Here is a 115,343-nt window from a genome sequence, read left to right on the forward strand (position 1 = left end):
ATTGCCAGCCCTGATTTATGCCGCTTGCTCTCATGGATGCTGTCGAACGCCACCTCCAGCACCAGCGACTTTTCCACCTCTCGCACAGGGCCGAAGCGATTGACCGTGTTGGTGCGCACGAAGCGGTCCAGCCATTTCAGTTCCTCGTCGGTGAAGCCGCTATAGGCTTTGCCAACGGGGAGCAGTTCGCCATCCTCCGTCCAGCAGCCGAATGTGTAGTCCGAATAAAAGGATGAGCGTTTGCCGTGACCGCGCTGGGCGTACATCATCACGCAGTCGGCGGTCAGGGGATCGCGTTTCCATTTGTACCAGAGCGCTGCCTTGCGCCCGGCGACATAGGGGCTGTCGCGGCGTTTGAGCATGACGCCTTCGATCGCGGCGTCGCGGGCGCCTGCGCGGATTTCGGCGAGGCTTTCGAAGTCTGGGGCTTCGATGAGGGCAGAGATGTCGAAGCGGTTGGGGTTCAGGGTCGGGACCATGGCTTCGAGGCGAGGGCGGCGTTGGTCCCAGGGGAGGGCGCGCAGGTCTTCGTCGGCGTGGAGCAATATGTCGTAAAGGCGGACGAAGGCTGGATAGTCGCTCATCATCTTTGCGGTCACGGCTTTGCGGCCCAGACGCTGCTGGAGGGCATTGAAGCTGGCGGCTTCTCCTCCCTGAAACTCGCCTTTTACGAGCAGTTCGCCGTCGAGGACTGCGTGAGCGGAGAAGGCCTCCGCGATTTCCGGGAAGCTGCCGGTGATGTCGTCTCCGGCGCGGCTGTAGAGGCGGGTTTGCTCGCCCGTGCCCACGATCTGGATGCGGATGCCGTCCCATTTCCATTCGGCGGCATATTGGGCGAGATCTACGCTGTCGGCTTCCAGTGGGTGGGCGAGCATGAAGGGACGGAAGAAGGGGGTGCCTGCCGGATCGGGGCGGCTGGACCTGCCTTCCGCCCAATCGAACAGGGCGGTGTAGGGGGGAGAAAGGGCGTGCCAGCATTCCTCCACATCATCGACGTCTAGGTCGAAGGCCTGGGCGAAGCCGGTCTTGGCCAGGCGGGCGGAGATGCCGACGCGAAGGCCGCCGGTCGCAAGCTTGAGCAGGGCGAAGCGGCCGGAGGCGTCGAGATGGTCCATCATTTGCGCGAGGGTGTCGGGGGCGGCGGCGCGGCTGACGCTGTGCAGGCGGTCGATGATGGCGGAGAGGGTGAGCGAGCCGTCGTCTATCTCGGCGGGCTGGTCTTCGCGCTTGGGCCAGAGGAGGGCGACGGTTTCGGCGAGGTCGCCTACATAGTCGCGGCTCATTTCATAGAGGACCGGATCGGTGCGGGCGCGGATCATCTCGCCGATGGCGGAGGCCTTGACCGCCTTTATGTCGAGATTGCCGGTGAGGGCGGCGAGAGCCCAGCCACGGTCGGGATCGGGGGCTTCGCGCATGTAGCGGGCGATGAGGTTGAGCTTGCCGTTGCGGGAGCGGGTGTAGACAAGGCCGTCGAGGAGTTGGGAGAAGGCGCGCATCACCCCTCATCCTCATCTTCGCGGCCGACCAGTTCGAGGGCGCGCGCGCGCATCTGGTGGGTCATGCACCAGTGGAGCAGGGCTTCTTCGCGGCCGTGGGTGATCCAGGTTTCGGTGGGGGCGACTTCGCGGATGGTGCTGGTCAGTTCGTCCCAGTCGGCATGGTCGGAGATGACGAGCGGCAGTTCGACATTCTTCTGCCGGGCGCGCTGGCGGACGCGCATCCAGCCTGACGCCATGGCGGTGATGGGATCGGGCAGGCGGCGGCTCCATCGGTCGTTGAGGGCGGAGGGCGGCGAGACGATGATGTGGCCGCGCATCTCCTTTGCGGGGACGCCGGTTGCCGGGCGGAGTTCGCCAAGGTCGATGCCGAAGTCGCGGTAAAGGGCGCACATGCGTTCGAGCGCGCCGTGGATGTAGATGGGGTCATGATGCCCCCGCGCGCGGACTTCGCAGATGAGGCGCTGAGCCTTGCCGAGTGCATAGGCGCCGACGAGGACGCAGCGGTCCGGGTGGGCGTGGAGCGCGGCGAGCAGGCGGTCGACTTCGCTGCCGGTGTAAGGATGGCGGAAGACGGGAAGGCCGAAGGTCGCTTCGGTGACGAAGATGTCGCAGGGGACGGGTTCGAACGGCTTGCAGGTGGGGTCGGGGCGACGCTTGTAATCGCCGGTCACGATCACCCGTTCCCCTGCATGTTGGAGCAGAATTTGCGCGGAGCCAAGGACGTGGCCTGCGGGGATGTAGGAGATGTCCACCCCGCCCATGCGGATCTGCTCGCCATAGCTGACCGCCGTGCCGCTGGCCATGCCGTAACGCAGCGCCATGATGGCGAGGGTTTCCTCGGTCCCCCAGACATGACCGTGGCCGCCGCGCGCGTGGTCGGCATGACCATGAGTGACGAGCGCGCGTTCGGCTGGCTGTGATGGATCGATCCAGGCGTCGGCGGGGCGGACGTATATTCCGGTGGGCTGTGGTTCGATCCAATGGGGCATATCCATCCAAGAAGATGGGAAATGCCCCTATTGTTCCGCAAGAGGTCCGGTTAGGCGGCCTTCTTGAGTTCCAGCTCCAGCCGATCCCAGATTTCGACCAGCGCCTGAACCAGGTCCTGCATCATCTCCACCGTATGCGCGGGGCCGGGCGTGAAGCGCAGTCGCTCGGTGCCGCGCGGGACGGTGGGATAGTTGATGGGCTGCACATAGGCGCCATATTCGGCGAGCAGGATGTCGCTGATCCGCTTGGCCTTGACTGGATCGCCGACCATCAGCGGGACGATGTGGGTGACGGACGGCATGACCGGCAAGCCCGATTCCGCCATCAAACGCTTGAGCGTAGCAGCGGCGACCTGCTGGCCTTCGCGCTCTTCGTTCGATTGCTTGAGGTGGCGGACACTCGCGAGGACGCCCGCGACAAGGACGGGCGAGAGCGACGTCGTGAAGATGAAACCCGGTGCGTAGCTGCGGATCACATCGACGATCATTTGATCGGCCGTGATATAGCCGCCCATGACGCCGAAAGCCTTGCCCAGCGTACCTTCGATGATCGTCAGGCGATGCGCGACATCGTCACGTTCGGAAATGCCGCCGCCATGCGCGCCGTACATACCAACCGCATGGACTTCGTCCAGATAGGTGAGCGCGTTGAATTCATCGGCCAGGTCGCAGATCGCGGCGATGGGGGCGACGTCGCCGTCCATCGAATAGACGCTTTCAAAAGCGATCAGCTTGGGCGCGTCTGGATCTTCTGCGGCGAGCAACTCGCGCAGATGATCGACGTCATTGTGGCGGAATACGCGCTTTTCACAGCCGGAATTGCGGATGCCCGCGATCATCGACGCGTGGTTCAACTCGTCGGAAAACACGATGCAACCGGGCAGCAGCTTGGCGAGGGTGGAGAGCGCCGCCTCATTCGACACATAGCCGGACGTGAAGAGCAGGGCTGCTTCCTTGCCATGCAGATCGGCCAGTTCGGCTTCCAGATCGACATGATAATGGGTGTTGCCACCGATGTTGCGGGTGCCGCCGGAGCCTGCGCCGACATCGTGCAGCGCCTCTTCCATCGCGGCGACGACCTTGGGGTGTTGCCCCATCGCGAGATAGTCGTTGGAACACCAGACGGTGATCGGCTTCGGGCCATTATGGCCGTGGAAGCAGCGGGCGTTAGGGAAGGCACCCTTGTTCCGCAGAATATCGATGAACACGCGGTAGCGGCCTTCGCTGTGAAGCCGGTCGATCGCCTGCGCGAAGATATGCTTGTAGTTCACGTAACGCCCTAGTCCCTTAGTGGCCCGCATTCCCCTCTTGCGGGCGTTTACCTACTGCCGCGCTTCATTACCAGCGATAACCGTTCGCAGCGTTAGGGAGAAATACCTATCATGATGATAGAGGAAATTGGGAGTGGACCAAAGGTCTCACCCCTTAAAGCGCTTCCATCTGGGTAAGGCCGAAGTCGACGAGCGCGGGAGCGAGCGCCGCCACCCTATTGTCGAGGCGCGTGAACACGGCTTTTCCGGACGGGGGGGGGGCTGGCCAATCCTGTCCCTGTGTCAGGTAGGCGATGCGGCGCGCAATGCCCTCTCCGCCATGGACGAAGGTGAGGGACCTGGGTGCGGCGGCCGCGAGCTCTGCCTCCACCAGCGGGAAGTGCGTGCAGGCGAGGACGACCGTGTCCATAAGGTCGCCGCCGGGCTGATCGAGAAGGCCAGCAAGAGCGTCGCGGGCGATCGCGGGGTTCAAAGGCTCGCCGCGCAGCTTGGCTTCGGCCAGCTGGACAAGGGCGGCGGAACCGTGGCGCAGGACGGTGCAGTCTGCTCCGAACTCGGCGGTGAGGCGGTCTACATAGGGCTGGCGCACGGTGGCGTCGGTGCCTAGCACGCCGAATACGCGGCTTTTTGAAAGAAGCGCGGCGGGCTTGATCGCAGGGACGGTGCCGACGACAGGGATGTCGAGCGCGGCGCGGACAGCGGACAGCGCGATGGTCGAGGCGGTGTTGCAGGCGATTACGGCAAGGCGGGGGCGGAAGCGTTCGACCAAGCGACCGAGCAGTGCGGGCACGCGGGCGGCAATCTCCGCCTCGCTCTTCGTCCCATAGGGGAAGCCTGCGCTGTCGGCAGCGTAGACGATAGGGGCGTTGGGCAACGCTGCCCGTGCTGGCGCGAGGATGGAAAGCCCGCCGACGCCGGAATCGAAGAAGAGCAGGGGGGCTGATGGGGCGACCTTCATTATGGCGCACATGTCGCGGGTGAGGATGAGGCTGTCAATATTTCGGAGCAACCGTCGGCGTCAGAGAAAATGCAAAGCTTGCCCCCGGCAGCGGCAACGCTATGGTCGCGCCGCAATCATTTCGGCGAGATCATGAACCCTCCCTGGCTACTTCCCGCATTCGTCCTGCTGATATCCTATCTGCTGGGGTCCATACCCTTTGGTCTGCTATTGACGCGCATCACGGGTGCCGGGGATTTGCGGCAGATCGGGTCGGGAAATATCGGCGCGACCAATGTGCTGCGAACGGGGCGCAAGGGGCTTGCGGCGGCGACCTTGCTGCTTGACCTGCTGAAGGGGGCGGCGGCCGTACTGATCGGCGCGGCGTTGATCGACAATGGCGGGCCGATGGCGGGGGCGATGGCCTTTATCGGGCATTGCTATCCTGTGTGGCTGCGTTTTGCGGGCGGCAAGGGCGTGGCGACGATGATGGGCGTGGTGACCTCGCTGCACTGGCCCGCGGGAATAGTGTTTGCGCTTGTATGGCTGGGGGCGCTGTTCGGGACGAAAAGGTCTTCAGTCGGAGGCATGGCGGCGGGGATCAGCGCCCCGGTCGCGTTGTGGTTCATGGGGCGGTTTGATCTGGTTCCTGTAGCGTTGGCAATGACGCTGATCCTGTTGTGGCGGCACCGGGCCAATATCGCGCGGCTTGCGAAGGGGACCGAGCCCAAGATCGGGGCTGCCAAAGAGTGAGCGAGCAGGAGCGGTTCGATCGCCTCCGCCTGATCCGTTCGCCCCGCATCGGGCCGGTTACTTTCCGGCAGTTGATGGCGCGCTTCGGAAAGGCGGGAGATGCTTTGCGGGCGGTGCCGGAGCTTGCCGCGCGGGGCGGTGGGAAGGCGGCTGTGGCGGACGCAGGTGCCGTCGAGCAGGAGATAGCCCGCAGCCGGGCGCTCGGCGCGCGCTACCTGCTGATGGGGGATCAGGACTATCCCTTTCTGCTGGAGCAGATGGATGGTTCGCCGCCTGCGTTGATCGTGCGCGGCGATGTTGGCCTAACCGGGCGGCAGTGTGTGGCCATGGTAGGGGCTCGCAACGCTTCTGCCGCCGCTTGCCGCTTCGCGCGAACGCTGGCGCAGGAATTGGGGCAGCAGGGCGCGGTGGTGGTGTCGGGCCTTGCGAGGGGTATCGATACGGCCGCGCATCAAGGGTCGGTGGGAACCGGAACGATCGCGGTTATCGCCTGCGGCATCGATGTCGTGTTTCCGCCGGAAAATGGCGACTTGCAGGAGCAGGTGGCGAGTGAGGGTTTGCTGGTGACGGAGCATCCTCCCGGTACGCAGCCGCTCGCGCGTCACTTTCCGGCGCGGAATCGTATCATCGCTGGACTGGCCGCGGGGACGGTGGTCGTGGAAGCGGCGCCGAAGTCGGGCTCCCTCATCACCGCGCGTCTGGCTGTCGAGGCCGGACGAGAGGTCATGGCGGTGCCGGGATCGCCAGCCGATCCACGGGCGCAGGGTTGCAATCACCTGATCCGCGAAGGCGCGACGCTGGTGCAGAATGGCGCGGACGTGATCGAGGCAATTGGAGGCATCGACGCGCGCATGGTGCGGCAGGGGCTGCTCGACTTCAGTGGCGCGCCGATATCGTCGGATGTGGCGGCGCAGGAGCGGGAGGTCGTTCTGGGTCTGCTGGGTCATGCGCCGGTGCCTGTGGACGAGGTCATTCGTCTATCCAGCCTTTCCCCAGCCATCGTTCAGACCGTGCTGCTGGAGTTGGAACTGGCAGGACGGCTGGAACGTCGTGCGGGCGGCAAGGTAAGCCTGTCGTGATGCTCTTGACGCGGGGTGCCGCCGCCTTCCAGACTCGCGCGTGTACGTGAGAGAACTCAAAAACCGGGGCATTAATGCAGCTTGTCATCGTTGAATCGCCTGCCAAGGCGAAGACCATCGAGAAATATCTGGGCGGCGATTTCCACGTCCTCGCCAGCTATGGCCATATCCGCGACCTGCCGCCCAAGGACGGGTCAGTGGACCCGGACAATGGCTTTGCGATGTCGTGGGAAAATTATGGGGACAAGGGCAAGCAGCTGAAAGCCATTGCCGATGAGGCGAAGAAGGCGACGCGCTTGATCCTGGCGACTGACCCTGATCGCGAAGGTGAAGCGATCAGCTGGCATGTGCAGGAAGTGCTGCGCGCGAAGAAGGCGCTGCCCGCGACCGTGGACCGGGTGACCTTCAACGCGATCACCAAGGCCGCAGTGCTGGACGCGATGGCGAAGCCACGGGCGCTGGATGAGGATTTGATCGACGCCTATCGGGCGCGGCGGGCGCTCGACTATCTGGTGGGCTTTACGCTCTCGCCCGTGCTGTGGCGCAAGCTGCCCGGCGCCAAGTCGGCGGGGCGCGTGCAATCGGTCGCACTGCGGCTGGTGGTCGATCGCGAGCGTGAGATTGAGAGCTTCATCGCTCAGGAATATTGGTCCGTCGCGGCCGAGATGGAGCAGGGCGGTCAGGGCTTTACCGCTCGTCTGGTGCGTTGGAAGGGCGAGAAGATCGATCGCCTGACAATCGGCAAGGAAGGCGACGCCATGGCCGCGAAGGCGGACGTGGAGGCCGGGCGCTTCACCGTCGAGAAGGTCGAGACGAAACCCGTTTCGCGTAATCCTCCCGCGCCGTTCACGACATCGACATTGCAGCAGGAAGCCGCGCGCAAGCTTGGCTTCTCCGCCAGCCATACGATGCGGATCGCGCAGCAACTCTATGAGGACGGCGCGATTACTTACATGCGTACCGACGGTGTGCAGATGGATGGCAGCGCCATTTCCGCCGCGCGCAAGGCGATCGCAGAACGTTATGACGGCGGATATTTGCCGGAGAAGCCGCGCCAATATCAGACCAAGGCCAAAAATGCGCAGGAAGCGCACGAAGCCATTCGTCCGACCGAGTTCGGCCGCGACAAGGTGGGTTCGGGCGATCATGCGCGGCTCTACGACCTGATCTTCAAGCGTGCACTGGCGAGCCAGATGGCTTCGGCGCGGCTGGAGCGGACGGTGATCGATCTGGTCGATGGCACGGGGCAGCACGCGCTGCGCGCGACAGGTCAGGTGGTGATCTTTCCGGGCTTCCTCGCGCTCTACGAAGAAGGGCGCGATGATGCCGAGGATGACGACAGCAAGCTGCTGCCGCGTCTCGTGGCGGGCGACGCGCCTGCCAAGAAGAAGGTGACGGCCGAGCAACATTTCACCCAGCCGCCGCCGCGTTATTCGGAAGCGTCGCTGGTCAAGAAGCTGGAGGAACTGGGCATCGGGCGGCCTTCCACCTATGCCTCGACTCTGCAGGTGCTGAAGGACCGCGACTATGTGCGGGTCGAGAAGAACCGCTTCTTCGCCGAGGAAAGCGGACGGCTGGTGACGGCGTTCCTGGAGCGCTTCTTTGAGCGTTATGTCAGCTACGACTTCACGGCGGGCCTTGAAGACGAGCTGGACGAAATTTCTGGCGGCCGTGCACAGTGGCAGGCCGTTTTGGAGGCCTTCTGGCGCGACTTCAAGCCCAAGACCGCCGAGGTGATGGAGCAGAAGCCGTCGGACATAACGGCGGAACTGGACAAATTCCTGGAACCGATGCTGTTCCCGCCGAAGGCTGACGGCAGCAATCCGCGTGCCTGCCCGATGTGCGGCGACGGACAGCTGGCATTGCGCGGCGGCCGGTTCGGCGCGTTCATCGCCTGCTCCAACTATCCGGAGTGCAAATTTACGCGCAAGTTCGGGCAACCGGGCGGCAGTGATGGCGGTGATGACAAGGGGCCGGAGGTGCTGGGGCAGCATCCCGAAACCGGGCAGGACATCGTGCGCAAGTCCGGGCGCTTTGGTCCCTATATCGAAATGGGCGAGGGCAAGGAGGCCAAGCGCGGTTCGATTCCCAAGGACTTGCCGGATGGAGAAATGACGCTGGATTGGGCGGTGAAGCTATTGAGCCTGCCGCGTGAGGTCGGGCTGCATCCGGAAACGGGCAAGCCGATCGTTGCGAATATTGGACGCTTTGGGCCTTATCTGCTGCACGACGGCAAATATGGGCGACTGTCATCCACCGCCGAGATTTTCGAGGTGGGGATGAATAGCGCCGTCGCCAAGCTGGCCGATGCGGCGAACAAGGGCGGGCGCGGTGGCGCGTCGCGTGAGCCGCTTAAGGTGCTGGGCAAGCATCCGCGTACCGAGGCTGAGATCAAGCTGATGGCGGGGCGCTATGGGCCGTATGTCACTGATGGCACGACCAATGCGACCTTGCCCAAGACGATCGAGCAGGACGCATTGACGCTGGAGGAAGCGGCACAGTTGATCGATGCGCGGGCGGCTGCGGCGCCTGCGAAGAAGGGGAAAAAGAAGGCTCCGGCGAAAAAGGCTGCGGCGAAGAAGCCTGCTGCCAAGAAGGCGCCTGCGAAAAAGAAGGCGGCGGCGGAGTAGAGCTTTTGTGCTCCTGCGCAGGCAGGAGCCCAGTTCTGACGATTGGACGGGGCTCCTGCCTGCGCAGGAGCACATTGCATTATCCGGTTATTCCACCCAATCCAACCCGATGTCGCGGTAGATGAAGCGGTCGTCTTCCCAATCTTCCTTCACCTTGACGTGAAGGTAGAGGTGGACCTTGACGCCCATCAGCTGCGCCAGTTCGGCGCGAGCCTTTGAACCGATTTCCTTGAGGCGCTGACCGCCCTTGCCCAGCACGATGGCACGCTGGCTGGATCGTCCGACCAGAATCTGCTGGTGGATTTCGACCGAGCCATCCTCGCGTTCCTTATACTGTTCCGTATCGACCGCGGCCGCGTAAGGCAGTTCGGCGTGAAGCTGATGATAAAGCTGCTCGCGCGTGATTTCGGCGGCCAACATGCGGTCGGTTGCGTCGGAGACCTGATCTTCCGGAAAGTGCCAGGGGCCTTCGGGCATGGCATTGGCGAAAGCGGTCTTGAGCTCGGGCAGGCCGTCGCCGGTCGCGGCGCTGATGAAGAATGTCTCTTCGAAGCCAATTCGTTCGTAGAGCTTCTGGGTGTGGACCAGCAGCTTCTCCTTTATGGCGATATCGACCTTGTTGAGGATCAGCCATTTGCGTTCGGGCCGGTGTGTCAGCGCCTCGATGATCGGCTCCATCTTTGAGCCGAGGCCCGCTTTGCCATCGACAATCAATGCGATCAGGTCTGCGCCTTGCGCGCCGCCCCATGCGGCCTGAACCATCGCGCGGTCGAGGCGGCGCTTGGGCGCGAAGATGCCGGGGGTGTCGACCAGTACAATCTGCGTGTCGCCTTCGATAGCGACGCCCATGACGCGGGTGCGGGTCGTCTGCGCCTTGGGGCTGGTGATCGCGACCTTTTGGCCGACCAGGGCGTTGACGAGCGTGGATTTACCAGCGTTGGGGGCGCCGACTATGGCGATGACGCCGCAGCGTTGGGATTCAAGATCAATCGTCAAACAAAAACTCCGTTCGCCCTGAGCTTGTCGAAGGGCTCTACTTTAATTTTGGGCGCGCCAATGTGGAGACTAGTCTCCAATCTTCTCGGATCAGAGCGAGCTTTTTGGCTCTGCTCCAACCCTTGATTTGGCGTTCAGCTTCTAGCGCCTCCATACGTGTTCCGAACTCCTGCGACCAGACCAGTTTTACCGGGCGACGGTTTTGCGTGTGGCCAGGGATCGCGCCGACTTCATGCTGAGCGATCCGGGTTTGCAAATGATCCGTGTGGCCGGTGTAAAAGCTGCGATCGCTGCAATGGAGCATGTAGGTGTAGAAGGGCATGGTGGCTCGAAGAAGGGAAGTGAAGCCCTTCGACAAGCTCAGGGCGAGCGGGGATAAGTAGCACGTTGGAAGACGGGGTTCAGCCGTTTAGCTTATCCAACAATGCCTTCGCCGCAGCCGTCTCCGCCTCTTGCTTGCTTCCCCCCGTAGCGCTCGCTTCACCTGCGCCCTTGATGCTCACCGTCACCGTGAAGCGCAGCGCATGGTGTGGCCCGGATCGATCGGTCATCGCATATTCCGGGGGCTTGCGGCGGTTGGCGGCGGCCCATTCCTGAAGGGTGGACTTGGGATGCTTGGGCGCGCTTTCCTGCGTGTCGACCCGGTTGGCCCAAAGGCGGCGGACTAGCCCGCGGGCATCGTCAATGCCTGCTTCCAGATAAAGCGCGCCAATCAGTGCCTCCATGACGTCACCCAACACATTGTCGCTGTCGACCGCGCCGTCGTCGCGGGCTTGTTTGCCGAGGATGAGATGCGGGGGGACGCCAGCCGCGCGTGCTACTTCGGCGCAGGTTTCACCCGACACCAGCGCGTTGAAGCGGCGCGACAGCTTGCCTTCGGGTTCTCCGGCGAAACGCTCATAAACCCATTCGGACACGATCAGGCCAAGCACCCGATCACCGAGAAATTCCAGCCGCTCATAATTGACGGCATTGGCGCTGCCGTGGGTAAGCGCCTGACGGAAAGGCGCCTCGTCCTTCGGCGCTCGTCCGATCAGCCCGGCGAGCCAGCCAGACGTGTCGGCCTTGGTCAAAAGCCTTCCCCGATCCGGTTCCAGCGCGCTGCGGTAAACCATGTCCAGGGGAGGAGCCAATTGGCGCTGCCATCGGTGGAGAAGACGGAAATCATCGCCTTTCCAACCAGATTTTCCTCCGGCACCAGCCCGATGCCGCCGCCTTCGACCGCCGGGAAGCGGCTGTCCGCGCTGCGATCACGATTGTCGCCCATCATGAACAGATGGCCTTCAGGCACCAGCACCGTGTCGCGGTCATCGGCCGCGCCGTCGGGGACGAGGTCGAGGACGTTGTAGCTTTTGCCGCCCGGCAATGTTTCACGATATTGCGGATAACGGCACTGACGCCCGCCACCCGCTGCATCTTCCTCAAACTTCGGGCGGTAACAGGGGGACGGGCTGCCCTCCTTGGCTGCGGCATCGACCATGTTAGGTGAGACGGGGATGACGAGATCGGCGACCCTCTGTTTCCGAATGGCCTGGCCGTTGAGGTAAACCGTGCCCCCGCGTACCGAGATCATGTCGCCGGGCAGGCCGATCACCCGCTTGATATAATCAACCTTCTGGCTCGGCGGCGCCTTGAAAACCACCACATCGCCGCGCTTCGGCGTGGATGCGAGAATGCGGCCAGGGATCAACGGCAGGTTGAAGGGCAGCGAGTAGCGCGAATAGCCATAAGGCCATTTGGCGACGAGCAGATAGTCACCGATCAGCAGGCGGGGCTGCATCGATTCAGACGGTATATTGAACGGAGAGACGATAAAGCTGCGCAGGACAAAGACGAACACCGCCAGCTTAGCGAGAAACCAAAGGAAGTCCCGCGTTTCGGATTTTGCGCTCATGCTATATTGTCTAGTCCTTCGATCCGCCTTGAAAACAGGCCGTTGCGGCTTTTGCTGCGTTGTAAACCCGCCGTCAAGCATAGCGGGCGGTGCATTGGCCGTTACGCTTGGGTAAGAGACGGGAGAATCGACAGGAGCGGCGTCGTCGCTAACCACGGAAAAAGAGGATTTACCCTTCCATGTCCAGCCCTGCACTGGAGGCCATTGCGGCCATCCCGCAGCCCGAATTGAAGTCCATCTTCACGGCGGACCCGAACCGGCTGAGCAAGTTCACGCTGACCCAGGGGCCTATCCGTTTCGACTGGTCCAAGACCCATTTGACCAGCGATCTGCTGGATGGCTTTCTGAAGCTGGCCGAGGAGAAGGACTTCGCCAAATGGCGTGACGCCTTTTTCGCGGGCGAGCCAATCAATAATAGCGAAGGCCGCGCGGCCGAACATCCCGCGGAACGGGGCGAAGGCAATGCCGAAAGCGTGTCGCGCGCGAAGATGCTGCATGCCCGCATGCGCGCCCTGATCGACGCGATCGAGGGGGAGGCGCTAGGCCCGATCCGTCATATCCTGCACATCGGCATCGGCGGGTCGGCGCTGGGACCTGACCTCATCATCGACGCACTGGAGGGCGACGGCGCGCGCTATGATGTAGCGATCGTGTCCAATGTTGACGGGACCGCGCTGGAGCGGGCGATTTCGCGCTTTGATCCGGAAGCAACACTGATCGCCATTGCGTCCAAAACCTTCACCACCACCGAAACCATGCTGAACGCCGCGAGCGCGATCAACTGGCTTGTCGAGGCCGGGGTGGACGATCCTTATGGCAAGGTGATTGCGCTGACCGCCAATCCCGACAAAGCGATCGAATGGGGCGTGGATGAAACGCGTATTCTGCCTTTCTCAGAGACAGTAGGCGGTCGCTATTCACTCTGGTCGTCCATCGGCTTCCCGGCTGCGCTGGCGCTTGGCTGGGATGCGTTTGAAAGCCTGCTGGAGGGCGCGGCGGCCATGGATCGGCATTTCCGGCTGTCCGATCCTGCTCATAACGCTCCCCTGATCGCGGCTTTTGTGGACCAATATTATGCCCGCTTCATGGGGTGCCAGACGCGCGCGCTGTTCGCCTATGACGAGCGGCTGCGGCTGCTGCCATCCTATCTCCAGCAGTTGGAGATGGAGAGCAATGGCAAGAGCGTGACACGCGATGGTCAGCCGGTGGATGGGCCGACTGCGCCGATTACATGGGGCGGGGTCGGCACGGACGCGCAGCATGCCGTGTTCCAGCTGCTGCATCAGGGGACAATCGTGGCGCCGGTCGAGTTCGTTGCTTCGATAGAGCCGGGTCACGCGCTGGACCCGGCGCATCATCGTGCTTTGCTGGTCAATTGCTTTGCGCAGGGTGCGGCCCTGATGCGGGGCAAGGACAATCCCGGCGATCCGGCGCGCGCCTATCCGGGCAATCGGCCGTCCACCACTATCCTGCTGGAGGATGTGACGCCCGATGCCCTGGGCGCGCTGATCGCCTTTTATGAGCATCGGACCTTCGCCAATGCCGTGCTGATGGGGATCAATCCGTTCGATCAGTTCGGAGTCGAACTGGGCAAGGAGATCGCCAAGTCGATCGAAGCGGAAGGCGCAAAGGGCTTTGACCCTTCTACCATGGCGCTGATCGAGCTGGCGTTAGGCGGCGCGTAGCGTCCTAAGATGATTGTAACTCCGCTGGATAGCCGCCATATCCGGCAGCAATCCAGCGGAGACCAGCATGAGCGACTATGACTTCGACCTTTTCGTCATCGGCGCAGGTTCCGGCGGCGTCCGGGCATCGCGCGTGGCGGCGGCGCATGGAGCCAAGGTCGCGGTCGCCGAGGAATATCGGGTCGGCGGCACCTGCGTCATTCGCGGTTGCGTGCCCAAAAAGCTGCTCATCTATGGCGCGCATTTTGCCGAGGACTTGAAGGACGCGCGCCGCTTTGGCTGGCATGTCCCCGACTGCGATTTCGAATGGAAAGTCCTGCGCGACAATGTGCTGGCTGATGTCGATCGTCTGGAGGGGCTCTACAGGAACACGCTGGAGAGCCATAAGGTCGAGTTGATTTCCGAGCGCGCCACGATCACCGGGCCGCATTCGGTGAAGCTCTCAAGCGGCCGTGAAATCAGCGCCAGATATATCCTGATCGCGACCGGCGCGTGGCCCGCGATCCCCGAGATGGAGGGAGCGGAACATGGCATCACGTCCAACGAAGCCTTTCATCTGGAGGATGCGCCCAAGCGGATGGTGATCGTCGGCGGTGGCTATATCGCCAATGAATTTGCTGGCATCTTCCATCAGCTAGGCAGCCATGTGACCATCGTCAACCGGTCTTCGAAACTGCTACGCGGCTATGACGAGCAGATCCGCGATCGGCTGCTGCAGATATCCACGATGAAGGGCATCCAGTTCCGCTTCAATGCGGAGATGGAGCGGATCGAGAAGAATGACGATGGCACGCTTTGCATGCATTTCAGCAATGGCGACCCCATCGCCTGCGACACGGTGATGTTTGCGACGGGACGCCAGCCGCATGTCGAGGGGTTGGGCCTTGAAAATGCTGGCGTGGAACTGGACGACAAGGGTGCGATCAAGGTCGATGAATATAGCCGCACGAGTTGCGAGAGCATCTATGCGGTCGGCGACGTTACGAACCGTTTGCAATTGACGCCGGTGGCTATCCGGGAAGGTCATGCTTTCGCCGACACGGTGTTTGGCGACAATCCCAGGACGGTGGATTATGACTGCGTCCCGTCCGCCGTATTTAGTCATCCGCCCCTGGCTGGCGTAGGATTGACCGAAGCCCAGGCGAAGAACAAGTTGGGGACGGTGAAGGTCTATACGTCAGACTTCCGCCCCATGAAGAACGTTCTTGCCGGTCGGGACGAACGTGCGCTGTACAAAATGGTGGTGGATGCGACTACAAACCGCGTGGTCGGGTTGCATATGATCGGGCCGGATTCGCCCGAGATTTTGCAGGCTGCGGCGGTGGCGGTGAAAGCGGGACTGACCAAGCAGCAGTTTGACGATACCGTTGCGCTTCACCCCAGCATGGCCGAGGAACTGGTGCTGCTGAAATAGGTCAGCGGGCCGCCGCGAACGTCACGACCAGTGCATCGCGCCACGCGGCTTGCCGTGGATCGGTTGGACGGATTTCGGTGACGCCGTGCAGGATGCGGCGGTCGTCGATCAGCACCGTGTCCCCAGGCCGGGCGAGGGTGAACTCCCCCAGCGCCGTACCATCGGGCGCGCCGATGCGGGTCACGCCTTCGTCCACATTGCGCCGCTCGATCAGCATCACGAGGACCCAGTCCACTCCGTCGCGGTGGAGTCCCTCAGGCGTCGGGCGACCGATATGATCCTCGCGCGTTTCGATGCGGAACTGGTGCATTTCGACATGCCACTCCTGCGCGACACCGGTTCCAAAGTTCGCCGCGCAAAAAGGGAAGATTGCCTGCATGACCGGATTGTCGATCGTCTCCTGATGGACGGGCTCGAACCAGCGCTGCACGTCTCCGTTCAGCGGGTTATAGTCGCGGCTCTGGAAATGTGGCTGGTGGGGCTTGCGCGTAAAATGTCCCTGTTCACAGCGAAATGCGGCATGCCGCCGCCGACGATAACGTCCCCCGTCCGCCATATAGAAGTCCGGACCAAGGTCGTTCCAGCTATCGGCGAATTGCGCCCAGCATCCTTCATCGGCTTCCAGCATCGCCAGCATGTAAGGTCCCGCGATGCGGGCAAAGCCATCGCGCGTTAGGTCTGCCTGCAATTCGGCGCCGTGAAAAAGGCCGTGGTCCATAAATCCGATCTTAAGCAGCCGGAGAAGTCCGCAAAGGGCCAGTTTCGGCAAGCTGGGTGCTGGCGAGGTGGATCAGCCGATCCAATAGGGCACGATCTGGCGGTTGTCAGGATCGACCCGGATCGGCCGGTCGGCGGGCGGGAAGGCGCGCTGGTCGCAACTTTGGCGCGGGCAGAGGCGGCAGGTTATGCCGATGGGGGTGGCGGCCCCCTCCATCTCCAGCTGTAGCCCGTCAGCATAGACGAAATTCGCCGCATGGGCGACTTCGCATCCCAGGACGACGGCATAGCGGCGAGGGGTGCGCGAATAGCTGCCCGAAGGCTTTACCAAACCCTTGGCCATGGATACGTACCGCACGCTGTCCGGCGTTTCGCCGAGCTGAACATTGATGCGGTCTGGTATGGCGACGGCTTCATGCACGTTCCACAAAGGGCAGGCGCCACCGAAACGCGCGAATTGCAGGCGGGTGGCGCTGTGCCTTTTGGTGATATTGCCCGCCATATCGACGCGGCAGAAGAAGAAGGGGATGCCCCGCAGGCCGGGCCGCTGAAGGGTTGAGAGGCGATGGCAGGCCTGTTCGAAACTCACCCCGAAGCGACGGCTGAGGCGATCTATGTCATGGCGCACTTCCCGCGCGGCTTGCCGGAATTGGGCATAGGGCATCAGCAGCGCTCCTGCGGCATAGTTGCCCAAACCGATGGCGAGGAGGCGGTCGGCGCCTTCCACCGGCAAGGCGGCCCGGTTCACGACATCGGCAATCACGGCCTGTCCCTCCAGCATCATCAGCTGGTGAGATAGCATGAACTTGCGGCTTTCCGTGGGGAGAGCCGCGTTCACGAACAGGCGGCGATCGTTCGATGAATAGGCGCGCAGGGCAGAATCGGGCGTGTCCGCGATCAATGTTTCGATGCCGTGGCGGCGGGCGAGAGCCTCCACCAGCATGCCTTCGTCCAGAACTTGCCCGGCCGTGAAGCTGGAGGCCATGTCTTCCGCCAGGCAATCGAGCGCGTGGACATAATTGCCCGCCTCATGAAACCAGTCGCGCGCGGCTTCCCAAGGGAGGCGGGCCTGCACTTCATGATCGTTGGCGATCGCTTCCTCGATCATGTTGATGCGTTCATTGGCGCGCATATGGGCATTATACAGGTCGATGTAGCGCGCCGCGAATTCGGGAAATTGCAGGTGGAGCTTTTCCACCCGCTCAGGCTCCATCAAAGGGCCGGGAAGCTCTGGATGCGCCAGCGCGTAGGTGAACGCCCCCAGCAGCTGTTCCTCCTCCCGACTGTCGAAACTGGCCCAGTCGGTGGGAAAGGCGCTGGCCACAGCGGCCTTGACCTTGGCAGTCAAGGGGCGTTCGTCATTTTCCAGCTGGCTGAGATAAGACACCGAAATCCCCAACGCCTGCGCCATGGTGGCCTGGTCCATCCGGTGGTCCAACCTTAGCTGCCGCAGACGCGGTCCTGCGAAAATACGATTGCCTCTTGCCATCCTCCGCCCATAATTTGCGAAATCGTGATTTGCAAATTGGCAAATTTGCATTTGCGAAAATTGCGAAAGAAGGGAAAGGGGGCAGATGTAGCCGACCGTGTCGTCACCGGAGAGATATTCTATATGTCGAAGCTCGCCATTATCGAACAGCTGGAAGCCAAGCGCGAGGCCGCGCGCCTGGGCGGTGGCCAGCGCCGTATCGACGCGCAGCATGCCAAGGGCAAGCTGACCGCACGGGAGCGTCTGGAAGTCCTGCTGGACGAAGACAGCTTCGAAGAAGTCGACATGTATGTCGAGCATAATTGCGTCGACTTCGGCATGAACGAGCAGCATATTCCGGGCGACGGCGTCGTCGTCGGATCCGGGACGATCAACGGTCGACTCGTTTTCGTCTTCAGCCAGGACTTCACCGTCTATGGCGGCGCTGTGTCGGAACGGCACGCGATGAAGATCTGCAAGATCATGGACATGGCGCTGAAGGTTGGCGCGCCGGTGATCGGCCTCAATGATTCCGGTGGCGCACGCATTCAGGAAGGCGTGGCTTCGCTGGCGGGATATGCGGAGATTTTCCAGCGCAATGTGCTGGCATCGGGCGTGGTGCCGCAGATCAGCGTGATCATGGGGCCGTGCGCTGGCGGCGCCGTTTACTCGCCAGCAATGACCGACTTCATCTTCATGGTGAAAGATTCGAGCTTCATGTTCGTCACCGGCCCTGACGTCGTGAAGACCGTCACCAATGAGATCGTGACGCAGGAAGAACTGGGCGGCGCGGTGACGCACACCACCAAGTCGGGCGTGGCGGACGTGGCGTTCGAAAATGATATCGAGGCGCTGCTGGCGACCCGCGATTTCGTGGACTTCTTGCCTGCTTCCAACAGGGAACCGGTGCCCGATCGGCCGAGCGCTGATCCGTGGGACCGGATGGAAGAGAGCCTGGACACGCTGATCCCGGCCAATGCCAACCAGCCCTATGACATGCATGAGCTGATCCGCAAGGTTGTGGATGAGGGCGACTTTTTCGAGGTTCAGCCTGCCCATGCGGGCAACATCCTCTGCGGTTTCGGCCGGATCGAAGGCAAGACCGTGGGCATCATCGCAAACCAGCCGATGGTGCTTGCCGGGGTGCTCGACATTAATTCATCGAAGAAGGCGGGCCGCTTCGTCCGCTTCTGCGACGCTTTTGAAATTCCGATCGTCACCTTCGTCGATGTGCCGGGCTTCCTGCCGGGGACTGCGCAGGAACATTCGGGCATCATCAAGCATGGCGCCAAGCTGCTGTTCGCCTATGCCGAAGCAACCGTGCCCAAGATCACCGTCATCACGCGCAAGGCCTATGGCGGCGCCTATGACGTCATGTCCTCCAAGCATCTGCGCGGCGACTTGAATTATGCATGGCCGACCGCCGAAATCGCCGTGATGGGCGCGAAGGGGGCGGTCGAGATCATCTTCCGCGGCAAGACGCCCGAAGAGATCGCGGACAAGACCAAGGAATATGAAGATCGCTTCGCCAACCCATTCGTGGCGGCGAGCAAGGGCTTTATCGATGAGGTGATCCAGCCGCATTCGACCCGCAAGCGGATCGCTCTGGGCCTGCGCAAGCTGGCCAACAAGAGCCTGGAGAATCCGTGGAAGAAGCACGATAATATTCCGCTTTGAGATTCTGATGGCTCCTGAACTCACCTCTGCATTCATTGGCTTTTTGGGGGCGGTCCTTGGCGGGGGCATTCAGTCGCTAACGAGTTGGGTTCAAGATGGGCGCCGTTACACTCGAGAATCCCGGCAACGCGATTATGGTCTTTTTTTGGAGGGAGTAGCGGAAATGTCTCAAGCCTCCTTGGGATCACATGAGCGATTGGCAGCCACCAAAAAAACGATCGAAGCGAAGGCAAAGATATTACTTCACGGTTCGGATGCCGTGGTCCGTTCGTTAGAAACCTATTCCCGCCATGAGATGCTTTCGACAGAAGAATCTTACATGGACTTTTGCCAAATGATCAAAGCAATGCGGATAGACGTGGGAGGATTGGTGGCTTGGGATTTCGTGCAAGATGCCAGATCCATCATGTTTGGGAAATCGTCGGGAGCGCAGTGATATGAAACTGGGACGGTTGAACCATATCGGCGTAGCGACGCCTTCGTTGGAAGCGTCACTCGCCTATTATCGCGACGTCATGGGCGCGACACTGACGCATGAGCCGTTCGACCTGCCCGCGCAGGGGGTGAAGGTGTGCTTCGTCGATACGCCGGGTGAGAATGGGACCGAAGGCACGCAGATCGAACTGATCGAGCCTTTGGGTGAGAATAGTCCGATCCACGGCTTCATCGCCAAGAACCCGGCGGGTGGGCAGCATCATATGTGCTATGAAGTGCCCGATATTCACGAAGCCAAGGCCTGGTTTGAAGGTCTCGGCAAGAAGGTGCTGGGTGAACCACGCATCGGTGCGCATGGGACGCTGATCTTCTTCGTGCACCCCAAGGACATGAACGGGGTGCTGACCGAGATCATGGAGACGCCGAAAGAGGCGCATTGATACTACCCCTCCCGCAAGCGGGAGGGGCAGCGAGACTTGGGTCTGCGTAGCAGGCCCTAGTCGCAGCGGGGTGGGCCAGACAGCCCGCTCCAACTTCGGCTAGGCGGACAAGCCGCCAAGCCTGCGTATCCTCTCCCGCCCGCGGGAGAGGAATAAGGGTAGGGACAAATGACCGACAAGCCGACGCTGGATCAGTGGGCCACCGCCGCCGCCAAGGAAGTGAAGGGCAAGGATTTGAACTGGGAGACCCCGGAAGGGATCACCGTCAAGCCGCTCTATACTGCCGAGGACGTGACCGTCGATCCCGGTCTGCCCGGTTTCGCGCCCTTCACTCGTGGCGTGCGCGCATCCATGTATGCGGGCCGTCCCTGGACCGTCCGGCAATATGCGGGTTTCTCGACCGCCGAGGAATCCAACGCCTTCTACCGCCGTAACCTGGCTGCGGGGCAGAAGGGTCTTTCGGTCGCTTTCGACCTCGCCACTCATCGCGGCTATGACAGCGACCATCCGCGCGTGGTGGGTGACGTCGGCAAGGCGGGCGTGGCGATCGACAGTGTCGAGGATATGAAGATCCTTTTCGACGGCATTCCGCTCGACAAGATGTCGGTCAGCATGACCATGAACGGCGCGGTGATCCCGATCCTCGCCTTCTTCATCGTCGCGGGTGAGGAGCAGGGGGTCGAGCGCAAGCTGCTGGACGGAACCATTCAGAATGACATTCTGAAGGAGTTCATGGTCCGCAACACCTATATCTACCCGCCTGAACCCAGCATGCGGATCATCTCCGACATTTTCGGCTACACCTCGCGTGAGATGCCCAAGTTCAACAGCATCTCCATTTCCGGCTATCACATGCAGGAAGCCGGGGCGACGCAGGTGCAGGAACTGGCCTTCACCATCGCGGATGGCGCTGAATATGTGCGCTACGGCGTGGCGAGCGGCCTCGACATCGACAAATTTGCGGGGCGTTTGAGCTTCTTCTTCGCCATCGGCATGAATTTCTTCATGGAGATCGCCAAGCTGCGCGCCGCGCGCGTATTGTGGCACCGCGTCATGACCCAGCTCGGCGCGAAGGACGAGCGTAGCAAGATGCTGCGCACCCATTGCCAGACGTCGGGCGTTTCGCTGACCGAGCAGGACCCCTATAACAACGTCATGCGCACCACCATCGAAGCGATGGCGGCGATGCTGGGCGGCACGCAGTCGCTGCACACCAACGCGCTGGATGAGGCGATCGCGCTGCCGACCGACTTTTCGGCCCGCATCGCGCGCAACACGCAGATCGTCATCCAGGAAGAGACCGGCATGTGCAACGTCGTCGATCCGCTGGGTGGCTCCTATTATATCGAAGCGTTGACCCAGCAACTGGTCGATGCGGCGCAGGAAATCATCGACCGTGTGGAATCCGAAGGCGGCATGGCGAAGGCCGTCGCGGCAGGCTGGCCCAAGGCGATGATCGAAACCGCCGCCGCCGCCCGTCAGGCTCGCGTGGATCGGGGTGAGGACGTCATCGTCGGCGTCAACAAATATCGCCTCGCCAACGAAGACCTGCTGGAAACGCTGGAGGTCGATAACAGCAAGGTCCGCGAAGCACAGATCGCCCGCATCAACCGGGTCAAGGCCGAGCGTGACGAGGTCGCCTGTCAGGCCGCGCTCGAATCGCTGCGTCAGGCCGCTGCCGGGCCGCAGTCGATCGAGAACAACCTCCTCGCCCATGCGGTCGAAGCGGCGCGCGCCCGCGCCACGCTGGGCGAAATTTCCTCCGCGATGGAGGACAGCTTCGATCGCTACGGCACAGTGCCGACGCCGGTGAAGGGCGTCTATGGCAAGCCCTATGCGCAGGATAGCCGGTGGAAACAAGTTCTTGACGGCGTGCAGGCCGTCGAGCGGCGCCTCGGTCGCAAACCGAAACTTCTCATCGCCAAGATGGGACAGGACGGCCACGACCGGGGCGCCAATGTGATTGCTTCCGCTTTCGGGGACATGGGTTTTGACATCGTATCCGGCCCGCTGTTCCAGACGCCGGAGGAAACGGTCGTGCTGGCGCTGGATAGCGGCGTGGACGTGGTGGGTGCTTCGTCACTGGCTGCTGGGCACAAGACGTTGATCCCCGAACTCATCCGGCAGTTGCGCGAAAAGGGCCGCAACGACATCAAGGTGATCGCAGGCGGCGTCATCCCGCCGCAGGATTATGACTATCTCCGTGACGCGGGCGTGCAGGGCATTTATGGACCCGGTTCCAATGTCGTGGAATGCGCCGCTGACGTGCTGCGCCTCCTCGGCCACAACATGCCCCCGGCGGGGCTGGAGGAAGCCGCTTGACCACCGCTACACCCCGCACTGATTGGACCCGCGACGAGATTGCCGCGCTGTTCGACCTGCCCTTCAACGACCTGATGTTCGAAGCGCAATCGATCCATCGCGCGAACCATCCGCGCAATGAAGTGCAGCTGTCGACCCTGCTGTCGATCAAGACCGGTGGCTGCCCAGAAGATTGCGGCTATTGCAGCCAGTCGACCGAGGCGGACAGCGGCCTGAAGGCCACCAAGCTGATGGACGTGCAGGCCGTGCTTCAGTCGGCGGCACAGGCGAAGGACCATGGATCGGGCCGTTTCTGCATGGGGGCTGCATGGCGCAACCCCAAGGAACGGGACATGCCCAAGCTCATCGAAATGGTGAAGGGCGTGCGCCAGATGGGCATGGAAACCTGCATGACGCTGGGCATGCTGTCGTCCGATCAGGCGAAGCAGCTCGCAGATGCTGGGCTGGATTATTACAACCATAATATCGACACATCGCCGGAAAATTACGCGAACGTCATCACGACCCGGACTTTCGAGGATCGGATCGAGACGCTGGAAAATGTCCGCGATGCGGGCATCAACGTGTGCTGCGGCGGGATCGTCGGCATGGGGGAGACGCGCTCCGACCGCATCGGTTTCCTCCATGCGCTTGGCACCATGCCGCATCCTGAAAGCGTGCCGATCAACGCGTTGGTGCCGGTGGCCGGGACCGTGCTGGGCGACATGTTGAAGGACACGCCGCTCGCGAAGATCGATGAGGTGGAGTTCGTGCGTACCGTCGCCGTGGCACGGATCGTCATGCCGCAATCGATGGTGCGCCTCTCCGCTGGACGCGAGAGCATGAGCGAGGCGTGTCAGGCGCTTTGCTTCATGGCGGGCGCGAACAGCATCTTCACCGGCGACAAGTTGCTGACGGCGGCCAATGCCGGGGATGACAAGGATAGCGCGCTGCTCTCCAAGCTCGGGTTGACGCCAATGATGGCGCAGCCGCACGGGCATCTGGAAGCGGCTGAGTGAGACGAGAGCCGCTTAAGTATATTTTTTTAGCATTCCTGATGGCAGCAGGGATGTTCGAAGTTTTCCTACTATTCTCTGGCGACCGTGTCCTACTGGACGAAGAGTATTTCCCTGAGCACCCCGCTATTATCGGTTCCGCGATTCATGCTGATGAAGCAAAGTTTCTATGTACTTATTTTACGGGCAGGAAACGGGTGCATAAAGAACTGTCGGCGCAGCAATATGATGAATGCCCTTTTATTTGGAATGAAGGCTGAGCAATAATGGCAATCACCAAGATCCTGATCGCGAACCGTGGCGAAATCGCCTGCCGCGTCATCCGCACCGCGCGGAAGATGGGCATCAAGACCGTTGCGGTCTATTCCGATGCGGACTCCCGTGCGCCCCACGTGCTGATGGCCGATGAAGCCGTGCATATCGGCCCGTCGCCCGCCGCGCAGTCCTATTTGATCGCCGAAAAGATCATTCAGGCATGCAAGGATACCGGCGCGGATGCAGTGCATCCCGGCTATGGTTTCCTGTCGGAGCGTGAGAGCTTCCGCAAAGCGCTGGACGCAGAAGGCATCATCTTCGTAGGCCCGCCCGCCAATGCCATTGCCGCGATGGGCGACAAGATCGAATCCAAGAAGCTTGCCATGGAAGCGGGCGTCAATGTCGTCCCCGGCTATGTCGGCGTGATCGAGGATACGGAGCATGCCGTGCGCATCTCAAACGAGATCGGCTATCCGGTGATGATGAAGGCTTCGGCCGGCGGCGGCGGCAAGGGAATGCGCCTGGCCTACAGCGAGCAGGATGTCCGCGAAGGCTTTGAGGCGACCAAGCGCGAGGGGCTGAACAGCTTCGGCGATGACCGCGTGTTCATCGAGAAGTTCATCGAAAGCCCGCGCCATATCGAAATCCAGGTACTGGGCGACCAGCACGGCAACATCGTCTACCTTAACGAACGCGAATGCTCTATCCAGCGCCGCCACCAGAAGGTGGTCGAGGAAGCGCCTTCGCCGTTCGTGTCCCCGGAAATGCGCAAGAAAATGGGCGACCAGTGCGTCGCGCTGGCGCGCGCGGTCGGCTATTTCAGCGCGGGCACGGTCGAACTGATCGTGTCGGGTGAGGACAAGACCGGCGATGGCTTCTACTTCCTGGAGATGAACACCCGGCTACAGGTCGAGCATCCGGTGACCGAAGAGATCACCGGCGTCGATCTGGTCGAGCAGATGATCCGTGTCGCCAATGGCGAGGAACTGAGCTTCCGTCAGGAAGATGTGAAGATCAATGGCTGGTCGATCGAAAACCGCGTCTATGCCGAAGATCCTTATCGGGGCTTCCTGCCGTCCACCGGGCGACTGATCCGTTACAATCCACCTGAAACCGGCAATGGCGTCCGCGTGGACGACGGTGTGGTCGAAGGCGGCGAAGTGTCGATGTTCTATGACCCGATGATCGCCAAGCTGATCACTTGGGCGCCGACCCGCCTGGAAGCCATCGACAAGCAGATCACGGCGCTCGACCAGTTCGAAATTGAAGGTCCGGGCCACAATATCGATTTCGTGTCAGCGCTGATGCAGCATGAACGTTTCCGTTCGGGCAATATCACGACCGGCTTCATCGCGGAGGAATATCCAGAGGGTTTCACCGGCGCGCCCGCGTCCGAAACCTTGCTGAAGCGCTTGGCCGCGATTGGCGCTTTTGCAGCGATGGCGCAGGCCGATCGTGCCCGCCGCATCGACGGGCAGCTTGGGAAGAAGCTCCGTGCACCGACGGGCTGGCAGGTCAAGATCGGCGATGTCGTGCATGATGTCTCCATCGATGGTGATGATGTGACCGTCGATGGCGAAGCGATCGACATGGCGCTGGAATATACGCCCGGCGACCGATTGATCGATGCGGAGTTCGGCGAGGAAGATCTGGCGGTCAAGATCGCGCCGGTTCGCGCCGGATTCATACTGACGACGCATGGCGCCAGCCACAAGCTGCGCATCCTGCCTGCCCACGCTGCGCCACACGCCAAGCATATGATCGAAAAGATCCCGCCGGACCTGTCGCGCTTCCTGATCTGCCCGATGCCGGGCCTGCTGGTCGCGTTGAACGTGAACGAAGGCGACAAGGTCGAGGCCGGTCAGCCGCTTGCCGTGATCGAGGCGATGAAGATGGAAAATATCCTGCGCGCTGCCAAAGCGGGCGTGGTGAAGAGCGTGTCGGCCGCGCAAGGCGAAAGCCTGCCGGTGGACGCGATCATCCTGGAACTGGAATAGGAAATTGGAGTTGGGCGCGGTGGGAATTCCCGTCCGCGCCCCAATTTGATGGATACCGGAACCCCGTGCGCCGTTAGCCGATAGGCGCTGCGTCAGGTTCGGTCTTTCAGGGGCCGATAGGCTGACCGCGATTGCATTACGGGTCCAGCTTTCAAAGGCTGTCACGTCGGCAATCGCTGAGCCCGGAGCAAGAAGCCGCGCCCGGGAAACCCTCGACGCCTGTACTGGATGCCGCTATCGCAACGGCGATGACCGCATTTACCGCTCCGCTGCGCCTTCGCCTTGATGGCGGCGCACTTGTGAATAACTGGCGCTGGTTGCAACGGCATAGCGGCGGCGCTGCATGTGGCGCCGCTATCAAGGCGAATGGATACGGCACCGGCGCGGTCGAGGTGATGCGCCGCCTGCTCGCTGCGGGCTGCCGGGACTTTTTCGTATCGAACTGGGCTGAAGCGGCTTTGCTGGAGCCGATGTTGCAGGATGGGATCAACCTGTCCGTATTCCACGGCGTGCGCGGCGAGGATATGCAAAGGGCGATCGCGTCACGCGCGCGGCCCGTTCTCTGCACGGCGGATCAGATCGCGCGGTGGAAGGCGGCAGGTGGAGGCGCCTGCGACGTGATGGTTGATACGGGCATGAACCGGCTCGGATTGGATTGGCGGAGTGACGTCGCGGCCGCTTTGGACGGGTTGACGGTCGATACGCTGCTCAGTCACCTCGCATCGGCCGATGAGGATACCGGGCTAAGCAAACTGCAACTTGATCGCTTCGGCGCCCTAAGGGGTGACGCTACAGCCCGCCGTTACAGCCTGGCGAACAGCGCGGGCATTTGCCTGGGGCAAGCCTATGCATTTGACCTGACGCGGCCGGGGCTGGCGCTTTATGGCGGCATCCCCAGAACCGAAGCCGCCGGAAACATCGCGCAAGTCGTCTTTCCGCAAGCGCAGGTGCTGCAACGGCGCCATGTGCCCGCAGGCGATGGGATAGGCTATAACGCGTTTCATATCGCCGAGCGCGACATGGAAATAGCTGTGTTGAATATCGGCTATGCGGACGGCTATTTGCGCTGCTTTTCCGGTCGAGGGATGGTTAGCGCGGGCGACGTTCAACTGCCGGTCGTGGGACGGGTTTCGATGGACCTCGTCGCGGTGGATGTCTCTGCGATGCCGTCGGTGTTGGAAGGGGATTGGCTCGACATCGCATATGACTTGCCTGCGACCGCTATGCTATCCGGCCTATCGCAATATGAATTGCTGACCGGCCTCGGTCCCCGTTACGATCGGATCTGGAAATAAGGATGTGGGGTAGGCCGCCGAACTCGATCCGGCGGCCCCATTCACCAACTATCTTTCGATGCACATGGCGACGCCCATGCCACCACCGATGCATAGTGTGGCGAGGCCCTTCTTCGCATCGCGCTTCTGCATTTCGTAAAGCAGCGTGGTCAGCACGCGCGCGCCCGACGCTCCAATCGGATGGCCGATGGCGATCGCGCCGCCGTTCACATTGACCTTTTCCGGGTCCCATCCCAGTTCCTGACCTACCGCCAGCGCCTGGGCCGCGAAAGCCTCGTTCGCTTCGATCAGGTCAAGGTCAGCCAGGGACCAACCCGCCCTGGCAAGCGCGTTGCGCGAAGCGGGGGCGGGGCCGATGCCCATGATGGCAGGATCAACCCCACAGGTGGCAAAGCCGGCAATACGCCCAAGAACGGCAGCGCCCCGCTGGGCGGCATCGGCTGCGGTCATGAGGACCAGTGCAGCAGCGCCGTCATTAATGCCACTGGCATTGCCTGCGGTTACGCTGCCGTCCTTCTTGAACGCGGGGCGCAGGCCCTGCATCGCTGCCAGCGTAGCGCCAGCGCGAATATATTCGTCGGCATCAACGATGGTATCGCCCTTGCGACCCTTCACTGTCACCGGGACGATCTCGTCCCTGAACCGGCCCGAAGCCCGCGCGGCTTCCGCCTTGTTCTGGCTTGCCACGGCGAATTCATCCTGCGCTTCGCGGCTGATCTGATAGCGCTCCGCCAGATTTTCGGCGGTCACGCCCATGTGGTAGTTGTTGAACGCATCGGTCAGGCCATCATGCGTCATCGTGTCGATGAATGAGACCGGACCCATCTTCGCCCCGCCGCGCAGATATTGCGCATGGGGAGCGAGCGACATGCTTTCCTGACCGCCCGCGATCATGATGCGGGCATCACCCGCCTTGATCGCCTGCGCCGCGAGCGCGACCGCGCGAAGACCCGATCCGCACAGTTGGTTAATGCCGATGGCGGTGCGTTCCACCGGAATTCCAGCGTTGACGGCGGCCTGACGTGCGGGGTTTTGCCCCTGCGCCGCGCTCAGGACCTGGCCCAATATGACCTCATCGACTTCCTCAGCCGCAACCCCGGCCTGATCAAGCGCCGCGATGATGGCGGTGCGTCCCAATTCATGCGCAGGCGTGGACCCGAATGCGCCCATGAAACTACCGACGGCGGTACGCTTTGCAGCGGTTATGACGATGTCTGACAAAGTCCTGTCCTCGATGAATGGTTTCAGTTCGCGGTTGCAATATCATCAACCTCCATGGGTTGAAAGCCATAGGGACAGCGGGTCCCAGAGCAGCTGACGGGCGTTGCTTCCGACGATCATCCCGACATGGCCGAGTTGCAATGTAAAGCCGTCAGCCAGTTCCGGCGCCGCGCTGGCCGGGACGATCCGGTCGGTGGCGGATCGGACGGAGAATGTCGGGCAGCGAAGGCTTTCAGGATCGACCGTCTTGCCATCGACTCGCCATTGCCGTTGGCCAGTGACATTGCGTCCGTAGAAGTTCTCGAACAGCTCCTGGCCTGCCGCGAAGGTCAGGGGGGATCCTCCGTTCGCCCAATCCTCCACGGCCAGGAAAGCGCGCTCTGCTTCAGAGTCTGGCTCCATTCCGGCGAACGCCGCATATTTCCGGATGGTGCGGGCTGGGTCCATCGCCCAGAAGCCTGATTGCAGCACTTCCATTGGCACATAGCCGAGCTGCTCGCTGGTGGCCTTCGCGCCGCGCCAGAGTGACGCGATGAGGTTGCGGTCGGCATCGGGAAAGCCATCAAATTGCCACGGCGCCGCGATGGTGGCGACGGCCTTCACCCCAGCAACGGCCGCCGCGCCCAGCGCAAGGCTGCCCCCCAGGCAATAGCCCACGAGAATGGGCGGGTGGGGGAGGGCTTCCAGCAGAGCAAGAAGGCGCTTCGTCACATGATGCTCAAGGTCAAGGTGCGCGTCCTCGGCGCGGGGGCTGCCCCAATCGACGAGATAGGCGTCATGTCCTGCTGCGGCCATGTGGCGCAGCATGGATCGCCCTTCCGACAGGTCAAGAACCTGTGGCGGGTTGATAAGTGAAGGGATGAAGACGACGGGCGCACGGCCATTTTCCGTGCCGTATCGCAGCAATCTGGCGCTTCCGGCCGCAGCAAAGACGGCGGGCGCCGGTGGCGGAGACGGCCGGGTGGCGTCCTGATATTTACGCAGACCTTGGAAAGCTGCCCGTCGCAGATCAGGGTCATGCTCCGTTTCCCGCCATAAAATGTCGAGAAAGAGGGGCAATGGCCGAGGGCCATGTTGCGGTGCGGTAACGCCTTGTGCTAATGCGGAATGTACAGGTGTGGGAGAGGAATCCATGGCCAAAACCAAGACCGCCAATGAATCAGAGCCGGTCATCATCAAGAAATATGCGAACAGGCGTCTCTATAACACGGAAACGTCCAGTTACATCACTCTTGATCTGCTGTCGCAAATGACTCGTGAGGGGCGCGAGTTCGTGGTCGTGGATGCCAAGACCGGGGAGGACATTACGCATAATGTCCTCACGCAAATCATCATGGAGGAAGAGCAGCGGGGCAAGAACATGCTGCCCGTCAACTTCCTGCGCCAGCTGATCGCCATGTATGGCGATTCCATGCAGTCGATGGTGCCGCAATATCTGGAAGAGTCGATGAACGCGTTCCGCAAGAACCAGATGCAGTTTCAGGAAGCGATGAAGGGCGCCTTTGGCGGTGGCCCGCTGGCGGAGATCGCCAAGCGCAACATGCAGATGTTCGAAGCCGCGGCCAATGCCTTCGGCAACGTGCCCGGAATGCCCACGATGCCGGGGATGCCGGGCGCATCGGCGCCTGCGCAGCCTACCTCCGAAAGCAGCAAGGACGACGAGATCGCGAATTTGAAGGCGCAGCTTTCTGCCCTGAATGCGAAGATCGACAAGCTGGGCTGAGCCCGCGCGTTCGGGGTCGACGGGACGGCGCGCTTCGCCTATGGCGCGCCATCCTTTAAGTCGAAGAACAAGGCCGGACCCGTGAAGCACGCCCTTTCCGTTACCCGCGAACAGGATTTCGCCGCCTGGTATCAGGCCGTCGTTAGCGAAGCCGACATGGCCGAGGAAAGCGGCGTTCGCGGTTGCATGGTCATTCGGCCATGGGGCTACGGCATCTGGGAACGGATGCAGAAGTTGCTGGACGAGCGGATCAAGGCAACCGGCCACGAAAATTGCTACTTCCCGCTCTTCATCCCGCTTTCCTATTTCGAAAAGGAAGCGGAGCATGTGGACGGCTTTGCCAAGGAAATGGCGGTCGTCACGCATCACCGGTTGATCCAGAAAGACGGCAAGCTGGTGCCCGATCCCGAAGCGAAGCTGGAAGAACCGCTGGTGGTTCGTCCCACTTCGGAAACGGTGATAGGCGCGGCTTTTTCCCGCTGGGTGCAAAGCTGGCGCGACCTGCCGGTGCTGATCAACCAATGGGCCAATGTGGTCCGCTGGGAAATGCGCACGCGCATGTTCCTGCGCACTGCCGAGTTCCTCTGGCAGGAAGGGCATACGGCGCACGCCACCGTCGATGAGGCTATGGAAGAGACGATGAAGATGCTGGAAGTCTATCGCAGCTTCGCCGAAGAGTGCGTCGCGCTGCCGGTGGTCGCTGGCGAGAAGCCGGAGAATGAACGCTTCCCCGGTGCTGTCGCGACCTATTCGATCGAAGCGATGATGCAGGATGGCAAGGCGCTTCAGGCCGGCACGTCGCATTTCCTCGGCACGACTTTTTCGCGGGCGCAGAACATCAAGTTCCAGAATGCCGAAGGGCAACAGGAACTGGCGCAGACGACCAGTTGGGGCATGTCGACCCGCATGATCGGCGGCCTCATCATGGTGCATGGCGATGATGACGGTCTGCGCGTGCCGCCCCGCCTTGCGCCCTATCAGATCGTGGTAGTGCCGATGCTGCGCGACAATGACGAGGATGCCGCGATCCTGAATTATTGCGCCGATCTGGTCGCCGAGTTGAACAAGCAGGACGTATTCCGCGAGCCCGTCCGCGCGCTTCTGGACAAGCGGCCCGCAAAGGCTGCCAACAAGCGGTGGGGCTGGGTAAAGAAGGGTGCGCCGATCGTGATCGAGGTGGGTGGCCGCGACGTTGCGGGTGGGAACGTATCGGTTCTGCGCCGCGATCGCCTTTATCGTGATGATGGGAAGCTCGACAGCCAGATCGTCGCAAAGGGCAATTTCCTGACCGCTGCGACCGGCATGCTGGAGGAGATTCAGCAGGCTCTGTTCGCCGATGCGCAGGCCCGGCTGCATGGTAATATCGACAAGTCGATTATGTCGCTGGACGCGCTCAAAGCCTATTTTGCTGCGAGCAAGAAGCAGGGCTGGGCGCTGGTGCAATGGGCCAAGCCCACGGGTCCGGCGCTCGACAAGGTGATCGAGTGGCTGAAGGGTGAGAAGCTGACCCTGCGCAACGTGCCGCTGGATGCGGACGCTGCTGATGGTGAATGCATCTTCACCGGCGAGAAGGCGGTGGAGCGAGTCCTGGTTGGGCGCAGTTACTGAACCTAAAAACGCCCCTCCCTTCCAAGGGAGGGGATGGGGGTGGGTGCGCCGCGCTAGCGGCGCCCGCGCTCCGACGATAGGTAGACGGGCTCGCTTCGCTCGCGACCCACCCCAACCCCTCCCTTGAAAGGGAGGGGCTAGAGAGAACTACAGCACGTACTTGCTGAGGTCGGTGTTCCGCGCCACCTCACTAAGCTGCTTCTCGACATAAGCCGCATCGACCACCAGCGTTTCGCCCTGACGATCCTCGGCTTCGAAGCTCACATCCTCCAGCAGCTTTTCCATGACGGTCTGGAGGCGGCGGGCGCCGATATTCTCGATTTCGCCATTCACCTCGGCAGCGATCTTCGCGACCGCGCGAATGCCATCGGGCGTCAGGTCGATCGTGACGCCTTCGGTTGCCAACAGTGCGCGATACTGCGCAACAAGGCTCGCCTTGGTGTCGGACAGGATCGAGACAAAATCATCCTCCGTCAGCGCCTTCAACTCGACACGGATCGGCAGCCGCCCTTGAAGCTCCGGCAGCAGGTCGCTGGGCTTCGCGACGTGGAAAGCACCCGATGCAATGAACAGGATGTGATCCGTCTTTAGCGGGCCATATTTGGTCGATACCGTCGTTCCCTCGATCAGCGGCAACAGGTCGCGCTGCACGCCTTCGCGGCTGACGGAACCGCCGCGCACATCGCTGACGGCGATCTTGTCGATCTCATCGAGGAAGACGATGCCATTCTGCTCAGCGCTTGCGATTGCGACGCGGGCGACATCGTCCTGATCCAGCCGCTTGTCCTGCTCTTCTTCGACCAGCTTGTCCCAAGCCTCGGCTACGCGCAGCTTGCGGCGCTTCTTCTGGGTCTGGCCGAACGCCTTTGACATCATGTCGGACAGGTTGATCATGCCGACTTGACCGCCCATGCCGGGGATTTCCATCGGCATGGAGGGGCTATCGGCGACTTCCACCTCAACCTCGACATCGTTCATTTGGTCATTCTCGATCCGCTGGCGAAAGGAGAGGCGGGTCGCCTCGCTCGCTTCCTTGCCGGTGAGGGCGTCGAGCAGACGGTTCATCGCGGCCTCTGACGCAGCCTCCCGAACGGCTTCGCGGCGCCGATCCTTTTCCAGGCGCACCGCTTCCTCGACCAGATCGCGCACGATCTGTTCCACATCGCGGCCCACATAGCCGACCTCGGTGAACTTCGTCGCCTCAACCTTCACGAAGGGCGCGTCTGCGAGCTTGGCAAGGCGGCGGCTGATCTCCGTCTTGCCGCAGCCGGTGGGGCCGATCATCAGGATGTTCTTGGGCGTAACCTCATCGCGGAGATCGGGCGAGAGGCGCTGCCGACGCCAACGGTTGCGCAGCGCCACGGCAACGGCGCGCTTGGCGTCGGCCTGACCGATGATGTGCGCGTCGAGAGCAGAAACAATGGCCTTAGGTGTCAGATTGTCGTTCATCTTCTTCTCACTCCCCTCCCGCAAGCGGGAGGGGCCGGGGGGTGGGGGCGATTGCGAAAGCAATCGACTTCAACTTTTTAGGGACAGGGAAAAATGCCCACCCCAACCCCTCCCTTGGAAGGGAGGGGCTTTGATAGACTAGGTCACGCTCGCCAATTCTTCGATCACAAGCTGATCGTTGGTATAGACACAGATGTCCGCCGCCACGGCCATCGCCTTACGCGCAAGCGTCTCTGCATCTTCCTCATACTCAACAAGCGCGCGGGCTGCTGCGAGCGCGAAATTGCCGCCTGATCCAATAGCCGCCACGCCGCCGACCGGCTCCAGCACATCGCCATTGCCCGTCAGGATCAGCGTCACCTCCTTGTCGGCGACGATCATCATCGCTTCCAGATTGCGGAGATATTTGTCGGTGCGCCAGTCCTTGGCCAACTCCACGGCGGCGCGCATCAACTGCCCATTGTGCCGTTCCAGCTTCGCTTCAAGCCGCTCGAACAGGGTGAAAGCGTCAGCCGTCGCTCCAGCGAAACCGCCGATGACGGAGCCATCATGCAAGCGGCGAACCTTCCGGGCATTGGGCTTCATCACCGTCTGGCCCATGGAAACCTGGCCGTCACCGGCCACGATCACCTTCCCATTTTTTCGTACGGACATGATGGTGGTGCCGTGCCAGACGGGCATGGCGGAGGAGCGTTGGTCGTTCATGGCGCGGCATATGGGTGCGAATGGGCTACCGCGCAAGCATAGTAGCGGAGGGCGTTGGATCGTGTCATTTTCTGGACGGATTTATGACAATCCATTCAGGAACCGATCCCGGTCAATTGACTTTGTGCAGAGCAGCAAAGATCATGTGCGGACGGTGAATGGGAGGAAATTTCACATGTCTCTGAAAGCCAGAGCGCGAGAGAAGGTCGAGCGGGCAGGGATTTCCAACTATACCTTCGACCATGACGTCCTTGTGATGTGCGGTGTCCGCTACACCATCGCGGCATGCAACTGCGGCCAGCCGGATTGCGACGGCGTGAAGCTGGAAAGAAGCGTGGCCATGACTGACCGCGTCCTCCAATAATCAGTGTGAAGGTAGGGCTGACCTATCCTTACATCGCCCTCTCACCGGCCCGGCCGACCGATTCAATGTCCCGGCCAACGCCCTTGACCGTGTTGCAGGCCGCCAAGCTGGTGAGAAGAAGCCCAGTGATCATGAGGGCAATGGTCTGACGCATCGATAGTTACTCCCTTTTTCGTTCCTGCCACTAAACTTTCATGCCTAAAAGGCAATGTGCGCAATTTGCAACTCCCCGTCTAAGCCCGTCTTGACAGGAGCCGTAGCCGATGCCAATGGCCGCATCCTCCTTTCAGGGGGCGCGTAGCTCAGCGGTAGAGCACACCCTTCACACGGGTGGGGTCACAGGTTCAATCCCTGTCGCGCCCACCATGATCTTCAGATCATGGTGAGAAAGATTATGTCCCTGCATTGATCTTTTCGTCCGCTCCGCGTTAACTCGCGGCGATACATCCGGCTGTCTTGGCCGAGGCGAAAGGATAAGGATGTCATCACTGTTGAAGGGCAGCGCAGCCGCTCTTGCATTGCTCGCAAGTGCTGCCATCCCGGTTTCGGCACAGCAGACACTGACGCTGGAGCGCATCTTCGCCAATCCCGACCTGTCGGGGCCTCAGCTGCGAGCGCTGAAGCTCTCGCCAGATGGCAAGCTTGTCACGCTGCTCAAGCCCCGCGCGGACGAGAAGGAACGGCTGGACCTTTGGGCTATCGACAGCGCGACTGGGGCTGAGCGTATGCTGGTGGATTCAAGGAAGACCGGCAGCGGCGCCGAGCTTTCAGAAGCGGAAAAGATGCAGCGCGAACGGGACCGGTCGGTTGCAGGCAGCACCGGGATCGCCAGCTATGACTGGGCTCCCAATGGCAGGAGCATCCTCGTCCCGGTGGATGGCGATCTTTACCTTGCATCGCTTGATGGCCAGGTGTCGCGCTTGACCAACACTGCGAGCAGCGAACTGAATGGCGTGGTCAGTCCCAGGGGCGGCTTTGTCTCCTTCGTGCGCGACGGCAACCTCTTCGTGCAGCCGATCGGTGGGCGAGAGCGGCAGGTGACGCAGGGGGCGAGCGAGACGGTCAGCTGGGGCGTGGCCGAGTTCGTGGCGCAGGAGGAAATGGACCGACGCACCGGCTATTGGTGGTCGCCGGACGACCAGTTGATCGCGGTTGCTCGCGTGGATGAAGGACCGGTCGGTATCGTCACCCGCACGGCGATCGGCGGCGAAGGGACGAAGGTCTATCAGCAACGCTATCCCGCTGCGGGGACACCCAACGCGCTAGTCGACCTTTATGTCATGCGGCCGGATGGCAGTGGCCAAGTGAAGGTCGACCTTGGCGATGACGGCGACATCTATCTGGCTCGGGTCGATTGGTCCAAGGATGGCCGAACGCTCTATGTCCAGCGCCAGACCCGTGATCAGAAGCGGCTCGATCTGCTGGCGGTCGATCCTGTGACGGGTAAGTCCAGGATCGTGCTCACCGAAAGAGCGAGAAGCTGGATCAACCTCAGCAATAATTTCAAGCCGCTGAATGACGGCAGCTTCCTGTGGTGGTCGGAGAGGACGGGGCACGGCCATCTCTACGATGTTCGTGGCGGCAAGTGGGTCGCGCTGACCAGCGGCGCATGGGAAGTGCGGGACGTGGTGGCGGTCGATGAGCGTCAGGGCACCGTCTATTTTACCGGCAATCGCGAAACGCCTTTGGAGCAGCAGCTTTACGCAGGCTCCCTGTCGGGCAAGGGGCCGTTGCGGCAGTTGACCAGTAATGGCTGGTGGAACGATGCGGTGATGGACAGCGGCGCAACGCATCTGGTGATCTCTCGCAGCAATACGGACCAGCCCAGGCAAGTCTATCTGGCGGATGACAGCGGCAAGCGACTTCGGTGGCTGTCAGAAAATGCCATAACCGGGGATCACCCTTACGCCCCCTACCTCGCCAGCCACGCGAAAACCCGCTTCAGCACGATCAAGGCGGCGGATGGGTCAAAGCTCTATACGCGGATCATGACCCCGCCGCTGGAGCCGGGCAAGCAATACCCCGTCTTCATGTTGCATTATGGCGGGCCGGGCGCGGGAAGGGTCGTCACCAATCAATGGGGGTCGCCCGTTTATCAATATCTGGTGGATCGGGGCTGGATCGTCTTCGCAATCGATAACAGGGGCACGCCGGATCGCGGCAAGGCGTTCGAGGATCAATTATATCGTGCAATGGGCACGGTAGAAGTCGACGACCAGCTGAAGGGCGTCGAGTGGCTGAAAGCGCAGCCTTATGTCGATCCGCATCGGATCGCGACCTATGGTTGGTCCTATGGCGGCTATATGTCGGTCAAGCTGCTGGAAAAGGCGCCAGGCCTGTTCTCCGCCGCGATCGCGGGTGCTCCCGTAACTCGCTGGGAGCTTTATGACACGCATTATACCGAGCGCTATCTGGGCAAGCCGCAGGACCGGCCAAGCGCCTATCCGGCGTCCGGCGCCATCGACGATGCGGTAAAGATCAAGGACCCGATGCTGCTTATCCACGGGATGTCCGATGACAATGTCGTGTTCGACAACGCCACCGCCTTGATGGCCCGGATGCAGAGCGCCGCCGTACCGTTCGAGATGATGGTCTATCCTGGCCAGACACATCGGGTGGGCGGCCCCGGTGTCAGCATCCACCTGTGGCGCACGATCGAGGATTTCCTTCGCCGCAACGGAACCGCGCCCGAGGAGCCGCAGCCGGGTAAATAAGGGCTATCGGGCCGCAAAGCCGCTTCATGCTGGACAATTGCCGGGACAACGCTATGGCGCGCCCTTGCGCAATTTTGCATGGAGTGGAGTCTCTAGTCATGGGTTACAAGGTCGTCGTCGTTGGTGCCACGGGCAATGTGGGCCGCGAAATGCTGACCATTCTCGCCGAGCGCGAGTTCCCGATTGACGAGATCGCGGCGGTTGCTTCGCCCCGGTCGCAGGGCACCGAAATCGATTTTGGTGACACCGGCAAGACGCTCAAAGTCAAGAATATCGAGCATTTCGACTTCACGGGTTGGGACATCGCCCTGTTCGCCGCTGGCTCTGGCCCGACGGCTGAATATGCGCCCAAGGCTGCTGCGGCTGGCTGCGTGGTGATCGACAATTCGTCGCTCTACCGCATGGACCCGGATGTGCCGTTGATCGTCCCCGAAGTGAACCCGGACGCGATCGATGGCTACAAGAAGAAGAACATCATCGCGAACCCGAACTGCTCGACCGCGCAGATGGTCGTTGCGCTCAAGCCCCTCCATGACGCCGCGAAGATCAAGCGCGTCGTCGTGGCCACCTACCAGTCCGTTTCCGGTGCTGGCAAAGAGGGCATGGACGAACTGTTCGAACAGTCGCGCAACATCTTCGTGGGCGATCCGGCCGAGGCGAAGAAGTTCACCAAGCAGATCGCCTTCAACGTGATCCCGCATATCGACGTCTTCCTGGACGATGGTTCGACCAAGGAAGAATGGAAGATGGTCGCGGAAACGAAGAAGATTCTCGATCCCAAGGTGAAGGTGACCGCGACCTGCGTGCGCGTGCCCGTTTTCGTCGGTCACTCCGAAGCGCTGAACATCGAGTTCGAAAACGAGATTTCGGCCAAGGAAGCCCAGGACATCCTGCGTGAAGCGCCGGGCATCATGCTCGTCGACAAGCGCGAGGATGGCGGATACGTCACCCCCGTCGAGTGCGTGGGTGATTATGCCACCTTCATCAGCCGCGTCCGCGAGGATTCGACCATCGAAAATGGCCTGAACCTCTGGTGCGTCAGCGATAACCTCCGCAAGGGCGCGGCACTCAACGCCGTGCAGATCGCTGAACTGCTGGGCCGCCGCCACCTGAAGAAGGGCTGAGGCCCTCTATGATCTCCGGCGCTGCCGCTGTTTGGAAAAGCCTTCCGATAGCGCAGCGCCGGATGATCCTGCTGCTGATCGGCGCCATCGTCGCCGCCCAGATCAATCAGCCATTTCCCGAACTCGCGCCGTTACAGCATGGGCCGACGATCGCCCTCGCATTGGCTGCGCCGTGGCTCCTGCGCCGCTGGCCTCTGAGTAATGGCGCAGTGGGCTGCATCACCCTGTTCCTGCTCCTGCATACGTTGGGCGGACGCTACATCTATTCCTATGTGCCCTATGACGATTGGGCGCGCTCGATGACAGGCCATGATCTTTCGGGCACGTTTGGCTGGCAGCGCAATGGCTATGACCGGCTCGTCCATTTCGCTTTTGGTCTGCTTCTGACGCACCCGCTGGCGCAGATCGCGCGGCGGCGGGGCGGCGTGACATTGGGTTGGAGCCTGGCCTTCGGCTTCGTCACGATCGGCTTCATCAGCGCCCTTTATGAAAGTTTCGAATGGCTGCTGACGTTGATGGCGGAAGGAGAAACCGCTGACTGGTATAATGGCCAGCAAGGCGACGTCTGGGACCCGCAGAAGGACATGGCCGCCGCTCAGGTCGGTGCGCTAATCGCCCTGCTGATGCTTGGCCTACGCCGCCATCGACAAGGCGATGCCAAGGCCATATCGAGCAGCGTCGACACAGTGAGGGAGTGATCATGACCGGCCTTGAGCTAGAGAAAGTGGAAGTTGAGGGGCTGGGCGGTCTTCCCATTGCGGTGCATATCGCGGGGGAGGGACGCGACCTCGTCCTCATCCATGGCTATTTCTCCAACGCCTGGACCAATTGGATCCGTTACGGCCATGCCGAGCGGCTTGTGAAGGCTGGCTTCCGGTTGATCATGCCCGATCTGCGCGGACATGGCGAAAGCGGCAAACCGCATGATCCCGCCGCCTATCCGCCCGATGCCCTGACGGACGACAATCTGGCTGTCATCGACCAGTTGGACCTCACCGATTACGACCTGGGCGGCTATTCACTGGGCGCGCGGACGACGGTACGGATGCTGGCGCGCGGCGCAGCCCCGCGCCGGGTGATCCTCGCTGGCATGGGACTGCGCGGCCTCGTCAATACGCTCGACAAGGGCGGCTACTATCGCAACGTCCTCACCAACCTCGGCACGTTCGAGCGCGGTACGTCGGAATGGATGACGGAAGCCTTCCTGAAGACGACGAAGGGCGATCCGGTCGCGCTTCTGCATATCCTGAACACGTTCGTGGACACGTCGGCCGAAACGATCGCGACCTTCATGCAGCTGACCGAAGTCATCTGCGGCGTCGATGACCAGGACAACGGCGTGGCGCAGGAGCTTGTCGATACTCTGCCCAACGGCCGCTATGTTGAGATACCCGGCAATCACATGGCTGCGGTCACGAAGAAGGAATTGGGCGAGGCCATGGTGGAATTCCTGACCAGCTGACCCCGCTAATCCATCACCGAAATGGAGGCTCGTTGAACGCCCGCAGTTTCCGGCTGTGTAGCTTAGGGCCTTCCTGCCGCAGCAGTTCGCACGTCATCAGGCCGATCCGCAGATGCCCGGCAATGGCTTCCTCATAAAAGCGGTTCGCCTGCCCCGGCAGCTTCAGTTCGCCATGGATCGGCTTGTCCGACACGCAGAGCAATGTTCCGTACGGAACGCGGAAACGATAGCCCTGTGCCGCGATCGTAGCGGACTCCATGTCGATCCCGACCGCGCGCGACAGGCTGAAGCGCAACGCTGAACTGGAATAGCGCAGTTCCCAGTTTCGATCGTCGGTCGTCACCACGGTCCCGGTGCGCAGCCTGCGCTTGAAATCCTCCTCGCTGCTGCCGCCCAGAACTGCCTCGGCGGACTTGGCTAGGGCGACCTGAACTTCCGCAATAGCTGGCACCGGAATTTCCGGCGGCAGCATATCATCCAGCACCTTGTCATCGCGCAGATAGGCATGGGCGAGCACATAGTCGCCGATCCGCTGGCTGGGTCGCAGGCCGCCGCAATGACCGATCATCAACCAGGCTTCCGGCCGCAGCACCGCCAGATGATCGCAGATGGTCTTCGCATTGGCGGGGCCGACGCCGATATTGACCAGCGTGATACCACTGCGATTGGGCGCGATCAGATGATAGGCGGGCATCTGATGCTTGCGCCATGCACTGTCGGCGATCATGCGCGCTGGATCGGCCGTCTCCCGCGTCACATAGACGCCGCCTGCGCCGGACAAAGCCGTGTAGGGCGAGCCGTTTCTTTGCAGTTCCGCACAGGCCCAGGCTACGAACTCATCGACATAGCGATGATAGTTGGTGAAGAGGATGTATCGCTGAATATGCTCGGCTGGCGTGCCGGTATAATGTTTCAGTCGGGCAAGCGAGAAATCGGTGCGCAGCCCGTCGAACAGCGCCAGCGGCCTTTGCCCATCTGCATCCGGCATGAACAGGCCATCGGCGATCTCGTCCCCGATCTCTGCCAACTCGGTTGCGGGAAAATGGCGCGCCAGTTCGGTGGGAGGGGTGCCGTCAAGAGCGCTGATGTCCAGCCCATCCAGCACATAGGGAAAGGGGATCTGCTGATCGCTGACCGCCGTTTCGACCCCCACTCCATAATCCCGGACGAGCAAGTCGATCTGCTCGGCCAGATAATCGCCGAACATTTCCGGCCGGGTGACCGTGGTTGTATAAAGGCCGGGCTTGGACAGACGGGCGAAGGATCGCCCGGGTGGCGGGGCATCGGTTTCGGCATGATGGATGACGCGCAGTTCGGGATAACAGAAGCGGCGATCGGACTTTGCCTCTGGCGGCGGCACGCTGCCATCGCGGGCATAGGCCTGCATGGCCTCGCGCAGATTTCCGATAGAGGTCTGGTAAATCCTGTCCAGTTGCGCGACCGCCGCGCTGCCGATGCTTTTCGTCATCGAACATTGCTACCGCAGATATGTGACGGAAGGAAGGCGGGGTAGCCGCGCAACGGGGTTATCGTCGCACGGCAATCGCCTCAGAGCTGCCCCAGCAGATGATCAGCCGACGAAAACTTGAACTCGCCCGGTGCCTCGACATTCAGTTCGGTGACCACGCTATCTTTTACGATCATGGAAAAGCGCTGGCCACGCGTGCCCATGCCAAACTTGCTGCCGTCCATCGTCAGGCCCGCAGCCTTGACGAAGTCGCCATTGCCGTCCGCCAGCATGGTCACTTTATCGTCTGCTCCGGCTGATTTGCCCCAGGCGCCCATGACGAAAGGGTCATTGACCGCGGTGCAGGCAATCTCGTCCACGCCCTTTTCCTTCAGCGCGTCGGCCTTCTCCACAAAGCCGGGGAGGTGCTTGGCCGAGCAGGTCGGCGTAAAGGCGCCGGGCACGGAGAAGAGCGCCACCGTCCGCCCCCTGAAAAATTCGTCGGAGGAAATCTGTTCCGGCCCATTTTCCGTCATCTTGGCAAAGGTAGTGGCGGGGATGCGATCCCCTTTCGCGATGGTCATATTCTGTCTCCTGCCGTTGATGAGGCGGGAGGTCGGCGCTTGGCGGCCCTGTGTCAAGGCGGGCCATCGCCCCTGGTGAACGACAGCCCGCCATTGGCAAAGCCGCTGGGCAGCGTATATTCATCTTATGGATCAGCTTCGCTCCTATGCCGGTCAGTTCCTGCTCGCTTTGCCGGGCATGGAAGACATGCGCTTCGATCATTCCGTGATCGCCATTTGCGTCCATGATGAAAATGGCGCTCTCGGCATCGCGGTCAGCGATGAAATTGAGGGCGTCGGGCTGCATGAACTGCTCGAAAGCTTTGACATCAATCCCGCCAATGTCCCCGACATACCCGTGCTTCGCGGCGGTCCGGTCGAACCGCGCCGGGGCTTCGTGCTGCATTCCCTCGACTGGAAAGGGCATGACATGGTGGAGGTCGGGGAAGACTGGGGGCTTTCCGGCTCGCTGGAGATATTGAAGGCGATCGCGGAAGGCACTGGTCCCAGTCGCTATATCGTCGCGCTCGGCTATGCCGGTTGGGGCGCAGGACAACTCGATCAGGAGATGACCGGCGAAAGCTGGTTCCCGGCGGGATGCAGCGCGGATCTATTGTTCGACGTTCCGGCGGAAAAAAAGTGGGCGGCGGCCTATGCCGCTGCCGGAGTCGACGCGTCTCATCTGGTGAGCGGCGCTGGCTCCGCCTGATCACGTCGCATAATTTGCGAAATATTTTCCCGGTTCAGCTGCGCAACGATGGCGCGAAACAGAGTTTGTTTCCGCATCGTAACTGAACATTTCCGGGTAAATTCCCGCTAACTGCCTTCATTTACAACGCGGCAAGCGCGCGGGCGCACCTTCATCCTCGGGAATTGCTCGGGGGTTCAAATCATGAAGAAGTTTGTCGCGGCTATGATTGCCGCAGCGATGCCGCTCGCGCCTGCCAGCGCCGCGCCTTGCTGGAAGAAGGTTGCGGTAGAGGCGGCGCAAATTCGGGATTTTGAGATGATGCTCATGGTGTCCGCACTGCGTTGTCGGTCCACGGGCAGCAATTTCCTGGCCGACTATAATCGCTTTATCAGGGAAAAGCGTGACGCGCTGACGCAGGTCAATGACGAGCTTCGCGAACATTTCCGTTCGGTTGCCGGACCAATCGGCGCGCTGGGCGCTTACGACAATTATGTGACCAGCCTCGCCAATGTCTATGGCGCCGGGGCCGAAGGGCTCGCCTGCCGCGATCTTCAGTCGATCACGGATGCAGCCAACGCACTTCCCGCGACCCGGGCGGCGCTGCTTGAACTGTCGGACGCTGCCGGTACGACCCCGCATCTTTCGGGCGCCCGCTGCGACGTCGTTATGGCGATTGCGGGTCAGGAAGCGGAGCCATCTGCCGATCTGGGTGAAACGAGGGTCGCGGTCGCCTCCCGACCTGGTGAAGAGTGACATAAAGAAAACTTTATATTGAGTTGCCATCAACGGCGGCGATTGGTAAAGCGCAAGCCATCGCCGCCGTTTCGCCATGCGATCGGCTCCGGCACATTCTAAACCGATGGAGACACGCTCGTGGCCACAGCACCCGCCACCCAGGCGCAGGACTATGTGATCGCCGACATCAACCTTGCCGCGTTCGGCCGCAAGGAAATCGAGATCGCCGAAACCGAAATGCCCGGCCTGATGGCCCTGCGCGCCGAATTCGGCGCTGCAAAGCCGCTGAAGGGCGCGCGCATCACCGGATCGCTGCACATGACGATCCAGACCGCCGTGCTGATCGAGACACTGGCCGAGCTGGGCGCGGAAATCCGCTGGGCTTCCTGCAACATCTTCTCGACCCAGGACCACGCCGCTGCCGCAATCGCCGCGCGCGGCATCCCCGTCTTCGCCGTCAAGGGCGAAACGCTGGAGGAATATTGGGACTATGTCATCCGCATCTTCGATTGGGGTGACACACCCTGCAACATGATCCTGGATGACGGCGGCGACGCCACCATGTTCGCGCTGTGGGGCGCCCGCGTCGAAGCCGGAGAAGAGCTGTTCACGCCGGGCAATGAGGAAGAGGAAATCTTCGTCGCCACGCTGAAGCGCTTCCTGGCCGATCGTCCGGGCTACCTGACCAAGACCGTCGCCGCGATCAAGGGCGTGTCGGAAGAAACCACCACCGGCGTCCATCGCCTTTATGAGCTGGCGAAGAAGGGCAAGCTTCCTTTCCCGGCGATCAACGTCAACGACAGCGTCACCAAGTCGAAGTTCGACAATCTCTATGGCTGCAAGGAGTCGCTGGTCGATGCCATCCGTCGCGCCACCGACGTCATGCTGGCCGGCAAGGTCGCCTGCGTCGCGGGCTTCGGTGACGTTGGCAAGGGTTCGGCCGCTTCGCTCCGCAACGGTGGCGCTCGCGTTCTGGTGACCGAAGTCGATCCAATCTGCGCGCTTCAGGCCGCGATGGAAGGCTATGAAGTCGTGACGATGGAAGAAGCGGCGACCCGCGCCGACATCTTCGTCACCGCGACGGGCAACGAAGCCGTCATCACCGTCGATCACATGCGCGCGATGAAGAATATGGCGATCGTGTCCAACATCGGCCATTTCGACAGCGAGATCGAGATCGCTGGCCTCAGCAACATGAAGTGGACCGAGATCAAGCCGCAGGTCGATGAGGTCGAATTCCCCGACGGCAAGAAGATCATCGTCCTCGCCAAGGGCCGCCTCGTCAACCTGGGTTGCGCCACCGGCCACCCGAGCTTCGTGATGTCCTCCAGCTTCACCAACCAGGTGCTGGCGCAGATCGAACTGTGGACCAAGTCGGACGAATATAAGAACGATGTCTATGTCCTGCCCAAGCATCTGGACGAAAAGGTGGCCGCGCTTCACCTCGAGAAGCTGGGCGTGAAGCTGTCGAAGCTTACCCCCAAGCAGGCTGCCTACATCGGCGTGACGTCGGAAGGGCCGTTCAAGCCGGATCATTACCGCTACTAAAAAACCGGAAGGGGGGAGGCGAAAGTCTCCCCTTTTTTGGATATCGGTCCCTCGTCATCCTAGCGGAAGCTGGGTTCTATTGCCAACGGCGTCCGGCTGAGATGCCAGCGTTCGTTGGTATGAAGAAGATCGGGGCGTGTCCGTCTTGAAGGAGCCGCGCATTTCTTCAAACTCCCCGCTTCACGCTGCTCCCGACTTGGGTTAGTCCCCTGATAATCATGCAAAGGGGTGGCAGTCGCGATGAGGGGTGAACAGGCGCAATGACGTCATTGACCCCATTTGCCGCAGTCATGTTGGGGATCGTGCTGGCCGCGTGGCTGGCCGCCGCGGTGTGGGCGCTTTCGACCGGGCAGCGCATGCGGCGCGAAGGCACGCAGGTGCAGGGCAAATTCGATCGCCTGTCCAGCCTGCTCGCCTCGGCACCGGCCGCACCGATTATCATTCACGCCGATGGCCGGATCGAGGCGGCCGATCGGCTCGCCAAATGGCTTGGCAAGGACCGTGTACCCGCTTTCGTATCCGAACTTACCGCGCCCGACGGCGGTCTGGAACCGGAGGACGCAGCGGCCCTCGCGCAGGAAATAGCAGCGGCCCAGCGCGCCGGACGCAGCTTCGCCCTGCCTGTGCGAGGAGAGGGTTCGTCCCGGCTCCTGCTGGTGCGCGGCGCGCCTGCCGGGCCAGTACTCGCTGAAAGCGGCGGCGTGGTCCTGTGGATATTCGACGCGACCGACAGCCAGTCCGAAATCCAGGCGCTGAAGAGCAAGGTCGAGCAACTGCGCGAAGCCCTGGAAGCGCTCGCTGGCCTTGTGGAAGCCGCGCCGTTTCCGATGTGGCATCGCACCGCCGACATGCGCCTCAGCCTCGTCAACGCTGCCTATGTCAGCGCGGTGGACGGGGCTAATGCGGCAGATGTCATCGCGCATGGCACGGAACTGGTCGAGGCGGTGGGCGGCCTCGGCCCTCAGTCATCAGCAGAGCAGGCGCTCGCGGAGGATCGGGTGGTCGAGCGCATGGTGCCAGCGACAATCGATGGCGAACGCCGAACGATGCGGGTCGTCGATGTCCCCCTTGGCGAAGCTGGCGTCGCCGGTTTCGCGATGGACCAGAATGAGCTTGAACAGGCCCGCGTCGAGCATCGCCGCCTTGAAGCGGCTCAGCGCGACCTGCTCGACCGCCTCTCTGCTGGCGTGGCCCGCTTTGGCCCGGATCGCACCCTGCGTTTCTGGAACCAGCCCTTCATGAGCCTGTTCGGGCTTGATCAGGAACATCTGGCCGACCAGCCCGTGTTCGAACGCGTCCTCGACCGCATGCGCGAGGCCCGCCGCCTGCCCGAACATCGCGACTTTCCGGCCTGGCGCGCCGAACGTCGCGATTGGTTCCTCTCACCCGACCCGCGCGAGGAAAACTGGCTGCTCGCCGATGGCACTCATCTGCGCGTCTATGGTCAGCCATTGCCCGACGGCGGCCTGCTCCTGATCTTTGAAGATCGTACGGAGCAGGTCCAGCTTTCCAGCGCGCGCGACACACTGCTGCGAGTCCGCACGGCCACATTCGACAATCTGTTCGAGTCGATCGGCGTATTTTCGTCCGATGGCCGCCTGTCGCTGTGGAACAGCCGTTTCCGCTCGATCTGGGAAATCTCAGAAGATCTGCTGGCGCAGCACCCGCGCATCGACGAACTTCTGCGCGCCGTCCAATCCCGCCTCGCCAAGCCGCAGCAGGCCAATCTCGTCCGCGAACTGGTTCGCGCGGCGACAGTGGAACGCAAGCAGCGCGTCGGCCATGTCGGTTTCGCGGACGGCCGCATCTTCGAATTTGCCGCCATCCCTCTGCCCGATGGGAACGCACTTTTCACGATGCTGGACGTCACCGACAGCCGCCGTGTCGAACAAGTGCTGCGCGACCGCAACGAAGCGCTTGAGCAGGCCGATCGGGTCAAGACCGCCTTCGTCACCAATATGAGCTACGAATTGCGCACGCCGCTCACCACCATCGCGGGCTTCGCCGAGATGATGAGCGCGGGCTATGCCGGGGAATTGAGCGTTTCCGCCAAGGAATATGTCGATGGCATTCTCCAGAGTACCAGTCGCCTGTCGATGTTGATCGACAATGTGCTGGACCTGACACAGGGAGAAGCCGGGACGCTCCCGATCGACCGCGCCCCTGTCGACCTCGCCGCCCTGGCAAAGGAAAGCGTCGAACGGATCAAGGCCGAGGCGACGGCCAAGGGCATCGACCTTGCGATCTCCCTGCATGAAACATTGGGGAAGGTGGAAGGCGATAGCCGCCGGATCGGCCAGGCGCTCGATCATCTCCTGGAGAACGCCGTCTGCTACAGCGGACGCGGCGCGCGTGTATTGCTGCATGGCGACGGCAGCAGCGACTCCGCGCGGCTCGTCGTGTCCGACAACGGTCCAGGCATCAGCGCAAAGCGCCACGCCACGATCTTCGACGCAGCCGCTCGCGCGGAACAGGCACGAAGCGGCGAAAAGGCCGGGATCGGCCTGCCGCTCGCCAAGCAATTCGCCGAGGCGCATGGTGGCACCCTCCAACTCGTGTCAGAGCCGGGGCAGGGCACCATGGCCGTAATCGAGCTACCCCGTGGCTGAGCAGAGCCTGACCATGCCCGACGAAGCGGCGATGCTGGCCCTCGGCCACCGTTTGGCCGATGTGGCGCGCATCGGTGACGTCATTGCGCTGGAAGGCGGCCTTGGTGCGGGAAAGACAACGCTCGCGCGCGGCGTATTGGAGGGGCTTGGCCTTGCAGGCGAGGCGCCAAGCCCCAGCTTCGCGATCGTCCAGCCCTATGATGTGCCGGAGGTGAAGCTCCCCGTCGCCCATGTCGATCTCTATCGCCTTGATGATGTGGAAGAGGCGCGGGAACTGGCTCTGGACGAATATCTGATGGACAGCCTGCTGATCGTCGAATGGCCCGACCGCCTGGGTCCGGATGCATGGCCGCATGCGCTGCGGCTCCACATCGACATCGAACCCGACGGCGCTCGGCGCTTGACAGTGCGCGTGCCGGACGCTTGGACAGAGCGATGGTCGCAGATATGATCCCGCCCACTTCCGCTCCCGCTTTTCTCTCAGCTGCGGGGTGGGGGCATGCCGCTATCGTCCCGCTGGCCGGTGATGCGTCGTTCCGTCGCTACTTTCGCGTGGTCGATGGCGCGCGCCGTGCCGTGCTGATGGATGCGCCGCCGCCACATGAGGACCCGCGCCCCTTTATCGCCATTGCCGAACATCTGACGGGACAGGGTTTTGCTGCCCCGGCGATCCTTGCCCGCGACCTGGAACAAGGTCTGGTACTCATCGAGGATTTCGGCGACTTGCGAGTCAAGGAACATCTGGACGATGTCCCCGCCGACGAGGAAGGCGTTTATAGCCGCGCAGTCGAGCTGCTCGCTGATCTTCATCGCCAGCCTGCCGCCGACCTGCCGCCCTATGACCGCGCGGTCTATCAGCGCGAGGCAGGACTGCTCACCGAATGGTATTGCCCCGCGATCGGCCTCCCTGTCGATACAGATGCCTATACGCGGGCCTGGGATGCCGTGCTGCCGATCGTGGAGCAATCCGCCAGCCCCGTCGTCACAGTGCTGCGCGATTATCATGCCGAAAATATCATGCTGATCGATCGACCTGAAGTGCGGGGGCTTGGTCTTCTCGACTTTCAGGACGCTCTTGCCGGGCATCCCGCTTATGATCTCGCGTCGCTGCTTCAGGACGCTCGACGCGATGTGCCGCCGGAGGTGGAGGCCGCGATGATCAGCCACTACAAAGCCATCGCAAATCCACCAGCCGACTTCGATGCTGCCTATGCTGTGCTGGGCGCGCAGCGGAATGCGAAGATCATCGGCATCTTCACGCGCCTGTGGAAGCGGGACGGAAAGCCGCGCTACCTGACCTTCCTGCCGCGCATGTGGGACTTGCTGGAGCGCGACCTGGCGCATCCCGCGCTCGCGCCGGTAGCGGACTGGTTCGCCGCCAACATACCGGCAGAAAAGCGCCATCTCGCGCTTCGGGACAACGCCCCCGCATGATCGACACGGCAATGCTGATGGCGGCGGGCCTTGGGAAGCGGATGCGCCCGCTCACCGCCACGCGTCCAAAGCCACTGGTCAAGGTAGCTGGCAAGCCGCTGATGGACCATGCGCTGGACCGGCTTTCCGCTGGCGGCATCCGCAAGGTCGTGGTCAATGTTCATTACCTCGCCGACACGGTCGAGGCGCATCTCAACGCCCATTCCAACGGCATGCAGGTGCTGATCTCGGACGAGCGTCCCAAGCTGCTGGAAACGGGCGGGGGTTTGATCCATGCCCGTGCCCTGCTGGGCGACAATCCCTTCTTCTGCGCGAACAGCGACAATCTCTGGATCGACGGGCCGCAGGAAACGCTGGGCATGATGCAGCGCCTGTGGGACCCCGATCGCATGGACGCGCTTCTGTTGCTGGTGCCGCTCGCCCGCGCCCATTGCCACACGGGACCGGGCGACTTCCACATGGATGCATCTGGCCGCTTGAGCCGCCGCAAGACGAGCCATGTCGCGCCCTTCGTCTTTACGGGCGTGCAGATCCTTTCGCCCGGCCTGCTGGTCGATCCGCCATCCGACGTCTTTTCGACCAATATCTTCTGGAACCGCGCTATCGAAGCGGGGCGTCTCTACGGCGTTTCCCATCAGGGCCTTTGGTTCGACGTCGGCACGCCGCGCGCCATTCCCTTTGTGGAGTCGATGCTCGCTCATGGGTGATCACACCCGGCCCGCCTTGTTCAACATCCCAGCTCACCGCGCCTTTTCCGACGCCTTGGCAGCGGGCATACTTGCGCAGCATGGTGCTGACCCGATGGCACTGGCGCAGGGCATGATCCTGCTGCCCACCAACCGCGCGATCCGCGCTGTCAGCGATGCTTTTGTTCGCCGATCGGCTGGAGGCCTGCTTCTTCCCCGATTGGTCGCGATCGGCGATCCTGATCTTGGCGAACAGGCAGGCGGCGCGCTCGATCCTCTGGCGGAGGGGGAGGCCATTCCCCCGGCGATTGCGCCCATGCGCCGCCAGATGATCCTGGCCCGCATGGTTCAGCAGGCATCCGGCCAGCCAATGGACGCCGCGCAGGCGATCAAGCTCGGCCAAGCGCTTGGCACAGTGCTCGACCAGATGCAGGTGGAACGGGTGCCCATCACCGCGCTTTCCGAACTCACGCTGTCGGATGAACTGTCGGGCCATTGGCAAAGATCGCTCGATCTATTCTCCATCCTCATTCGCCGCTGGCCCGAGGAATTGGCACGGCTTGGCCTCATTGACTTGGCCGACCGACGCAATCGCCTGTTCGATCGCCTCGCCGCACGCTGGGCCGCAGAGCCACCATCCGGCTTCGTGATCGCCGCTGGCATAGCCACGACCGCTCCGGCGGTTGCGGGTCTGCTTCGAAGGATCTCCGTCCTGCCGCGCGGTAGCGTCGTTTTCGCTGGCCTCGACCATGAAATGGACGAAGCCGCATGGGACGCCATCGGTCCATTCGCGCCGGACCCCGTTACCGGCCGTGCGCCCCCTGCGCATGAAACCCATCCCCAATATGCCCTGAAGCGCTTGCTCAATGGAATGAGCGCCACGCGCGATGACGTAGCGCTGTGGCGCTGGGGCAGCGAGCATGATGCGCGCGCCGTCCGCAGCCGCAACATATCCAACGCGATGCTCCCTCCGCGCCTCACCAGCCGCTGGCGCGATCTGAAAACCGCGGACCGCTCACTCACAGGGGTGGAGGCTCTGGAAGTCGCCACGCCGGGCGAGGAAGCGCAGGCCATCGCCATCGCCCTGCGTGAGGCAGTGGAAACACAGGGCCGCACCGCCGCGCTGGTCACGCCTGACCGCCAGCTCGCTACCCGCGTGTCGGCGCATCTGGCGCGCTGGGGAGTATCAGCCGACGATTCCGCTGGTCTCCCGTTGTCCCGCCTGCCGCCGGGCACTCTGCTCATAGCGCTGGCCCAGGCGGTGGCCGAACGCTTCGCGCCCGTGGCGCTGCTCACTTTGCTCAAGCATCCGCTGGTCATGCGCGGCGAAGAACGCCTTCCGTGGCTGGAAGGCGTGCGGGGCCTCGACCTGCTGCTTCGCGGCCCGCGTCCTCCTGCTGGCCTTCAAGGGGTAGACCTGCTGCTCGCCGAACGGGAAGGAGAGGATCGCCAGCAAGCCTTGCGAGCCCAAACGCGGCAATGGTGGTCAAAGGCGCGCGCGTTGCTCGAACCGCTGGAGCAAGCCTGCTCCGCCGCCCCCACATTCGCCGCTCAACTGGCGGCGCTTCGCGAACAAGCCGGAGCGCTGACCGGCGATGCCATATGGGCCGGTGTCCAGGGCCACGCCGCCGCCGATCTGTTCGCCGAGATGGAACAGGCGGCCCCCGAAGGCCCTCAACAATCTGACATCCGCTCCCTCCCGACCCTGCTCGACAATATGTTGGGTGGCGTTTCGGTGCGCCCGGTTCAGGGCGGCCATCCGCGCATCTCGATATTGGGTCTGATCGAGGCCCAGCTGGTTCAAACTGATCTAATGATCCTCGGCGGCCTCAACGAGGGCACATGGCCCGGCCTGCCATCACCCGACCCCTGGCTTGCCCCCCGTATCCGGCGGGAACTTGGCCTGCCCGGCCTCGAAACCCGCATCGGCCGCGCCGCTCATGACTTTGCCAGCGCACTGGGCGCTCCCCACGTCCTCATCACCCGCTCCAGAAGGGGTTCGGGAGGCCCCGCCATAGCCTCCCGCTTCTGGCTGCGCCTCAAGGCCATGGCTGGTCCACAATGGAAGATCGCCGATCGTTACGCTGCGCTGGCACAGGCACTCGATCGCCCAGCGCGGCACCAGCCAAGCCGCCGTCCCGCGCCAGTGCCACCCGCCTCCGTCCGCCCGAAGCTGATTCCCGTCACCGATGTGGACCGGCTGAAGGCTGATCCGTTTGCCTTCTATGCCAAGCGGATATTGCGCCTCAATCGCCTCGACCCGGTCGATGCCGACGCGGGTCCCGCATGGCGCGGCACGGCGGTCCACGAAATCCTCCAGCGCTGGGCAGAGGCCGGGCAGCGCGATCCCGCCGATCTGGAAGCCCGCGCCCGCGCGATGTTCGACCGGCCCGATGTGCACCCGCTGCTGAAGGCGCTCTGGCAACCAAGGTTGATCGAGGCCATCCGCTGGATCGCTGCCGAAGTGACCGCCGATCAGGCAGCGGGCCGCTCCATCCTGGCGGTGGAGACGGACGGCCGGGCGGAGATCGCTGGCGTGACCCTCACCGGCAAGGCTGACCGGATAGATCGCATGCCCGACGGCTCGCTCGCCATAGTCGATTACAAGACCGGCAAACCGCCCAGCGCCAAGCAGGTCAGGGCTGGCTATTCCCTCCAATTGGGCTTGCTGGGCCTCATCGCCGAACAGGGTGGCTTCTCTGCCATCGACCGCGCCGGAACCGCAGGATGTTTCGAATATTGGTCGCTGGCCAAGAAGAATGACGCCTTCGGCTACCGTGAAAGCCCCGTCGATCCGATGGGGAAGCGGGACAAGATCGTGACGGCCTCCTTCACATCGCTCGTCCACGAATGGTTCGAGAAAATCGCGGGGGATTATCTAACGGGTAACGCCCCCTTCGACGCGCAAGTAAATCCCGAAGTCGCAAACTATGGCGATTATGACCAGCTGATGCGGCTGGAGGAATGGTATGGCCGCGACGATGGCTAGGAAGACCTCCGCCCTTCAACCGCTTGCCGGAGCACAGGCCCGTGCCGCTTCACCGGACGCGCATGTCTGGCTGTCGGCTTCGGCGGGCACAGGCAAGACGCATGTGCTGACCGCCCGCGTGTTCCGCCTGCTGCTGCAGGGTGTGCGGCCTGAAAACATCCTTTGCCTCACCTTCACCAAAGCGGGCGCGGCGGAAATGGCCGACCGCATCCATGACCGGCTGGCCGCCTGGGTCCAGATGGAGGAAGGGGAACTGTTCGAGGATCTGGAGGCACTGCACGAGGATAGCGGCCCGGAGGCTCGCGATCGCGCTCGCCGCCTCTTTGCAGAGGTGCTGGAATCGACCGGCGGCGGCCTTCGCATCCAGACCATCCACAGCTTTTGCCAGCAACTGCTGACCGCCTTTCCTCTGGAGGCAGACCTTCCGCCCGGCTTCCGCCCGCTTGACCAGCGCGAGCAGTCGGCGCTCGCCCGCCAGACGCTGGCTGATCTTGCCGTCACCGCTCAGGATCAGGGCGACGACAGGCTGATGGAAGCGCTACAGGCGATCAGCCTCCGTCTGGGCGAAGGCGGCGCTGAACAATTCCTGCTGCGCTGCGCTTCCCACCTTCCCGCACTGGAGCAATTGCCGGAGAACATCGCCGCTTGGCTCTATCGCGAGCTGGGCCTGCCAGAGGGCGACGTCCTCGCGCATCTCGCCAGCCAGTGCGAAGACGCGCAGTTCGACATGCGATCTCTCGCCTGGATCGCTCAGGCAAATGCCGATTGGGGCACCGGCCGCGCTCTGGAACGCTGTGATCGCATAGCCCGATGGCGCGCGCTGAGCCCGCTGGATCGGGCGGAAACCCTCGCAGACCTTCACGCCGCATGGGCAAAGGCGGACGGCGACCTGATCTCGGCCAAGGGCTGGGTTCCCCCCATCGATGGCTATGGCGAAGCGAGCGCGCGCCTCCATTCCCGTTGCGCCGAACTTTTGAGCCTCAAGGCGCTCGCCGTCTATACCGATCTGCTCGCCGAAGGACTGCATGCAGGCCGCGCCTATGCCCGCGCCTATCATGAGGCAAAGCAGCTTGCGGGCGCCGTGGATTTCAACGACCTGATCGCCCGCACTGCGGATCTCCTGTCCCAGCCCGGCATCGCCGACTGGATCCGCTACAAACTGGACCAGCGCATCGACCACATCATGGTCGATGAGGCGCAGGACACGAACGTCAGCCAGTGGCAGATCGTCGGCGCGCTCGCTTCGGAATTTTTCGCGGGGGAAGGGGCCAAGGGTGATCGCATCCGCACCATCTTCACCGTCGGTGACTTCAAGCAGGCGATCTTCGGCTTCCAGGGAACCAGTCCTCAGGCCTTCGCTGCCGCGCAGATACTGTTCCAGCGTCATGCGGAAGATGCCGAGCATATCTTCCACGACCTGTCGCTTGAACGCAGCTTCCGCTCCACGCCCGCCGTCCTCGACGTGGTCGATCACACGATCGCGACCTTAAGCGCCGAGCGGCTAGGCCTGCCTTCGGGCGCAGTCCAGCACATCAGCGCCAACCGCTTCCCCGGTGAGGTCCTGCTGTGGAAACCCACCATCGCAGGCTTGTCCGACGACGCAGAAGGCGAGGAAGACTGGGCCGCCGATCAGGAACGCCTCCTCGCCCAGAATATCGCGCGCCAGATCCGCCAATGGATCGACGACGGCATGATGCTCGAAAGCCGGGGTCGCCCGGTGACGGCAGGCGACATCATGATCCTCGTCCGCCGCCGCAGCGAACTCGCCCGGCTGATCGTCGCGCGTCTCTATGAGGAGGGGGTCGCCGTCGCGGGGATCGATCGCCTCCGCCTGAATGCGCCGCTTGCCGTGCGCGACCTGCTCGCCGCGCTTCGTTTCGCGGTGCAGCCTGAGGATGATCTCAACCTGGCCTCTTTGCTGGTATCGCCCCTGATCGGCTGGACGCAGGATGACCTCATGGCCCGCGCCATGAACCGCCGCGTTGGACTCTGGCAGCATCTCACCCGGACTCAGGATGAACAGCTGCTAGGCCCGCTTCGTACCCTTCTCAACCGGGCCGACCTCACCACGCCCTACCGCTATCTCGAATCGATCCTGTCCGGCCCGATGGAGGGACGCCGCCGCCTCATCGAACGCTTGGGAATTGAGGCCGCCGATCCGATCGAGGAACTGCTAAACGCTGCGCTTGCCTTCGAAACGGACGATCACCCGTCCTTGCAGCGCTTCGTGGACTGGTTCGACCGGGGCGAAGTCGAGATCGTCCGCGACGCCGCCGCGCAGGGAGATTCGCTCCGCCTTCTTACCGTGCACGGCGCGAAGGGATTGCAGGCGCCTGTCGTCATTCTGGCGGACGCATGCCTTGATCCCGATGCCGGAACACGCAGCGATTCCCTGGAATGGAACGGCTTGCCTATCCTGGCCCCGCGCAAAACCGAACGCCTTGGTCCTATCGGGGAAGTTCTGGAAGACGCGCGTGCTGCCGAACGGGAGGAGCATTGGCGGCTGCTCTACGTCGCTCTGACCCGCGCAGAGGAAAGGCTGGTCGTCACCGGCTCGCTCGGCCCCCGCGCGCGCGGCCTGCCGCAACCCGAAAGCTGGTTCACCGCCGTTGAAAACGCCCTGATCGCCCTTGGCGCGGAGTGGGAGGACGATCATCTGTGGGGCGCCCGGCGTCGCTGGCTCGGCGCGGAAACCTTGCCTCCACGCGCGCTTGAAAAGAGCGCCGCGATGGAAAGGGTGGCGCATCCCGAACCCGCTTGGCTCCGTCAGCCCGCACCAGAGGAAGCCCGTCCACCCCGGCCCCTCGCGCCCTCTGCTCCGGTAGAGGACGACGTGCCCTATCCGCCGCCGACGCCAGCCATGAAGGCGGCAAGCGAGCGGGGCCGCTGGCTGCATGCCTTGTTCGAGCGATTGCCCGATGTTCCGCCCGAACAGCGCCGCGAACGTGCAGGGCGCTGGCTCGAACAGCAGGGCGCGGCGGATGCATTGTTGCGCCATGACGTCATCTCGCAGGCTCTTCGCGTGATCGAGGACAGCGACTTCGCGCCGATCTTCGCACCCGGCGCTCTCGCTGAGGCTCCTGTCGCGGCAGTAGTGGGCGACATGGTGATCTCCGGCACTGTCGATCGTCTATGCATCGATCCCGATCGCGTGCAGGTCGTGGATTTCAAGACCGGCCGCGTAGCGCCACTTGGCGTGGATGAAGTTCCCGCCGCCCATGTCCGGCAGATGGCCGCCTATGCCGCCGCGCTTCAGGTGATCTTCCCGGATCGGAGAATTGAGGCCGCATTGCTCTACACCAGCGCCCCGCGCCTCATCACCCTTCCGGCTAATCTTCTGGCCGCGCACAAGCCGGGCTTTCCTCCCGCGCAGGAGAATTTGCCGCTTTCACCCGTTGAGACGGATGCGTCACCGTCCTAGATATCCGTCCAACTTAAGGAGAAATATAATATGGCTACCAAGGCAGTCACCGATACCAGCTTTCAGGCGGACGTGCTCGACGCAGACAAGCCCGTGCTTGTCGATTTCTGGGCGGAATGGTGCGGCCCCTGCAAGATGATCGGCCCGGCCTTGGAAGAAATCTCCGAGGAACTGGCTGACAAAGTCATCATCGCCAAGATCAACATCGACGAAAATCCCGACGCGCCCGGCAAATATGGCGTGCGCGGCATTCCGACGATGATCCTGTTCAAAAATGGCGAAGCTGCCGCCACGAAGGTCGGCGCGGCACCCAAGAGCGCGCTCAAGAGCTGGATTGAAAGCGTCCTCTAACGCGCACCTCTTTCCCTCTCCCCTTCAGGGGAGAGGGTGCCGAGCGTAGCGAAGGCGGGAGAGGGGGAAGGACGCGCGGCCCGAACTACGCGGCCGCCTTCAAGTCCGACATCACCGAAACAACGCCTCCACAGCTGCCTCCCACAACCGCGGCGACGAAGCCCCCAACAACCCCCGCCGCAAATCGCCCACCACATAAGGCGACCCATCCAACCGCTGACAACAGCCTCCAGCCTCGTTCAGGAAAAGCGTCCCAGCGGCATGGTCCCACGGCAATGTCCGCGCAAAGACCGAAACATCATTCTGCCCCAGCACCAGCCGGGGATATTGCTCCGCCGCACAGCGCGGAATGTCCACAAGCGAAAACACCCCTTCCGCCCGCCGTTGAATATCGGTTCGCTCGTCCGGTGTCATGAAATAGACCGCCAGCGCCGCTATCGGCAGCGGATCGCCGCTTTCCCGGGCCCGGACCTGCTCGCCATCGATATAACTGCCAGCGCCTAATGTAGCGTGACACAAACGGCCGGACAGCGGGTCCAATATCCATCCGGCCAATGTCGTCCCTGCATCCGCCAAAGCGATCATGATGCCAAAGGGCGGCCGCCCAGCCGCGAAATTGCCTGTCCCGTCGATCGGATCGATGATCCAGTTGAGCCCGTCACCCGCGCGCTCCAATATCGCCGGATCGGCCGCGTAGGCCTCTTCGCCGATAACTCCAGCTTCTGGCAGTATGCGGCTCAGCCCTTCGGCCAGCCTGATCTCGCTTTCCTTGTCGGCAATGGTGACGAGGTCGTCCGCAGCCTTCTCGCTGATTTCCTCGACCCGCAGATTCTGGTAGCGCGGCATCACGATGTCCCGCGCAACTTCACGCATCAACGTGACGACATCGTCATGCAGCTCAATCGGCATCAGCTACGGTAATCTGCGTTGATCGAGATATATCCATGCGTCAGATCGCAGGTCCACACCGTCGCGCGGCCCTCGCCAAGGCCGAGGTCCACACCGATCTGGATATCCTGTCCCTTAAGGTGCGCGGCAACCGGCGCTTCGTCATATCCCTCTACGGCAAGCCCACCCGAGGCCACCTGCGTCGCGCCGAAGCTAATCGACAGCTTGTCCCGATCCGCCGGCTCGCCCGCCTTGCCCACGGCCATGACGACGCGGCCCCAATTGGCGTCCTCGCCCGCGATCGCCGTCTTCACGAGTGGCGAATTGGCGATGGACAACGCAATCCGGTGTGCGCTCGCGTCGCTCTCCGCGCCTTCCACACCGATCTCGATGAACTTGGACGCGCCCTCGCCATCGCGCACCACCAGATGCGCCAGCTGCAGGCAAAGGTCGCTCAGCGCCGCTTGAAAGGCATCGGCCCCCGCGTCATCCATCGATGCCAACGGAGCGTTGCCCGCCTTGCCCGTGGCAAAAGCCAGCACCGTATCACTGGTCGATGTGTCACTATCCACAGTGATGCAGGAGAAAGTCCGCCGGTTCGCCGCCGACAGCATCTGCTGCAACAGCTTCGGCTCGACCGCCGCGTCGGTAAAGATATAGCCGAGCATCGTCGCCATATCCGGCGCGATCATGCCCGATCCCTTGATGATCCCCACCAATTCGACGCGCGTCCCGCCAATCATGGCGCTCGTGCGCGCGCCCTTGGCATAGGTGTCGGTCGTCCCGATCGTATTCGCAGCCTCTTCCCACTCGCAGGACACGGCGGAGAAAGCAGCCTCCAGCCCCGCCTCCGCCTTGTCCACGGGCAGCGGCACGCCGATCACCCCGGTAGAGGAGACGAACACATCCGAAGGCAGGCACCCAAGATGATTGGCGACCTTAGCCGCGATCGCTTCGACAGCCGCCCGCCCACGATGGCCGGTGAAGGCGTTGGCATTGCCCGCATTCACTACCAGAGCCCGCGCCGACCCGAGCGGAATGGCGTCACGGCACCATTCGACCTCGGGAGAAGGGCACTTGCTTTGCGTCGTGACGCCAGCAACCGCAGTACCCTCGGCCAGTTCCACATAGGTCAGATCGCACCGATCCCAATTCTTGTACCGCGCCCTGGCAACGCGCGCCGTGACGCCCGAAATGGCGGGAAGTTCGGGAAAGGCTGCAGGGGCGAGGGGAGAGCGCTGTGTCATGAGCGCGGATTAGCGCATATCATCCGTCCGTCAATCATTGCCTCGATCGAAGCGGTCAGGCCGCTCATCAATTGACTATCCCACAGGCAAACCCTAAATCGCCGCGCATATCCGTGTGCGTTGCCTTAAAAGGGTGCGCGCTCCCCTTTTGTCAGGAACTTGCATGTTCGGCGCACTCGCCAAGTCCATCTTCGGATCGTCCAACGAACGCTACGTAAAGTCGCTGGGCAAGATCGTCGAACGCATCGCATCTTTCGAACCCGCCATTTCGGCGATGAGCGATGAGGAACTGACGGCCCAGACCGCACGCTTCCGCGAACGCCTGGCGCAGGGCGAAACCCTCGATGATATGCTCCCCGAAGCCTTCGCCACCGTCCGCGAAGCGGCCAAGCGCACGCTTCACCAGCGCCATTATGATGTCCAGATGGTCGGCGGCATCGTCCTCCATCGCGGCGAGATCGCCGAAATGCGCACGGGTGAGGGCAAGACGCTGGTCGCGACGCTCGCCACCTATCTGAACGCGCTGGAAGGGAAGGGCGTCCACGTCGTCACCGTGAACGACTATCTCGCCAGCCGCGACTGCGAATGGATGGGCCAGGTCTATCGTTTCCTCGGCCTCACCACGGGCGTGATCGTCCCGAACCTTAGCGAAGATCAGCGTCGCGAAGCCTATAACGCCGACATCACCTACGCGACGAACAACGAACTCGGCTTCGACTATCTGCGCGACAATATGAAATATGACCGCGCATCGATGGTGCAGCGGCCATTCAACTTCGCCATCGTCGACGAGGTGGACTCGATCCTGATCGACGAAGCGCGCACCCCTCTGATTATCTCGGGTCCGACCGATGACAAGTCGGAACTCTATGTCGCCGTCGATGCTATCGTGAAGAAGCTGGACGAAGCCGATTATGAGAAGGACGAGAAGCAGCGCACCGTCACGCTGACGGAGGACGGCACGGAAAAGATCGAGCGTCTGCTGGAAGATGCTGGCCTGCTGGAGGGCGCCAACCTCTACGATTTCGAAAACACCGCCGTCGTTCACCACGTCAACCAGGCGCTGCGCGCGGTCGTGATGTTCCGCCGGGACATCGATTACATCGTGAAAGATGGCAAGGTCATCATCATCGATGAGTTCACCGGCCGTATGATGGATGGCCGTCGCTGGTCGGACGGCTTGCACCAGGCGGTGGAAGCCAAGGAAGGCGTTCAGATCGAGCCGGAAAACCAGACGCTCGCCTCCATCACTTTCCAGAATTTTTTCCGCATGTATCCCAAGCTCGGTGGCATGACCGGCACGGCCGCGACCGAAGCGACCGAATTCTACGAAATCTACAAGATGAACGTCGTCACCATCCCGACCAACCGGCCGGTGCAGCGTGTCGATGAAGAAGACAGCTTCTACAAGAATCTGGAAGACAAGTTCCGCGGTATCGCAAAGACCATCAAGGTCCATGCGGAGCAGGGCCAGCCCGTCCTCGTCGGCACGGTGTCGATCGAAAAGTCGGAAATGCTGTCCGAATTCCTCAATCAGGAAGGCGTCAAGCACGCCGTCCTCAACGCCCGCTTCCACGAAAGCGAAGCCCATATCGTCGCCCAGGCCGGCCGTAAGGGCGCCGTCACGATCGCGACCAACATGGCCGGGCGCGGCACCGACATCAAATTGGGCGGCAACCTGGAAATGCGCGTCGACGACGAATTGCGCGACATGCCGGAAGGCCCGGAACGCGAAGCCGCGATCGCTCGCATCGACGCCGAAATCGAGGCTGAAAAGGCCGAAGTGCTTGCGGCCGGTGGCCTCTTCGTCCTCGCGACGGAACGGCACGAAAGCCGCCGCATCGACAACCAGCTGCGCGGCCGTTCAGGGCGTCAGGGCGACCCCGGCCTCTCGCGCTTCTACCTCAGCCTCGACGATGACCTCATGCGCATCTTCGGCCCGGACACGATGTTCGCCAAGATGATCCGCTCGAACCTGGAAGATGGCGAGGCGCTGCCCCCGTCCAAGTGGCTCAGCAAGGCGATCGAGACCGCTCAGAGAAAGGTCGAGGCGCGCAACTACGACATCCGCAAGCAGGTCGTCGAATATGACGACGTCATGAACGACCAGCGCAAGGTCATTTATGAACAGCGCGCCGACATCATGGACGCTGATACCGTTGATGACGTCGTGACGGACATGCGGCACGAAACGGTCAACGACCTTGTCGGCGCATCCTGTCCTCCGGGCACTTATCCCGAACAGTGGGATATCGACCGGCTGAAGGCGCGCACCGCCGAAATCCTCGGGCTTGAGCCCGACTTCGACGCATGGCTGACGGAAGATGCCGTCGATCCGGAATTGATCGAGGAACGCCTCAAGGCTCTTGCCGATGAAGCGGTGGCCGAAAAGATTGGCGGGATCGATCCGGAAAACTGGCACATGATCGAAAAGTCGATCCTGCTCCAGAGCCTCGACCATCACTGGAAAGAGCATCTCTCGACACTGGACGCGCTACGCCAGGTCGTCCACCTGCGTGCCTATGCGCAAAAAACGCCGATCAACGAATATAAGCAGGAAGCCTTCGCCCTGTTCGAGCGCATGCTGAGCAACATCCGCGAGGATGTGACCGGCTCGATCGCGCGCGTGCAGTTCAGGATGGAAGAGCCGCTGCCCGAGTTCGACCTGCCCGTGCTTCCCGACTTCATCACCACGCATATCGACCCCTTCTCGGGCGAAGATAATAGCGGTGACATCGACGCGGGCCAGTTGAGCAGCATCACGACCACGCTCCCGCGTCCGCCGGTCGGCAACGCTCAGCCCGGTGAGTTCACCAATCTGGATATCAGCCGCAACGCGCCATGCCCGTGCGGCTCCGGTCAAAAATACAAGCACTGCCACGGCGCGCTCGCTTGAAGCAGTGATTTTCTAAGGCAGAAAGCCGGTTTTAATCCGCCGTCATGCCAGCGAAAGCTGGCATCTCAGGCGAACATGTCTCAAGTAAACCTGGATCAGTTGCCGGGCGGTGCCAAAGGGGCGCCCCAAAGGATGCTCCTCAAAATCGCCCGACTACTCAATCCCGCTTGTCCGACCCATCTCCGTGCAGCTTGGCCCATAAGTCCGCCGTCCCTGCCTCCTGCGCCTTCGTCACATATTGGGCGGCGACCAGCCAGCCCTTGATTGGGCGTAACGGCAGCACTGTGGTCAATATGAGCACCGGGATACCGACGGCGATGTGCACCCATAGAGGCGGCCGCGCCAATATCTCCAGCATCACGATAAAGATGACGCCGGGAACGCAAGCGAACAACTGCACGAACACCGCTGGGCCATCCGCCGGGTCCGCAAAGGAATAATCCAGTCCACAAACCTCACATCGATCGCGGACGGTAAGAAACCCCTTGAAAATATGCCCTTCGCCGCACCGGGGGCAACGGCCCAGAGCGCCCGTTTCGATCAGCGAACGCCGCGGCAACTTGTCCGACGGTTGAACCATGTCCTGCTTTCCCCTGTGCTGATTTCGGGCCTTTGTTGCCACAAGTCCATGTGATGATAGGGGAGCGTAATTCAATTAGCCTTTTTGTCCCACCTGCATATTCCTTTGCTGCAAAGGACGACGTCCACATTGACGTTACGGCATGGCGGCTGGAAAGTTATCACTGGATTGCAGTCGTCAACAATGTCTGTTAAACGCGCCGCGATTTGGATGCCCGACAGCATACAAGTCGCGCCCCCGGCATCCCTTGCTCGGGGGCGCTTTCATTTTTATCGGCTGCAATCCCCCTACGTTATTGATGCGCAGGCTTTCCGCCTACGGGGTCGCTTGGCACGTCAAAATTTTCCATGGCGTCATGCAGGACCTGATCGGGACAGGAAGCGGCCAGCGCCCGCACCTTGTACCGCAACGCCAATTCCCGATGCGCCGCGACCTCTTCGGCGGGAGCGTGCCTTGCCAAGGCGTCGTTGACCTTGGCAGCTTCTTCCCGTGCGCGCCGGAACAAATAAGGTGCATCCGCTTGCCCAGACATTGCAACCTCCAGATGGTGAGGTGGAAGTGATAGCATGCTGGTTCACAATACTCCTTAACGAGGGTTAAGGCGAACCATAGCTACGATAGTCTGCAACAGAGATCGACAGGATCGTCATTCGGCTGAATTATCGCCCTGCTTCCCCTTCAGTGGCTACCATAGTTTCACTCTATGAACTTGCGCCCGATCCAGTGTAGATGACAGCATGCAGACGCGTCTTGTCGAATATTTCCTGGCATTGGAGCGCGAAGGTCATTTCGCGCGCGCCGCGTCCTATTGCAATGTCTCGCAACCCACCCTGTCCGTGGGCATCGCGTCACTGGAAGCCCAGCTGGGAAAGCGGCTGATCCGGCGCGATCGCAAATATGTGGGGTTGACCGCAGAGGGTGAAGCTATCCTGCCATGGGCACGGCAATTGATCGCCGCTGCCGAAGCTCTTGGTCACGCGGCGGAAACGGCCCGTGGTCCGCTGAAGGGCGAATTAAGGCTGGGCGCGATCCCGGCCGCCATGCCGGTGATTGGCCATCTCACCGAAGCGATGCTGGAGCGCCACGGGGGCCTTAACATCTCCGTGCGGGCGCTCACTTCGCGGCAGATCGAGCGGGGCCTCGCGGCGTTCGAACTGGACGCCGGGATAACCTATCTCGATTTCGAGCCACCGGCCCACGCCTTGTCAGTGCCCCTTTATACAGAGCGGGCGATCCTCATCGGTGCGGTCGGCTGCGCTCCGATACCCGATCCGCTCAATTGGGCCGATCTTGCGGATCTGCCACTGTGCCTGTTGCATCAGGGCATGCAAAATAGACGTATCCTGGACGCGCGTCTGGCCGAACGCGGGCTTGCCCTGCGTCCGGTGGTCACGGCGGACAGCTATGTCGCACTGCTTGGTCTCGTGCAGCAGGGACGGCTCTGTTCCATCATTCCGGAAAATCATGCGACTTTGCTGGAAGGGCTGGCTTGGGCGCGTACCTATCCGCTGCCTGCCACGGCGGAAGGCAGTCGGGTGGGCGTCATAGTGTCTGATCGCGCACCGATGGGGCCGCTGGCTCAAGCGGTCCTCAGCGTTGCGCGCGACCTGCGCTTGCCCAACGGATATCGCGCCGCTTCATAGAATATCCCTATCATCCATTAGGGGCTTCAATTTGACCCGAGCCGGGTGGCCCTGCACGATGGCGTCTGATCGAAGGGTGCAGGCAGGGTAGGATGGAAGCATTTATCGAAAGCTGGACCGCGCGTCATGGCGCCACGCGCGACCAGTTACTGCCCCTTCTGCATGCCGTGCAGAGCGAGGCGGGCTATATCGATGATGCGCAGGTGCCGCTAATTGCGCAGGCGTTGAACCTCACCCGCGCGGACGTGCATGGCGTTATCACCTTCTACCATGATTTTCGCCGTGTTCCGCCCGGCCGCCACATTGTGAGGCTTTGCCGCGCGGAAAGCTGCCAATCGCGCGGCGGTGCGGTGGTGGAGCATCAGGCGGCGCAAATTCTGGGCGTCGCCATGGGCGAAACCCGGGCGGACGGCCAGCTAAGTCTGGAGCCTGTCTACTGCCTGGGCCTCTGTGCGATCGGGCCGAACGCGCTGGTGGACGGTCGACCGGTTGCAGCGATCGATGCCAAAGCCCTGGAGCGGATCGCGGCGGAGATGGCGGCATGAGCCGGGTCTTCATCAGCCGAGATATGGCCTCCGTCGCGCTGGGCGCCGACGAAGTCGCACGCGGCTTCGCGCAGGCAGGGTGCGAAGTGGTGCGCACTGGATCGCGCGGCTTGTTTTCCATCGAGCCGTTGGTCGAAGTGGAGACGGATGCAGGCCGCATCGGCTACGGGCCGGTCGGGCTGCAGGATGTCGCGGCGGTGCTGGACGGCACGCATCCTGCCATGCTGGGCAAGGTGGACGATTTGCCCTTCTTCGCTGGTCAGCAGCGCTTTACCTTCGCACGGTGCGGCATCATCGATCCGCTCAGCCTTACCGATTATGCGGCCCATGATGGCTGGAAAGGGCTGGAAAAGGCTCGCGCCATCCCTCCCCAGCAAGTGGTCGATGCGGTCAAGGCGTCGGGGCTGCGCGGACGCGGCGGCGCCGGTTTCCCGACCGGGATCAAATGGCAGACGGTACTGGACGCGCCGGGCGCGCCCAAGTTCATCGTCTGCAATGCCGATGAAGGCGACAGCGGCACCTTCGCGGATCGGATGCTTATGGAGGGCGATCCCTTCTGCCTGATCGAGGGCATGGCGATCGCCGCCCATGCCGTCGGCGCGGCCCATGGCTATATCTATATCCGTAGCGAATATCCCTATAGCATCGCCACCATGCGCGCGGCGATCGATACCAGCGCGCATCTCATCGCGCCCTTCACACTGGAGGTGCGCGAGGGCGCGGGCGCCTATGTCTGCGGCGAGGAAACGGCGCTGCTCGACAGTATCGAGGGTAAACGCGGGCAGGTGCGGGCAAAGCCGCCGCTCCCGGCCTTGCAGGGGCTGTTTGGTCAGCCGACCGTCATCAACAATGTGCTGTCGCTGGCTGCGGTGCCCTTCATCCTGGCGGAAGGGCCGGATGCCTATGCGGCGGTTGGCTTTGGCCGTTCGCGCGGAACGATGCCGGTGCAACTCGCGGGCAATGTGAAGCATGGCGGCCTTTATGAGATCGGCTTTGGCATAACGTTGGGGGAATTGGTGAACCAGATCGGCCGCGGCACGGCGAGCGGTCGCCCCGTTCGCGCGGTCCAGGTGGGTGGCCCCCTCGGCGCTTATTTCCCGCCATCCATGTTCCATCTGCCGTTTGATTATGAAGCATTCGCGCAAGCCGACGGGCTGATCGGCCATGCGGGCATTACCGTCTTCGATGACAGCGTCGATATGGCGCATATGGCGCGCTTTGCCATGGAGTTCTGTTCGGTCGAAAGCTGCGGCAAATGCACGCCTTGCCGGATCGGATCGACACGTGGAGTGGAGATCATGGATCGGCTGTTGACCCGCAGGGCGGAGGGGCCGCCCCCTGCCAACCCACCTATTCCGCCAGGACTGGACAAGGCGCTCTATTCACGAGCGCCCGGCGCCATGCAACGCGGCCTGGACGAGGATCTGCAACTGCTCCGCGACCTCGCCGACACGATGAAATATGGCTCGCTCTGCGCGCTGGGTGGGTTCACGCCCTACCCGGTGTTGAGCGCGCTCGACCATTTCCCCGAAGACTTTGGCGCGCCCGCGTCTGCAAAGGAAGCTGCGGAATGACCTTCACCCGCGAAGCCGATCATGGCACCCCGCCAGCCCTCACCACCGGCAAGCCCATCACGCTCACCATTGACGGCCAAAGCGTCACTATGGCCGAGGGCACGAGCATCATGCGCGCCGCTTCGCTCACCGGCTGCTCCATTCCAAAACTGTGCGCCACCGACAATCTGGAGAGTTTCGGCTCCTGCCGCCTATGCCTGGTCGAAGTGGAAGGGCGCAGCGGCTATCCCGCATCCTGCACCACGCCCATCGCCGAGGGCATGGTGGTTCGCACCCAAAGCGACCGGCTGAAGCAGCTCCGTCGGGGCGTGATGGAGCTTTACATCTCCGACCATCCGCTCGACTGCCTGACCTGCGCGGCCAATGGCGACTGCGAATTGCAGGATCAAGCCGGTGCGGTGGGGCTGCGGGAGGTCCGCTATGGCTATGACGGCGCAACCAATATGGGGCAGGCCAAGGACCAGTCGAACCCCTATTTCGACTTCGATCCCAGCAAATGCATAGTTTGCTCCCGCTGCGTGCGCGCCTGTGAAGAGGTGCAGGGCACCTTCGCGCTGACTATCGAGGATAAGGGCTTTGGATCAAAAGTCTCGGCCTCGCAGGGCGAGGATTTCCTTGGCTCCGAATGCGTGTCCTGTGGCGCCTGCGTGCAGGCTTGTCCCACCGCCTCGCTGATCGAAAAGAAAGTGGTCGAGGTCGGCACGCCCGACCGGGCCATCGTCACCACCTGCGCCTATTGCGGCGTCGGCTGCACCTTCCGCGCGGAAATGCGTGGCGAGGAACTGGTGCGCATGGTGCCGTGGAAAGAGGGCAAGGCCAATCGCGGCCATAGCTGCGTCAAGGGCCGGTTCGCCTGGGGCTATGCCCAGCATCAGGACCGGATACTCAACCCCATGATCCGCGCATCCGTGGATCAGCCTTGGCGCGAGGTGTCGTGGGACGAAGCAATAGCCCATACGGCAGCGGAGTTCCGTCGCATCCAGGCCAAATATGGTACGCGCTCCATCGGCGGCATCACATCAAGCCGCTGCACCAATGAGGAAACATTCCTCGTCCAAAAGCTCGTCCGCCAGGGTTTCGGCAACAATAATGTCGATACCTGCGCCCGCGTCTGCCATTCGCCGACCGGCTATGGGCTCAGCACGACCTTCGGCACCTCTGCCGGAACGCAGGATTTCGACAGCGTGATGCAATCCGACGTGATCCTCGTCATCGGCGCCAACCCGACTGACGGCCACCCGGTATTTGCCTCGCGCATGAAGAAGCGGTTGCGGCAGGGCGCCAAGCTGATCGTCATCGACCCGCGTCGTATCGACATGGTTAAATCCCCCCATGTCGAGGCGGAACACCATCTGCCGCTGCGCCCGGGCACCAACGTCGCCATGCTGACGGCTCTCGCTCATGTCGTCGTGACCGAGAAGCTGTACGATGAACCCTTCATCCGCGCGCGCTGCGATTGGGACGAATTTGCCGAATGGGCCGAGTTCGTGTCACAGCCAGCCCGCTCTCCCGAAGCGATCGAGCCGCTGACCGGGGTGAAGGCGGAGGATGTGCGCGCCGCCGCTCGCCTTTACGCAACCGGAGGCAACGGCGCGATCTATTACGGCCTCGGCGTCACGGAACATAGCCAGGGCAGTTCGACCGTCATGGCAATCGCCAATCTCGCCATGGCGACCGGCAATGTCGGGCGCGAGGGCGTGGGCGTGAACCCACTGCGCGGGCAGAATAATGTGCAGGGCGCCTGTGACATGGGCAGCTTCCCGCACGAATTTTCCGGTTATCGCCACGTTTCCGACGACGCCACGCGCGCGATCTTCGAACAAAGCTGGGGCGTTGCGCTGGACCCCGAACCGGGGCTTCGCATCCCCAACATGCTGGATGCTGCGACCGACGGCAGCTTCAAGGGCATTTTCATCCAGGGCGAGGACATTCTCCAGTCCGACCCCAATACGCACCATGTCGCGGCCGGGCTGGCGGCGATGGAATGCGTCGTGGTGCAGGACCTCTTCCTCAACGAGACCGCCAATTACGCGCATATATTCCTGCCCGGCTCCACCTTCCTGGAAAAGGACGGGACCTTCACCAACGCCGAACGACGCATTCAGCGCGTGCGCAAGGTGATGACGCCCCTCAACGGCTATGAAGATTGGGAGATCGTGCAACTGGTCGCCAACGCCATGGGATTGGGCTGGACCTACAGCCACCCGTCGCAGATCATGGATGAAATCGCCGCGCTCACCCCTACCTTCGCGGGCGTGCATTACGACCGCCTGGACGTTGAGGGATCGCTGCAATGGCCCGCGAACGACCGGGCTCCCCACGGCACGCCGACCATGCATATCGACGGTTTCGTGCGGGGCAGGGGCAAGTTCGTCGTCACCGACTATGTGCCGACCGATGAAAAGACCGGCCCGCGCTTCCCGCTACTCCTGACCACCGGACGCATCCTTAGCCAATATAATGTCGGCGCGCAGACCCGGCGCACCGCCAATGCTGCCTGGCATCCCGAAGACCGACTGGAAATCCATCCCAGCGACGCGGAAAACAGGGGCCTTAAGGACGGTGATTGGGTAACGCTCCGCAGCAGGGCAGGGGAGACGACCCTGCGAGCGCTGGTGACCGAACGCGTCGCGCCGGGCGTTGTCTACACGACCTTCCACCACCCCGAAACGCAGGCGAACGTCATCACCACCGACTATTCGGACTGGGCCACCAATTGCCCGGAATATAAGGTGACGGCGGTGCAGGTGTCCGCGTCAAACGGTCCCAGCGACTGGCAGAAAAGCTATGACGCGCAAGCCCGGCATAGTCGGCGCATCGACATGATCCACGCAGCGGAATGACGGCATGACTGAAGACCACTCGATGATGTCCAATCAGGACCGGCTGGTCTATATGGCCAACCAGATCGCCAGAAACTTCATGACCATGGGCGAAGAAAAAGCGGCACAGGCAGTCGCCGATCACATCGCCAAATTCTGGGAACCGCGAATGCGGGCGCAGATATTCGCTCTGCACGAGAAGGGGGCGGAGACATTCGCTCCGGTTGCTGGCAGGGCGATCACTCTCTTGCACGCCGTAGACTCACCACCGCCGCAGATCCAAGCAAATGCCAGTAGTTACGCCATTAAAAGCCGCCAGCAATAGCGGGAGAGGCATCACGGGATTGACCGACGGCATCTGAAGTTATTTTTTATTCCCCAAGTTCAGCGATGGCATCATCGGCATTCGCGGTGCGAAGTCAGGCGTTCGAAAAGGTTCATGGTCGCCCTTATCTGCGGTTAGCGTTCGCCAATATTCTTTGAAGAACTGAGAGCACGTCATATCCGCCAACTTAATTCGCGTGTCGTGCATCACAAATTCATGTTCAAATGCTTTGCCAAGTTCATCTTCGATGACCGACTTGTCGCTTTGGGATATTTGATGGGCGGTCGCCACAAGCTCAGAATGATCTTGCATTTTCTGTGCGAGTAACTCGACATTCTGGCGATGGAAAGCAAAGCCAAGGAAGATGACTCGATCCGCGCCAGCTATGCTCGCCCGCATTGCCGCGAGTTCCTCGCCTTCCTCAACGCGCTCGGTGAATGTGCGAACCTGTTGCGCCACATCAGCAAGCTGCTGCGGAGAGCCTCCGCCAAAGTCGACGCTAGGCGCATCTCCCTTTTGCCACGGCAGTCGCCCTGCCACGCCATACGGGCGATGTATGGTTAGCCTCTCCATTATCTCTCTAATCTCGTCGGGTTTCACGCCGTAATAAGAAGCCAGAGAGAAGGGTAGGTAATGTTCTAGGCATCTATCATAGTTAAAGTTTACTATTTTTAAATTATCAAAGATGCTTCCGACCTGACTTTTTCGAACATTTTCCGTCAGAAGTTTAGTAAGGCTGCTATACCAAGTATCGCCAAACTTGGAAAGATCGAGAGTTTCTCGCATGTTTTCAGCGCGCCTAAAGACAGGACTGGATGCTTCTGCCTTTAATATGGCCCGCACAATTCCAAGTTTTCCTACCAGTTCAACTTGCTGATCTTCAAGAGCGTCAATGACATTATCAATGGACAGCGCCTGATTCGCTGATTCGCTAAGTTGCCAAGCCGAATGAAGGTGTTGGTTGAATTTAGTGACGTCACCATCTTCATTTAGGATTATTTTCAGCGCCTCAACGATTGCCGGATCGCCGTGTTTCTGGCGGTAATGCTCAAAGGTGATGTGGGTTAGCTGCACAATTTGCTTCAGAAGGTCGGTCCCCACAGGCAGGCCGACTTCGACGCTGGCTCCTGCGCCAATTACCAACACTGTTTTCGCTCTAAACATCGCCTACCCCTAAGCGCATGCCAAAGGCATTTACGTTCCTATCTTGTTCTAACTAGGTGCAGCTAGTATGTCTGCCACATATATCGTTCATAATGAAGGTTTTGAGCTAACCAAATGGACATTGCATCCGGCATTGCGGCTGTCACCCAAGGGTTAGGCATCGCCAAGGCGCTTCGCGGTATTGAAAAAAGCTATGATGAAGCGACTTACAAGGCAAAGGTCGCCGAAGTGATCGAAGCCCTAACCGATGCCAAGCTGGCATTGGCGGAAGCCAAGGAAGGCATGGCCGAAAAGGACAGGGAGATTGAACGCCTGAAAGCTGCGTTTGAATCTAAAGCGGCTCTTGTCGGGGGCCATGGCGGCTACAGTTATATGACTGATGAGGGCGGCAACCCGCTTGGCTATCCTGTTTGTCCTAAGTGTGAACAGGTCAACGGGCGTATCATCCAAACCAAAGAGCATGAACACAGCCGCAAATCGCGTTGCCCGGCCTGCGGCGATCAATACACGCCTGTTGCATGCTACCTCCCGCAAGGTAGTGGCTATCTTACTCAAAAGGATAAGGAGGATGCTCAATGGAGAGCGGATATGCAACGTTCTTCCGGTGTTTCCTACTACTGAACGGCATTCTAATCGGTGTGGCGGACAGGGTGGGATTCGAACCCACGGTGAGCGTAAACCCACGGCGGTTTTCAAGACCGCTGCCTTAAACCACTCGGCCACCTGTCCGTCCGCTCGCTTCCTAGCGAAGCTTTGCGTCATGCCAAGCGTAAAATGACTAAAATCCGCTTTCGGCGCGTTCTTGTGGGTACGGAAGCGACAAGGGGGATTTCGCCTCCTGCTGTCGCTGTGCCACAAAGGGCTGAGGGAGATTCTCTAATGCGTTCAACCATTCACTCGCTTCTACTGCGTCTTGCCGTCGTCACGGCGGGCAGCTTGATGGCGGGGCCTGGCATGACGCAGGACATGGCGCAGGACGCGGGTTTTCGCAGCTATCTGGAAACGCTGCGGCCAAAGGCGCAGGCGATGGGAATTCGTTCTTCGACGCTGGATTCCGTCTTCCCCACGCTCACGCCCAACCCACGGGTTGTCCAACTGGATCAGAACCAGCCGGGGGGAGGGGCCTATTCGCCCATTCCCAATTTCGAACCCTACAGGCGTCAGCATGTCGATGCCGCGCGCATCAGCCGTGGCCGCACCGCTTATCAGGCGAACCGTGCCCGGCTTGCCCGGATAGAGGCGGAAACCGGCGTGCCTGAGGAAATCATGGTCGCGATCTACGGCCATGAAACCAATTATGGTTCCTATACCGGCGACTTCGACCTCATCCGTTCCCTTGCGACGCTGTCCTATGAAGGCCGCCGCCGCACCCTGTTCGAACCGGAATTGCTGGCGACGCTCAAGATGCTGGACAATGGCGTGCCCCGCAGCCGACTGGTCGGCAGTTGGGCCGGAGCGACGGGCTATCCCCAGTTTCTTCCCAGCGTCTATCTGCGTCTGGGCAAGGATGGCGACGGCGATGGCCGCGTCGATATCTGGAACAGCGAAGCCGACGCGCTGGCCTCCATCGCCAACTATTTCGTCAACGCCGGTTGGCGGCGCGGCCAGCCCTGGGGAGTGGCGGTTTCGGTGCCCGACGGCTTCAGTCGGGCTAGCGTTGCCGCCCGAACCGCGCCTGCCCGCTGCCTGCGCGTATTCAATCGGCACAGCCGCTGGCTGACGATGGCCGAATGGCGCAGCCGGGGTGTCGTCCCGGCGGGCGGCAGCTGGCCAGCCGATACGGTGCTTGCGACGCTGCTCGAACCCGATGGTCCTGGCAAGACCGCCTATCTGCTCACCAGCAATTACCGGGCGATCCTCGATTATAATTGCTCGAATTTCTACGCCCTGTCCGTCGGGCTGCTCGCCGACGCTGTCCGGCAATAAGGGCGCTGGCGCGTCGGCTGTTGCGCCAGCCCTCTTGAGAATGTGTCTGTCATGGCTAATGACAGGGGCAGGGCATTCTCATCACCCGAATCCATCAGTGCGAAGGCAGTCCTCATGAACAAGTCACTAGCCGCCATCCTCTTCGTCGGATTGCTGGCGCAGCCTCTCACGGCTGCGGCGCCTCCTTATACTAGCGAGGCGCCCATCGCTTACATGAAGGACCTGTCGTCGGGCGCCGTGCTGTATGACAAGAGCGGCGAAACGCGCATCCCACCTGCCTCCATGGCGAAGATGATGACGGCGCACGTCGCCTTCCGCCTGATCCAGAAGGGCGATCTGAAGCTCGACACGAAATTCACCGTCCGCCCCGAAACCTGGAAACAGTGGCACGGCCCGGCGGCCGGGTCGACCATGTTCCTGTCGGCGGGCGAACAGGTGTCGGTCGAAAATCTCCTCCACGGCATCGTGACCCTGTCCGGCAATGACGCCTGCGTGGTTTTGGCCGAAGGGATTGCCGGGACGGAGCAGGCTTTCGTCGCGCAGATGAATGACGAAGCCAAGCGCCTCGGCCTCAAGAACAGCCATTTCGGCACCAGCAATGGCTGGCCGGATGAAGGCGTGACTTATGTGACCGCGCAGGACCTCGCCCGTCTCGCCGAAGCGACGATCGAGGAAACGCCTGACCTTTACAAGCGCTTCTACGCCACCCGCTCCTTCACCTGGGGCAAAACCATGGGCGGCTCCGACATCGCGCAAGCAAACCGCAACCCGATCCTCGGCAAGATCGCCGGTGCCGACGGCCTTAAGACCGGCCATACGGAGGAAGCGGGTTTCGGTTTTACCGGCTCGGCCGAACAGGATGGCCGCCGCATCGTCATGGTCGTTGCTGGCCTGCCGACCTACAATGGCCGCGTTTCGGAATCCGTCCGCTTCATGGACTGGGGTTTCAAGGCGTGGAAAGCGCAGCCGCTTTTCAAGAAGGGCCAGACCGTCGAAACCGCTGAAGTTCAGCTGGGTAGCGCCACCACCGTCCCGCTCGTCGCGCCGCAGGACATGGCCGTAACGCTGCCGCGCACGGCGTCAGGCAACATCTCGGTCAAGGTCGCCTATACCGGCCCGATCAAGGCGCCCATCGCCAAGGGGCAGAAGATCGCAGAACTGATCGTCTCCACCCCTGACACCCCCCCGCAGGTCCTGCCACTGGTGGCAGGTGAAGAAGTATCCGAAGCGGGCATCTTCGGTCGCCTCTGGAACGGCCTGAAGTCCTTCTTCGGGTGACACGCGGCCGGTTCATCACTTTAGAGGGCGGGGAGGGCGCGGGTAAATCGACGCAACTCCGCGCCCTCGCCGCCGCCTTGCGCGCCAAGGGGCTGGAAGTCCTGGAAACCCGCGAACCCGGCGGCAGCGAAGGCGCCGAAGCCATTCGCGTCCTCCTCCTCACCGGCACCGCCGACCGCTGGAGCCCCCGCGCCGAAGCGCTTCTCTTCGCCGCAGCCCGCGCCGATCATATCGAAAAGACGATCCGCCCCGCCCTCGATCGCGGCGCCTGGGTCCTGTCCGACCGCTTCCTCGACAGCAGTCGCGCCTATCAGGGGATGGGTGACCTAACCGACGCCGACATAATGACCCTCCACCGAATCGGCAGCGCCGACTTCCTCCCCGACCGCACTTTCTTCCTCACCCTGCCCGAAGCCGAGGCACAGCAACGCGCTCGGGTTCGCGACGGAGACGCGGCCGATCGCATCGGAGGCCGCGACGCAGCCTTCCACGCCAATGTCGCATCTGCCTTCGCCCACTTCGCTGAGCAAGACCCAGCCCGCATCCGCACCATAGACGCGTCGGGCCACCCCGAAGCCGTCACCTCGCGCCTCCTCGCGGCACTCGACGACCTGCTGCCATGACGACCATTCTCGGCCATGACACCCAGGCCGCCATGCTGCTCGCCGCCGCCCGCAGTGGCCGCATGCATCATGGCTGGATATTCGCTGGCCCGCGCGGCATCGGCAAGGCTGGCTTTGCCCGTGCGCTCGCCCTTCGTCTCCTCGCCGAAGCAGCAGGCCCCGCGCCCGACGGCGAAGGCCTGTCAGTCCCAACCGATCACCCCATCCGCAAGCTGATCGAAGCCGAAGCCCATCCCGACTACGCCGAACTCTACTGCCTGGAAAAGGAAACCGGCACCGCCCGCAACATCTCGGTCGATCAGGTGCGCAGCCTCCAGCGCCTCGTCCAGTCCGCGCCGTCCCTGTCCCAACGCCGCATAGTCGTCATCGACAGCGCCGACGACCTCGAACGCGGCGCCGCCAACGCGCTCCTCAAGACGCTGGAAGAGCCACCAGCGGACATGCTCTTCTTCCTCGTCAGCCATGCGCCCGGCCGCCTCTTGCCCACCATCCGCTCGCGCTGCCGCACCCTCCGCTTCGACCCGCTGGATGACGAAGCCATGCGCACCATCCTGCGCCGAGAGCAGCCCGACCTGCCACCCGCAGACATAGAGGCGCTCGCCGCCCTGGGAGAGGGCGCCCCGGGGAAGGCCCTGCGCTACGCGGGCCTGGACGTAACCGACCTGGACCGCATGCTCTACGCGATCGCAGCGGATGGCGACCCCGGCAACCGCCACCGCCTCATCCTCGCAAAACAGCTCTCCGGCAAAGCCGCGCGCCCGCGCTATGAAGCCTTCCTCGAGCGCGTCCCCGCCTTCATCGCCGACGCCGCCCGCCAGCGCAGCGGCCCCGCGCTCGGCACAGCGCTGGACCACTGGGAAGCCGCGCGCCAACTCGCCAGCGGCGCCATCATCCTCTCGCTCGACCCCGCAGCCGTCGCTTTCGAACTCGCGGGCCATGTCGCCGCGCTCGCCCCGGATCAGCGTTGAAAAGCAGGCTTTGCGCGCGCCTTAACAGCCGCTAGGGAAGGCCCATGTCGCAGCCCTACACCATCACCACCGCCATCAGCTATCCCAACGGCCGCCCCCATATCGGCCACGCCTATGAGGTGATCGCCACCGACGCGATCGCCCGGTTCCAGCGGATGATGGGCCGCGACGTCTTCTTTCAAACGGGGACTGACGAGCATGGCCTGAAAATGGATCAGGCGGCCCGCACGCGCGGCATCGAACCGCGCGCCCTTGCTGATGAAATGTCTGGATATTTCAAAGATATGAACGACAGTCTGAACATCAGCTATGATCGCTTCATCCGCACCAGCGAGCCTGACCATCACCGCGCATCACAAGCGATCTGGCAGGCAATGGAGGCGAATGGCGACCTCTATCTCGGTCGCTATGAAGGCTGGTACTCCGTCCGTGACGAAGCCTTTTACGATGAAAAGGAACTGGTCGATGGGGAAGGGGGCGAAAAGCTCTCACCCCAGGGCACACCAGTCGAATGGACGGTCGAGGAAAGCTGGTTCTTCCGCCTCTCCGCCTATCAGCAAAAGCTGCTCGACCTCTACAACAGTCAGCCCGACTTCATTCAGCCGGATAGCCGCCGCAACGAAATCATGCGCTTCGTGGAGGGCGGCCTTTCCGACCTCAGCGTTTCGCGCACCAGCTTCGACTGGGGCGTCAAGGTTCCCGGAAGCGACGGCCATGTCATGTATGTCTGGGTCGATGCGCTCACCAATTATCTGACAGGCTGCGGCTATCCCGACGACGCCGAGCGCATGGCGCGCTACTGGTCCGAAGGCGGCGACATAACGCACATTATCGGAAAAGATATCGTTCGTTTTCATACCGTTTACTGGCCAGCATTCCTGATGAGTGCGAAGCTGCCCTTGCCTAAGCAGATCTTCGGCCACGGCTTCCTCCTCAACCGGGGAGAGAAGATGTCGAAGTCAGTCGGCAACGTCGCCGATCCGATGGAATTGGCCGAGCGCTTCGGCGTGGACCAGCTCCGCTATTTCCTCCTGTCCGAAGTCACTTTCGGCAATGACGGCAGCTACAGTGCTGAGGCGATCGTCGCCCGTTCGAACAGCGATCTTGCCAACAGCTTCGGGAACCTCGCGCAGCGCACCCTGAGCTTCATCGCCAAGAATCTCGAAGGCCGCCTGCCTGAACCCGCACCGCAGGATGTGGACAGTGATCTGCTGAAAACCATCAGCGCCGCCGCCCAGACCTTCCAGACCGCCATGGCCGATCTCGCGCCCTCGACCGCGATCGAAGCATGGATGCGCGCCGTATTCGCCTGCAACGCCTATATCGACGCGCAGGCGCCCTGGGCCTTGCGGAAGACCGACCCGGCGCGGATGGAAGCAGTGCTGGCGACGCTTTACGAAGCCATCGCCAACCTCGCCATCATCATCCAGCCCGTGATCCCCGCCAGCGCCACCGCGCTCCTCGACCAGATGGGTGTTCCACAGACGAGCCGGACATACGAAGCGATCGGTAGCAGCACCTATGCCGATCTCCGCGCCAGCGGCTTCACCCTCAGCGCGCCCAAGCCACTCTTCCCACGCCTCGAACTCACCGAAGCGGACGCCTGATCCATGTTGATCGACAGCCATTGCCACTTGAATTACAAAGGCTTGGTCGAAGATCAGCAGAATGTGCTTGAACGCGCGCGCTCCGCTGGCATCGGCCTGATGCTCAATATCGCGACCCGCGAAAGCGAATGGGACGCCGTTCTCGCGACAGCCGAACAGCAATCCGATGTCTACGCCACCGTCGGCATCCACCCCCATGAGGCCGACGAGCATCCCCACATCGACACGGCCAAGCTGATCGAACGCGCCGCCCACCCTCGCGTGGTCGGCATCGGGGAAACCGGCCTCGATTATTATTATGATCATAGCGACCGCGCCCGGCAGCAAAACAGCTTCCGCGCCCATATCGCCGCATCCCGCGCCACTGGCCTGCCGCTGATCGTCCACACCCGCGATGCGGAGGAGGATACGCTCGCCATCCTGCGCGAGGAAATGGGGCAGGGCGCCTATCCCGGCGTCATCCACTGCTTCACCGCCAGCGGAGCCTTTGCCGATGCGGCCCTGGACCTCGGCTTCTACATCAGCATTTCGGGCATCGTGACCTTCAAAAGCGCGAAGGATCTTCAGGAAACCGCTGCCCGTCTGCCGCTCGACCGACTGCTGGTTGAAACGGACTCCCCCTTCCTCGCGCCCGTCCCCCACCGTGGCAAGTCCTGCGAACCAGCCTTCGTCGCCGACACCGCGCGCTTCCTGGCAAACCTGCGCGGCGAGGGCGTGGAGCAACTGGCCGCCGCAACCTCAGCAAACTTCCACAGCTTGTTCAGCAAGACCGGAGCAGCGCAAGAGGCATGAGCCTTAAGCTCACCATCTTGGGCTGTGGCACCTCTTCGGGCGTCCCCCGGATCGGCAATGACTGGGGCAGCTGCGATCCGAAAGAGCCGAAGAACCGGCGGACACGAGCATCGATCCTGGTGGAAAGCCCCACAACGCGCCTCCTTATCGATACGTCCCCCGACATGCGCGCCCAGCTGCTCGCCGCCAATGTCATCCATATCGACGCCATTCTCTGGACCCACGATCATGCCGATCACTGTCACGGCATCGATGACATACGCCAGCTTTACCACCATCGCCGCACGCCCGTCCCGGGCTATGCCCGCCGCCAGACGCTCAAACTTCTGAAGGAGCGCTTCGCCTACGCCTTTGAAGGACGGCAGGGCTATCATCCGACCATAGAGCCGCATGTGCTGCCCGATGGCCTGCGCATCGGTGACATCGACATCGCCTGCACGGACCAACCCCATGGCGAGATTTACTCGACCGGCTTTCGCTTCACATCGGGTGGTAGTTCGATAGGCTATGCCACTGATTTTCATGATCTTACCGCCGACATGATCAGTCTTTACGACGGGTTGGACGTCTGGGTTGTCGATGCGCTCCGCGAAAAGCCGCATCCGACCCATCCGCATCTGGCTCTTACCCTCGACGGCATCTCGGCCACCCGTCCGCGCCGCGCCGTCCTTACGCATATGGATCAGAGCATGGACTATGCGGCTCTGTTGAAAACACTGCCGGATGGCGTGGAGCCCGGCTATGATGGCATGTGCATCGAACTGAACGGGGATGGGGGCTGACGGCATGAATGGGGATCAGGCGGCTTCCAGCATCTGGTATGTGCTCGCGCTTGTTCTCGTCGACTCCGCTTTGCTGGCTCGCCGCATGCCCATGGCTGGCATGCTGCGCCTAGCACTGGTCTGGGTCGCCATATTCGCCGCCCTGCTGGGACTGTTTAAAATTGGTGAGAAAGCCGGACTTTTCTCCACCCGAATGGCTGTGGAAGGGGCAGGGCCAGTCTCGAAAGAAGCTCCGCCAACACCGCCTCCCGCCCGCGCCGAAGGTCAGGCGCTTCGCATTCCCATGGCACCTGATGGCCATTTCTGGGTCGAAGGAACAGTCAACGGCACTGCCACCCGCTTCCTCATAGACAGCGGCGCCAGCATAACAGCGCTTTCCGTCCCCTCCGCGCGTGCGGCCGGGCTCAATTTTGACCTGAGCGCTCCGGGCGTGTCGATGATGACCGCGAACGGCCAGATTGACGCCAAGCGTTCCTCCATCTCCACTTTGGCCATCGGCCCGATCCGGTCGAGCGACCTGCCCATCGTCATATCGCCCGCTTTTGGTGAGGTGAACGTCATAGGGATGAACATGCTGTCCCGGCTCAAAAGCTGGGGTGTCGAAAATGGCGAGATGGTACTCAATCCATGACGGCAACCTTGGCGCTGCGCGCACCGACCCAGCGCGAAAGGCTAAAGGCGATCGTCGGCGGTTCCACCGGCAATCTGGTGGAATGGTATGACTGGTATGCATATGCCGCCTTCACACTGTATTTCGCGCCGCATTTCTTCCCAAGCGAGGATCGCACTGCCCAGCTTTTAAGCGCCGCCGGGATATTCGCGGTTGGCTTCCTCATGCGGCCGATTGGCGCCTGGCTGATGGGCATTTATGCCGACCGGCATGGACGCAAAAGCGGTCTCACCCTGTCCGTTGCTCTCATGTGCGCGGGTTCGCTGCTCATTGCGGTGACGCCCGGCTATGATGTGATCGGGGTAGGGGCGCCCCTGCTGCTCGTCCTTGCCCGCCTGATGCAGGGTCTTTCGATCGGCGGCGAATATGGGGCCAGCGCCACCTATTTGTCTGAAATGGCGGGACGTGATCGGCGCGGCTTCTTCTCAAGCTTTCAATATGTTACGCTTATCGCCGGGCAACTTGTGGCAATTTGCGTGCTGCTTGTCCTTCAGGCTGCGCTGACCACTGCGCAGCTCGACGATTGGGGGTGGCGGATACCTTTCCTCATTGGCGGTGCCCTAGCCGTGATTGTCTTCTGGCTCCGCCGTGGGCTCAGTGAAACGCAAAGCTTCCATGCGGCGAAAGCCGAAGGAGCGCCGCGATCCGGCTTTGTCGAGCTCATCACCAAGCATCCTCGCGAAACGCTGACCGTGATGCTGCTCACTGCGGGCGGTACGATCGCCTTCTATGCCTATTCGATCTATATGCAGAAATTCCTGGTGAACACGTCGGGCCTCAGCCGGGAAACAGCGTCACAGATCAATGGCATAACCTTGTTCTTTTTCATGGCTCTGCAACCGCTGGCTGGCGCGCTTTCCGACCGGATCGGGCGTAAGCCGTTGATGATCGGATTCGGCATCCTGGGCCTGCTGTTCACCTATCCGATATTCGCGACGCTCGCCGTAACTCGCGATCCACTCGTTGCGGGCCTGCTGGTGATGGCGGGCCTGATCATCGTCACCGGTTACACATCGATCAACGCCGTCGTGAAGGCGGAGCTTTTCCCGGCCCACATCCGCGCCCTGGGCGTCGCGCTGCCATATGCCTTGGCGAACACATTGTTCGGCGGCACGGCCGAATTCGTGGCGCTCTATTTCAAGCAAATCGGCATTGAACAGGCATTTTACATCTATATAAGCGTCATGATCGCCATATCGCTGATCATCTACATCAAAATGCCCGACACTCGTCGCCACAGCCAAATCCGGGAGGACTGAAACGGGGAAATGCCGAACCGATAGGCGATCACTCATTACCTCTCTTCGCCGCGCAGCAAAGGCGTCACCCCGATCTATATTTAACATAATATATATTATCGTACAAAAATCAGTCCAGAAGGGATGGCCTTCCCCCAACCAAAACTCTATCTTCTCGCCACTTCCTTCTCGATTTCAGGACCCCCATGTCATCCAGCACCAAAGCGAGCCTCGCCGACATCATGCCGCTCGCCAACGTCATGGCCCGTCTTCGCGATCCTGACACCGGATGTCCTTGGGACATCCAACAGGATTTTGCCAGCATCGCTCCCTACACGATCGAGGAAGCCTATGAAGTCGCCGACGCGATCAAACGTAACGACATGTCCGCGCTCTGCGACGAACTCGGCGACCTCCTGCTACAGGTAGCCTTCCACAGCCGAATGGCCGAACAAGCCGGACACTTCAATCTTCAGGACGTCATCGACGGCGTCACCGACAAGATGATCCGCCGCCATCCGCACATCTTCGGCGAAGGTGCCGAACGCGAACATGGCCATGCCCAATGGGAAGCGATCAAAGCAGCCGAACGCGCTGCAAGGGAACCCGACAGCAGCGCTCTCGCTGGCGTTGCCAACGCGCTCCCCGCACTACTCCGCGCCGAAAAGCTTCAGAAGCGCGCCGCCCGCACCGGCTTCGACTGGCCCGACACCCAAGGTGTAGTCGCGAAGATTGAAGAGGAATTGCAGGAAGTTCACGACGCCACATCGCCCGAAGAACATCAGGAGGAGGTCGGCGACCTGCTGTTCGCCGTGGTCAACCTGGCCCGGCATCTGAGGGTCGATCCGGAAGCCGCGCTACGGGCCGCCAACGCGAAATTCGAAGCCCGCTTCCGCGTCATGGAACAGACCGCGGGCAATGGATTTCAGAGCCTCGACCTCGATGGAAAGGAAGCTCTCTGGCAGCAGGCCAAACGCGAATTGGCCTGCCGGTAACCGGTCAAGAAGCCGCGCGTTTGCTGAAACGAGCAAGGGCGGAGTCAGATAGCCGAACCTTGACCACAAGCTCGCTATCCACCGTTTGGCTTTCTATCACTTCACCATGCTCGTGCAGCCAGGCAACGGCAGCGCCATCCGCCAACGGCACCCGAAGTTGATGGATTTGCGCCCCAGCAGTCAGTCTGGCGCTTATGCATCGTTGCAGATCATCCACGCCATCTCCGGTCAGGGCGGAAAGGATCACGACATCCCCGCGCCGCTCCGCGATTTCCCGAAGTTGCGCAGCTTCTTCCTCACCCAGCAGATCAAGTTTATTCCACGCCTCGATAATCGGAGGGGCGTCGTCCCCTGCTCCGCCCTCAAGAGCGCCCTCACCCGCAACACCAAGCTCACTCAGCACATCCAGCACATCATCGCGCTGCGCCTCGCTATCAGGATGGGCGATGTCGCGGACATGTATAATGAGGTCAGCAGACAGAACTTCTTCCAGCGTGGCGCGAAACGCCGCGATCAGTTGCGTGGGAAGATCCGACACAAAACCGACCGTGTCCGACAGGATCGCCTTGTCCAATCCCGGTAATGCGATCTGGCGCATGGTCGGGTCCAGCGTCGCAAACAGCAAATCTTCCGCCATGACATCGGCGCCCGTCATGCGGTTGAAAAGCGTGGACTTTCCAGCATTGGTATAGCCGACGAGCGCGATCACCGGCCAAGGAGCTCTTTGCCGCCGCGCCCGATGCAGACTGCGGGTACGGGTCACCTGGTCAAGTTCACGCCTGATCTTCGCCATGCGATCCCGGATCATCCGCCGGTCGGCCTCGATCTGCGTTTCGCCGGGACCACCCAGGAACCCAAAGCCGCCGCGCTGCCGTTCAAGGTGGGTCCAGCTGCGCACCAGCCTGCCCGCCTGATAATCAAGATGGGCCAGTTCGACCTGAAGGCGTCCTTCATTGGTGGCCGCGCGTTCGCCGAAGATTTCGAGGATCAACCCCGTTCGGTCGATCACCTTGGCTTCAGTAGCCTTTTCAAGATTGCTCTGTTGAACCGGGCTCAAAGCGTTGTCGATAATGACCAGTTCGGCTTCTTCCATCCGCGCCAGGGTCGCGATCTGATCGACCTGGCCACTTCCGAACAGCGTTGCGGGCTTCCGATCACGCACGCGAAACGCCTGCGCCGCGCGTACGTCGATCCCTATCGCCAGAGCGAGGCCCTTCGCCTCCTCCAGCCGGGCATCACTGTCGCGCCGTTCCACTCCATGAGTGTCAGCGCGCACGACCACGGCCCGCGCGCCGCGCGATACTTCGTCGGCAGAGTCCCGGTTGAAGACGGCCATAAGCGCCTAACGCATCAGGCGCCGACCCGCCTCATCAGAAGGCGGGCCGTACCGAAATAGATTGATCAATCCTCGCCCTCGCCTTCGCCGCTCAGGTCGAGCGCATGGAGAGGTTGGACAGTGGAGATGGCGTGCTTGTAGACAAGCTGCACCATGCCGTCGCGTTCCAGCAACATGCAGAAAAGATCGAATGCAGCGATCTCACCCTGCAACATCACGCCGTTGACCAGGAACATGGTGACGGGGCTACCGGACTTGCGGACGGCGCTCAGGAATATTTCCTGAAGCAGCTTGGGCTTTGAATTGCCGTCGCTCGCCTTGCGAAGGTCGGTCAGGTCCATCGACTGAGCGGGCATCACGGTGGAGATCGCGTGCTTGTAGACAAGCTGCGACTGTCCGTCGCGCCGCAACAGAACCGAAAAATTATCAAACCAGGTGATGATCCCTTGCAACTTCACGCCTTTTACCAGGAACATGGTCACGGGCGTCTTGCTCTTGCGCAGGTTGTTCAGGAATATGTCCTGAAGATTATTGAGTTTTTCTGCCATGGTCTTCACCTTATTGGCGGGACGTTACCCGCTCTTGCACCCCTGGGCAGGGTGTCTTGCCCGCCCCCGCTCACCGGGGGCAATCAGAAAGCTACCGCAATTGCGAAGGGGCGTCCATGCCCCAGATGGGCTATGGCTCATCCCCTTGCATCAATTGTCTTTTCCATCCGTGATCCCAAGCAGCTTGAGCTTGCGGTGCAATGCAGATCGTTCCATGCCGATGAACGTGGCCGTTCGGGATATGTTGCCGGAAAATCGCCTGATCTGAATGCGCAGATATTCGCGTTCAAAACTTTCCCGCGCTTCCCGCAACGGCGCCCCCATGATGGCGGACTGACCCATCCCTTCGCCCGCGCCATTGCTGGAAAGCTCGCTAGGCAGCATGTCCAGCTCGATCCGCCCTATCCGCTCGCCCGGAGCAAGGATCATTGTCCGCTCGATGACGTTGCGCAGCTGGCGAACGTTGCCGGGCCATTCGTTCGCCTGAAGCGCGGCCATGGCATCACTGGCGATCTCGGGCGACGGCACCCGCCGTTCGGCCGCGAAACGTGCGAGATAATGCTCGACCAGCGGAGGAATGTCATCTCGCCGTTCCGACAAGGAAGGGATGATGAGGGGCACCACGTTGAGGCGATAGAACAAGTCTTCCCGGAACCGCCGCTCCTCGATTTCTGCTGCCAGGTCCCGCGCCGTCGAAGAGATGACGCGTACGTCCACCTTCACCTGCCGTTGCCCGCCCACGCGCGTGAAGCTCTGGTCCGTCAGAACCCGCAATATCTTGCCCTGCGTCGTGACGGGCATGTCTGCGATCTCGTCAAGGTAAAGCGTGCCGCCATGCGCCTGCTCAAGATAGCCGGGACGCACAAGGCCGCTGGGGTCTTCGACGCCAAACAGTTCCTCTTCGACCCGGTCGGGGTCCATTCGCGCCGCCGCGACGATGATGAAGGGCGCATCGGCCCTCCCGCTCCAGCTGTGAAGCATGCGCGCCGCGACTTCTTTGCCCACGCCCGCAGGACCCGAAATCAGCACCCGGCTGCCCGTGCCGGCGACCTTCTTTATCGTCGCCCGCACCGCATTGATCGCGGCCGAAGTGCCCGTCAGTTCGTCATCCTGCCCAAACCGGGCACGCAGGACCTGATTTTCCCGCCGTAATCTCTCGGTTTCGGTAGCCCGCGCGACCAGATGCAACAGCCGGTCGGCTTCGAACGGCTTTTCGATAAAGTCCGCCGCACCCTTGCGGATCGCGGCCACGGCCGTGTCGATATTGCCATGCCCCGAAATCATGAGCACCGGAATGGTCGCGTCGCGCTGTTTGATCACGTCGAGCAATTCCAGACCATCCAGGGTCGACCCCTGAAGCCAGACGTCCAGCAGGACCAGCGAAGGACGTCTGGTATCCAGCGCCTCGATCGCGCTGTCGCTGTTGGCAGCAGTGCGAGTGGTAAAGCCCTCATCCTCAAGCACGCCCGCGACCAGATCACGGATGTCCTCTTCATCATCGACTACCAGAATATCAAGCGCCATTGGCTGTCACTTTTCCCTTGGGCAATGCTACGACCTGCCCTTCTTCCAATTTCTCAAGAGCGGCTGTGGGGAAGCGCAACGTAACGCTCGTCCCTCCGCCTTCCGCATCTTCCAGGCGGATTTCGCCCATATGTTCCTCGACGATCTTCTTGACGATGGCGAGCCCCAAGCCGGTCCCCTTGCTGCGGGTTGTCATATAGGGTTCCAGCACCCTCTCCCGCTCCGGCGGAAGCCCGATCCCGTCATCGCTGACGTTGATGAGCAGATTGCCGTCCTCCTGACCCACCGTCATGCGAACATGACCACGGACACCGCCCTCGGCAGGTTCGGGCTTGGGTTCGATAGCCTCCACGGCATTTTTGACGATATTGGTTAGCGCTTGCCCCAGCTGTCGTCGGTCACAAACAAGCTCCATATCATGCGGCCCGCCGCGGAATTCAAATTTAACGTCGGGATGCGCCACTTCGTGCAGGAACAGGGCATGACGGGCTATATCCGCAACAGCCTCGCGGCGGAACACGGGTTTGGGCATCCGGGCGAACGAGGAGAATTCATCCACGATACGCCGCAGATCGCCTACCTGCCTGACGATGGTCCCGGTCAGGCGGGTGAAGGTGGCCTTGTCGCTCGTCACTTCCTCGGCATAGCGGCGCTGCAAGCGCTCCGCCGCGAGCTGGATGGGCGTCAGCGGGTTCTTGATCTCATGCGCAATCCGACGAGCCACGTCGGACCATGCGGCGCGCCGCTGATCGGACAATTGCTGCGTGATGTCGTCGAACGTCAGGATGTGACGCGATGCGTCTTCGGACACTTTGACTGCCAGGGTCCGCATTTCGCCGTGCGCGCGCGTCTGCACGATCCCCGCCCCCTCCTCCGAAGCGATAAGAGCCGCCAGTTCCGGCGAAACGGCGCTCAACGGTCGCCCTACCGGATCATCGCCGTCCTTCACCAGAATGGCGGCGGCCGAACTGTTGAGAAGCAGGATCACCCCTTCCCTGTCCACCGACAAAACGCCTGCCGAAACGCCTGACAGGATGGCCTCGATGAAGGCGCGACGTTCATCCAACTGGCTGTTCGCGGCGACAAGCGCGCCTGTCTGCGCCTCCAGCCTCTGGGTCATCCTGTTGAAGGCAGATGCGAGCGTTCCGATTTCATCGCGGGACTGCGGGCTGGTGACACGCGCGGACAAATCACCTGCCGTCACTCGCCGGGCGGCGGTCACCAATTCATTCACCGGGCGAACCATCCAATCCGCAACCGCCAATGCAATATAGACCGCTATGCCGACCAGCAGAAGCGATCCTACGAACAGAGCGACGTTAAATCGCAGCTGAAGGGCGCGTGATTGGGCAGCGAAGATATCGTAATCGGACAGGACCTTCTGCGCGCGCTCCACATTGCTGAATGCGGTCGAACCGGAATCCCGAGTGGCATAAAGATAGATTTTCGCGCCGGGGTAGAGCAGCGTCACCGCCTGAATCTGGTTTGGCTTCGCTGCAACAACAACATTCTCGCCTGCTTCCAATCTCTTGACGACATCGGGTGACAGCATTTCTGAAGCAGGTCGGCTATCCGGGTCGACCGTCGCGGCGGTGCGTGCCACCCCGTCCTTGCCGACCTCGATGATCGCCGAACGATTGAGTTTTCGCGTGACGACCTGGTAAATATAGCCTTCTGCAAAGCGCGGGCTCGATACTTTCGACTGGCCGAGATAATCTCGCAAGTCGCTCGCCATGGTCACCGTTTCGTCGCCCACCTCGCGAAGATTTTGCTCATAATAGCCGCGAGCGAGATCGCTGGCATTTTGCAACATCCCGCGCGCGCTGTCAGAAAACCAGAATTGTACGCCATATTGGAACAACAGCGACGCGAAGATGACGACCAGCAACATCGGGACGCTGGCCACGATCGAGAAGATGGCTACCAGCCTGACGTGAAGTTGCCCGTCACTCCCTATCGCGGACTGTGCGGCGCGGCGCTTCGCGACCCGGCGTCCAAGCAACACGAGAAGCGCGATCGCCGGAACCAGATTTCCCACCAGCAGCAACGCGACGATCGGCGGCGTAAGCAGCGTGTATGACTGCCCCTGACCCGACAACAGGAAATAGGTGATGCCCGCCGTTCCAAGGAACAGCATCAACGTGACCGCCTCCACCAGCGGAGCGAGATGACGTCGAAGGAAGGGCGGAAAATATCTCTTCCATGCCCGACCTCGCGTGGAGAGAGTCACTGCACCTTCCATAGTGGCTTTCTTACAACAACGCCGTGCCTGATCAAACACAGTATTTGGGACACATCGTCCCTTGGCCGAACACCTGTGTCGTTTCGTCCCGGCTCAGTCCGACACGCGCAGTTGCAGCGGGTCCAAACCATAGTCCGTCAACTTCTTGCGCAACGTGTTACGGTTGATCCCCAGCAACCCCGCGGCCCGGATCTGGTTACCATCCACGCTCGCAAGCGTTTCCTGCAACAGGATCGGTTCGACGACCGCCAGCATATCATCATGCAGATTCCGGTTGGGCTGTCCGATGCCGATCCCCAACTGCCGCTTTGCCCATTCGCGCACGGCCAGGACCAGTTGATCGGCGGGTGCGGCATAATCCGGAGGCACCAGGTCCAGCGGCAAGCTGTTGCGCAACACCTCCCCCGCGATCACGGTCTCGCGGCTCAGCACCGCCAGCCTTTGCATCAGGTTCTGAAGCTCACGGACATTGCCCGGCCAATGATAGGCCATCAGCAATTGCGCGGCATCATCCGACAAGGTCTTTCGGGGCAGCCCCTCCTGCGCGGCGCGTTCCAGGAAATGCCTTGCGAGGAGGATCACGTCCTCCCGCCGTTCGCGCAAGGCAGGCAAGGGAATGGGCACGACATTCAGCCGATAATAAAGATCTTCCCGGAACCTGTTTTCCTCGATCAGCTTGGGAAGGTCCTTGTTCGTGGCTGCAACGATGCGCACATTCACCCGCACCGGCTTCGATCCACCGACCGTCGTCACCTCACCTGATTGCAAGACCCGCAGCAGGCGAGTCTGCGCCTCCATCGGCATGTCGCCGATCTCGTCGAGGAACAGGGTTCCGCCCTGCGCCTGCTCGAACTTCCCGGCGGTACGGACATTGGCTCCCGTAAACGCGCCCTTTTCATAGCCGAACAGTTCGGCCTCGATCAGTTCGCGTGGGATTGCGGCCATGTTGATGGCGACAAATGGCTTGGTACGGCGCTGCCCCAGCCCATGGATCGCTTCGGCGACAAGTTCCTTCCCCGTACCCGACTCACCCAGCACCAGGATGCTGAGATCATTGGACAATACCCGCGCGATCGTCCGGTAAACCTCCTGCATGGCGGGAGATCGCCCGACGAGAGGCAGTCCGTCGTGGGGAAGGCCATCCTCCTGATTGCCCTCCTCGGCCTTGTTCATGCCGAGGGCGTCACCGACCGCCCGCGCCAATTCATTGAGGTCGAACGGCTTGGGGAGATATTCGAAGGCCCCCTTCTCCGTGGCGCGAATAGCGGTGTTCAATGTGTTCTGCGCCGACAATATGATCACGCTAAGGTCTGGCCTGCGCTCCAGGATCTCCGCGACGCCGTCCAGACCATCGCCATCCGGCAGCATGACGTCAGTTATGAGCACATCCGGCGCGAAACTGTCGATCAGGGCGCTACGCTCCCGAATGGACGACGCGGTCTTTACCTTATGCCCCTGCCGCCGCAGCGCTTCCCCGACCACCATGCAAATGGCGGGATCGTCATCGACGACCAATATCGACCCGGTGGTCGTCATGCTCCCATCCCCATGGGAAGCAGGATTCGGAACGTCGATTCGCCCGCGTCTGAATCGCGTGAATATTGGACGAACCCATTCATGTCCCGCACCAGCTTGTCCACCAATGCCAGACCCAGCCCCTGCCCATCGCGCTTGCCCGTGATGAAGGGGTTGAAGAGGTGATCCAATATATGTTCCGGCACGCCCGGCCCATTATCGATGACCAGTATCTCGATAGGCAATACCGCGCTGCCCTTTCCATCGCCCAGCACGACCGACACGCCATGGCGGAACGCGGTTTCAACGCGGATGCAGGGTTCTTCGACTTCCTCCAACGCCTCAGCAGCATTTTTCAGCAAGTTGAGCATGATTTGCACAAGCGCATCGTCATTGATGACGGCAAATGGCAATGACGGATCGTAACGTTTTATAATTCTTATATTTCTTGCAAAACCGGCAGCGGCGATGTTGGCCGCCCGATCAATCATGGGATAGATGTTGCCCGGTCGGCATTCCAGCCTGTGATCGGTCGTGAAATCCTGCATACGATCGATCAGGGCGGCGATCCGATCGACCTCGTTGCAGATCAACTGGGTCAGCACGGCGTCGCGTCCATCGTTGCCGGACTCCAAAAGCTGTGCTGCGCCACGGATGCCTGATAGCGGATTCTTGATCTCATGCGCCAATATGGCTGCGGCGCCCATGGCCGATCGCGCGCCGCCCGCAGTGCCACGATGGCCAATCTGCCGCGCATGGCTTTGAGCGTGGATCGACACCACCCGCCACCCTTCATGGTCGACAATCGGTGCGATCATCAGATCGACTTCCATCTCCGCCGTTCGCCCCGCATGCACCTTGACGTCATAAGCGGCTATCGGCTTGCTGCTATGCCAAATGTCGAAGCGAGAACTCGCGTCCGCCATCCGAACCGTGCGCGTGACATCGCTTCCCACGATCGCAGATCGCGCCATGTTGAGCAAAGTTTCCGCCCGGACATTCGCATCGGCAATGCTGTTGTCCGGCGCCACGATCAACGTCGCCACGGGGAGTGCGATCATCAATTCCGACGGTGATGGTCCGTCCTGCTGCATCCGGGGCGGCGGGACGGTCGTCAGTGGCATGGTCATGCCGCCTTGCGGGTCTCGATCGCTCCGTCCGGGGCAATCAGCGGCTCGTAAAAGCGCGCCAGCATATCCAGCACCACGTCGCCATCCGGCTCCTGATTCACAGCGTTACGAAACTCCGCCGATCCGGTAAGACCCTTGGTATACCAACCGATATGCTTGCGAGCCATGTTGACGCCGGTAAGGCCGTCATAATGCTCGATCATCGCACGATAATGCTCTGTTATCAGCTGATATTGCTCAGCGAGCGAAGGATCGGGAAGACGCTGCCCCGTGCGGAACCAGTGCATCACCTGTCCGATCAGCCAGGGCCGCCCATAGGCGCCACGGCCGATCATGACGCCGTCCGCCCCGCTTTGCTCCAGCGCCGTTTCCGCATCTTCGATCGAGCAGATGTCGCCATTGACAATCACGGGCAACGACACGGCGTCCTTCACATTCCGTACGAACGCCCAATCGGCGCTACCCTTGTACATCTGGCAGCGCGTCCGCCCATGTACAGTGATCATCTTCGCACCCAGATCCTGCGCAATCCGCGCCAGTTCAGGGGCATTGAGGCTGGCATGATCCCACCCCATCCGCATCTTGACGGTCACGGGCACATCGACGGCCTTCACCGTCGCCTCGATCAGCGCGGCGGCCAGAGGCAGGTCGCGCATCAGAGCGCTGCCCGCATCGCCGTTCACAACCTTCTTGACCGGACAGCCCATATTGATGTCGATGATCGCCGCGCCGCGATCCGCATTCAGCTTCGCGGCTTCGGCCATCTCCTGCGGTGAGCAGCCCGCAAGCTGCATGGACACTGGCTCCTCTACTGGATGCCAGGCCGCCTTCTGCAAAGACTGCCGTGTCTCGCGGATCATGGCCGCGCTCGCGATCATCTCCGTCACGTTCAGTCCCGATCCGTAACGGCGCACCAGCGTGCGGAACGGCATATCCGTGACGCCAGTCATCGGCGCCAGGATCACGGGCATGTCGATCGTCACCGGACCAACGGAGATGGGGGAAATTATGCGCATCACCAGCTTTGCCTAAAAAACAGGCAGCCCTTAGCGGAAAAGCGGCGATGCGGCAAGCAAGCCGTCTGGCGGAGCGATCCACCGTTCGCTACACGCGCTGCGATGACAGGGAGCAATCAGAGGGTCGCCGCGCTGGTACTTGCAGCTGGCCAAGGCAGTCGCGCCGGGGGCGATGTACCCAAGCAATTTCGTCACATTGGGGGCAAGGCCATCATCACCTACTCCATTCAGGCGCTGGCGGCTCATCCGCTAGTCGGTGCGGTCTACCTGGTCATCGGCGCCGGGCAGGAGGAAACAGTCCGGTCGCTGATTGACGAGGACCAGGTCACGTCGATCGTCCAGGGTGCGGACAGCCGCCGCGGATCCGTTCATGCGGGGCTTGAGGCTATCGCTGCCGCCGGTGGTGCCGACAGGGTGTTGATCCACGATGCTGCCCGCCCTTTCCTGTCCGCTTCCATGATCAATCAACTGCTGGCTGCGCTCGACTTCGCGCCGGGCGCCATCCCCGCCCTCCCCGTCGCCGACACATTGGTAAGGTCAGCGGGCGACCTGGCGGGCGACATTGTGGATCGATCAGCGCTTTTCCGGGCGCAAACCCCACAAGCATTTCACTTCGACGCCATCCTCACCGCGCATCGCAATTGGGACGATGGGCGCGAAGCCACCGATGATGCCCAGATGCTCCGTCAGGCGGGCCATGACGTCACTCTGGTTCCCGGCGACGAAAGGTTGGAAAAATTGACCTACCCTCAAGATTTCATCCGGGCCGAAGCGCTGCTGGCATCACAGCGAACGACCCGCGTCGGCATGGGCTATGATGTCCACCGGCTCGCTGCGGATGAGGAGCTTTGGCTTTGCGGCGTTCAGGTTCCCCATGAAAAGGGACTCGCGGGGCATAGCGATGCGGATGTCGCAATTCACGCGATCGTCGATGCCATGCTCGGCGCTCTTGCCGCAGGGGACATCGGCAGTCACTTCCCCCCATCCGATCCGCAATGGCGCGGCGCGGCGTCCTCCCGATTCCTCGAATATGCGCGAGATCGGGTGACGTCCCGGGGTGGCTGCATCGACCATATCGACGTCACGATCATCTGTGAGGCTCCGAAGATCGGCCCTCACCGCGATGCCATGCGCCAGCGCATCAGCGAGTTGCTAGCCATCCCGCTCGATCGGGTCAGCGTGAAGGCCACCACCACCGAACGCCTGGGCTTTGCCGGACGCCGCGAAGGCATTGCTGCACAAGCCGTTGCAACCATCTCCCTCCCCGCGCTATTCTAACCCCATGCCAGATCGCATCCTCCCCACCTCGCTGGTGGACCTCGCCGAGCGCGTCATCATCGCCAATCGTCGCGCTGGCCGCACTATCGCTGTTGCGGAAAGCTGTACTGGCGGTCTTGTGTCCGCTGCCCTCACCGAAATCGCCGGGTCTTCGGAGGTTTTTGAAGCAGGATTCATCACTTATTCGAATGACATGAAGAATGAGCTGCTGAAGGTCTCTCAGGACGTTCTGGAAACCTTCGGAGCCGTTTCCATCGCCACCGCCTGGGCAATGGCGCAGGGCGCTCTCACCAAAAGCCACGCCAATGTAGCCGTTGCCATTACGGGCATCGCTGGCCCCGGCGGCGGATCAGAGCAAAAGCCGGTGGGCACCGTCGTTTTCGCTCGCGCTGAACGCGGCGGCAACCCGGACAAGGTCGTCGCCGACATGCGCCATTTTGAGGATAGCGGCCGGGGCGGCGTGCGCCTTCAGGCGGCGCTTTGCGCGCTAGAACTTCTGCTGCCCGAGTCGCCGTAAAGTTCCGCCGCGCGGGTTTCGAACGCGCCGATCATCTTGCGCAGAGCCTTGTCGAACATCTGCCCGGCGATCATCTCGAACAGACGATTCTTGAACTCGAATTCGACCTCGAAATCGACAAGCACGCCGCCCTTCCCGTCATCGCGGAACCGCCACTGGTTGTGAAGATGCTTGAGCGGGCCTTCCAGATAGTCGACGCGCACGAAATCAGGCCGATGCTTGTGCACGCGCGACGTGAAGCTTTCCTTGATGCCTTTGAAGCCGACGATCATGTCGGCAACCATCTCCGAATCACTGTCCTGGCGAACGCGGATCGCGCTGATCCACGGCAGGAATTCAGGATAGGACGCCACATTCGAAACAAGGTCGAACATCTGGTCAGGCGTGTAGGGAAGCGGCCTTGTTTCGTGATGTTTCGGCATGTTTTCAGCGCGCTGCCCGTGCCAGCTGAGCCTCACGCGCCGCCCGCATCTCGGCGAAATCCTTGCCCGCATGATAGCTGGAACGGGTCAGCGGGCTCGATGCCACTTGCAAAAAGCCCTTGGCGCGCGCGATCCCGGCATAGGCATTGAACGCCGCAGGGGTCACGAACTCCATCACCTTGGCATGCCTCGGCGTAGGCTGCAGATATTGCCCCATGGTCAGGAAATCGATGTCGGCCGAACGCATGTCGTCCATCACCTGATGGACCTCCAGGCGCTCTTCACCCAGGCCGAGCATGATCCCCGACTTGGTGAAGATCGACGGGTCCAGCTTCTTCACCGTCTCCAGCAACCGCAGCGAAGCATAATAACGCGCACCGGGGCGAATCGTCGGATACAGGCGGGGCACCGTCTCAAGGTTATGATTATAGACATCCGGTCGCGCAGCCACGATCATCTCGACTGCGCGTTCATGCTTGTTCCGGAAGTCCGGGGTCAAAATCTCGATCGTCGTGTCCGGAGTCGTCCGCCGCAACGCTTCGATCACCTTCACGAACTGCGAAGCGCCGCCATCAGGCAGATCGTCGCGATCGACGGAAGTGATGACGATATGCTCCAGCCCCATTTCCGCGCAAGCGTCGGCCAGATTTTGCGGCTCGTTCGGATCGACCTTGCGCGGCATGCCGGTCTTGACGTTGCAGAAGGCGCAGGCCCGCGTGCACACGTCACCCAGGATCATCACCGTCGCATGCTTCTTGGTCCAGCATTCCCCGATGTTCGGGCAAGCCGCCTCTTCGCAGACCGTGGCCAGCCCCTTTTCCCGCATCAGCTTCCGGGTTTCGTTATAGCCCGGACTCGTCGGCGCCTTCACCCTGATCCAATCGGGCTTGCGCGCACGTTGCGGAGTGGCTTGCACAGGTAGCGGAGCGGTGTCTGTCATGCGCCATCAAATAGCGATGCATGCCCACTCTTGCCAGCCCCCAGATTGTTGGGCAGAGACTTGGGCATGACCGACTTTTCCGACATGCTCGAAGGCTATCGCCGCTTCCGCAACACCGGCTGGACTCAACAACGTGGCCGATGGGATGAATTGAGCGAAGGGCAAAGCCCGCGCGTCATGGTCATCGCCTGCTCCGACAGCCGAGTCGATCCCGCGCAGATTTTCGACACCAGCCCCGGCGAGATCTTCGTGGTCCGCAATGTGGCCGCGCTTGTGCCCCCATTTGAAACTAATCCGGGCCATCATGGCGTTTCGGCCGCGCTGGAGTTTGCCGTTCAGGTGCTCAAGGTTGGCGAGATCGTCGTCATGGGCCATGGCAAGTGCGGCGGCTGCAAGGCGGCCCTCAGCCAGGAACTGAAGGATGCCCCTCCCGGAGAAGGTGGCTTCATCCATAACTGGATAGACATGCTTGATGGCGCGCGGGAAAAGGTCGTCGAACGCTTCGGCGACGATCACGGCCGCGACGCGCATCGCGCCATGGAGCAGGAAGGGGTCAAGGTCAGCCTTGCCAACCTGCGTACCTTCCCCTGCGTCCGCACCAAGGAACGCAGTGGCGAATTGAAGTTGGTCGGCGCATTCTTCGCGATTGCAGACGGGCAACTGCATCTGCTGGATGAAGCGACTGGAGAATTCCATCCGGCGGCGCTGGAATCGGCCTGATGCCCTCGGCGATCCCCAGCGGCAATGTCGCCCTGTTGATCGACGCAGACAATGCCTCCGCCGACCATTTCGATCCGGTGCTGACCGTTCTCGCAGAGCTGGGAACAGTCAATATCCGCCGCGCCTATGGCAATTGGAGCAAGCCCTCGCTCAAGGGCTGGGCGCGGCAGGCCGTGACTCAGGCCATCGAAACGCAGCAGCAATTCGACCTCACCAAGGGGAAGAATGCCACCGACATGAAGATGACGATCGACGCCATGGACCTGATGGCGGGCGGCCGGGTCACGGGCTTCGGCCTCATGTCGAGCGACAGCGATTTCACGCCGTTGGTGACGCGCATCCGTCAGGAAGGGATCGACGTCTATGGCTTCGGTTCGGACAAGACACCCGAAGGCTTCCGCCGGGCCTGTACCCGCTTCATTGACGTTGCCGCGCTCGCCCGCTCGCTGGCGGAATCGGCCTCCGAAGCGATACCGGAGCCGATGCAGCTTGACGTCTCGACCAAAGCCGCCGCGCCAGCCAAGAATGAATATAAGAAGGTGGATGATGAAGTCATCCGCCTCCTGATAGAAGCCTATGACGCGGCCAAGCGCGATGAGAAGGGCTTTGCCGCGCTGGGGCCGGTCGGCCAGCGCGTCGGCAACCGATCCAGCTTCGATGTGCGCAATTACGGTTTCAAGCGCCTGTCGGACCTGGTGCAGGCGATCCCCAATTTCATCACCGAGACGCGGGAAAACGGCCAAACCTGGATCAAACGGGTGCATTGACGATGATCGTCGCTCGGCACCTCATGATACTGGGCCGGGTGCAGGGCGTATTCTATCGCAATTGGGCAAAGCAGACGGCTACCGAGTTGGGCTTGACCGGATGGGTCCGCAATCGTCTGGACGGCAGCGTCGAAGTGCTGATCGAAGGCGCCGATAAGGCCGTGGAACGCTTCACGGCTCTGGCCGCTGAAGGTCCTCCAGCAGCTCAGGTGGCGCGCGTCGATAAGGCTGACATGCCTGTCGAAGGTTCGAGGTCTTTCGAGAAGCAGCCGACCTGCTAGGGCCGCCCCTTCCCGCCCCGGCGGGACATCTCGCCAGCGACCGCTTCTGACCAGCAGCACAAAAAAAATGGCCGACCCAATCGGGCCGGCCTGAAAGTTTTAGGAGAGGATGCCTGAAAGGCCTCTCCGATATGTGGTTCACACCGCCATTGTGCAAGTGCGAAGGGCGAGGATGTCGTTGCGCTAATTGCAATCATCCGTCACCGCACGCGCCGCACAACTACCATCAGCGCGTGAGTTTCTTGTAAGCCAGGCTCGTCGGCCGATCGGCGGCATCGCCCAACCTCCGCCGCTTATCCTCTTCATACATTTCAAAGTTGCCCTCAAACCACTCGACATGGCTGTTGCCTTCGAACGCAAGAATGTGGGTGGCAAGACGATCGAGGAAGAAGCGATCGTGGCTGATCACCACGGCGCAACCCGCGAAGTTTTCGATCGCTTCTTCCAGCGCGGCCAGCGTTTCGACGTCAAGGTCGTTAGTCGGTTCGTCGAGCAGCAGCACGTTGCCGCCCTTCTTCAGCATCTTGGCCATGTGCACGCGGTTGCGCTCACCGCCAGACAGCTTGCCGACATTCTTCTGCTGGTCCTGCCCCTTGAAGTTGAAGGCGCCGACATAGGCCCGCGTCGACATGTCGTGACCGTTGACCTTCACATAATCGAGGCCGTCCGACACCTCTTCCCAGACATTTTTGGATGGGTCCAGATGATCACGGCTTTGGTCGACATAGCCCAGGCGCACGGTCGAACCGATGTCGACCTCACCCGAATCCGGCGTCTCCTGACCAGTGAGGATGCGGAACAGCGTGGACTTACCCGCGCCGTTCGGCCCGATCACGCCGACAATCCCGCCGGGCGGCAGAGTGAAGGACAAATCCTCGAACAGCAGCTTGTCGCCATAGGCTTTCGAGATGTTCTTCGCCTCGATGACCTTGCCACCCAGCCGTTCGGGCACCTGGATAACGATTTGCGCCTTGCCGGGGGTGCGGCTTTCCTGGCTTGCGACCAGCTGTTCGAACTTGGCGATACGCGCTTTCGACTTGGTCTGGCGTCCCTTCGGTCCCTGCCGAATCCACTCCAGCTCGTCCTTGATCGCCTTCTGCCGACCCGATTCCTCGCGGGATTCCTGTTCCAGACGCTTAGACTTCTTTTCGAGGTAGGTCGAATAATTGCCTTCGTACGGGAAATATTTCCCACGATCGAGTTCCAGGATCCAACCCACGACATTGTCCAGGAAGTAGCGATCGTGGGTGATCATCAGCACCGCACCCGCATATTCCTTAAGGTGATTTTCCAGCCACTCCACGCTCTCCGCGTCCAGATGGTTGGTCGGTTCGTCGAGCAGCAGGATGTCCGGCTTCTGGATCAGCAGGCGGGTCAGCGCGATACGGCGCTTTTCACCGCCGGAAAGGCTTTCCACCGACCAGTCGGACGGCGGGCAGCGCAGGGCCTCCATTGCGATCTCCAGCTGATTGTCGAGCGTCCACCCATCGACCGCGTCGATCTGTTCCTGCAATTCGCCCATCTCGGCCATCAGAGCGTCGAAATCAGCGTCTTCCGGCGGATCGGCCATGATCATGCTGATCTCGTTGAACCGGTCGAGCTTGTCCGCGACTTCCCGCGCGCCGTCCTTCACATTCTCAAGCACATTCTTGGCAGGATCGAGCTGCGGCTCCTGCGCCAGATACCCCACGGTGATGTTCTCACCCGGCCATGCCTCACCGCTGTAATCGGTGTCGATGCCCGCCATGATCTTGATCAACGTCGATTTACCGACGCCGTTGGGACCGACGATGCCGATCTTGGCACCGCGATAAAATTGCAGGTTGATACCATTCAGCACCGGCTTTGGCGCGCCGGGGAAGGTCTTGGTCATGTTCTTCATGACGAAGGCGTATTGCGAGGAGGCGGACATGGCTTGAAGACGCTCCGAAGGACGAATGAGGTAAAATCGCGCCGGAGTTAGCGAAGCCCGGCGCCATTGGCAAATGCGGGATGGCTGGCTAAGCCTTCACCCATGCAGAAAATCCGATCGGGCACCTTCGCCGCGCTCCTTCTCGGCAGCATCGCGTCCCCCCTTCCCCTCGCCGCCGCGCCTGCGGATACGACGGCGATTCGAGAGGCCGCGTTGCAGGACAATATAGCTTGGGACTTCATCGAAGGGCTGACGACGGAAGTCGGCCCCCGCCCAGCCGGAACGCCTCAGGAAGCCCGCGCCCGCGAGTGGGCCGTGGCGAAGCTAAAGGCGCTCGGCTTCTCCAATGTGCGATCCGAACCCTATAAGATGCCAGCCTGGGTCCGCGGCCATGACGAGGCGCGCATCCTCTCCCCCTTCCCGCAAAATCTGACGGCGGCGGCGCTGGGAAATAGCGCGTCCACGTCTGCCAATGGCATCGAGGGCGAAGTCATATATTTCCCCACCCTTTCAGACCTGCAAGCAGCACCCGACGGCAGTCTGAAAGGCAAGATCGCCTTCGTCAGCCACGCCATGGCCGCAACGCAGGATAGCAGTTCCTACAGCCATTTCGGCGCTACACGCCGTCAGGGGCCAAGCATTGCATCGAAAAAGGGGGCGACCGCCATCGTCATACGGTCGATCGGCACGGACCACCACCGCCTCCCCCATAGCGGCGTGCAGATGTGGGCCGATGGCGTAAAGCCGATCCCCGCAGCCGCGCTCAGCACAGTGGACGCAGACCAACTGACGCGCATCCTTTCCAGAGGACAGCCGGTTCGCCTGCATCTAACTCTCACATCCAAAATGCTGAAGGACCAGCCGTCGGGCAATGTCATTGCCGAACTGCCGGGCACGGACCCGACGGCCGGGATCGTCCTTGCCGCCTGTCATATCGACAGCTGGGATCAGGGCACCGGAGCGATAGACGACGCCTCTGGGTGCGGGATCATCACCGCCGCTGCGCTTCATGCCGCAAAGGCTGGCCCGCTCCGTCGAACGATCCGCATATTGATGGCGGGCGCAGAGGAAGTGGGCGGCGACGGGGGCCGCGCTTATTTCACGGCACATGGTGGCGAACGGCACGCCGTGGCCATGGAGTCCGACTTTGGCGCTGACCGGGTCTGGCGCGTCGATTTCAAACTACCCGCAGGGCATGAGGCGCTTTCGGAACGAATTGCCAGCACCCTCTCCCCGCTCGGGATCGCGCCCAGTCGTCTGGCGGCAGGCGGCGGATCTGACATCGAGCCGCTCGTCAAAGCGGGCGTCCCCGTCATTGATTTGCAGCAGGACGGCACCCGCTATTTTGACATTCACCACACCGCCGACGACACGTTAGACAAGGTCGATCGCGCTCAACTGCAACAAAATGTCAGTGCCTGGGCGGTTACGCTTTTTGCAATCGCCGATGCGGCGGAATCACTGGCGGTTAAGTGAACTTCTGTAGTAGACAACACTCCGTCGCGTGATTCCGTCGCTTCACCGACGCAGAAAAGCATTGATTTGTGCAGCGCACACGTTAATGCGGGTCGCTCGCGTCGAGCGTGTTAAAAATATGCCGACGCGGCAATATGCTATGGGAGCCGTACACAATGAAGAAGATCGCTGTTGTTTTCGCTTCGGCCGGCCTGATGGCCCTCGCCGCTTGCGGTGAGAAGCCGGCCAACGAGACCGCGAACGCTTCGAACGCTGTCGTCGAAAACGTTGTTGAGAACGCTGCTAACGCAGCCGACAACGCTGCGAATGCCGCTAACGCTGCTGACAACGCTGCGAACGCTGCTTCGAACGCTGCAAACGCCGAATAATCTTCGCGTCAGCAAGATTTTTAAGAGGGCGGGCCGTCTAACGGTCCGCCCTTTTTCTGTGTGTGCTATCCGGGCGATGCCTAGGCTTGGACGGCTTCGGCCAAGATTGGAATCAGTAGATTGAGAGCGGCGCGCCGTTCTATCTGCGGCTGAACCCCCCGCTCGCGGCAAAGAAACCAAGCGCCAAGGTTCCGGCTGAGGTCATAAACGTGACAACAGATCGCGCTAAGGACCAAGGCCGGTCGGTCAACTCCAAATACTCCTTCATAAATTGAATCTTTTGCGCGCCATTCATCTGAGCATTCTCCAACAACGCTTTGATTTCGCTTGCGCCAACTATGCTGCAAGACTCCTGTAGCAGCGCGCCTGCAACTCCGCCGAGCAGGGCTGCGAGGAGCGGCACCGCTCCCATATAGATGACCCTATCCAATTTGGTTTCAGGCAGCATCTGCGCCTCCCTTGTTCATATGAATTAAAACGGGCGACCCTTTCGAGCCGCCCGCCGTGTTCCGACAAGTCTTAGAGCCGCATTTTGTGTGGAGTAACAGCTTCTGGGGAAAATCCACCGCCTGCCGCAGGGTCCAAGGAATAAGGCGGATCGTGCCAGTCAGACAGAGTATCGTCAGTGCGTTTTAGTTGGATCAACTAAGCGATAGCCCATGCCCTGCCGAGGCGTCGGGGGAAGTGGCTCACCCTTCACCACGGTGCGTTCTACACCAGTCTTTCCGCCACGCGGTCCCAACTGTTCGTATTGACCCGACCGAGGCGCAGTGGTGCCGGGCCGGTAAGTCTTATTAACCATAGATAGTCCTTCATTGAACTTCGAATCGTTTCGAAGCATCAACATCATGGCGCACCGAATTGTAAGATCAACCCCCAAATGTACTTGTTATAGGTATGATTTGTTCTTCTTTTAGTCTCTCAATGCGCCATTGCGACGCTGCGGGGAGCTAGTTGACGAAGAAAGGTCCTTTACATTCCTATTGCGAGGCTCGGGAAAACGTGAAGCAGGCAGGGTCGCGCACTCCCCTTCGAGCCATGGGCTACCCGAGTACCACCACAACGCTGCCCCACAAATGGACCAGATTTCCCTTTAAGGTATTGAAAACACTGTACTTCGTGAAAGTGGTCGGGGAGACAGGATTCGAACCTGCGACCCTCTGCTCCCAAAGCAGATGCGCTACCAGGCTGCGCTACTCCCCGACGTAAGGCGCCTTAGCGGCGAATAACGCGTCCCGTCAATCGGCCATCACCGGAACAGCAGCCACAATATGATGATTACCGGTATCGGAATGCCGATCAGCCACAGCAATATACCCTTGCCCATGATCATTGGCCTCCATCCATCTGCCCCAAGGCTGAAATGGATGAGTGGGGGCCGATGTTCCGGCCCCGTTCGGATCTGCATAGAGGGATAGGAGATAGTGGTGGGCCCGGCAGGACTCGAACCCGCAACCTAGCCGTTATGAGCGGCCAGCTCTAACCGTTGAGCTACAGGCCCCACCTGCCCGACCGGATAAGCAGCATCACGCCGCTTGGCAAGCCCGTCTCGGCACCGGCACTGTCGCCAATAATTGATCCAGCGACGCGGCACGGACATTCCGCCGTGCAAGGTGATCCAGAACCGTGTCCCACCACCGGTAAAAGGCAGCCTGGTCTGCCGCATCACGGACATAGGGCGTGTGGCCCGGCTCCAGCGTCGGCGAATGAAAACTGAAGTTTAGCACTGCCGCGCCCTCTTCGATCAGGGCGTCGATCGCCCTTGTCGCGTCACCCACCGGCACGCCCTCCGGCGTCAATGGAATGCGGCTGAACATGCCCGTTCTCGCCAATCCCGATGCCAATGGGCTGACATTGCGCATATTCTCGTAAAGCCGCTCGCCCCCACGCCGCAGCAGCCCGGTGAAGGCGGTCGAAAGCGGCAGTTCCACAAGCGATCGTTCCGGCCCAGCCCAATAGGGATTGATCGGCAGGCCGCGAAAATCGGGTCCATGCTGGCCGCTATAGTCAAACCGGCTTCGCACGGAGCTATCCAGACGAAATCCCGCCTGCTCCAACAAACGCGCACTATTATGACCCACGCCATAACGCCCCGCCCGATAGGCAGTGGGGCGCTTTCCGAAACGCTCGGCAATGCGCTGGCACAGCGTTTCCAGCTTGGCCCGTTCCAGCGCTTCGGGAAGGAAGCCGGCATAGCTGTTCGCCTCCGTCACCTCCTCCACATGCGGCGGGTTGACCCAGGGATGCAGATGCGCGCCCACATCGGCCGCGCCGTCCGCGACCCATTGCGCCATCATCCCGGCAGCGGCATCGCTATCGATGACCGGATAATCGGCGACATAGATCGGCTTCACTCCGGCCGCCTGAAAATAGGCTTGGCCGCGCGCCATCCCGGCCAGCGCGGTCACGGCGTGACCGTCACGGCTGAATGGCGCGTTCCAGTCAAACTCCTCCTCGGTATCGACGAACAGCATGAACCGCGTCCCGAAATCGGGGGATAGCGCGATCATGTCGTCCGGCATCGGAGCGCGCAGCAGACTGCCGTCATGGGGCGAAGCGTTCATGCCCTTTCCCCTAGCCCCTCAATGGTTGCGATAGGGTTTCGCGCAGGGATCAGAGGCTCCCGGCCGCGTCCTCTGCCGATGTTATGGCGGGCATCGAAAGCAGGAATCGGTCAGCTTCGATCTGCAACGCGCCACCGCATCCCGCCGCAAGGCTCCGGATCAGCCGTAGTGAAAAGCCAAGGCCCAGCAGCGGCCCGTCGGCCCAGTCGCCATCGGCGGTATAGCCCGGGTCCAGCAGCCGCTCATCCTCCATCCCGTCAAGGCTCGCAGGTCTGTCGACCGCCAGCATCACGCACCCATGCCCGCCATCCGGCTGGAACCAGCACGCCCCGCTCAGCGCTTCGCCGGGCGCTGCCACGGAAACGACCGTCCGCATCAGATGCTGCACCATGCGTTCACCCTGCACCGGGTCGATCCGCACCATCGGTAGCGCTCGCGCCAAATTGATGTCGATCTGCGCGCCATTGCCTTCGCCCTGTTCGCGGAACCGGGCGGAAACCTGCGCGATCAGCAGCGCCGGATCGACGGCGCTCGGCGCCTCCGCCCCTTCACCTCGCGATACACGGGCGGCCAGGTCAAGGTCATCGAACGCAGCCAGCAAATGCCGGGCGTCCAGCGCGATCTTTCCCGCCATCTCGCGATATTCCGGCCCACTCGGCCCGAACAGCTCCTGCTCGATAATGTCCGCAAAGCCCAGGATGGCGTTCAACGGCGTGCGCAGCTCATGCACCAACTGACGCAGCGAGTCCGCGGAAAGTCCTGCGACAGACACCGGCTCGGCCTGTGGCGGAGCGGCGACTTCGTGCAGATAGGGGCGGCGCGCCTGACCGCGATAGCCCTGAAAACGGCCTGATCTTGGATCAAAGAATGGCGTTGCGGAGAGGCGCCATTCCCCGGCCATCGCGCCGCCGACGACAGTATAGCGTCCATTCTGAAACCCGCTGCGCCGCATAAACGCGCCCGCGACGCTGCCGTCCGGCCCGCTCGCCCCCGCAACAGCCACCTCACCCAGAGACAGCCCGATCAGCGCCGCGCGCGGCCCCTGATCGACCCAGATGATCATGCCCGTGGCGTCAGTCTCGAACGCAAAGGCGTTGACGACCTCCGCCTGCCCGGTGTCAGCCCGCGGAACGACCACATCGGGCACCCGCCGCGCACTGGTGAAGCGTTCGATCCGGTCCACAAGGTTGCGAATCTGATCATCGCCCACCGGAACGTCATCCGCCGGTTCATCGGCAGGCTCCTCGACCGCTGCTTCCTCTACGTCCGCCGATGGAGGCAACTGCTCGGCAGGCGCCATCATCGCGGGCGTCAGCAGCATGTCGTCCGCCTGCTCGCCGGGCTCCACCATCAAGTCGCTCGTCAGTACAAGGTCGGCCGCGCCAAACGCTTCCAGCGCCTGCTGCGTCCCGGCTCCCAGATCGCGTCGTCCGCGCAGCACACCGCGCGCGGTCGGGGTAAGGCGAGGCAGTAGGGCGATCCACGCGACATCCGGCAGCCGCGCGCGCGACATCGCCGCCGCCGCGATCGCCGGACGATCATTGGCGAAAAATTCCACCAGCGCGGGCGAACGAAGGCGGCCGCCCAGTTCGACCACCGTGGCGATCCGCTGCGTTTCCGACAATTGGGATTGCAGCGCCGCAAGCCGGTCCAGCAGCGCGGCCCGCTCCTCATCCGGCAAGGTGCCGCGATCCGCGCGATCATTCTGCGCGAGCAGGTCGACGCACTGACGCCACAGCGTCACCGCGCCCAGGCCGCTTCTATTCTCTGCGGCCAGAACCGTCTGCATCAGATCGTTGAAGCGCACTCTATTCCCCTTGAGGACTTCCAGCGATGTGCAGAACTTCATCACGGAAGGAAATCATACCGCAGGAATAAGCCTTCCCGCCGGTTAGGGAAAGGGGGCGGACGTGGCGATTTCGGATCGTCGCATAGTGGGACAATTGCATTGCCCTGAAATATTATTATGATGTTGGGCACGAAATGAGAAAGGAAATAATCAGGCGAATGGCTGGCCCGAATATCGACGACATCGATCTGCACATCCTGGGCGAGCTGCAACAGGACGGCCGTATGACCAATGTGGAACTGGCTCGAAAGGTCGGATTGACCGCCCCGCCCTGCCTGCGCCGCGTCCGCGCGCTTGAGGAAAGCGGCGCGATCAATTCCTACCACGCCGTCGTCAACCCGGCCATGCTGGGCTACACCATCACCGTCTTCGCGATGGTCAGCTTGAAGAGCCAGGCGGAAGCTGATCTGAAAGCCTTTGAAGATCATGTCGCGACCCTGCCCGAGGTGCGCGAATGCTACATGCTCAATGGTGAGATCGACTTCATCCTGAAGGTCGTGGCCAAGGACCTCCAAAGCTTCCAGCAGTTTCTCACCTCGAAACTGACGCCCGCGCCAAATGTGGTGAGCGTCAAGACCTCGCTCACCATCCGCATGGCGAAAAACCTGCCGGGCGTCCCCCTGCCGCTTTGACCAGCAAAACGACGGCGATCGCTCGCCGCCACTAGGCCAGCGCTTCCGTGTCGCGCGCTGGCCCCTGGATCAATCACTTAGCTCGCGGGCGGAACCGCCACTGGCTGAAACGCCGTCTTGCGGCTCTGCTGATCGACCCAAACGCTCCAGAATCCAGCGACGTTGGCCCAATTGCCCGTCACCTGAGCTAGCGCCGTCTTGGCTCCCGCCAGATCGCCTGAACGCGCGAGAGCTATGCCAAGCCGCGCATTGCCCTTCCCCTGATCCACTCCACCCTTCGACAGGGCCAGTCGATACATCTCGACCGCCTGCGGAAACTGGCTGAGTGAAAAATAGCTGTCGGCCACCGCCAACGCCGCCGACCCATCCTTCGCCCCTGCGGCCTTCTTCGCCGCAGCGGGCAGCGCCGCAATTTCCTTGGCGGCCTTTGGCGTTACGCTCTTCATCAGGCTGGCGGTCACGGCCTGTGTTTGCGTCAGCTTGCCCGCCGAACGCCCCGCTTCGATGATCGCCTTTGCCTCAGCATAATTGCCCGCCTTTTCGGCAAGCTGCGCATAGGCCTGATAATCGCGTTCACTCGCCATCGCGCCGTTCGCCGCCTGCAAGCGATACAGATCCAACTGCGGCTGCGCGTCGGTGCCGGGCGCGGTCAGATAGTTGGCAAGTGCCGATCGCCATTCCGGCGCCGAACCATAATGCGTCAGCCGCTCGCGATAGAGCGAACCAACCTCCGCCCAATCCCCGGCTGCATAGGCAAGCGAAATCGCCCGGTCATACCAGGCTGCCGGAACAGCTTGCCCTGACGCTCGCTGCCGGGCCAGCGCATCCCGCACGAAGGGGCGCGCTTCCTTGGCCTTGTTCTTGCGGAGGTAGATATCGGCGCGCAGCATCGTCGCGTCGATCCCGTCATAGCCCAGCGTCCTGGCATAATCGAGTTGCGCGAACGCATCGTCATAATTGCCAACCACATAGGACAGATAGCCCGCGACGTAGCGCAATCGCGGTGCATCCTTCTTGGGCACGGAACTCGTCTTGAACATGTCCGTCAACGCGACCCGCTGCGCCTGGAAATTCTGCTTGAGCACGGCCAGCTCGAACCGCAGCCCTGCCGCTGCATAGGCCTCATAATCGCTCGTGGGCGTCAGGCCGCTGATCTGCGCCTGCGCCGCATTGACGTCGCCTGCATTGATCGCGCTGTCGGCTGCTTGAGCGGCTGCACGAAACCCTTCGCTCATGACGATGACCGGCCCACCGGCCGAAGCCTTTTTCGCCGCCGCTGGCGTTGAAAAAGCCGCAACGGCGGTGATCGCAAGAAGCCCTGATTTCAGCATGGATTGTCGCAGCGCGATCATGTCGGCCGTCCCCTTTATGTCATGCGCCATTGGGCGCAGGTCCCTGTTATGTCGATGATAGGAAAAAAGGTGCGCCCATCACCCGATCGGCGCACCCTGTTTCAAATCAGGCCTTGGTGGCGAGATAGGCCAGCCAGAGATCGGCGATCTTCTTGCGCGTCCCGGCCTGAACCGACTGGAACGCCGCCTTGGCCGAAGCGACATCGCCGCCAAGTGCCTTGGCGATGCCCATGCGCGTATTCACTTCGTCCGCATCGACGCCGCCCTTCTGCTTGGCCAGGTCGAACATCGCAGCTGCCTTGGCATAATCGCCATAGCCGAGGTAGGCGTCCGCCGTGGCCGCCGCGATCTTGCCAGTGGCAGCCTTCCGGGCATCGGCCTCCGCAGAACCCAGCGATGCCTTGTCGCCCGCAATTTTCGGCGCTGCGGTCTGGTACAGGTCCGCACCTGCGGTGCCCTTCAGCACGCCCTTCGCCCGGCCCTGATCGATCGCCGACTTTACCTCGCCATAAATGCCGGTCTTCGACGCCATTTCGCCATATTCAAGGAAGTCGCCTGCGACGACCAGGCCGCCCGATGCCGCCATCAAGCGGAGAACGTCCAGATTCTCACGCGTCGTGATGTTTGGATTGGATTGCTGAAACAGGCGGATGAGCGTGCGAAGATTTTCGCCATTGGGGGCCACCTGATAGGCCAGTGTTGCCCATTCGGTCACTTCGGGCAGGCGCGCAGCCGCCGCGCGGCTCACGCCGATCTGATACCATTGGGCTGGCACCTGGCCGCCTGCCGCCTTGGTGGCGTCGGCCGCCGCCTTCAGGGCAGCAAGGCCCTTCTGATTGAGGCCGCGGGCAGGTTCAGCGGAAGGATTGGCTGTGCCTGCCTTCCCGAAATAGGCCTGCGCCAGCGTCGCGTTGACCGCTTCAGGCTTGTAGCCCGCCTGAGCTGCCGCCTGCGCCCGCTGGATCGCCAGATCATAATTCTTCGCCTGCATCGCCTGATCGGCAGCAACAGCGTTGAACTGCCCGACCTGGTCCGGCGGGGTGAGGCCGCTGTCCAGCATCTGCGTCAGCGCCTCGCTCTGCATCGCGCTGTCCTTGGCGGCGATGGAGGTGTTCAGCTTGATCGCGCCGATCTGATATTTGTCGTCGTTCGACTTGGCCTTGCTGTCCGCATCGGCCAGCGCCGCCTTGGCCCCGGCAAAGTCATTCTTCTGCGCCGCCGCCTGCGCCGTCTGTAGCGCCTTGATCACGTCGGGAGATACATTGAGCTTGGGCGCTCCGCCCTTCTTGTCTTCTTTCTTGGCCGCCATCGCGGGCGCGGAAATGGCGCCTCCGGTCAGCGCCAGGGCCAGCGCGAGCGCCACGGGGGGTACAAAACGCATGATCATCTTCTCCTCTGTGCGCCTTGGGGGAAAAGGCGCCCCTTGATTAAGCGCCGTTTAGGGGGCGGCGCGTGAATGACATTTGAACATCGTATATGCAGCAGTTTTCCGCCTGTCAGCCCTTTCTTACAGCTTGATCTGACGCGAGCGCGCGTGCGCGCGAGGGGTGACAGATTTGTTTCGCTCCGCTAGTGCATGAGCAACGAAACAGTTCCATCCAAAAAGAGAATCGCATTGACCGACGAGACTGCCCTCGCCGACCCCTCGGACATCAGCCCCATCTCCATCGTCGATGAGATGAAGGCCAGCTATCTCGACTATGCCATGTCGGTCATCGTCGCCCGCGCCCTGCCGGATGTCCGCGACGGATTGAAGCCGGTGCACCGCCGCATTCTCTTCTCGGCCCATGAATCGGGCTTTCAACATAACAAGCCCTACCGCAAGTCGGCCCGCATCGTCGGTGACGTGATCGGTAAATATCACCCGCATGGCGACAGCGCGATCTATGACGCCTTGGCGCGCATGACGCAGGACTGGTCCATGCGCGTGCCGCTGATCGATGGTCAGGGGAACTTCGGTTCCATGGACCCCGATCCGCCAGCGGCCATGCGTTACACCGAAGCGCGTCTTGCCAAGGTCACGACAGCCCTGCTGGAGGATCTCGACAAGGACACCGTCGATTTCCAGCCGAACTACGACGCTTCGGAGAGCGAGCCGCAGGTCCTGCCCGCCCGCTTCCCCAATCTGCTCGTCAACGGCGCGGGCGGCATCGCGGTCGGCATGGCAACCAACATTCCGCCGCACAATCTCGGCGAAGTGATCCGCGCCTGCCTCGCCTATATCGATAATCCGGCGATCACGATCGATGAACTGATCCAGATCGTTCCCGCCCCTGACTTCCCGACCGCCCCGCTGATCCTTGGCCAATCCGGTGCCCGCAACGCCTATCATACCGGGCGTGGCTCCATCATGATGCGCTCGCGCCATGTGATCGAGGAAGGGCGCGGCGACCGTCGCTCCATCGTGCTGACCGCCATTCCCTATCAGGTCGGCAAGAACGGCCTGGTCGAAAAAATCGCCGAAGCCGCAAAGGACAAGCGGATCGAGGGCATCAGCGATATTCGCGACGAATCGAACCGTCTGGGCGTCCGCATCGTCATGGACCTGAAGCGCGACGCCACGCCCGAAGTCGTGCTCAACCAGTTGTGGCGCAACACCCCCGCCCAGTCGAGCTTCCCGGCCAACATGCTCGCCATTCGCGGCGGCCGTCCGGAACTGCTCAACATCCGGGACATTATCGAAGCGTTCGTTCGCTTCCGTGAAGAGGTCATCACCCGCCGTACGAAGTACGAGCTCAACAAGGCTCGCGATCGTGCGCATATCTTGCTGGGTCTCGTCATCGCGGTCACCAACCTCGACGAAGTCGTCCGCATCATCCGTGGATCGGCTAGCCCCGCCGAGGCTCGCGAAACCCTGCTGGCCCGCGACTGGCCGGTGGCGGAAATCGCGCCTTATCTGAAGCTGGTCGAAGCGATCGAAACTGAAGCGGGCGGCGAAACATACCGGCTCTCGGACATTCAGGTCCGCGCCATCCTTGACCTGCGCCTCCATCGCCTGACCGCGCTCGGCCGCGACGAAATCGGCAATGAACTCGCCGAACTGGCCGCGGCCATCGCCGAATATCTCGCCATCCTCGGCGACCGTCAGAAGCTCTATGCCGTCATGCGTGAAGAGTTTGAGGCGATCGAACGCGATTTCGCCACCCCGCGCATCTCGGAAATCACCGCTGCCGCCGACGGCATCGAGGATGAAGACCTGATCGAGCGCGAGGAGATGGTCGTCACCGTCACCGTGCAGGGCTATATCAAGCGCACCCCGCTTGAAAGCTTCCGCGCCCAGGCGCGCGGCGGCAAGGGCCGCTCCGGCATGGCGACAAAGGATGAGGACGCTATCACCGAACTGTTCGTAACCTCCACGCACACGCCGGTTCTCTTCTTCTCGACGGCCGGCAAGGTCTATCGCATGAAGGTCTGGCGCCTTCCCGAAGGTGGCCCGGCGACCCGTGGCCGTCCGATGGTGAACCTCCTCCCGCTCGGCCCGGGCGAAACGATCCAGACCGTCTTGCCGCTGCCCGAGGATGAGGACAGCTGGAAGGACCTGCACGTCATGTTCGCCACCGCGAACGGCACCGTGCGCCGCAACAGCATGGACGCCTTCGCCAACGTGCCGAGCAACGGCAAGATCGCAATGCGCTTCGATGAAGGCAGCGAAGACTGCCTGATCGGCGTTGCGCTGCTCAGCGAAGAGGATGACGTCCTTCTCGCCACCCGCCAAGGCAAGGCAATCCGCTTCAAGGCGACCGACGTCCGCGAATTCCAGAGCCGCACCTCTACGGGTGTGCGCGGCATGACGCTCAAGAAGGATGACGAGGTCATTTCACTCTCCATCCTCCACCGCTCCGGCGCCAATCAGGAAGAGCGCGACGATTATCTCCGCTTCGCCCCCTGGAAGCCCGAAAAGGAAGGCTCGCCGCAGATGAGCGAAGAGCGCTTCGCCGATCTACAGGCGAAGGAGCAGTTCATCCTCACCGTCTGCTCCAACGGCTATGGCAAGCTGTCATCGGCGTACGACTATCGCCGCACCGGCCGCGGCGGTCAGGGCATCACGAACATCGACAATATCGGCCGCAACGGCCCGGTTGTCGCCAGCTTCCCGGCGCGCCATGGCGATCATCTGATGCTCGTCACCGATCAGGCAAAGCTGATCCGCATGGGCCTGGACACGCTGCGCGTCATCGGCCGCAACTCGGCGGGCGTGCGCCTCTTCAACGTGTCCGACGACGAACATGTCGTCAGCGCCGCGAAGATCGAGGAAAGCGATGAGGAAACCGAGGTCAGCACTCCCGCAGGCCTCGAAACCTCGCCCGAAGTCAGCCCCGAAGCCGACCCGGACCTCACCGAAGAGTGACAGAGCTTTTCGCCTACAAGATCCTGACCAAGGATCAGTATGACCAGCTAAAGACCGACGGCGTGTTCAAGGGCGCGCCCGTCGATCTCGCCGACGGCTACATCCACATGTCCACCCGCGAACAGGCCGCCGAAACCGCCGCCAAACACTTCGCGGGCCAGGACAATCTGGTAATGCTAATGATCGACCTCGCCCCCTTCGGCGAGGCGGTGAAGTGGGAAGAGTCACGCGGCTGCGCCCTCTTTCCGCACCTCTACGGCGACCTGCCGCTGAGCGCTGTGGCGGGGAAGGTCGTCCTGCGGTTGGATGAGCAGGGCAGGCACCTGTTTCCGGCTGGATTTTAACTCGCCCTTCGAACGAAGTCGAGAACGGCACACTCAGACGCGCCTGTTCACTCACCATTTTCCCGTAAGCGGATTAATTCCTCACCAGAGATACATGTATGCGAACCTCAAGGCAAGTTGGCACCCACGATAAACTCTGATGTTTCAGGGTTGAACCCCAGACCCTTAGGGGTAACACCATACATCGCTTGGGTAATTCCGTCAGCCTCTTTCAAAGGAAAGCCGTTGGCACGAAGAAATGCGTGTATCTCCTGAGCGAAATGGTGAGCTTCGGCATCACCCATGATCGCTACAACTGTTATGGGCGTCGATCTAGGGAGCTGTTCTAGTATCTGCCTTTTCAGGGCGTCGCTCAACTTACGTGGTTGAGGCCCCAGATTAACCGTATGGGCCGTGATCCCTCCACTTTGGTTATAGGATCTGACGCTCTGATCCAAGAGAACGGTTAGTTCTTCACGTGTGGGACCACGACCAAAGCGCTTCCTGAACATCTCTTCAAAAGTTTCACTGATCGACATTGACGTCCTTGATGTTTCTTGCAGTGATACCGCCAGTTTGGGCGTGAGAAGTAACTCGCTGGTCAAAGGTCACGCTAGAGGCGGGCGTAGAAGACGTCTTATTAGACGAACTTATTAGTGCGTCTAGGATCGCTGCTATTACACTAGCGCTTGCTATCAAGCCCGCCGCCCAGCGCCAATCAATGGTCGGCATGCTTGACCATGCAATTAGACCTATGCCTATCATGCAGCCAAATGTCGCAAGCGGCTTGGGCAATGCTGGAAATCTCCAGCGAACAAAGCCGAAAACGCAACTTACACCAAGGCCGAATAACAAGCGTGAATCCATAGATTCTCATATCAATCGGAAACCAGTTTTCAAGGCAAGTGAATACTTTAACGAGTCATTCGCACCACCTTCCCCTTCGCCACCCAATAATCAAACCCACCCCACCTGATCCGCCTCGAACAGACCGCCGCCAGTTGCATCCCCAAATGCACCCAGCACACCACAAACGGCGCCAGCACATCCCACCAGAGCGACCGCTGGGCCGCCCGAGCCTGCTCCGGCTCCACCACCCCCGCGATGATCCGCCGCCGCATCAACGCCCGCCCCACAGCCGCCGCATAACCCACGGCCACAGCACTCCAACCACCCCAACCAAAAGCCCAAACCCAGCCCAAAGCCTGAACCGCCACCACAAAAGTCGCGACCGCCCACATCCCCGGACTATTCGTCCAGATATGCCGATACTGCCGCACCCCAAAAGCAAAGGCCCCCAGCGCCTCCAACGGCGAGGCCACCAGCAAATCCCGCACCGGCCGCAACCGCAGCTTGGCCCGCCACCCGGCCAGCCCAATCGCCATGTCATCCGACAACCGCCCCGCCAGCGCCGCATCCAGATCAAGCTGCTCCGCCACCTCCCGCGTCAGAGCCATAGCCCCGCCCCAAGGCATGGTCGCACTCGCAGCCCGAGGCAAAGTCGCCAGCTGCATCTCCACCGCCCCCACCAGCGCGGCCACCGCACTTCGCTCGGGCAACAGCAACCGATAGCCAGTCACAATATCCGCCTTCCCCCGCACCAGAGGAAAGAGCAACCGCCCCACCAACCGCGCAGGCGGCTCAATATCGGCGTCCACGAACACCAGATAGCGATCCTCCGGCCGCAAAGCCCGCAAAGCCGCCCGCAACTTATGAACCTTCTGCCCTTCATCCACCGCGACACCCGCCCGGACGATCTGCACCCAATCCCCCTCCCGCGCCGCCAAAGCCTCAGCCGCCGCGCACCCGCCGCTAGAGGCAATCACCAATCGAAACCGAGCCGTCTGCGCCTTCAACCGCGCAATCAATTCCGCGCCACCGTCCCAATCATCCCGCACCGACAGCAGTACGGCCACGCCATCAGGCGCTTCCTCCTGACGATCCACAGGCAGATGCCGCCAGTAATTCAGCACCCCCAGCAGCGTCAGCCCCTGCAGCACCACCCACAGCCAAAAGGCCCAACTCATAGAAACCCAAGCCCTTTACCGCCCCGACCGCTGCTGTATGACGCTTGGCAAGATGCTCTCCAACCCTTTTCTCTTCACCCTCCTGCGCCTGCTCCCCGCATCCATCGCCTCATGGCTGGGTGGCTGGCTGTCGGCGAACGTCGCACGCAGGGCCATGAAGCTGCGGGACCAGCGCGCCCGCGCCAACCTCGCCATCCTGCGCCCGGACCTGGAAGAAACCACGCGCGAGGAAATGCTTACCCGCCGCTGGTTCAATCTCGGCCGCACGATGGCGGAACTCGCCAATATCGACCGGCTCGTGAACAACCGGCATGTCGGCATCACGAACGAACCGGCCTATCGGGAATCGTTGGCGTCGCCCCGCCCCATGATCTTTCTGACCACCCATATCGGCAACTGGGATTTACTCGCCGCCCATTTGAAAGCGTCAACCGATCGTCCCGGCCTCGGCGTCTACGACCCTCCTTCCGATCCTGCTCAGGCCAAGATGCTGAAGCGGGCACGGGAAAGCTATATGGGGGAAGCCATCACCGGCAGCGGCGCCGCCCGATCGATCCTGCGTCACCTTGCGGAAAAGGAAAGGGCGATGCTCTACATCCTGGTTGACGAACGGAGGGATCGACAGGTGTGGTTTCCCCGCTTCGGCAGAGATGTGGAACCGTCGGGAAATCTTTCCATCGCGCTACGCCTCGCTCGGCGCAGCAACGCCCGCTTCCTGCCTTTCACCCTGGCAAGGACCCAGGGCGCTCATTTCCGTCTCGATTGGCACCCGCCGCTTGATCCTCTGGTCATGGACGAAGCAGATCTGCTGGATCAGGTCGACGCCTTCCTCGGCAAAGCCTGCGTCGACCATGCGGACCAATGGCTCGCCCTGCATGACATGGATCTGACGACGCCTTGAGCTGTTCCGTACTCCTGCGCAGGCAGGAGCCCAGTTCAGAGGGTGGGACTAGACTCCTGCCTGCGCAGGAGCACGGAGCATATGGTTCTTGGTGACCTCACCCGCTAAAGCCCCCAAATGTCCCGACTCGACATCAAGATTTGCGGCCTTTCGACGCCCGACACTGTCGGCGCGGCGATCCGCGCAGGCGCGACGCGCCTCGGCTTCGTCCATTTCGCTAAAAGCCCCCGCCATGTCGAAGCAGACCAACTACGCGCCCTCGCTGCAACAGTCCCCGCCGAGATCGAGCGCGTCGCCGTACTAGTCGATCCAACCGACGAAACCCTCGCCGAACTCACGGCAACAAATGTCCTCACTGCCCTGCAACTCCACGGCAAGGAAAGCCCCGAACGCACCGCCGCCATCGCTAAGCGCTTCAACCTCCCCGTCTGGAAAGCCATTTCCGTAAAAACCCGCGCCGACATCGACGCAGCAAAAGCCTATACCGGCGCGGCTGATCTCCTGCTCTTCGATGCCAAGACACCGGACGGCGCAGCGCTGCCCGGCGGCATGGGCCTGCGCTTCGACTGGACGCTCCTGCGCGGCGTACCCATATCCATGCCCTGGGGTCTTTCCGGAGGCCTCGGCATCGACAATGTCGCCGAAGCGATCCGCATCACTGGCGCCCCGATGATCGACGTTTCTTCCGGCGTGGAAAGCGCGCCGGGCATCAAGAGTGTGGACAAGATCATGGCCTTCTGCAAAGCGGCACAGCAATCATGACCATCAACAACTCCCTCCGCTCGCAACCGGATGCCTCCGGCCATTTCGGCTCCTTCGGCGGCCGCTATGTTGCGGAAACGCTGATGCCCCTCATCCTGGAGCTGGAGAAGGTCTATAAGGAAGCGAGGCAAGACCCCGCTTTCGAAGAAGAGTTCGAAGAACTGCTGCGCAACTATGTCGGCCGTCCCAATCCGCTTTACTATGCCAGCCGCCTGACCGAAGCGCTCCGCGCCGATGCGCCCGAGGGTAAAGGCGCGAAAATCTATCTGAAGCGCGAAGAGCTCAACCATACCGGCGCGCACAAGATCAACAATTGCATCGGCCAGGCGCTGCTAGCCCGTCGCATGGGCAAGAAGAAGGTCATCGCCGAAACCGGCGCGGGCCAGCATGGCGTCGCCACCGCCACCGTGGCCGCCCTGTTCGGCATGGAATGCAAGATTTTCATGGGCGCCAAGGACGTAGAGCGGCAAAAGCCCAACGTCTTCCGCATGAAGCTGCTGGGCGCGGAAGTCATCCCCGTCGTTTCCGGCTCGCAGACGCTCAAGGACGCGATGAACGATGCCCTGCGTCACTGGGTCTCGAACGTCCACGATACCTTCTACATCATCGGTACGGCGGCAGGTCCGCACCCCTATCCGGAACTGGTCCGCGACTTCCAGTCGGTGATCGGCCGCGAAGCGCGCGAGCAGATTCTCGAGATCGAAGGCCGCTTGCCCGACATGTTGATTGCTCCGGTCGGCGGCGGCTCGAACGCGATCGGCCTCTTCCATCCGTTCCTCGATGATGTGGACGTCAAGATGATCGGCGTGGAAGCAGCAGGCGAAGGGCTCACCGGCAAACATGCCGCGTCCCTCGCAGGCGGCGCGTCCGGCATCCTGCACGGCAACCGCACCTATCTGCTTCAGGACGAAGACGGCCAGATAACAGAAGCGCACAGCATTTCCGCGGGCCTCGACTATCCCGGCATCGGTCCTGAACATAGCTGGCTGCACGAGATCGGCCGGGTCCAGTACATGCCGATTACCGACGATGAAGCGCTCGCCAGCTTCCAGAAGCTCGCCGCTCTCGAAGGCATCATCCCGGCACTGGAGTCCGCCCACGCCATCGCCAGCGCGGAAAAGGTCGCGCCAACGATGGGCGCGGACCAGATCATCATCGTCAACCTCTCGGGCCGGGGCGACAAGGACATCTTCACCGTCGCCGACGCGCTGGGAGTGGAGATGTGATTCACCTCTCGATGCCGTCCTACCTATCCCCCGTTCGCCCTGAGCTTGTCGAAGGGCATTCCTTTCTTGAAGAGAAGAGCAGGGCTTCGACATTCGAGCGAGCCAAGCGGCTCGATCGAACAGCCCGAACGGAAGTTAGTTCTAATGACTGACCGCCTCGCCACTCGCTTCGCCGCCTGCAAGGAAGCAGGACGCGCCGCCCTCATCACCTTCGTGACGGCAGGTGACCCGACCGTAGCCGCCACCCCCGCAATCCTTGACGCTCTCGTCGCTGGGGGCGCGGACATCATCGAACTCGGCATGCCCTTCACTGATCCGATGGCGGACGGCCCCGCGATCGAACTCGCCAATCTGCGCAGCCTCGGGTCAGGCACCAAGACGAAGGACATCTTCCACCTCGCGACCACCTTCCGCGCCCGCCACCCGCATATACCGCTGATCCTCATGGGCTATGCCAATCCCATGCTGATCCGCGGCTCCGAATGGTTCGCAGATCAGTGCCGCGAAGCAGGCGTGGATGGCGTGATCTGCGTCGATGTTCCGCCTGAAGAGGACGCGGAGATCGGCCCGGCCCTGCGCGCGGCAGGCGTTCACCTGATCCGCCTTGCCACGCCGACCACCGACGCGGCTCGCCTGCCCGCCGTGCTCAACGGCGCCAGCGGCTTCCTCTACCACGTCGCCGTCGCGGGCGTGACCGGCAAACAGCAGGCTGCGCAGGCCGCTGTCGAGCAGGCGGTGGAGAAGTTGAAGGCCGCGACCGACCTCCCCATCGCGGTCGGTTTCGGCGTGCGCTCCGCCGAACAGGCCGCCGCCATCGGCCGCGTTGCTGACGGCGTCGTCGTCGGATCAGCCATTGTCGACATCGTCGGCTCGCACGGCGATGCCGCCGCCCCCTTCGTTCAAGAGTTCGTCGCCACATTGAGCGGCGCGCTCAAAGCCAACAGCCCCCATTTCCGGGAGACCGCCGCATGAGCTGGATCAACCGCGTCCGCAAGGCCGTTCCCTTCCTCGCAAAAAAGGAAACCACCGCCGAGACGCTGTGGCACAAATGCCCGTCCTGCACCGAGATGATCTTCATCAAGGAGTGGGAGGATAATCTTTCCGTCTGCCCGCGCTGCGACCATCACGGCCGCATCGGCCCGTCGGAGCGTTTCGAACAGATCCTCGACGCAGGCTTCATTCTCCTGCCGACACCCCCGGTCCAGGAAGACC

The 115,343-nt window shown here is 61.8% G+C and carries 101 protein-coding genes, 4 tRNA genes and 1 pseudogene (2 of these 106 cut by a window edge); 63 read left to right on the forward strand and 43 right to left on the reverse strand.

What is annotated here, in order from left to right; translation table 11 throughout:
* The 4 genes from ACZ5YV_RS04280 to murI form a co-directional block, all read right to left on the reverse strand.
* A protein-coding gene (locus ACZ5YV_RS04280; protein ID WP_464788729.1) for a cisplatin damage response ATP-dependent DNA ligase crosses the window boundary here: on the reverse strand, positions 1-1,496 show its 5' portion. Its footprint begins 88 nt before the window's first position; the window shows 1,496 of its 1,584 coding nt (coding positions 1-1,496); the start codon lies at positions 1,494-1,496; its stop codon lies off the left edge, out of view.
* The gene (locus ACZ5YV_RS04285) at positions 1,496-2,488 is read right to left on the reverse strand and encodes a ligase-associated DNA damage response exonuclease (protein WP_464789142.1); all 993 of its coding nucleotides are present in this window, start codon (positions 2,486-2,488) and stop codon (positions 1,496-1,498) included. Before ACZ5YV_RS04285 ends, ACZ5YV_RS04280 begins: the two co-directional genes overlap by 1 nt.
* A gap of 50 nt (positions 2,489-2,538) precedes the next feature.
* Entirely contained in the window at positions 2,539-3,759 is a 1,221-nt protein-coding gene (hemA, locus tag ACZ5YV_RS04290; RefSeq protein WP_464788730.1) for a 5-aminolevulinate synthase, read from the reverse strand.
* Between the two features lie 154 nt (positions 3,760-3,913).
* Entirely contained in the window at positions 3,914-4,717 is an 804-nt protein-coding gene (murI, locus tag ACZ5YV_RS04295) for a glutamate racemase (protein WP_464788731.1), read from the reverse strand.
* A gap of 132 nt (positions 4,718-4,849) precedes the next feature.
* Here murI and plsY point away from each other — a divergent pair, with 132 nt between their 5' ends.
* The 3 genes from plsY to topA all read left to right on the forward strand — a co-directional run bounded on the left by plsY (position 4,850) and on the right by topA (position 9,158).
* On the forward strand, positions 4,850-5,449 hold the full coding sequence (gene plsY / locus ACZ5YV_RS04300) for a glycerol-3-phosphate 1-O-acyltransferase PlsY (protein ID WP_464788732.1): 600 nt from the start codon (positions 4,850-4,852) through the stop codon (positions 5,447-5,449).
* Complete coding sequence (gene dprA / locus ACZ5YV_RS04305; RefSeq protein WP_464788733.1) at positions 5,446-6,528, forward strand: DNA-processing protein DprA; 1,083 nt, start codon at positions 5,446-5,448, stop codon at positions 6,526-6,528. Before plsY ends, dprA begins: the two co-directional genes overlap by 4 nt.
* Positions 6,529-6,602: 74 nt before the next feature.
* A complete protein-coding gene (gene topA / locus ACZ5YV_RS04310; protein WP_464788734.1) occupies positions 6,603-9,158 on the forward strand; it encodes a type I DNA topoisomerase in 2,556 nt (851 codons plus the stop codon).
* An 87-nt stretch (positions 9,159-9,245) separates the two neighbouring features.
* Here the strand turns inward: topA and era are convergent, their stop codons facing one another.
* The 4 genes from era to lepB form a co-directional block, all read right to left on the reverse strand.
* Positions 9,246-10,154: a GTPase Era gene (gene era / locus ACZ5YV_RS04315; RefSeq protein WP_464788735.1), complete on the reverse strand. Its 909-nt coding sequence runs from the start codon at positions 10,152-10,154 to the stop codon at positions 9,246-9,248.
* Positions 10,155-10,191: 37 nt separating this feature from the next.
* Positions 10,192-10,476, reverse strand: coding sequence for a GIY-YIG nuclease family protein (locus ACZ5YV_RS04320; protein ID WP_464788736.1), 285 nt, complete (start codon positions 10,474-10,476; stop codon positions 10,192-10,194).
* A 79-nt stretch (positions 10,477-10,555) separates the two neighbouring features.
* Positions 10,556-11,269 carry a ribonuclease III gene (gene rnc, locus ACZ5YV_RS04325; protein ID WP_464788737.1) on the reverse strand — a complete coding sequence of 238 codons (714 nt, stop codon included), beginning with the start codon at positions 11,267-11,269 and terminating at the stop codon, positions 10,556-10,558.
* The gene (gene lepB, locus ACZ5YV_RS04330; protein WP_464788738.1) at positions 11,224-12,048 is read right to left on the reverse strand and encodes a signal peptidase I; all 825 of its coding nucleotides are present in this window, start codon (positions 12,046-12,048) and stop codon (positions 11,224-11,226) included. Before lepB ends, rnc begins: the two co-directional genes overlap by 46 nt.
* A gap of 179 nt (positions 12,049-12,227) precedes the next feature.
* Between lepB and pgi the strand changes: the two genes are divergently transcribed.
* Both pgi and gor read left to right on the forward strand, forming a co-directional pair.
* Positions 12,228-13,733 carry a glucose-6-phosphate isomerase gene (gene pgi / locus ACZ5YV_RS04335; protein WP_464788739.1) on the forward strand — a complete coding sequence of 502 codons (1,506 nt, stop codon included), beginning with the start codon at positions 12,228-12,230 and terminating at the stop codon, positions 13,731-13,733.
* A 67-nt stretch (positions 13,734-13,800) separates the two neighbouring features.
* Positions 13,801-15,147: a glutathione-disulfide reductase gene (gor, locus tag ACZ5YV_RS04340; RefSeq protein WP_464788740.1), complete on the forward strand. Its 1,347-nt coding sequence runs from the start codon at positions 13,801-13,803 to the stop codon at positions 15,145-15,147.
* Between the two features lies 1 nt (position 15,148).
* Here the strand turns inward: gor and ACZ5YV_RS04345 are convergent, their stop codons facing one another.
* Together ACZ5YV_RS04345 and ACZ5YV_RS04350 are read right to left on the reverse strand one after the other, a co-directional pair.
* Positions 15,149-15,865 (reverse strand): 2OG-Fe dioxygenase family protein, encoded by a 717-nt coding sequence (locus ACZ5YV_RS04345; protein WP_464788741.1) that lies wholly within the window; start codon positions 15,863-15,865, stop codon positions 15,149-15,151.
* 72 nt (positions 15,866-15,937) lie between these two features.
* The gene (locus ACZ5YV_RS04350) at positions 15,938-17,353 is read right to left on the reverse strand and encodes a helix-turn-helix domain-containing protein (RefSeq protein WP_464788742.1); all 1,416 of its coding nucleotides are present in this window, start codon (positions 17,351-17,353) and stop codon (positions 15,938-15,940) included.
* Positions 17,354-17,476: 123 nt separating this feature from the next.
* Between ACZ5YV_RS04350 and ACZ5YV_RS04355 the strand changes: the two genes are divergently transcribed.
* The 8 genes from ACZ5YV_RS04355 (at position 17,477) to alr (ending at position 26,748) form a co-directional block, all read left to right on the forward strand.
* Positions 17,477-19,009 carry an acyl-CoA carboxylase subunit beta gene (locus tag ACZ5YV_RS04355; RefSeq protein ID WP_464789143.1) on the forward strand — a complete coding sequence of 511 codons (1,533 nt, stop codon included), beginning with the start codon at positions 17,477-17,479 and terminating at the stop codon, positions 19,007-19,009.
* Positions 19,010-19,016: 7 nt separating this feature from the next.
* The gene (locus ACZ5YV_RS04360; protein WP_464788743.1) at positions 19,017-19,445 is read left to right on the forward strand and encodes a hypothetical protein; all 429 of its coding nucleotides are present in this window, start codon (positions 19,017-19,019) and stop codon (positions 19,443-19,445) included.
* Position 19,446: 1 nt separating this feature from the next.
* Positions 19,447-19,884, forward strand: coding sequence for a methylmalonyl-CoA epimerase (gene mce, locus ACZ5YV_RS04365; protein ID WP_097091519.1), 438 nt, complete (start codon positions 19,447-19,449; stop codon positions 19,882-19,884).
* A 168-nt stretch (positions 19,885-20,052) separates the two neighbouring features.
* Positions 20,053-22,206, forward strand: a complete 2,154-nt coding sequence (scpA, locus tag ACZ5YV_RS04370) for a methylmalonyl-CoA mutase (protein WP_464788744.1) — start codon at positions 20,053-20,055, stop codon at positions 22,204-22,206.
* Positions 22,203-23,204, forward strand: coding sequence for a biotin synthase BioB (gene bioB / locus ACZ5YV_RS04375; protein ID WP_464788745.1), 1,002 nt, complete (start codon positions 22,203-22,205; stop codon positions 23,202-23,204). The genes scpA and bioB overlap by 4 nt, the downstream gene beginning before the upstream one ends.
* Positions 23,201-23,461 (forward strand): hypothetical protein, encoded by a 261-nt coding sequence (locus ACZ5YV_RS04380; protein ID WP_464788746.1) that lies wholly within the window; start codon positions 23,201-23,203, stop codon positions 23,459-23,461. Before bioB ends, ACZ5YV_RS04380 begins: the two co-directional genes overlap by 4 nt.
* A 6-nt stretch (positions 23,462-23,467) precedes the next feature.
* Complete coding sequence (locus ACZ5YV_RS04385) at positions 23,468-25,453, forward strand: acetyl-CoA carboxylase biotin carboxylase subunit (protein WP_464788747.1); 1,986 nt, start codon at positions 23,468-23,470, stop codon at positions 25,451-25,453.
* 248 nt (positions 25,454-25,701) lie between these two features.
* Positions 25,702-26,748, forward strand: coding sequence for an alanine racemase (gene alr, locus ACZ5YV_RS04390; protein WP_464788748.1), 1,047 nt, complete (start codon positions 25,702-25,704; stop codon positions 26,746-26,748).
* 48 nt (positions 26,749-26,796) lie between these two features.
* Here the strand turns inward: alr and ACZ5YV_RS04395 are convergent, their stop codons facing one another.
* Together ACZ5YV_RS04395 and ACZ5YV_RS04400 are read right to left on the reverse strand one after the other, a co-directional pair.
* Positions 26,797-27,969, reverse strand: a complete 1,173-nt coding sequence (locus tag ACZ5YV_RS04395; RefSeq protein ID WP_464788749.1) for an acetyl-CoA C-acetyltransferase — start codon at positions 27,967-27,969, stop codon at positions 26,797-26,799.
* A 45-nt stretch (positions 27,970-28,014) separates the two neighbouring features.
* Positions 28,015-29,103, reverse strand: coding sequence for an alpha/beta fold hydrolase (locus ACZ5YV_RS04400; protein ID WP_464788750.1), 1,089 nt, complete (start codon positions 29,101-29,103; stop codon positions 28,015-28,017).
* On the opposite strand from ACZ5YV_RS04400, the gene phaR reads away from it, so the two are divergent.
* Entirely contained in the window at positions 29,102-29,692 is a 591-nt protein-coding gene (phaR, locus tag ACZ5YV_RS04405; RefSeq protein ID WP_464788751.1) for a polyhydroxyalkanoate synthesis repressor PhaR, read from the forward strand. The genes ACZ5YV_RS04400 and phaR overlap by 2 nt on opposite strands.
* A gap of 81 nt (positions 29,693-29,773) precedes the next feature.
* Positions 29,774-31,300, forward strand: coding sequence for a proline--tRNA ligase (gene proS / locus ACZ5YV_RS04410; RefSeq protein WP_464788752.1), 1,527 nt, complete (start codon positions 29,774-29,776; stop codon positions 31,298-31,300).
* A gap of 147 nt (positions 31,301-31,447) precedes the next feature.
* Here proS and hslU read toward each other — a convergent pair whose 3' ends face one another.
* The gene (gene hslU, locus ACZ5YV_RS04415) at positions 31,448-32,749 is read right to left on the reverse strand and encodes an ATP-dependent protease ATPase subunit HslU (protein WP_464788753.1); all 1,302 of its coding nucleotides are present in this window, start codon (positions 32,747-32,749) and stop codon (positions 31,448-31,450) included.
* A gap of 138 nt (positions 32,750-32,887) precedes the next feature.
* Positions 32,888-33,430: an ATP-dependent protease subunit HslV gene (hslV, locus tag ACZ5YV_RS04420; RefSeq protein WP_464789144.1), complete on the reverse strand. Its 543-nt coding sequence runs from the start codon at positions 33,428-33,430 to the stop codon at positions 32,888-32,890.
* 199 nt (positions 33,431-33,629) lie between these two features.
* Between hslV and ACZ5YV_RS04425 the strand changes: the two genes are divergently transcribed.
* The gene (locus tag ACZ5YV_RS04425) at positions 33,630-33,818 is read left to right on the forward strand and encodes a hypothetical protein (RefSeq protein ID WP_464788754.1); all 189 of its coding nucleotides are present in this window, start codon (positions 33,630-33,632) and stop codon (positions 33,816-33,818) included.
* 28 nt (positions 33,819-33,846) lie between these two features.
* On the opposite strand, the gene ACZ5YV_RS04430 is transcribed toward ACZ5YV_RS04425, so the two are convergent.
* Entirely contained in the window at positions 33,847-33,972 is a 126-nt protein-coding gene (locus ACZ5YV_RS04430) for an entericidin A/B family lipoprotein (protein WP_097091531.1), read from the reverse strand.
* Positions 33,973-34,109: 137 nt separating this feature from the next.
* Here ACZ5YV_RS04430 and ACZ5YV_RS04435 point away from each other — a divergent pair.
* The 5 genes from ACZ5YV_RS04435 to ACZ5YV_RS04455 all read left to right on the forward strand — a co-directional run bounded on the left by ACZ5YV_RS04435 (position 34,110) and on the right by ACZ5YV_RS04455 (position 39,118).
* Positions 34,110-34,184: transfer RNA gene (locus ACZ5YV_RS04435), tRNA-Val, on the forward strand.
* A 113-nt stretch (positions 34,185-34,297) separates the two neighbouring features.
* The gene (locus tag ACZ5YV_RS04440) at positions 34,298-36,532 is read left to right on the forward strand and encodes a S9 family peptidase (protein WP_464788755.1); all 2,235 of its coding nucleotides are present in this window, start codon (positions 34,298-34,300) and stop codon (positions 36,530-36,532) included.
* Positions 36,533-36,630: 98 nt separating this feature from the next.
* Positions 36,631-37,656: an aspartate-semialdehyde dehydrogenase gene (locus ACZ5YV_RS04445; protein ID WP_464788756.1), complete on the forward strand. Its 1,026-nt coding sequence runs from the start codon at positions 36,631-36,633 to the stop codon at positions 37,654-37,656.
* Between the two features lie 8 nt (positions 37,657-37,664).
* Entirely contained in the window at positions 37,665-38,354 is a 690-nt protein-coding gene (locus ACZ5YV_RS04450; protein WP_464788757.1) for a DUF2238 domain-containing protein, read from the forward strand.
* A 2-nt stretch (positions 38,355-38,356) separates the two neighbouring features.
* Positions 38,357-39,118: an alpha/beta fold hydrolase gene (locus ACZ5YV_RS04455; protein ID WP_464788758.1), complete on the forward strand. Its 762-nt coding sequence runs from the start codon at positions 38,357-38,359 to the stop codon at positions 39,116-39,118.
* Between the two features lie 13 nt (positions 39,119-39,131).
* Here the strand turns inward: ACZ5YV_RS04455 and ACZ5YV_RS04460 are convergent, their stop codons facing one another.
* Positions 39,132-40,586 (reverse strand): AMP nucleosidase, encoded by a 1,455-nt coding sequence (locus ACZ5YV_RS04460; RefSeq protein WP_464788759.1) that lies wholly within the window; start codon positions 40,584-40,586, stop codon positions 39,132-39,134.
* Between the two features lie 80 nt (positions 40,587-40,666).
* A complete protein-coding gene (locus ACZ5YV_RS04465) occupies positions 40,667-41,149 on the reverse strand; it encodes a redoxin family protein (protein WP_464788760.1) in 483 nt (160 codons plus the stop codon).
* A 127-nt stretch (positions 41,150-41,276) separates the two neighbouring features.
* Between ACZ5YV_RS04465 and ACZ5YV_RS04470 the strand changes: the two genes are divergently transcribed.
* The 10 genes from ACZ5YV_RS04470 to trxA all read left to right on the forward strand — a co-directional run bounded on the left by ACZ5YV_RS04470 (position 41,277) and on the right by trxA (position 55,592).
* Positions 41,277-41,837, forward strand: a complete 561-nt coding sequence (locus ACZ5YV_RS04470; protein WP_464788761.1) for a YqgE/AlgH family protein — start codon at positions 41,277-41,279, stop codon at positions 41,835-41,837.
* 183 nt (positions 41,838-42,020) lie between these two features.
* Complete coding sequence (locus ACZ5YV_RS04475; protein ID WP_464788762.1) at positions 42,021-42,572, forward strand: hypothetical protein; 552 nt, start codon at positions 42,021-42,023, stop codon at positions 42,570-42,572.
* Positions 42,573-42,692: 120 nt separating this feature from the next.
* Positions 42,693-44,102 carry an adenosylhomocysteinase gene (gene ahcY / locus ACZ5YV_RS04480; protein WP_464788763.1) on the forward strand — a complete coding sequence of 470 codons (1,410 nt, stop codon included), beginning with the start codon at positions 42,693-42,695 and terminating at the stop codon, positions 44,100-44,102.
* A gap of 260 nt (positions 44,103-44,362) precedes the next feature.
* Entirely contained in the window at positions 44,363-46,711 is a 2,349-nt protein-coding gene (locus tag ACZ5YV_RS04485; RefSeq protein WP_464788764.1) for a PAS domain-containing sensor histidine kinase, read from the forward strand.
* A gap of 13 nt (positions 46,712-46,724) precedes the next feature.
* A complete protein-coding gene (tsaE, locus tag ACZ5YV_RS04490; RefSeq protein WP_464789145.1) occupies positions 46,725-47,162 on the forward strand; it encodes a tRNA (adenosine(37)-N6)-threonylcarbamoyltransferase complex ATPase subunit type 1 TsaE in 438 nt (145 codons plus the stop codon).
* On the forward strand, positions 47,159-48,145 hold the full coding sequence (locus tag ACZ5YV_RS04495; protein WP_464788765.1) for an aminoglycoside phosphotransferase family protein: 987 nt from the start codon (positions 47,159-47,161) through the stop codon (positions 48,143-48,145). Before tsaE ends, ACZ5YV_RS04495 begins: the two co-directional genes overlap by 4 nt.
* The gene (locus tag ACZ5YV_RS04500; protein ID WP_464788766.1) at positions 48,142-48,852 is read left to right on the forward strand and encodes a nucleotidyltransferase family protein; all 711 of its coding nucleotides are present in this window, start codon (positions 48,142-48,144) and stop codon (positions 48,850-48,852) included. The genes ACZ5YV_RS04495 and ACZ5YV_RS04500 overlap by 4 nt, the downstream gene beginning before the upstream one ends.
* Positions 48,845-51,820 carry a double-strand break repair protein AddB gene (gene addB, locus ACZ5YV_RS04505; protein WP_464788767.1) on the forward strand — a complete coding sequence of 992 codons (2,976 nt, stop codon included), beginning with the start codon at positions 48,845-48,847 and terminating at the stop codon, positions 51,818-51,820. Before ACZ5YV_RS04500 ends, addB begins: the two co-directional genes overlap by 8 nt.
* Entirely contained in the window at positions 51,801-55,241 is a 3,441-nt protein-coding gene (addA, locus tag ACZ5YV_RS04510; RefSeq protein ID WP_464788768.1) for a double-strand break repair helicase AddA, read from the forward strand. Before addB ends, addA begins: the two co-directional genes overlap by 20 nt.
* Positions 55,242-55,271: 30 nt before the next feature.
* Positions 55,272-55,592 carry a thioredoxin TrxA gene (gene trxA / locus ACZ5YV_RS04515; protein ID WP_464788769.1) on the forward strand — a complete coding sequence of 107 codons (321 nt, stop codon included), beginning with the start codon at positions 55,272-55,274 and terminating at the stop codon, positions 55,590-55,592.
* A gap of 111 nt (positions 55,593-55,703) precedes the next feature.
* Here the strand turns inward: trxA and ACZ5YV_RS04520 are convergent, their stop codons facing one another.
* Together ACZ5YV_RS04520 and argJ are read right to left on the reverse strand one after the other, a co-directional pair.
* Entirely contained in the window at positions 55,704-56,501 is a 798-nt protein-coding gene (locus tag ACZ5YV_RS04520) for an inositol monophosphatase family protein (RefSeq protein ID WP_464788770.1), read from the reverse strand.
* A complete protein-coding gene (gene argJ, locus ACZ5YV_RS04525) occupies positions 56,501-57,727 on the reverse strand; it encodes a bifunctional glutamate N-acetyltransferase/amino-acid acetyltransferase ArgJ (RefSeq protein ID WP_464788771.1) in 1,227 nt (408 codons plus the stop codon). The genes ACZ5YV_RS04520 and argJ overlap by 1 nt, the downstream gene beginning before the upstream one ends.
* 163 nt (positions 57,728-57,890) lie before the next feature.
* Between argJ and secA the strand changes: the two genes are divergently transcribed.
* Positions 57,891-60,623 carry a preprotein translocase subunit SecA gene (gene secA / locus ACZ5YV_RS04530; protein WP_464788772.1) on the forward strand — a complete coding sequence of 911 codons (2,733 nt, stop codon included), beginning with the start codon at positions 57,891-57,893 and terminating at the stop codon, positions 60,621-60,623.
* Positions 60,624-60,780: 157 nt separating this feature from the next.
* On the opposite strand, the gene ACZ5YV_RS04535 is transcribed toward secA, so the two are convergent.
* The gene (locus ACZ5YV_RS04535) at positions 60,781-61,203 is read right to left on the reverse strand and encodes a DUF983 domain-containing protein (RefSeq protein WP_464788773.1); all 423 of its coding nucleotides are present in this window, start codon (positions 61,201-61,203) and stop codon (positions 60,781-60,783) included.
* Between the two features lie 292 nt (positions 61,204-61,495).
* Positions 61,496-61,735 (reverse strand): hypothetical protein, encoded by a 240-nt coding sequence (locus ACZ5YV_RS04540; protein ID WP_464788774.1) that lies wholly within the window; start codon positions 61,733-61,735, stop codon positions 61,496-61,498.
* Between the two features lie 205 nt (positions 61,736-61,940).
* Between ACZ5YV_RS04540 and ACZ5YV_RS04545 the strand changes: the two genes are divergently transcribed.
* The 5 genes from ACZ5YV_RS04545 (at position 61,941) to ACZ5YV_RS04565 (ending at position 68,112) form a co-directional block, all read left to right on the forward strand.
* Positions 61,941-62,846 carry a LysR family transcriptional regulator gene (locus tag ACZ5YV_RS04545; RefSeq protein WP_464788775.1) on the forward strand — a complete coding sequence of 302 codons (906 nt, stop codon included), beginning with the start codon at positions 61,941-61,943 and terminating at the stop codon, positions 62,844-62,846.
* 92 nt (positions 62,847-62,938) lie between these two features.
* On the forward strand, positions 62,939-63,391 hold the full coding sequence (locus tag ACZ5YV_RS04550) for an NAD(P)H-dependent oxidoreductase subunit E (RefSeq protein WP_464788776.1): 453 nt from the start codon (positions 62,939-62,941) through the stop codon (positions 63,389-63,391).
* Positions 63,388-64,965, forward strand: a complete 1,578-nt coding sequence (locus tag ACZ5YV_RS04555; RefSeq protein ID WP_464788777.1) for a formate dehydrogenase beta subunit — start codon at positions 63,388-63,390, stop codon at positions 64,963-64,965. The genes ACZ5YV_RS04550 and ACZ5YV_RS04555 overlap by 4 nt, the downstream gene beginning before the upstream one ends.
* Positions 64,962-67,808, forward strand: coding sequence for a formate dehydrogenase subunit alpha (gene fdhF / locus ACZ5YV_RS04560; RefSeq protein ID WP_464788778.1), 2,847 nt, complete (start codon positions 64,962-64,964; stop codon positions 67,806-67,808). Before ACZ5YV_RS04555 ends, fdhF begins: the two co-directional genes overlap by 4 nt.
* A 4-nt stretch (positions 67,809-67,812) precedes the next feature.
* On the forward strand, positions 67,813-68,112 hold the full coding sequence (locus ACZ5YV_RS04565; protein WP_464788779.1) for a formate dehydrogenase subunit delta: 300 nt from the start codon (positions 67,813-67,815) through the stop codon (positions 68,110-68,112).
* A 39-nt stretch (positions 68,113-68,151) separates the two neighbouring features.
* Here the strand turns inward: ACZ5YV_RS04565 and ACZ5YV_RS04570 are convergent, their stop codons facing one another.
* Positions 68,152-69,276, reverse strand: coding sequence for a hypothetical protein (locus ACZ5YV_RS04570; protein ID WP_464788780.1), 1,125 nt, complete (start codon positions 69,274-69,276; stop codon positions 68,152-68,154).
* 114 nt (positions 69,277-69,390) lie between these two features.
* Here ACZ5YV_RS04570 and ACZ5YV_RS04575 point away from each other — a divergent pair, with 114 nt between their 5' ends.
* Complete coding sequence (locus ACZ5YV_RS04575) at positions 69,391-69,897, forward strand: hypothetical protein (RefSeq protein ID WP_464788781.1); 507 nt, start codon at positions 69,391-69,393, stop codon at positions 69,895-69,897.
* 18 nt (positions 69,898-69,915) lie between these two features.
* Here ACZ5YV_RS04575 and ACZ5YV_RS04580 read toward each other — a convergent pair.
* A tRNA-Ser gene (locus ACZ5YV_RS04580) sits at positions 69,916-70,005 on the reverse strand.
* 150 nt (positions 70,006-70,155) lie between these two features.
* On the opposite strand from ACZ5YV_RS04580, the gene ACZ5YV_RS04585 reads away from it, so the two are divergent.
* From ACZ5YV_RS04585 to mazG, 10 genes are all read left to right on the forward strand, one after another.
* Positions 70,156-71,202, forward strand: a complete 1,047-nt coding sequence (locus ACZ5YV_RS04585) for a lytic murein transglycosylase (RefSeq protein ID WP_464788782.1) — start codon at positions 70,156-70,158, stop codon at positions 71,200-71,202.
* A gap of 114 nt (positions 71,203-71,316) precedes the next feature.
* A complete protein-coding gene (locus ACZ5YV_RS04590; RefSeq protein WP_464788783.1) occupies positions 71,317-72,480 on the forward strand; it encodes a D-alanyl-D-alanine carboxypeptidase family protein in 1,164 nt (387 codons plus the stop codon).
* Positions 72,477-73,103, forward strand: a complete 627-nt coding sequence (tmk, locus tag ACZ5YV_RS04595; protein WP_464788784.1) for a dTMP kinase — start codon at positions 72,477-72,479, stop codon at positions 73,101-73,103. Before ACZ5YV_RS04590 ends, tmk begins: the two co-directional genes overlap by 4 nt.
* Entirely contained in the window at positions 73,100-74,071 is a 972-nt protein-coding gene (locus ACZ5YV_RS04600; RefSeq protein WP_464788785.1) for a DNA polymerase III subunit delta', read from the forward strand. The genes tmk and ACZ5YV_RS04600 overlap by 4 nt, the downstream gene beginning before the upstream one ends.
* Positions 74,072-74,115: 44 nt before the next feature.
* On the forward strand, positions 74,116-75,678 hold the full coding sequence (gene metG / locus ACZ5YV_RS04605) for a methionine--tRNA ligase (protein ID WP_464788786.1): 1,563 nt from the start codon (positions 74,116-74,118) through the stop codon (positions 75,676-75,678).
* Positions 75,679-75,681: 3 nt separating this feature from the next.
* Entirely contained in the window at positions 75,682-76,470 is a 789-nt protein-coding gene (locus tag ACZ5YV_RS04610; protein ID WP_464788787.1) for a TatD family hydrolase, read from the forward strand.
* A complete protein-coding gene (locus ACZ5YV_RS04615) occupies positions 76,467-77,252 on the forward strand; it encodes an MBL fold metallo-hydrolase (protein WP_464788788.1) in 786 nt (261 codons plus the stop codon). Before ACZ5YV_RS04610 ends, ACZ5YV_RS04615 begins: the two co-directional genes overlap by 4 nt.
* Positions 77,253-77,256: 4 nt before the next feature.
* Positions 77,257-77,883 (forward strand): retropepsin-like aspartic protease family protein, encoded by a 627-nt coding sequence (locus tag ACZ5YV_RS04620; protein ID WP_464788789.1) that lies wholly within the window; start codon positions 77,257-77,259, stop codon positions 77,881-77,883.
* A complete protein-coding gene (locus ACZ5YV_RS04625; RefSeq protein ID WP_464788790.1) occupies positions 77,880-79,181 on the forward strand; it encodes an MFS transporter in 1,302 nt (433 codons plus the stop codon). The genes ACZ5YV_RS04620 and ACZ5YV_RS04625 overlap by 4 nt, the downstream gene beginning before the upstream one ends.
* Before the next feature lie 185 nt (positions 79,182-79,366).
* Positions 79,367-80,155 (forward strand): nucleoside triphosphate pyrophosphohydrolase, encoded by a 789-nt coding sequence (mazG, locus tag ACZ5YV_RS04630; RefSeq protein WP_464788791.1) that lies wholly within the window; start codon positions 79,367-79,369, stop codon positions 80,153-80,155.
* A gap of 4 nt (positions 80,156-80,159) precedes the next feature.
* Here mazG and hflX read toward each other — a convergent pair whose 3' ends face one another.
* From hflX to dusB, 7 genes are all read right to left on the reverse strand, one after another.
* Complete coding sequence (gene hflX, locus ACZ5YV_RS04635; protein WP_464788792.1) at positions 80,160-81,491, reverse strand: GTPase HflX; 1,332 nt, start codon at positions 81,489-81,491, stop codon at positions 80,160-80,162.
* A gap of 65 nt (positions 81,492-81,556) precedes the next feature.
* Positions 81,557-82,048, reverse strand: coding sequence for an RNA chaperone Hfq (hfq, locus tag ACZ5YV_RS04640; protein ID WP_449472323.1), 492 nt, complete (start codon positions 82,046-82,048; stop codon positions 81,557-81,559).
* Between the two features lie 141 nt (positions 82,049-82,189).
* On the reverse strand, positions 82,190-83,563 hold the full coding sequence (gene ntrX / locus ACZ5YV_RS04645) for a nitrogen assimilation response regulator NtrX (protein WP_464779564.1): 1,374 nt from the start codon (positions 83,561-83,563) through the stop codon (positions 82,190-82,192).
* Positions 83,553-85,805 carry a sensor histidine kinase gene (locus ACZ5YV_RS04650; RefSeq protein WP_464788793.1) on the reverse strand — a complete coding sequence of 751 codons (2,253 nt, stop codon included), beginning with the start codon at positions 85,803-85,805 and terminating at the stop codon, positions 83,553-83,555. The genes ntrX and ACZ5YV_RS04650 overlap by 11 nt, the downstream gene beginning before the upstream one ends.
* Positions 85,806-85,898: 93 nt before the next feature.
* The gene (ntrC, locus tag ACZ5YV_RS04655; protein WP_449472318.1) at positions 85,899-87,341 is read right to left on the reverse strand and encodes a nitrogen regulation protein NR(I); all 1,443 of its coding nucleotides are present in this window, start codon (positions 87,339-87,341) and stop codon (positions 85,899-85,901) included.
* A complete protein-coding gene (locus ACZ5YV_RS04660; RefSeq protein WP_464788794.1) occupies positions 87,338-88,450 on the reverse strand; it encodes a two-component system sensor histidine kinase NtrB in 1,113 nt (370 codons plus the stop codon). The genes ntrC and ACZ5YV_RS04660 overlap by 4 nt, the downstream gene beginning before the upstream one ends.
* Positions 88,447-89,466, reverse strand: a complete 1,020-nt coding sequence (gene dusB, locus ACZ5YV_RS04665; protein WP_464788795.1) for a tRNA dihydrouridine synthase DusB — start codon at positions 89,464-89,466, stop codon at positions 88,447-88,449. Before dusB ends, ACZ5YV_RS04660 begins: the two co-directional genes overlap by 4 nt.
* A 102-nt stretch (positions 89,467-89,568) precedes the next feature.
* Here dusB and ACZ5YV_RS04670 point away from each other — a divergent pair, with 102 nt between their 5' ends.
* Complete coding sequence (locus ACZ5YV_RS04670) at positions 89,569-90,744, forward strand: bifunctional 2-C-methyl-D-erythritol 4-phosphate cytidylyltransferase/2-C-methyl-D-erythritol 2,4-cyclodiphosphate synthase (protein ID WP_464788796.1); 1,176 nt, start codon at positions 89,569-89,571, stop codon at positions 90,742-90,744.
* A gap of 4 nt (positions 90,745-90,748) precedes the next feature.
* Positions 90,749-91,261 carry a CinA family protein gene (locus tag ACZ5YV_RS04675; RefSeq protein WP_464788797.1) on the forward strand — a complete coding sequence of 171 codons (513 nt, stop codon included), beginning with the start codon at positions 90,749-90,751 and terminating at the stop codon, positions 91,259-91,261.
* On the opposite strand, the gene ACZ5YV_RS04680 is transcribed toward ACZ5YV_RS04675, so the two are convergent.
* Together ACZ5YV_RS04680 and lipA are read right to left on the reverse strand one after the other, a co-directional pair.
* Entirely contained in the window at positions 91,213-91,683 is a 471-nt protein-coding gene (locus ACZ5YV_RS04680) for a type II toxin-antitoxin system RatA family toxin (protein ID WP_460988065.1), read from the reverse strand. The genes ACZ5YV_RS04675 and ACZ5YV_RS04680 overlap by 49 nt on opposite strands.
* A gap of 4 nt (positions 91,684-91,687) precedes the next feature.
* Positions 91,688-92,645: pseudogene (lipA, locus tag ACZ5YV_RS04685) on the reverse strand (lipoyl synthase).
* A gap of 44 nt (positions 92,646-92,689) precedes the next feature.
* Between lipA and ACZ5YV_RS04690 the strand changes: the two are divergent.
* From ACZ5YV_RS04690 to ACZ5YV_RS04700, 3 genes are read left to right on the forward strand one after another with little or no spacing between them, the layout of a single operon-like run.
* Positions 92,690-93,343, forward strand: a complete 654-nt coding sequence (locus ACZ5YV_RS04690; protein ID WP_464788798.1) for a carbonic anhydrase — start codon at positions 92,690-92,692, stop codon at positions 93,341-93,343.
* Positions 93,343-94,110 (forward strand): NYN domain-containing protein, encoded by a 768-nt coding sequence (locus ACZ5YV_RS04695; protein ID WP_464788799.1) that lies wholly within the window; start codon positions 93,343-93,345, stop codon positions 94,108-94,110. Before ACZ5YV_RS04690 ends, ACZ5YV_RS04695 begins: the two co-directional genes overlap by 1 nt.
* Before the next feature lie 2 nt (positions 94,111-94,112).
* Positions 94,113-94,391: an acylphosphatase gene (locus tag ACZ5YV_RS04700; protein WP_464788800.1), complete on the forward strand. Its 279-nt coding sequence runs from the start codon at positions 94,113-94,115 to the stop codon at positions 94,389-94,391.
* A 226-nt stretch (positions 94,392-94,617) separates the two neighbouring features.
* On the opposite strand, the gene ettA is transcribed toward ACZ5YV_RS04700, so the two are convergent.
* Entirely contained in the window at positions 94,618-96,303 is a 1,686-nt protein-coding gene (gene ettA, locus ACZ5YV_RS04705; protein WP_464788801.1) for an energy-dependent translational throttle protein EttA, read from the reverse strand.
* 102 nt (positions 96,304-96,405) lie between these two features.
* Here ettA and ACZ5YV_RS04710 point away from each other — a divergent pair, with 102 nt between their 5' ends.
* Both ACZ5YV_RS04710 and ACZ5YV_RS04715 read left to right on the forward strand, forming a co-directional pair.
* The gene (locus ACZ5YV_RS04710; protein WP_464788802.1) at positions 96,406-97,779 is read left to right on the forward strand and encodes a M28 family peptidase; all 1,374 of its coding nucleotides are present in this window, start codon (positions 96,406-96,408) and stop codon (positions 97,777-97,779) included.
* A gap of 155 nt (positions 97,780-97,934) precedes the next feature.
* A complete protein-coding gene (locus ACZ5YV_RS04715) occupies positions 97,935-98,147 on the forward strand; it encodes a hypothetical protein (protein WP_066523849.1) in 213 nt (70 codons plus the stop codon).
* 139 nt (positions 98,148-98,286) lie between these two features.
* On the opposite strand, the gene ACZ5YV_RS04720 is transcribed toward ACZ5YV_RS04715, so the two are convergent.
* The 6 genes from ACZ5YV_RS04720 to ACZ5YV_RS04745 form a co-directional block, all read right to left on the reverse strand.
* Positions 98,287-98,595, reverse strand: coding sequence for a hypothetical protein (locus ACZ5YV_RS04720; protein ID WP_464788803.1), 309 nt, complete (start codon positions 98,593-98,595; stop codon positions 98,287-98,289).
* A 678-nt stretch (positions 98,596-99,273) separates the two neighbouring features.
* Positions 99,274-99,350 (reverse strand) — tRNA-Pro (locus tag ACZ5YV_RS04725).
* 46 nt (positions 99,351-99,396) lie between these two features.
* Entirely contained in the window at positions 99,397-99,555 is a 159-nt protein-coding gene (locus ACZ5YV_RS04730) for a hypothetical protein (protein ID WP_464788804.1), read from the reverse strand.
* Positions 99,556-99,572: 17 nt separating this feature from the next.
* Positions 99,573-99,648, reverse strand: a tRNA-Ile gene (locus tag ACZ5YV_RS04735).
* A gap of 25 nt (positions 99,649-99,673) precedes the next feature.
* Positions 99,674-100,711, reverse strand: coding sequence for a polysaccharide deacetylase family protein (locus ACZ5YV_RS04740; RefSeq protein WP_464788805.1), 1,038 nt, complete (start codon positions 100,709-100,711; stop codon positions 99,674-99,676).
* Between the two features lie 49 nt (positions 100,712-100,760).
* Complete coding sequence (locus ACZ5YV_RS04745; protein WP_464788806.1) at positions 100,761-102,560, reverse strand: sensor histidine kinase; 1,800 nt, start codon at positions 102,558-102,560, stop codon at positions 100,761-100,763.
* Between the two features lie 158 nt (positions 102,561-102,718).
* Between ACZ5YV_RS04745 and ACZ5YV_RS04750 the strand changes: the two genes are divergently transcribed.
* Positions 102,719-103,192, forward strand: a complete 474-nt coding sequence (locus tag ACZ5YV_RS04750) for an Lrp/AsnC family transcriptional regulator (RefSeq protein ID WP_449472300.1) — start codon at positions 102,719-102,721, stop codon at positions 103,190-103,192.
* Between the two features lie 77 nt (positions 103,193-103,269).
* Here ACZ5YV_RS04750 and ACZ5YV_RS04755 read toward each other — a convergent pair whose 3' ends face one another.
* Both ACZ5YV_RS04755 and ACZ5YV_RS04760 read right to left on the reverse strand, forming a co-directional pair.
* A complete protein-coding gene (locus tag ACZ5YV_RS04755) occupies positions 103,270-104,523 on the reverse strand; it encodes a tetratricopeptide repeat protein (protein WP_464789146.1) in 1,254 nt (417 codons plus the stop codon).
* A 127-nt stretch (positions 104,524-104,650) separates the two neighbouring features.
* Positions 104,651-105,931 carry a hypothetical protein gene (locus tag ACZ5YV_RS04760; RefSeq protein WP_464788807.1) on the reverse strand — a complete coding sequence of 427 codons (1,281 nt, stop codon included), beginning with the start codon at positions 105,929-105,931 and terminating at the stop codon, positions 104,651-104,653.
* A 228-nt stretch (positions 105,932-106,159) separates the two neighbouring features.
* On the opposite strand from ACZ5YV_RS04760, the gene gyrA reads away from it, so the two are divergent.
* Positions 106,160-108,892 (forward strand): DNA gyrase subunit A, encoded by a 2,733-nt coding sequence (gyrA, locus tag ACZ5YV_RS04765; protein ID WP_464788808.1) that lies wholly within the window; start codon positions 106,160-106,162, stop codon positions 108,890-108,892.
* Positions 108,889-109,236, forward strand: coding sequence for a DUF952 domain-containing protein (locus ACZ5YV_RS04770; RefSeq protein ID WP_464788809.1), 348 nt, complete (start codon positions 108,889-108,891; stop codon positions 109,234-109,236). Before gyrA ends, ACZ5YV_RS04770 begins: the two co-directional genes overlap by 4 nt.
* Positions 109,237-109,343: 107 nt before the next feature.
* On the opposite strand, the gene ACZ5YV_RS04775 is transcribed toward ACZ5YV_RS04770, so the two are convergent.
* Complete coding sequence (locus ACZ5YV_RS04775) at positions 109,344-109,754, reverse strand: hypothetical protein (RefSeq protein ID WP_464788810.1); 411 nt, start codon at positions 109,752-109,754, stop codon at positions 109,344-109,346.
* A 375-nt stretch (positions 109,755-110,129) separates the two neighbouring features.
* Positions 110,130-111,242: a glycosyltransferase gene (locus ACZ5YV_RS04780; RefSeq protein ID WP_464788811.1), complete on the reverse strand. Its 1,113-nt coding sequence runs from the start codon at positions 111,240-111,242 to the stop codon at positions 110,130-110,132.
* A gap of 52 nt (positions 111,243-111,294) precedes the next feature.
* Here ACZ5YV_RS04780 and ACZ5YV_RS04785 point away from each other — a divergent pair, with 52 nt between their 5' ends.
* The 5 genes from ACZ5YV_RS04785 to accD form a co-directional block, all read left to right on the forward strand.
* Positions 111,295-112,143, forward strand: coding sequence for a lysophospholipid acyltransferase family protein (locus ACZ5YV_RS04785; protein ID WP_464789147.1), 849 nt, complete (start codon positions 111,295-111,297; stop codon positions 112,141-112,143).
* A 117-nt stretch (positions 112,144-112,260) separates the two neighbouring features.
* The gene (locus ACZ5YV_RS04790; protein ID WP_464788812.1) at positions 112,261-112,905 is read left to right on the forward strand and encodes a phosphoribosylanthranilate isomerase; all 645 of its coding nucleotides are present in this window, start codon (positions 112,261-112,263) and stop codon (positions 112,903-112,905) included.
* The gene (gene trpB / locus ACZ5YV_RS04795; protein WP_464788813.1) at positions 112,902-114,131 is read left to right on the forward strand and encodes a tryptophan synthase subunit beta; all 1,230 of its coding nucleotides are present in this window, start codon (positions 112,902-112,904) and stop codon (positions 114,129-114,131) included. Before ACZ5YV_RS04790 ends, trpB begins: the two co-directional genes overlap by 4 nt.
* Before the next feature lie 144 nt (positions 114,132-114,275).
* Complete coding sequence (gene trpA, locus ACZ5YV_RS04800; RefSeq protein ID WP_464788814.1) at positions 114,276-115,103, forward strand: tryptophan synthase subunit alpha; 828 nt, start codon at positions 114,276-114,278, stop codon at positions 115,101-115,103.
* Positions 115,100-115,343, forward strand: the 5' portion of a protein-coding gene (accD, locus tag ACZ5YV_RS04805) for an acetyl-CoA carboxylase, carboxyltransferase subunit beta (RefSeq protein WP_449472282.1). Its footprint extends 608 nt past the window's final position; the window shows 244 of its 852 coding nt (coding positions 1-244); its start codon is at positions 115,100-115,102; its stop codon lies off the right edge, out of view. The genes trpA and accD overlap by 4 nt, the downstream gene beginning before the upstream one ends.

This window comes from Sphingobium sp. TomTYG46, from assembly GCF_055396345.1.

Coding starts and splice junctions, on each gene's coding strand:
- ACZ5YV_RS04430 (WP_097091531.1), bottom strand. CDS start 33,972: ATGCGTCAGACCATTGCCCTCATGATCACTGGGCTTCTTCTCACCAGC.
- ACZ5YV_RS04585 (WP_464788782.1), top strand. CDS start 70,156: ATGCGTTCAACCATTCACTCGCTTCTACTGCGTCTTGCCGTCGTCACG.
- ACZ5YV_RS04615 (WP_464788788.1), top strand. CDS start 76,467: ATGAGCCTTAAGCTCACCATCTTGGGCTGTGGCACCTCTTCGGGCGTC.
- ACZ5YV_RS04715 (WP_066523849.1), top strand. CDS start 97,935: ATGAAGAAGATCGCTGTTGTTTTCGCTTCGGCCGGCCTGATGGCCCTC.
- ACZ5YV_RS04535 (WP_464788773.1), bottom strand. CDS start 61,203: ATGGTTCAACCGTCGGACAAGTTGCCGCGGCGTTCGCTGATCGAAACG.
- ACZ5YV_RS04790 (WP_464788812.1), top strand. CDS start 112,261: ATGTCCCGACTCGACATCAAGATTTGCGGCCTTTCGACGCCCGACACT.
- ACZ5YV_RS04575 (WP_464788781.1), top strand. CDS start 69,391: ATGGACATTGCATCCGGCATTGCGGCTGTCACCCAAGGGTTAGGCATC.
- ACZ5YV_RS04385 (WP_464788747.1), top strand. CDS start 23,468: ATGGCAATCACCAAGATCCTGATCGCGAACCGTGGCGAAATCGCCTGC.
- ACZ5YV_RS04700 (WP_464788800.1), top strand. CDS start 94,113: ATGATCGTCGCTCGGCACCTCATGATACTGGGCCGGGTGCAGGGCGTA.
- ettA (WP_464788801.1), bottom strand. CDS start 96,303: ATGTCCGCCTCCTCGCAATACGCCTTCGTCATGAAGAACATGACCAAG.
- ACZ5YV_RS04710 (WP_464788802.1), top strand. CDS start 96,406: ATGCAGAAAATCCGATCGGGCACCTTCGCCGCGCTCCTTCTCGGCAGC.
- ACZ5YV_RS04495 (WP_464788765.1), top strand. CDS start 47,159: ATGATCCCGCCCACTTCCGCTCCCGCTTTTCTCTCAGCTGCGGGGTGG.
- ACZ5YV_RS04745 (WP_464788806.1), bottom strand. CDS start 102,560: ATGAAGTTCTGCACATCGCTGGAAGTCCTCAAGGGGAATAGAGTGCGC.
- gor (WP_464788740.1), top strand. CDS start 13,801: ATGAGCGACTATGACTTCGACCTTTTCGTCATCGGCGCAGGTTCCGGC.
- murI (WP_464788731.1), bottom strand. CDS start 4,717: ATGAAGGTCGCCCCATCAGCCCCCCTGCTCTTCTTCGATTCCGGCGTC.
- ntrC (WP_449472318.1), bottom strand. CDS start 87,341: ATGACGACCACCGGGTCGATATTGGTCGTCGATGACGATCCCGCCATT.
- trpB (WP_464788813.1), top strand. CDS start 112,902: ATGACCATCAACAACTCCCTCCGCTCGCAACCGGATGCCTCCGGCCAT.
- ACZ5YV_RS04465 (WP_464788760.1), bottom strand. CDS start 41,149: ATGACCATCGCGAAAGGGGATCGCATCCCCGCCACTACCTTTGCCAAG.
- ACZ5YV_RS04360 (WP_464788743.1), top strand. CDS start 19,017: ATGGCTCCTGAACTCACCTCTGCATTCATTGGCTTTTTGGGGGCGGTC.
- ACZ5YV_RS04740 (WP_464788805.1), bottom strand. CDS start 100,711: ATGAACGCTTCGCCCCATGACGGCAGTCTGCTGCGCGCTCCGATGCCG.
- addA (WP_464788768.1), top strand. CDS start 51,801: ATGGCCGCGACGATGGCTAGGAAGACCTCCGCCCTTCAACCGCTTGCC.
- ACZ5YV_RS04660 (WP_464788794.1), bottom strand. CDS start 88,450: ATGACCATGCCACTGACGACCGTCCCGCCGCCCCGGATGCAGCAGGAC.
- ACZ5YV_RS04620 (WP_464788789.1), top strand. CDS start 77,257: ATGAATGGGGATCAGGCGGCTTCCAGCATCTGGTATGTGCTCGCGCTT.
- ACZ5YV_RS04355 (WP_464789143.1), top strand. CDS start 17,477: ATGTCGAAGCTCGCCATTATCGAACAGCTGGAAGCCAAGCGCGAGGCC.
- ACZ5YV_RS04780 (WP_464788811.1), bottom strand. CDS start 111,242: ATGAGTTGGGCCTTTTGGCTGTGGGTGGTGCTGCAGGGGCTGACGCTG.
- ACZ5YV_RS04450 (WP_464788757.1), top strand. CDS start 37,665: ATGATCTCCGGCGCTGCCGCTGTTTGGAAAAGCCTTCCGATAGCGCAG.
- ntrX (WP_464779564.1), bottom strand. CDS start 83,563: ATGGCGCTTGATATTCTGGTAGTCGATGATGAAGAGGACATCCGTGAT.
- ACZ5YV_RS04500 (WP_464788766.1), top strand. CDS start 48,142: ATGATCGACACGGCAATGCTGATGGCGGCGGGCCTTGGGAAGCGGATG.
- ACZ5YV_RS04760 (WP_464788807.1), bottom strand. CDS start 105,931: ATGATCATGCGTTTTGTACCCCCCGTGGCGCTCGCGCTGGCCCTGGCG.
- ACZ5YV_RS04570 (WP_464788780.1), bottom strand. CDS start 69,276: ATGTTTAGAGCGAAAACAGTGTTGGTAATTGGCGCAGGAGCCAGCGTC.
- ACZ5YV_RS04485 (WP_464788764.1), top strand. CDS start 44,363: ATGACGTCATTGACCCCATTTGCCGCAGTCATGTTGGGGATCGTGCTG.
- lepB (WP_464788738.1), bottom strand. CDS start 12,048: ATGAGCGCAAAATCCGAAACGCGGGACTTCCTTTGGTTTCTCGCTAAG.
- scpA (WP_464788744.1), top strand. CDS start 20,053: ATGACCGACAAGCCGACGCTGGATCAGTGGGCCACCGCCGCCGCCAAG.
- ACZ5YV_RS04670 (WP_464788796.1), top strand. CDS start 89,569: ATGACAGGGAGCAATCAGAGGGTCGCCGCGCTGGTACTTGCAGCTGGC.
- mazG (WP_464788791.1), top strand. CDS start 79,367: ATGTCATCCAGCACCAAAGCGAGCCTCGCCGACATCATGCCGCTCGCC.
- ACZ5YV_RS04625 (WP_464788790.1), top strand. CDS start 77,880: ATGACGGCAACCTTGGCGCTGCGCGCACCGACCCAGCGCGAAAGGCTA.
- hflX (WP_464788792.1), bottom strand. CDS start 81,491: ATGGCCGTCTTCAACCGGGACTCTGCCGACGAAGTATCGCGCGGCGCG.
- ACZ5YV_RS04730 (WP_464788804.1), bottom strand. CDS start 99,555: ATGCAGATCCGAACGGGGCCGGAACATCGGCCCCCACTCATCCATTTC.
- ACZ5YV_RS04695 (WP_464788799.1), top strand. CDS start 93,343: ATGCCCTCGGCGATCCCCAGCGGCAATGTCGCCCTGTTGATCGACGCA.
- ACZ5YV_RS04550 (WP_464788776.1), top strand. CDS start 62,939: ATGGAAGCATTTATCGAAAGCTGGACCGCGCGTCATGGCGCCACGCGC.
- trxA (WP_464788769.1), top strand. CDS start 55,272: ATGGCTACCAAGGCAGTCACCGATACCAGCTTTCAGGCGGACGTGCTC.
- ACZ5YV_RS04285 (WP_464789142.1), bottom strand. CDS start 2,488: ATGCCCCATTGGATCGAACCACAGCCCACCGGAATATACGTCCGCCCC.
- ACZ5YV_RS04600 (WP_464788785.1), top strand. CDS start 73,100: ATGACGACCATTCTCGGCCATGACACCCAGGCCGCCATGCTGCTCGCC.
- addB (WP_464788767.1), top strand. CDS start 48,845: ATGGGTGATCACACCCGGCCCGCCTTGTTCAACATCCCAGCTCACCGC.
- rnc (WP_464788737.1), bottom strand. CDS start 11,269: ATGGTTTACCGCAGCGCGCTGGAACCGGATCGGGGAAGGCTTTTGACC.
- ACZ5YV_RS04755 (WP_464789146.1), bottom strand. CDS start 104,523: ATGCTGAAATCAGGGCTTCTTGCGATCACCGCCGTTGCGGCTTTTTCA.
- ACZ5YV_RS04775 (WP_464788810.1), bottom strand. CDS start 109,754: ATGTCGATCAGTGAAACTTTTGAAGAGATGTTCAGGAAGCGCTTTGGT.
- ACZ5YV_RS04345 (WP_464788741.1), bottom strand. CDS start 15,865: ATGGACCACGGCCTTTTTCACGGCGCCGAATTGCAGGCAGACCTAACG.
- pgi (WP_464788739.1), top strand. CDS start 12,228: ATGTCCAGCCCTGCACTGGAGGCCATTGCGGCCATCCCGCAGCCCGAA.
- ACZ5YV_RS04540 (WP_464788774.1), bottom strand. CDS start 61,735: ATGTCTGGGCAAGCGGATGCACCTTATTTGTTCCGGCGCGCACGGGAA.
- plsY (WP_464788732.1), top strand. CDS start 4,850: ATGAACCCTCCCTGGCTACTTCCCGCATTCGTCCTGCTGATATCCTAT.
- ACZ5YV_RS04565 (WP_464788779.1), top strand. CDS start 67,813: ATGACTGAAGACCACTCGATGATGTCCAATCAGGACCGGCTGGTCTAT.
- ACZ5YV_RS04650 (WP_464788793.1), bottom strand. CDS start 85,805: ATGGAAGGTGCAGTGACTCTCTCCACGCGAGGTCGGGCATGGAAGAGA.
- secA (WP_464788772.1), top strand. CDS start 57,891: ATGTTCGGCGCACTCGCCAAGTCCATCTTCGGATCGTCCAACGAACGC.
- fdhF (WP_464788778.1), top strand. CDS start 64,962: ATGACCTTCACCCGCGAAGCCGATCATGGCACCCCGCCAGCCCTCACC.
- ACZ5YV_RS04590 (WP_464788783.1), top strand. CDS start 71,317: ATGAACAAGTCACTAGCCGCCATCCTCTTCGTCGGATTGCTGGCGCAG.
- ACZ5YV_RS04350 (WP_464788742.1), bottom strand. CDS start 17,353: ATGGCAAGAGGCAATCGTATTTTCGCAGGACCGCGTCTGCGGCAGCTA.
- tsaE (WP_464789145.1), top strand. CDS start 46,725: ATGCCCGACGAAGCGGCGATGCTGGCCCTCGGCCACCGTTTGGCCGAT.
- phaR (WP_464788751.1), top strand. CDS start 29,102: ATGGCCAAAACCAAGACCGCCAATGAATCAGAGCCGGTCATCATCAAG.
- dusB (WP_464788795.1), bottom strand. CDS start 89,466: ATGCGCATAATTTCCCCCATCTCCGTTGGTCCGGTGACGATCGACATG.
- ACZ5YV_RS04460 (WP_464788759.1), bottom strand. CDS start 40,586: ATGACGAAAAGCATCGGCAGCGCGGCGGTCGCGCAACTGGACAGGATT.
- mce (WP_097091519.1), top strand. CDS start 19,447: ATGAAACTGGGACGGTTGAACCATATCGGCGTAGCGACGCCTTCGTTG.
- topA (WP_464788734.1), top strand. CDS start 6,603: ATGCAGCTTGTCATCGTTGAATCGCCTGCCAAGGCGAAGACCATCGAG.
- ACZ5YV_RS04545 (WP_464788775.1), top strand. CDS start 61,941: ATGCAGACGCGTCTTGTCGAATATTTCCTGGCATTGGAGCGCGAAGGT.
- ACZ5YV_RS04425 (WP_464788754.1), top strand. CDS start 33,630: ATGTCTCTGAAAGCCAGAGCGCGAGAGAAGGTCGAGCGGGCAGGGATT.
- ACZ5YV_RS04720 (WP_464788803.1), bottom strand. CDS start 98,595: ATGCTGCCTGAAACCAAATTGGATAGGGTCATCTATATGGGAGCGGTG.
- ACZ5YV_RS04320 (WP_464788736.1), bottom strand. CDS start 10,476: ATGCCCTTCTACACCTACATGCTCCATTGCAGCGATCGCAGCTTTTAC.
- ACZ5YV_RS04475 (WP_464788762.1), top strand. CDS start 42,021: ATGAAGAAGTTTGTCGCGGCTATGATTGCCGCAGCGATGCCGCTCGCG.
- ACZ5YV_RS04690 (WP_464788798.1), top strand. CDS start 92,690: ATGACCGACTTTTCCGACATGCTCGAAGGCTATCGCCGCTTCCGCAAC.
- ACZ5YV_RS04470 (WP_464788761.1), top strand. CDS start 41,277: ATGGATCAGCTTCGCTCCTATGCCGGTCAGTTCCTGCTCGCTTTGCCG.
- ACZ5YV_RS04400 (WP_464788750.1), bottom strand. CDS start 29,103: ATGGATTCCTCTCCCACACCTGTACATTCCGCATTAGCACAAGGCGTT.
- ACZ5YV_RS04675 (WP_464788797.1), top strand. CDS start 90,749: ATGCCAGATCGCATCCTCCCCACCTCGCTGGTGGACCTCGCCGAGCGC.
- ACZ5YV_RS04455 (WP_464788758.1), top strand. CDS start 38,357: ATGACCGGCCTTGAGCTAGAGAAAGTGGAAGTTGAGGGGCTGGGCGGT.
- alr (WP_464788748.1), top strand. CDS start 25,702: ATGACCGCATTTACCGCTCCGCTGCGCCTTCGCCTTGATGGCGGCGCA.
- hslV (WP_464789144.1), bottom strand. CDS start 33,430: ATGCCCGTCTGGCACGGCACCACCATCATGTCCGTACGAAAAAATGGG.
- ACZ5YV_RS04440 (WP_464788755.1), top strand. CDS start 34,298: ATGTCATCACTGTTGAAGGGCAGCGCAGCCGCTCTTGCATTGCTCGCA.
- ACZ5YV_RS04520 (WP_464788770.1), bottom strand. CDS start 56,501: ATGCCGATTGAGCTGCATGACGATGTCGTCACGTTGATGCGTGAAGTT.
- ACZ5YV_RS04785 (WP_464789147.1), top strand. CDS start 111,295: ATGCTCTCCAACCCTTTTCTCTTCACCCTCCTGCGCCTGCTCCCCGCA.
- ACZ5YV_RS04680 (WP_460988065.1), bottom strand. CDS start 91,683: ATGCCGAAACATCACGAAACAAGGCCGCTTCCCTACACGCCTGACCAG.
- argJ (WP_464788771.1), bottom strand. CDS start 57,727: ATGACACAGCGCTCTCCCCTCGCCCCTGCAGCCTTTCCCGAACTTCCC.
- hslU (WP_464788753.1), bottom strand. CDS start 32,749: ATGAACGACAATCTGACACCTAAGGCCATTGTTTCTGCTCTCGACGCG.
- ACZ5YV_RS04555 (WP_464788777.1), top strand. CDS start 63,388: ATGAGCCGGGTCTTCATCAGCCGAGATATGGCCTCCGTCGCGCTGGGC.
- ACZ5YV_RS04445 (WP_464788756.1), top strand. CDS start 36,631: ATGGGTTACAAGGTCGTCGTCGTTGGTGCCACGGGCAATGTGGGCCGC.
- ACZ5YV_RS04610 (WP_464788787.1), top strand. CDS start 75,682: ATGTTGATCGACAGCCATTGCCACTTGAATTACAAAGGCTTGGTCGAA.
- metG (WP_464788786.1), top strand. CDS start 74,116: ATGTCGCAGCCCTACACCATCACCACCGCCATCAGCTATCCCAACGGC.
- trpA (WP_464788814.1), top strand. CDS start 114,276: ATGACTGACCGCCTCGCCACTCGCTTCGCCGCCTGCAAGGAAGCAGGA.
- ACZ5YV_RS04750 (WP_449472300.1), top strand. CDS start 102,719: ATGGCTGGCCCGAATATCGACGACATCGATCTGCACATCCTGGGCGAG.